Raw genomic sequence first — 115,343 nt, forward strand, 5'->3', positions numbered from 1 at the left:
ATCGTAGATGGTAAACTTGCAGTTCAACATCATAAAGTTTTTTCCGAAACACCAAGCGCAATTTTAGAGCTATTCTATTTATTGGCAAATCGCCCAGAAATCACAGGCATACGTGCTCGCACCTTAAGACTACTCGTGCTTGCAGCGAAACGAATTGATCAGCGTTTTAGAGATGATCCCGAACACCAAGCGCTCTTTATGTCGATTATTCGTTCACCCAATCGACTGTACGAAACAATGGTCTCGATGAAACGTTACGGCGTTTTAGGCAATTACATCCCCGCTTTTGGGCAAATTACGGGATTGATGCAATACGACCTGTTCCACATTTATACAGTGGATGCACATACGTTATTATTACTTCGCAATTTAAGCCGTTTTAAAGAACCAGAATTCGCCAAAGATTTTCCTGTTGTCAGTTCAGTTTTCCAACGGATTTCTAGGCATGATATTGTCTACTTAGCGGCAATTTTTCATGATATTGCCAAAGGTCGTGGTGGTGACCACAGTGAGTTGGGTGCAATTGATGCAATTAAGTTCTGCCGAACACATGGCTTTACTGAGCGTGAATGCAAACTGGTTGCATGGTTGATCAACAACCACCTACTCATGTCTCTCACCGCACAGAAAAAAGATATTTCCGATCCTGATGAAGTAAAGGAATTTGCTGAAAAAGTCGGTGATATGGAGCATTTAGATTATCTCTATACACTGACTGTTGCTGATATTAATGCGACCAATCCAAACTTATGGAACACTTGGCGCGCCTCTCTGATGCGTCAACTTTATACCTATTCGCGTGATGTGGTACGTTCTGGTTTAGGACGCCCAGTTGATTATCAAATGCTGATTGAAGACACCAAATTTGCTGCCAGCGAATTGCTCGTCAATGATTTTTCATTGGCTGAAGTTGAGAAAGTCTGGCAAGAACTTGGCGATGACTATTTTGTCAAAGAATCAGCAAACGAAATTGCATGGCACACTCAGGCGATTTTACAGCACGGTGACAATCCTGAACCTTTAGTGCTTTTACGCGCGCATCGTAATGCGGCTGAAGATGCAGTTCAACTCTTTATTTATACACGAGATAGACCTAATCTATTCGCGACAACTGTTGCGGTGTTGGACCGTATGAATCTTGATGTTCAAGATGCAAAAATTATCACCGCAAGTACAGCCTTTAGTTTAGATACTTATTTGGTTTTGGATCGTTTTGGTACTTTACTCACCGATCCTGAGCGTGAACACAAAGTAAAAACGGCATTGGTTGAAGCACTTAATCATTCAGACCAATACCCAGGCATTATGCAACGCCGTATACCACGTCATTTACGCCATTTTGATATACAAAATACGGTTGATATTGTACTTAACCCAACTTTACAACAACACATGGTCGAGATATCAACACTTGACCAACCGGGTTTACTTGCACGTATCGGCGGGCTATTTATGCTGCAGGGTCTAGACATTCACTCTGCTAAAATCGCAACACTGGGCGAACGTGCCGAAGATATTTTCTTTGTCACCAAGAAAAATGGTGTGTTGCTAACGGATGAAGAAGTTAAAGCGTTTGCGGAAATGCTCAAAGCAGCTTTGGACGAAGCATCAAATCAGATCTGCAATCCAACTTAACTTTTTAATTTCCATCAATAATTGGGCGTATTCGATACGCCCCTACATGTGGTAACTGTTTAAATGAACTCAAGCTTGTCATTATTGCATCCCTATCCTTTTGAGAAGTTAACGCAACTTTTTAAAGATGTGCAACCTGCCAATTTACCGTTGATTCCACTCTCAATCGGTGAGCCTAAACACCCTGCTCCTGAGTTTGTTAAACAAGCGATTATTGATAATTTTTCACATTTATCGACTTATCCAAATAGTAAGGGCTTACCTGAACTGCGCCAAAGTATCGCACAGTGGCTGACTCGACGTTTTAAATTGAATCAAATCAGTGCAGACGATCACATCTTGCCAGTTTCAGGCACACGTGAAGGCATCTTCTCTTTTGTTCAAGCATTGATTAAACGTGAAGATGCGCCCTATATCGTGATGCCAAATCCTTTTTATCAAATTTATGAAGGCGCAGCGTTACTATCTGGTGCAACGCCTTATTTTATCAATTGTACTGAAGAAAATGGATATTTGGGTGATTTTGATGCTGTACCTGCCGAAGTGTGGCAAAAAACAGCATTATTATTTGTCTGCACACCGGGCAACCCAACAGGTGCTGTACTGTCTAAAGAACAATTTAAAAAGTTGATTGCACTTTCAGATCAATACGATTTTGTGATTGCATCTGATGAATGTTATTCAGAACTTTGGTTTGATCAAGCACCGATTGGGTTGCTAGAAGTTTGTGCAGAAATGGGACGGGATGATTATAAAAACTGTATCGTGTTCCATTCACTCTCGAAACGCTCAAACTTACCGGGCATGCGCTCAGGCTTTGTTGCAGGTGATGCCGCATTACTCAAACCGTATTTGCAATACCGTACTTATCACGGTGCAGCAATGCCAGTACAGAATCAATTGGCTTCAATTGCAGCATGGAATGATGAAGCACATGTTGAAGTAAATCGTCAACAATACCGTGCCAAATTTGATTTATTCCAATCGGAATTGGGCCATTTATTGCCATTAAAAAAACCTGATGCAGGTTTCTACTATTGGCTAAAAGTTGATAATGATGAAACTTTTGCCAAATTGCTGATGGAAAAAGCGCACATCAAAGTTCTACCGGGTCGTTACTTATCTCGTGATACCGAACAAGGCAATCCGGGCGAAGGTCATGTTCGAATAGCGTTGGTTGCCGATTTAGCGCAATGTGAAGAAGTGGTTAAACGCTTGAAAGCGATACTTTAAATTAAATATGTCAGGAACTCATGTTTCTACATGGGGTCCTGACACTAAAAGCAATTATCTTAAAACCTGTATTTGATACCAATGCTTACAATAGAATACTTATTCGCAATTCCAGCCCCACCAGAATTCACACCTTGTGTATTATCCTCATTATCAATAATTAATGTATCACCAACATTCATCTTAAATTCATTCCAACTATACTGTGCAAATAGTTGTGTATCAGGAACAATATAATAACCTGCATCGATCGTAACAGCATAGTAATCACCTTGATCCGCTCTACTGTAAAAGTCTGTATTTCTCAATGCATGATCATCATAATCATAGGATTTAACCCAAGGACTATATTTTACCACCCCACCAAATTCAAATTTTTCGTAATTATATTTTCCACTTAAACCAATGTAGGGAACTTTATATTTCTGTTGATAACCAATAACTTTTTTCCCATCTTCAAAAGAACCAATAATGGTCTGACTACTACCAGGAATGAAATTACCATTATCATCTGTCTCTGGATACCGATACTTTCCACCATAAGCTGTAAAAGAGTATCTATTTTCTTGATAGCCAACAAGTACACCCAGTGAGAAATCCTCTTTATTGATCAATAAGCCCTCAAAATTAACATCAAATTCATTAGCATAATTTAACTTTGTTCTAGGGTGATGAGACCAATTCGTAAGTTCATTTGGATTATTCTTATTTGTCCAATCATAATCATTCATTAAAGCTCCATTTTTAGATATCGTAGTCCATCCATTTAAATTCAGGCTAACAACAGGGAAAAACTCCCATCTAATTCCAGTATTTAAAACAGGTGAGTTATCAATATCCCAATCTAATTGAGATAACCTTACACCATTAGAAAGCACTGTTTCTACACTTTCAGCATTCGTAAGAATGCCAGTTGAAATTGAAGTACTAACGCAATTAAAGCAAAAACTTTTAGTAACTTTATCTTTTGCAAAAACCGATGTTGAACATAATGTTGCTAATAAAACTAAAACAATATTTTCTTTCATAAAATTACACCCTTTAAATAATATATTTAAAATATCACTGTTTACTTCTTGTTCATTGATATCAAGTTTATTTAAACTGCACTATGATTTCTACTTTTAACACAACAATTTATTTTATATTATAGAAAACTAGAGTCAACAAGTTCAATGCATTTTCTTTATGTCAAAATCAATAAATTATTAAAAGTATACAGACCACCCCGCTTAATTCCATTCAAACATTTTCTATTTAAAGACTACAACCATAATTAAAAAATTACATTTGATTAACAATTTTAAAAAAATCTTTATTTTACTTATTCACAAATAAAATCAACAATATAATTAAACAAAAAGGTAAATAAAATCTCATTAAAAAAAGAAACTTATTTTATTAATAAAGCAATAGATTGACAAATATGGGATCTATCTTTTAATTTATTAATGAACTCAGGAACCATTTATATTTTCCAGTAGATCATACCAAAAACAAGGAATTTCTATGAAAATAATTAAGTGTATTGGATTACTAATTTTAGCACTCCCCCTAATAACTGGCTGTGCCGTTCCAAACGATAAAACCGAATTCCGTGGTGCAGGCCTTACCTATAATGCAGATATTAGCACCGACAGAAATGGCAACTATGTCGCCGCAGTAGAAGCTGCACCTCTTGCAGGCCGAAAAGGAGGCGCTGAAGCTTATGCACTTCAAAATGCCAATAAACACTGCAACAATCAAAACAAAACAGTGCAAGTAATAAAAAATGAAACTAAATTACATTTACTCGTTAATGGTGTTGCTCGATTAACCTTTAAATGTGTTTAGTTTATTTAAACTTATTCTTAATTAAATATACCTATTTCACAAATCCCTTTTGTTTCTCCATATAGGCGAAATACAAAGAGACTAAATAATAAAAATCATGGACTATTTCGAGGTCAAAATCACATGAATCCTAAAATCATATTTTTTACACCAATAACTTTAGCACTCTTATGGCTCGGCACGATTCACTCAGCACAAGCCGAGACAACCGTTAAGTGTGAATCTAAAAAATTTGAGTACAATGAATGTTACGCAAAATCATTTTCTAAACCACAACTCATTCATCAAATCTCACAGTCCTCCTGTATTTTAAACCGTAGTTGGGGCTTTAATCCAAAATCTGGTTACCTATGGGTTTCTCAAGGTTGTGCAGGTGTCTTTGCAGATCAGAATGGCTATCATCATGGTAAATCAGGGACATACGATCAAGGTACTCGTACTTACGGTTCTGATGGCAGTGATACAGGTGCAGCTGTCGCAGGTGCAATCTTAGGTGCTGTTATTCTTGGAGCACTAGAGTCATCAGATCACCATAAAAGCCACTCTTCACAAAAATCAAACTACGATGGTTGTCATGGTGTTGGTTGTGATGTCACCCCTCCACCCAAGAAACAAAAAAACATAGATACTCGTCCACAATTTGATAAGGATGGCAATCCGAACTTTGATACACATGGAAACTGGATTGGTTGTCATGGTACTGGCTGTGATGTCGACAATCCTGATTATTAACCAATGAGCCACCTGTACTAAGAGATAGGCATTGGAATCATTGCTCATGACAAAATCAAAAATTTGGTTATCTATTCTTTTTACACCTTTACTTCTGCTTGCCGCATGTAATAAAGAACCGACTACAATCAAAGAGTCAGAATCAGCAAAAGTTACCACTAAGCAGCAACCTAACTGTAAAGCAGACATTGTTGAATTAAGCCCATCTCTTCGTGAAGAATATGCACGTCGGGTTGCCAATTACACCAACCAAAAAGTGAATAGTAACGATATTCAAATACAAAAAGTAATCTCTATTAGTCATTGGAGTGCTGCAAACATAGCGACTCAAATCAGTGACCCTGCATGGTTTGTTTTTGAACAAAAAAATGGAGAAATGCAAGTCAAAGATGTTTGGGCAGGTATCGCTGAAGAAAGTGACCATCAAATGTTGATTGATCGGATCACCAAACTGGGCGCACCTGAAGATTTTGCCTATTGTTTTGCTGATGCTGTCATTCATATCGATACAAACGATGAGTATAAAATCGCTTTCTCTTTCCTACAGGATGCAGTGAAAAACAACGACAAGCTCGTCGTTGCAAATATGGTGAGCTATCCTTTTAAAACCAAATTAAACAATGCTAAAGCGATTCAAAATGCTGAAGCATTTGTTCAAGACTACGATAAAATCCTAACACCACAAATTAAAGACGTAATCCTCAAGCAAAAATATGATGAGGCATTTACCAACCAAGATGGTCTGATGTTTGGTGATGGTGAAGTATGGTTAAGTTCCATTTGTAATGATGAAGCATGTGAAAACAGCGAAGTATTCATTACAGCAATTCAACAGGTTGAAAAATAACATTTCCAAACGCTTCTTCCCTTTAATCAGTTAATGATTAGTAAAAGGAAAATCATATAACCGACGTCTTTCATACACTCTTTGTGTTTCTTCTGATCGAGGAAACACAAAGAGTGTATGAAGCGATGCTAAGCATAACCCCAACAGCCCCGAATATTCATTTCATTTACGATTGACCATCTGGTGAAATCTTGGTCTATACTTAGCCATCAAACTTTGGTGAACAATGGAAAGATGGCTTCTCAAACTCCCCAGAAAATAAATAAAAAAATTTGGCTCGTTTTGGCAATCATTATTGTACTGGTGATTATCTTGGTCACAATACGGCAAGTTGGGACTGCTAAAAAACCAACCAATGTAGACAAAAAGAAACCTGAAACAACTGAACAAAAAGCTGCCCTTACGGTTACAGTCGTTCAACCCGAACAGCAAAATTGGAAACAAACCTTTACTGCCAACGGAAACGTTGCCGCATGGCAAGAAGTCGTGATTGGTAGCGAACTATCAGGTCAACGTCTCACTAAAGTAAACGCCAATGTAGGTGATGAAGTTAAGCGCGGACAAGTTCTCGCAGAAATAAATAGCGACACCATTCGCGCTGACTTAGCCGCCGCAAAAGCCAATTATGCAGAAGCTCAAGCAGTACTTAGTGATGCCATCACCAATCACAAACGTATCCAACAACTCAAAAATACTGGGGCAATTTCCGCTCAAGAATCCACGCAATATCAAACCTCTCAAGCAACTGCGCAGGCTCGTTTAGATGCTGCCAAAGCACAAATTGAAAGCCATCAATTACGTTTAGCACAAACCAAAGTGATTGCACCTGACAGTGGGGTTATTTCTGCACGAAGTGCCACAGTGGGTTCATTAGCACAAACAGGCCAAGAGTTATTTCGTTTGATTCGAGATCACCGCTTAGAATGGCGTGCAGAAGTCACTACAACTGACCTATATAAATTAAAACAAGGCATGACTGCTCGCATCTTTTCACCTGACCCAACTCAACCTGCAATCACAGGCAAAGTTCGAATGATTGCCCCTGTGATTGACCCACAGACACGTTATGGTCTGGTCTATGTTGATTTACCAACAACCCAAGCCGTTCGCATGGGAATGTTTGTCAAAGGTGAATTTGATCTAGGCGAAAAATCAGCCCTAACCATTCCGCAAACCGCATTGTTATTACGTGATGGTTTTGCGTATGTATTTATCCTCGACAATGACAATCGTGTAACCCAACAAAAAGTCACTGTGGGACGACGTTTAGGCAATCGTGTGGAAATTATAGGCTTAGCAGCGAATGTAAAAGTGGTTTCTTCTGGGACAGGTTTTTTAACGGATGGCGATCTCGTACATGTCGCCAAAGCTATCCCCGACACGCCGCTTAGCAAACAGCTTGTGACCACACAGGAGCATTAAAATGAATGTTTCCGCTTGGTCCATCCGCAACCCAATTCCAAGTATTCTATTATTCATTATGCTTGGCTTGGCAGGTCTGTTATGTTTTCATTGGATGAAAATCCAGCAATTCCCAGATATCGAATTGCCAATGGTGACGGTGACAGCCGCCTTGCCGGGGGCAGCACCGCCTCAACTTGAAACTGAAGTCGCCCGTAAAATAGAAAACTCGATTGCAACTTTACAAGGTTTAAGAAATCAATATACCAATATTCAAGATGGTGTAGTGAGCGTTACCGCAGAGTTCGAATTGGAGAAACCGCTTCAAGAAGCTGTGGATGATGTTCGCAATGCGGTGTCACAGGTTCGCTCAGACTTACCTGCTGATTTAAGAGATCCGATTGTCAGCAAAATCAATCTGTCTGGTTCTCCGATCTTAACTTATGCGATTCAATCACCCAAAATGGACGAAGAAGCATTATCTTGGTTTGTCGACTATGATATTGCGCGTGCCATGCTTCAAGTCAAAGGTGTCGGTGCTGTCTCTCGTGTAGGTGGTGTCACCCGACAAATTGATGTCGAACTCGATCCTGAAAAATTATTGGCGCTCAATGCAACGGCGACAGACATTACCCGACAGCTTCGCTTGATCCAACAAGATGCTTCAGGTGGCGAAACCAAAATTGGCGGTAGTGAACAATCTATTCGTACCATTGCCACCGTAAAAACAGCGGCTGAAATTGGCGCGATGAATATCGCATTGAGTGATGGTCGGCATATCCGTCTAGATCAAGTCGCAACAATCAGTGATGGAATCGCTGAGCGACGTTCTGCTGCCCTTTTAAATGGCCAACCTGTTATTGGATTTGAAATCACTCGGAGTAAAGGTGCCAGTGAGGTTGATGTTGAAAAAGGCGTCATCATTGCTTTGGATAAACTCAAAGCTGCTCATCCTGACATTGAAATCACTGAGGCTTTTAACTTTGTTAAACCTGTTGAAGATAACTACAAAGGTTCAATGTCTCTGCTATATGAAGGTGCAATTTTAGCGGTACTTGTGGTCTGGTTGTTTCTACGGGATTGGCGTGCAACCATCATTGCTGCAACAGCTCTACCCCTCTCCATTTTACCTGCGATCATCGGCATGTATTACCTCGGATTCACTCTCAATATCGTGACGCTACTCGCTATGTCTTTGGTGGTAGGGATATTGGTAGATGATGCGATTGTCGAAATTGAGAATATTATTCGGCATTTGAGGATGGGAAAAACCCCTTATGAAGCCGCAATGGAAGCCGCCGATGAAATTGGGCTTGCAGTTATCGCGACAACTTTTACCTTAATTGCCGTCTTTTTACCGACCGCATTTATGAGTGGCATCGCAGGTAAGTTCTTCGTTCAGTTTGGATGGACGGCATCACTCGCAATTTTTGCCTCACTTTTGGTTGCGCGTTTACTTACCCCGATGATGGCAGCTTATATTCTTAAACCATGGATTGGGAAAATAGACCATCCATTGCCGACCTCATCGATGGAAGATCAAGGTCAAAGAGGTTTGGCCAAAGATCGTGAAAATGATGGTCGCGTCATGCGTGTGTATATGCGTTTAGTGACTTGGTGTTTAAACCATCGTTGGGTCACGCTATTTGGCGCGATTGCTTTTTTTATTGGCTCGCTCATGCTCATTCCATTACTGCCAACAGGTTTCGTACCTCCGCCCGATACAGGACAAACCCAAGTTCGCGTGGAATTAACACCGGGTTCACAATTTTCGGAAACTTTAAAAACAGCAGAATACGCTCGCAACCTGATTAAAGACCATCCTGAAGTTAAAAGTGTTTACACCACTATTGGGGGCGGTGCAGCTGGTACAGATCCATTTGCAGGTGGTGCTTCCAGCGAACCTCGTAAAGCAACACTCACAATTCAAACCACTGAGCGCTCTGATCGATCTGCAAGTTTGCAACAAATTGAGGATGAAATCAGACAACGTCTTGCCCCTCTCCCTGGTGCACGGATCCAAGTCGGTATCGCTGGAAACAACAGTCAATATCAACTGGCACTGTCTGGCGATGATCCAGAGGTTTTGATGGCAACTGCACGTAAACTTGAGCGTGAACTACGCACCATTCCTAATATTGGCAGTGTCACTTCAAGCGCCGCGTTGATTCACCCTGAATTGGTTGTTCGCCCTGACTTTGCCAAAGCAGCTGATCTCGGTATCACCAGTTACGACATTGCTGAAACGCTAAGAATCGCGACCGCTGGCGACTTTGATCAGAACTTGGCCAAGTTGAATTTGTCGCAGCGCCAAATACCGATTGTAATTAAACTTCCGTTGTCGGCACGTCAAGATGAAGCGCTCATTAAGCGCCTCATCATCAAGGGAAATCAAGGTCCAGTCATGCTCGGTAGCATTGCGGATGTAAATATTGAAAGTGGGCCTTCACAGATCGACCGATTCAATCGTATGCGTAATATCAACCTGAATATTGAGCTCAACAATCAACCTTTAGGTGACGTGACTGCACAAGTTGATCAATTACCGATCATGAAAAACTTACCGCCTAGCGTAACACGCACCAATATCGGTGATGCTGAAGTGATGCAGGAGCTATTTTCAAGTTTCGGTTTAGCTATGCTCACAGGTGTACTGTGTATTTATGTGGTGCTGGTGCTTTTATTCAAAGATTTCTTACAACCGATTACCATTTTAGTCGCATTACCTTTATCACTGGGTGGTGCATTCGTTTTACTTCTTTTAGCGAAAAGTAGTTTCTCGATGCCAAGTTTAATTGGTTTGATTATGCTGATGGGGATTGCGAGTAAGAACTCAATTCTCTTGGTCGATTACGCGATTATTGCGCGCAATGAAAAAGGCTACTCTCGTTTTAATGCCTTGTTGGATGCATGTCATAAACGTGCGCGTCCGATTATCATGACAACGTTAGCAATGGGCGCTGGTATGTTGCCGATTGCATTGGGTATCGGAACAGATCCGAGTTTCCGCTCACCAATGGCAATTTCAGTGATTGGTGGGTTAATTACCAGTACCTTCTTGTCGCTATTGGTCATCCCAGTGGTCTATACCTTTATTGATGATATCAATCGCAAGCTGCACAGCTTTAGGAAATCCCAACCCGTGACAACAAAGTCACCGAACTAATGTAAAAAGACGGTCAAATGACCGTCTTTTTTATCTCTATTTTTATTTCTTCGCCAAAGCTTTTTCAATATCGGCTTCCAAAGCTTCTGGTTTCGTCGTTGGTGCATAACGCCCTAAGACCTCACCATTACGCCCAACCAAAAATTTGGTGAAATTCCACTTAATATTACGACTCCCCAAAATACCTTTGGCTTCTCGTGTTAAAAAACGAAAAATTACATGTGCTTCAGGTCCTTTTACATCAACCTTTGCGAACATAGGAAAATCTACACCATAATTGCGTTGGCAAAATGTCCCAATCTCCTTATTGGTACCTGGATCTTGTCCGCCAAACTGATTGCATGGAAAACCTAAAACTTCTAAGCCTTGAGATTTATATTTTTCATAAAGTTTCTCAAGCCCCGCAAATTGTGGGGTAAAGCCACACTTACTGGCTGTATTTACAATCAGCATGACCTTGCCTTTATAATCAGCGAGCGCTTTTATATCTCCCTCTAACAACTCAGCTTCAAACTGATAAATATTACTCATGGATAAGTTTCCTCGTCATTCTTTTCTTGTGTTTTAAGTTGTAATGATGCCGAATTTACGCAATAACGTAGACCAGTCGGTTGTGGGCCATCCTCAAAAACATGCCCTAAATGTGCGTCGCAATCATGGCAGACTATTTCTGTTCTGACCATACCATGAGACAAATCTTCGTGTTCTTCTACTGCAACGCTATCAATTGGGCGATAGAAACTAGGCCAACCACAGCCACTGTCAAATTTTGTTTCAGAAGAAAATAATTCAGCGCCACAACAACGACATACATACACCCCATGTTGCTTATTATTCCAATATTGACCTGTAAAAGCAGGTTCTGTACCTTTCTTACGGGTAATACGATATTCTTCTGGCGATAGCTCTCTTTGCCATTCTCGGTCAGTTTTATTAACTTTTCCCATGACAGATTCCTTCTTATTTCACTATTTAAAATAGAATAATCCTATATTTACGTCATTCATTATAAAATTTCTAGTCTTAACGAAATAAGTTACAAAACACCCATAATTAGAAAGCAAAAAGAAAGCAAAATAAAAAAATATAGTGAGCAATTTTATTTAACATGTGCTTTCAGGAAAGCAAAAAAAATGTTAACCTTACTTCTATTCTTGCTTGAGATTAAAAAATGTCGCAAAAAAAAAGCGTTATTTTTAAAAGTCTACTGCCTGTGATTAAACAATATCAACAGGATGGATTTACGCATGAAAAAATTGTCACATTGCTTAGAGATCAACATGATCTTGATTTAGTCACAACTGAAACATTTAAAAGTTATTTATATCGCTATGCCAAAGTGAACCCTACTCTTTCCGAGAACACCAAGATGAATAACACGATTCAAACCCCACGAGAAATCAAAAAATCTTCTAAGCTCGAGCATGTTTGCTACGATATTCGTGGTCCTGTGTTACGAGCCGCCAATGAAATGGAAGAACAGGGTCATAAAATCATTAAATTAAATATTGGCAACCCTGCACCTTTTGGTTTTGAAGCGCCGCAAGAGATCATCAATGATGTCGCTTTAAACTTGCCAAATGCAATTGGTTACACGGATTCAAAAGGGATTTTCCCTGCGCGTAAAGCTATTTGTCAGTATTACCAACAAAAAGGCATTTTTGATATGCACGTCAATGATGTGTATGTCGGCAACGGTGTCTCTGAACTAATCGTGATGGCCATGCAAGGCTTACTAAACGATGGTGATGAAATGCTGGTACCCATGCCCGATTATCCATTATGGACGGCAGCAGTAAACCTATCTGGTGGTACTGCCATTCACTATAAATGTGATGAAGAAAATTATTGGTATCCTGACATTGCGGATATGGAGAGTAAAATCACGCCGAACACGCGTGGGATTGTGGTGATTAACCCAAACAACCCAACGGGCTCAGTTTATCCACGCCATGTTCTTGCACAAATTGTTGCGTTGGCAAAGAAATACGATTTGATTTTATTTGCGGACGAGATTTACGACAAGATTATTTATGACGGCATTGAGCATGTAGCCGTAGCCGCTTTGGCAGGTGATCAACTATGTGTTTCATTTAATGGTTTATCAAAAGCCTATCGTATCGCAGGTTATCGTGCAGGTTGGATGGCGATTACAGGCAACAAAGCACGCGCAGCAGATTATATTGAAGGCTTAGACATGTTGGCATCTATGCGTTTATGCGCCAACCATCAAGCGCAATATGCTATTCAAACGGCTTTGGGCGGTTATCAATCGATTAACGACTTAATCCGTCCGGGTGGTCGTCTATATGAACAGCGAAATATTGCTTGGGAAATGCTCAATGAAATTCCGGGCGTGAGTTGTGTCAAACCTGAAGGTGCGATGTATTGTTTCCCTCGACTTGATCCAGATGTTTATCCAGTTGAAGATGATGAGGCTTTAATGTTGGATTTATTGAAAGCTGAAAAAGTATTACTGGTACAAGGAACAGGATTTAATTGGCCGACACCAGACCATTTCCGTGTGGTATTTTTACCCGCAGAAAATGAACTACGAGAAGCAATTAACCGCTTAGGCCGCTTCTTAGCCACGCGTCGTTAATCAATAAAATTAAGAGCAATGTCTAAGCTAGACATTGCTTTTTTTTATTTTAGACTCTCGTCTGTAATTTGGGAAAATCGCACCAAGATGATGCAAAACCATGTGTTGCATTACAATCTGATTACAAACAACTGATATTGTTCGTTTTAATCCACTATTCAAACACTATTAATAAAATTATCCATTCAACTATTCGAGCAACTATTAGCCCTCGAAGCGCACCCCAATAAAAAATAAAATGCCAATGATTTAACGACTAAAAATTCAAATAATAGTCGCAATGTCTGGCATAGGCATTGTGTTTCAATGGAAGATAAAATACAGGATTGTCATTAATGATTAATAAAACGGTTAAATCATTAGGGTTAGGATTAACTCTACTTGCTGCATCAGTTTCATTGTATGCAAAAAATAATGTAGTCGTTATCGCAACAGGCGGTACGATTGCAGGTGCAGGTGCAAGTTCGACCAACAGTGCAACCTATACAGCAGCAAAAGTACCTGTCGATGCATTAATCAATGCTGTACCTCAAATCAAAGATTTAGCCAATGTAAGTGGTGTACAAGCGTTACAGATCGCTTCTGAAAATATTACCGATAAAGAACTTTTATCTCTGGCAAGACAAGTTAACGATTTAGTCAAAAAACCATCGGTGAATGGCATTGTAATTACACACGGTTCTGATACGCTCGAAGAAACAGCGTTCTTCCTAAACCTTGTTATTCATACCGACAAACCAATTGTTCTAGTCGGTTCAATGCGTCCATCAACGGCTCTTTCTGCCGATGGCCCTCTCAACCTTTATAGTGCTGTTGCCCTTGCTTCATCTAATGAAGCGAAAAACAAAGGGGTATTGGTTCTGATGAATGATTCTATTTTTGCTGCGCGTGATGTCACCAAAGGAATCAATATTCATACCAATGCCTTTGTCAGCCAATGGGGTGCATTAGGTACTGTGGTTGAAAAGAAACCTTATTGGTTCCGAAATTCGTTAAAACGTCATACCACGACATCTGAATTTAATATTGAAAATATTAAAGGCGATCAACTCCCTGTCGTTCAGATCGCTTATGGTTCTGACTCTATGATTACAGATGCTTATGTTGCTTATGCAAAAGCGGGCACCAAAGCAATTGTAAATGCGGGTACAGGTAATGGTTCAATCGCAAATTACATCGTACCTACATTAAAACAGTTACGTGATGAACAAGGCATTCAAATTATTCGTTCGTCTCGCGTCGCTCAAGGATTTGTTTTACGTAATGCAGAACAACCAGATGATAAATATGGTTGGGTCGCTGCACATGACTTAAATCCACAAAAAGCACGTATTTTGGCGGCTCTTGCACTCACGAAAACCAATGATGCAAATGAGATTCAACGGATGTTCTGGGAATATTAATTAAAGCCTGTAATATTGAAGTTGATGGAATTAAACCGATGTATATGTCTAGATCACATATACATCGGTTTTTTCTTTGCTGTTTAAAATAAAAAGTAGATATGATCTTATTGCAAAAATATTAGACAACAGCCATACACAGAGCATGTTAGAATAATCGACGGTCGTGTTAAGGATAGATTTATGCAGTTTGTTCATCTTGGTATTCATACAGAATTTTCGATTACAGAATCGATTGTTCGCATACCTGATTTGGTCAAAGTTGCCGTAAAAGATGAAATGCCTGCATTGGCACTTACAGATTTATCTAACTTACATGCTGCTGTGAAATTTTATGAGGCTTGCCTAAAGAAAGGTATTAAACCAATTCTTGGCAGTGTGATCCGCCTCAATGATGCTGAACATAGAGCCACTTTATTAGCCATGAGTAATACAGGTTGGAGGAGTCTAACCGAAATCGTTTCTCGTGGCTTTATCGAAGGACAACAGCTCAGCATTCCCTGCGTGCAAAAAGATTGGATACTCGAACAATCTGAAGATTTAATCGTATTACTCGGGCAACGTAGTGATGTCGGGCAAATGCTCTGCTCATCCAACCCGCAAAAAGCTGAGCCATTATTAGAAGCTTGGATCGAAAAGTTTGGTAATCGCGTCTATTTGGCACTCACGCGTACTGAACGTGCTGGTGAAGAGGATTTTATTCAGCAAGCCCTTAAACTTGCAGAAAAATATCAAATTGGTGTGGTTGCACACAATGATGTGCACTTTATCGAACAACATGATTATGATGCTCACGAAGCGCGAGTTTGTATCGCCGATGGTTATGTATTGGGTGATAATAAGCGCCCTAAAAACTTTAGTTCAGAACAATACTTTAAAACTGGCGAACAAATGTCTGAACTATTTTCAGACATTCCGAGTGCGATCGCTAACAGTTATTACATTGCGCAACGTTGTAATGTCGCGTTGCAATTGGGTACTTATTTCTTACCCGACTTCCCGATTCCAGATGGTTATACCATTGATAGTTACTTCGAACATTTATCTCGTGAAGGCTTAGAAGAACGCCTTAATCATCTTTATCCAATTGCTGAGCGCGATGAAGACTGGGCGGAAATTCGCAAGCCCTATGATGAGCGAATTAAGTATGAAGTCGACATTATCCTGAAAATGGGTTTCCCCGGATATTTCCTCATCGTCATGGACTTTATTCAATGGGCCAAAAATAATGGTGTGCCTGTTGGTCCCGGACGTGGTTCGGGTGCAGGATCTTTGGTCGCATATAGTTTAAAAATTACCGATCTTGATCCCCTGCGTTATGACCTTCTCTTTGAACGTTTCTTAAATCCTGAACGTGTCTCAATGCCCGATTTCGATGTCGATTTCTGTATTGCGGGTCGTGACCGTGTCATCGAATACGTTGCTCAAAACTATGGTCGTGAAGCGGTTTCACAGATCGCCACTTTCGGAACGATGGCTGCAAAAGGTGCGATTCGAGATGTCGCACGTGTATTGAGTAAATCGTATGGTCTAGCCGATCGTATTTCAAAAATGGTGCCAACCAAACCGCTTGGTGTTGATTTGGCGACAGCTATCGACATGGAACCGCAACTTAAAGATATTGTCACCAATCCGTCAAATCCAGATCATGACGATGCCGCTGAGATTTGGGAAATGGCGCTCAAACTCGAAGGGATCACACGTAATACAGGTAAACACGCTGGCGGTGTGGTGATTGCACCGGGGAAAATTACCGACTACTCAGCCGTCCTGTGTGAAGCCGATGGTACTGGCCGTGTTGCGCAATATGACAAAGATGATGTCGAAGCCGCAGGTCTGGTCAAGTTTGACTTCTTGGGTTTACGTAACCTGACCGTAATCGAAGATGCTGTTCAAAATATCAATAAACGCATTAAATCGGCAGTTCCTTTAAATATTGTTGATGTGCCATTGGATGATAAAGATGCCTATCTTGTGTTTGCCAATGCAAATACAACTGCGGTGTTCCAGTTTGAATCCGTCGGCATGAAAAAAATGCTGAAGGAAGCGAGACCAAGCAAATTTGAAGAAATTATTGCCTTCGTTTCCCTATATCGTCCGGGTCCAATGGATCTTATTCCAGACTTTATCCATCGTATGCATGGCGGTGAGTTTGAATATCTGCATCCTTTACTTGAAGGCGTATTAGAACCAACCTACGGTATTATGGTTTATCAAGAACAGGTGATGCAGGCTGCACAGATATGTGCGGGCTATACGCTTGGCGGTGCAGATTTACTCCGTCGTGCGATGGGTAAAAAGAAACCCGAAGAAATGGTAAAACAACGCCAAATCTTTACCGAAGGTGCAGGGCAAAAAGGCATTGATGTCTCAACTGCCAACCATATCTTCGACTATATGGAAAAGTTCGCAGGTTATGGTTTTAACAAATCCCACGCCGCAGCGTATGCCTTAGTAGCCTACCATACAGCTTGGTTAAAAGCGCATTACCCTGCTGAGTTTATGGCGGCGGTACTGTCATCGGAAATGCAAAATACCGACAGTATTGTATTTTTAATTGATGACTGTCGTAATAACAAATTAGACGTGCTTCCACCATCCGTAAATATGTCGTTGTATCACTTCCATGCCAGTGATGAAAAAACCATTGTATATGGACTCGGTGCGATTAAAGGTGTCGGCGAACAAGCGATGCAGTCTGTGATCGACTCACGCACCAAAGAAGGTCCTTATAAAGATTTATTTGATTTCTGCCATCGAATTGATCTGAAAAAAATCAACAAACGAACCTTAGAAGCTTTAATTCGTGCAGGTGCATTGGATTGTTTGGGTATTGAACGTTCAAGCCTCATGGCACAACTCCCTGAAGCCGTACAAGCTGCTGAACAAGCGCGAAGCAACCGAGAAACTGGGATCATGGATTTGTTTGGTGAAGTTGAAGAAGTTCAACGCAAACCCGCCAAACCCGTTAAACCTTGGGCTGATGAAGTTCGCCTAAAAGGTGAAAAAGATACGCTTGGTTTATACTTAACAGGTCATCCAATTGATGTCTACCGCCCTGAATTAAAATCATTTGTTCCTGCCAAACTCAATGAACTCACACCGACACGTCGCGGTGTTACCACTGTTTTTGCTGGATTGGTTGTTGACATTGCAAACTTTCCCAACCGTATTATGATCACCTTAGATGACGGTACAGCACGTGTTGAAATCAGTTGTAATCACGAACGTTTCCAACGCTATAAAGAGATCGTTCGACCAGATCAGGTCGTGGTTATTGAGGGTGAAATTTACGAACGTGAAGGCTTCGACCGCCCAATGGCAAGGTTAAGCAAGGCATTTAGTTTAAATGAGATTCGTCAGAAACGCGCCCAAAGTATCCAAGTTCGCTTAAGCCACGATTTAATGACAAAATCATTGGCTAAAGATCTGCAAACTCTGCTTTTACCCTATTGTAATATTGATATGTGCCAACATATTGGCCTACACATGCAAATTGAACAAAGCTTTGCAACAGCAGAATTACACTTAGGTGCTCAGTGGAAAGTTGCACCTCTAGATGAATTGCTGGCAAAGTTGCGTGATTATTTTGGTAAAGATGCAATTTTTATTGAATATCAAGTGAAATCAAAAGCAGCAAAAGTGGCTGAAGCACCTAAAGTCAGTGTTGTTGCCCCACCACCTGAAAATATGTCAATGGATGAAGCTTTAGATCTTTATCAAACTGAAATCTCTCAATATTCTTAAATTTGGATGATATATGAACCTGTTTGACTCAAACAACGTGTCCAAACATTTGGATCATGTGCGTATTGTCATGGTCAATACGACACTACCTGCAAATATTGGTAGTGCGTTACGTGCAATGAAAACAATGGGGCTATCTAAACTTGTCTTAGTTGCACCCAAAACTTATCCGCATCCAGATATTGATGCCTTGGCAGCAGGCGCTCAAGACCTCATTGAACAGATCGAAATTGTGGACACTTTAGAAGACGCGATTCAAGACTGCCATTTGGTTTTTGGTACCAGTGCGCGTAGTCGCACGATTCCTTGGCCATTACTTGATGTTCGACCTGCTGCAAAAGAAGCTTTGCAAGCCGCAAAGCAACAACAAAATATTGCGATTGTCTTTGGTCGTGAAGATCGTGGCTTAACCAACGAAGAATTGGCTTTGGCAAATTATCATTTAACCATTCCTGTTGATCCTGAATATGGCGTGCTCAATGTGGCTCAAGCCATTCAGGTGGTTTGTTATGAGTTACGTATGGCTGCCCTTGAACAAAATACGCAAGCGCTCAGCATGCCAGATGACCACATGCAACTCAAACAACAACAAAGTATGCAGTGGGATGAACCTCTCGTAAATCAACAGCAAATGGAAGAGTTTTATCCCCATTTAGAAAAAATGCTCACAGAAATTGAGTTTTTAGATCCAAATAATCCCCGTTTACTTCCATTACGCTTGCGTCGTTTATTTGGAAGGATACAATTAGATCGTATGGAATATCATTTATTACGCGGAATATTTAGTCGAGTGCAAGCACTTGCGAATGGTTCGTGGAAAAAAAACACGAAGGAGGATCAGTCCAATGATTAAACAGCTCAAAGAAGATATCGAAGCTGTATTTGCACGTGATCCTGCTGCACGCAATACACTCGAAGTTTTGACCACTTATCCAGGTATTCATGCATTGATTATGCATCGCATGGCACATGAATTATGGAAAAAAGAATATAAAGGCACTGCCCGCCTGCTCTCGTCTTTTAGTCGCTTTGCCACAGGTATCGAAATCCATCCGGGTGCGAAAATCGGCAAACGTTTCTTCATAGATCATGGCATGGGTGTTGTGATTGGTGAAACTGCTGAGATTGGCAATGATGTCACCCTATACCACGGTGTGACTTTAGGTGGTACGACGTGGAACAAAGGTAAACGTCATCCCACTTTAGAAGATGGCGTGGTAGTTGGTGCAGGAGCAAAAATTTTAGGGCCTTTTACTGTACATAAAGGTGCTAAAGTCGGTTCCAATGCTGTAGTAACAAAAGAAGTCCCTGCTGGTGTAACCGCTGTAGGTAGTCCTGCTCGTTATATTTTCAAACAACCAGCAACAGTAGAGCAAACTGAACAAGAAGCACTGCGTCGAGATTATGCAGAGAGTATTGGGTTTGAACCCTATGCAACAACTGAAGAGCAAGCTGATCCAATTCTAGAAGGTATTCGTGTTCTACTTGATCGTATGCAGAACAATGAAAAACGTATGAATACGCTTTGTCAAAGACTCTCGCTACTTGACCCAACATTTAAAGGTCAGAACTCTAAAACTCAACCGTTTAGTAAAGAAGAGTTAAAAATCATTGAAGAAGTTCGACGAGAATGTGAAGCGCAAAGTATTCCATCAAAAACGGAATAAATTATAAAAATACAACATGCCACACATTGCAAGTTGGTTTCGCTTTTCCTAGACTAGCGAAACCAACTTCTTTTACCACCTTACTAGAATTAATGGATGTAGATCATGAATTTTAAGCCTTTGGCATTACTCGTACTTTCAACCTCATTTCTAACGGCATGCGGTATTGCGCCAACCAAAAAAGAAAGTGTTGCTGAACCTTTTGTATTTAAAGAACCTGATCCTACTCCAGCTTTTTATGCTTTAAATCCAATCCAGTATGATGCGCCTCCAAGTTTTGAAATGGCGATCAAAGATGCCACAGCTCAGCCTGTGACCAAAATGGTGGTTTCACTACAAAATGATCCGTCTAAATCAATGACTTTGGATGTAAACAAACTTATTGTTCCAACGATTGATAGCAAACAACGTAGTATGAAGTATGCCGTACTCGCTGGTGATAATGAAATCGATGTCACTGAAATCGATGATTTTTTACAATTGGTTGAAGGTAAGGCTCGTCATTACCCACCACGTTTCCCTGATCGTCAGGAACGTAAAGGTTATGAAACTAAACTCAAAGAAATTACCCATAAACTCGATGCTTTAGCAGAAAAACCAAATGCATCATTTGATGTATTAACACGTGCGTTTAAAGCCAGTGTGATGGCGCGCAACTTAGATTTGGGTACATCTTATACTTCTAAATCTTTAAATTATGCACAACGTATTCTTGCCATTAGCCCAAATGATCCCGAAATCAATTTCTGGTTCGGTTTTGGTTTATCTGAAGGTGGCGGTCAACGTGAAGCGATTCCGTATTTAGATAAAGCAATCAAAGGCGGAGTTCAAGAGGCTTATCTTTCTGCTGCTAATAACTATCTTTGGTTAGAACAGAAGAAAAATGCAATTCAAACCTTAAAGAACTATAAAATTAAATTTCCTGATGAAGCAGAAGTCGCTGATCGTTTAATTCGTGAAGTAGAATCTGGTAAACGCTGGAATGTTTGGCAAGTCATGAACTAATTTCATCTTCGCTTTAAATATAAATAGGCTGTCTAGTACAGCCTATTTTTTATTCATTGAAAAAACATCTTATTTCAGTATTATAACAACAACCAATCTCGTGACCTGTGCTGATCCATGATGCAAGCATTTACCCTCAATAAACATCTATTTGTTATCAGTTTACTCAGTACCCTCATGTTCAGTGGATGTCAGGTTGTTAGCCTAAAAGAACAAGCATTGAATGTCACCATTGCCAATGAACGTAACAGCATCTTGACACAAAAAAAACTCAGTGAGGCTAGCCTCAATGTGCTTTCGATGTCAGGTAAAGCCGCTAAGATTTGTATGGAAACCCCCAATGAATGCGTAGCTGATTTACATGAAATCCCACAAATATTAGATGAACAATTACTATCAACCGCAAGTGAGTTATATCTTGCCAAAGCCATGGCGTTATCAGAGTCATCTGCATGCAAAGTCAGCAAACTGACCAAGCATAAAGCTGAAGAAGAACAAAAAACGATCCAACAAGCTTATGAGCAATGTTTAGATCAAGAACTCGATGCTTTGGATAAAACGATTCGTTACAGTTATGCCTATTTATTTAAAACGACTCGCCAGCCACAAGAGCGTCTATTTGATAACCGTCAGGTACAAATTCGGGATTTCTATAATCAGGCGTTAGCTAGACTGGTGCAAGTTCACAAAGTTCGATACCCTAAACAAGCATTTGAACCAACGATTAAAATTGGAAAAAGCACCTATTCACTTGATTTAAATGAATATCAACGTTTACAAAATGAGAGCCTAGAACAGTTTGTTTCTAGCTATAACATGAACTTCTCAGGCTTACGTGCACTTAACCGTCGTGATGGCTTCGGTTCTGATTTTGTTGCGGTCTTTGCCACGTCAGACCGTAAGCATGATAACCAATATATACTCGATCCATTAAACTATGACTTCCCTAATGGCATAAATCCCAATATCCATCCAGCACGTTATCTGGCTTCGACCATCATTGCCCAACCAAAAAAAGCTGCTGCAACTGTCAATGATGTTTTAACCAGTCCTGAATTTGAAATTAAAGCTTATGATCCTTATAATACTGAAAAAGTAACCATCGCAGGTAAACCCTACTCACTTGCAGCAAATTTTTCTGCACCGTATGGACTTTGGTTAGCAGAAAATAATTTAGGTGCGGCAGCATATTTAAGCTTGATTGATCGAGATCAGCGTTTAACCATGCCACATCTATACATGTTAGAGCCGTACAACCCAAATAAGAAAATAATCGTGCTCGTTCATGGTCTTGCAAGTAGCCCTGAGGCTTGGATTGCGGTCACCAATGATATTATGGGTGATACTGTTTTACGTGAACAATATCAAGTCTGGCAAGTTTTTTACTCAACCAACATGCCAATCTTAGAAAGCCGTTTTCAGATTTATGCATTATTAAAACAGGCATTTTCCTCATTAAATCCCCAAGATGCCGCAGCAAAAGATGCTGTTCTCATTGGTCATAGTATGGGCGGGATTATTAGTCGACTTCTGGTCAGCGATGTTGATCTATCCAAACAAGCGTTAGCAATGATGAGTAGTCGTCAACAAACCCAACTGAGAAAGCATCCCGCGATTAGCGAACGACTCAAAATGAAGCCAATTACAAACTTTGATCGAGCTATTTTCTTGGCTTCACCACATCGTGGTACGGATTATGCTGATCGTTGGTTTACTTTAGCTGCGCGTAAAATCATTCGTTTACCCGCAACTTTCTTAACCACGTTGGCGGATACATTGACCAGTGATGATATGGAGCTTAAAGACTTTGTAAAAACGCTGACCAGTGATGTTATTCAGAATGGCCCAAGTGATTTAAGCAAAAAATCAAAATTCATGGAATTGACTGCCGATATTCCACCTGAAAAAGGCTTAGTTTTCCATTCAATTATGGGCAATATTACCAAAAGTGACGATCCCAATATCATTACTGATGGCATCGTTCCTTATAAAAGTGCGCATTTAGATGGTGCTGTCTCTGAAAAAATCTTACATGGTGGACATTCAATACAGGAAACGCCTGAAGCAATCTTAGAATTACGTCGGATTCTGCGTCAACATCTTGTTGATCATGGTTTATATAAACCTTAACGCAATAATAAAAAATGCCCAAACGCAAGTTTGGGCATTTTTATAAGAAAATTACGAACTGTTAATTACCCGAACGAATCATATAATCAAAAGCAGAGAGTGATGCTTTAGCGCCTTCACCCGTCGCAATGATGATTTGTTTGTAAGGCACAGTGGTACAGTCACCCGCAGCGAACACACCTTTGACATTGGTTTCATTACGATCATTCACCATGATTTCACCACGATTACTGAGTTCAACTGCACTGTCTTTTAAGAAATCGGTGTTTGGTAATAATCCAATCTGAACGAAGATCCCTGCAAGCTCTACCGTGTGTTCAATATCAGTTGCACGATCTTTATACTTCAAGCCAGTGACTTGAGAACCATTACCCAACACTTCTGTACTTAATGCGTTCAGAATCACGGTGGTATTTGGCAAACTATTTAATTTGTTCTGTAACACTCGGTCAGCACGAAGTTTGGTATCAAATTCCACCAACGTGACATGCTCAACGATGCCAGCAAGGTCAATTGCTGCTTCCACACCTGAGTTCCCGCCACCAATCACTGCAACACGCTTACCTTTGAAGAGTGGGCCGTCACAGTGCGGACAATACGCCACACCACGAGTACGGTATTCTGCTTCACCCGGTACATTCATTTCTCTCCAACGCGCACCTGTAGAAAGAATGATGGTTTTTGATTCGAGCTTAGCACCATTTTCAAGTTCAACTTCAACCAAGCCAGTTGCTGTTTGATCCGCACCGATGATTTTGCTGACACGTTGCAAGTTCATGATATCGACATCATATTCACGCACATGCGCTTCCATCTCGGCAGCAAACTTAGGGCCGACAGTTTTTTGTACAGAGGTAAAGTTTTCGATATCCATGGTATCCATCACCTGACCGCCAAAGCGCTCTGCCACGATACCGGTATTGATCCCTTTACGAGCCGCATAGATCGCTGCTGTTGCCCCAGCAGGACCTCCACCGATCACCAAGACATCAAAGGCATCTTTGGCATTGATCGCTGCTGCATCTTTTTCTGCTGAGTTTGTGTCTAACTTGGCAAGGATTTCTTCCAAAGTCATGCGACCTTGACCAATGTGTTGATCATCTTGGAATACCATCGGTACAGCCAAGATTTTGCGTTGTTCCACTTCGTCTTGGAAGAATGCCCCATCAATCATGGTGGTAGTGGTATTTGGATTGTTGATCGCAATCAAGTTCAATGCCTGAACCACATCTGGACAGTTATGACAGCTCAATGAGATAAACACATCAAAGTTTGCCGCAAGATTTAAGCCTTTAATTTGGTTTAAAGCCTCATCAGAGACTTTAGGGGCATAACCAGACACTTGTAACAATGCCAAGATCAAAGAAGTGAACTCATGTCCCATCGGTAAACCAGCAAAGAATACACGTGGCTGTTCACCTACTTTCGCCACCCCAAAACTTGGACGACGAGCATTTGAACCATCAAAACGTGCGGTCACCTGATCAGACAATTCTGCAATCTCAGTGACAAGTTCTTTGATTTTTGCGGCTTTGTCGGAATCATCTAAAGCAGCAACCAATTCGATCGGACTTTCTAAACGTTCTAAGTAAGCTTTTAATTGCGTTTTAATATTTTGATCTAACATCGATGTCTCCAAATTCTCAACAATTCAAGTCGGCTAAATTCATTCAATGAGGCTATAGTACGCAAAAGCACTAAATAGGTAAAACAGTATGTTTTTATGGGTTTGATCGGATAAACCGAACGCAGTTTAACTACACATCAAGTTTATGCGTAATTCGATCACGTCGATTTTTCAAATGTTTAGCAAGCGTATATAGGATTCCACTTAAGCCAAGTACAAGTGCAATCATTCCCCACAAGATGACATTCACGATTCTTGAGAACTGTTGCGCCTGTTGAGCACGTGTATCTAATGCCTGTGTCGTCGCTGTAACGCTTTTACCATAAAGTTGCTGCTGCATCACCCATAATTGCTCAGGCTGAAAGTCATATTGATTAAATTGAATTGGATTATTTTTTTCAGCTTCAACGAGCTGATTGACATAGACATTTGCTGTCTTACGGTCAACAGATGGATGTAACAACGCCACCTGAGCCAACACATAGGCTTTTTCTGTTGGAGAGATATTGGTTCGCTGTAAATCTTGAGCAATTTGACTCTCAATAATATTGGTTCGATAACTCATCCATTGTTGATATGCTTGTTCAGTGTCATCGCTCCAGTCATATTGCAGATAACTTAGACCTGACCAAATCAAAATAAATGCGATCAACCATGCGACAAAACGTTGCGTCCATGATTGAAAACGGCGTTGAAAAAACTTCAGTTTCTTTGCCCAATATACAAGCAAAAAAGCACCAATCAGTGCCCCAAAAACTTTAACAAACAGCCACCCTACCCATGACAACAGATTAAAGAAATAATCGATAGGCTCTTTAAAAGGGATTAAATCTTGTACGTGATAAGGTAAGTCTAAAACTTGAACATGTGTAGAAAGATCAAAAAACCGATATATCATCTCTTTTTGAAAAAATAAGGAGACCCCAATGGCTATCACCAAGGTCATACTGAGAAAAAACCAGATCATAAGATGACTTTGGCGCTTTGCTAAAGTCTCTAAACGTTGCTCTATCGGTTGAACACTAAAGTCATCTATAGGTGACAATGATTTTTCCTCTTATAACATCAAGACTTTGGCGAATTTTGCCCACTATTTTCCAGTACCAAGTGATTTAGATTGTCCTGCAAGGCACGTAAACGAGTAGTTGCCTCAGCACGTTTTTGCATACCTTCTTTCTGGATTTGGATCACATCATTTACTGTATTAATGAGGGTGTTTTGTACATGTTCAAGCGTTTCAACATCAATCACTGAACGTTGATTAGCCTTGGCAGTATCTACTGAGTTTTGATGCAACAATTCAGCATTACGGCGTAATAACTCATTGGTTGTGTCATCAATTGCTTTAGCAAGTTGCACACTATTTTTTTGCTCTTGCAATGAAATTGCTAAGCTAATCTGATTTTTCCATGCAGGTAAGGTAATATTTTTAATCGCATAAAACTTGTCGACTAGCATCAGGTTATTCGATTGAATAATACGAATCATCGGCAAGGTTTGCATGGCTGAGTGTTGCAACACCTGTAAATCACTGACTCTTTTTTCAAGATTATTCGCCAAATGATTTAAATCATAGACTTTTTGCGTTGTTTGTTGATCTTGCTCTTGTACAGTTAAGGTCGAGATTTGCTGTTGGATGTCATGCTGTTTAAGCTGACCAGCTGCGATATAAACACCAAGTTGTTTATATTCCTCTTGTACTGCATCAAACATTTTATCCAGTGTACCCACACGTGCTTTCAAGCCCGATTGAGAACTTTCGATCTCTTTGACCAGCGCATCGATCTGTTCTTTTGTGGTATTAAAATGCTGATCAAAGCTTTGTTTAGCATTTTTAAACTTACTCAGTATCCCACCAAAAAAACCTGAGCTTTTTGATTTATTTAAGATACTCGAAGTATTCAGTTGTTGGGCAACCTGTACGACTTCATTTAACTTCTGCCCAGTTGCATCCAAATCCTTATTTTGTACAAGGCTCAGCAACTCATCAGTATAGGTTGAAGTCTTGCTGGCAATATTCTTTCCATACTCCGCCACAACTGTGGTACTAATATCATTCAGTTCTTTGTGCGCACTCATCACTTCAGCGAAGTCTTGTGGCTGTAAGCCCAACTCTTTTAAATTGAGTTGCTCAAATCGTTGCTCTTGATTCACAACTAACTCGTTTGATGATGGTTTTAACTCTGAGTTTGACATAATGCTCCCCTCTTATTTCTGTAATGATTTCTTCAGATTTTGGATTAGATTTTCTCTACTCTTATCGAGCTGTTCAAGTACAGCCGAAGAATTTGACTCACGACTTTGCTTTAAATGATATTGCCACGCAGGAATTAAAACTTGCTGAGCTTCTTTGAAACGGTCTAATAGACTAAAAGACAAATGCTGAGACAATTGCATCTGTTTCATTGCAATATCATTGCTCGCCTGTAAGGTTTGTAAAGTATTAATTTTTTTTGAAAGCCGCTCTACAAAATGATCAAGTGTTTGCTGTTTGCTAAATGCTGGATATTCGCTTAAAAACTGCTCTGCCGCCACAATATATGCTGCCATTTGCTCTCTTAGGCCCAACACTTGTTGTAATCGAGATTGAGATTTTTGAATTTCAATCTGTAATCTTTGGCTTAAATGATTGGCTTGCTGAATAAGTTGATCTAAATCTTTGACATATTTGACTTGACCAGCATCATATTCAATATCAATGCCTAACCATTTCTGTAATGCATTAAATCTTCTACCGCCTACATACTTCTTTGATTGCGATAATTGCTGAATGATTTGAGTGATCACTTCACTGAGTTGTTGGTTGAGTTTGGGATCAACCCCATTCAACAAGACACTTTGTGCTTGAACCAAATGATCGGCATAATGATTCAAACGATGAGGATCGTTGAACAAAGGCAATAAATCATTACGTTTAATCGCTAAAATATGTTCTTGATTTGATTCAATTTGCGATAAAGGGGTAAGGTCAAGCGGTATAGTCATATCTGTAGAAATTAGTCAGAACAAATAAGTTTGAACAGCTTAGTTGTAGCATGTTCTGACTCTTTCGCATACTGAAATGTTGTTATGATTTGCAGTATTTGTCGTTGTTATTTTTAAAATTATTCTAAGATTTTTGTGGTATCGCATAGGTTCCGATAACGTGTGCCACAGCTTCTTCCTCATCACCAGAATATAACCAAACTTCACCTGTCACTAAAGTTTTGCCCACTTTAATCAATTTACAAACTGCTCGTATATTCTGACCTGCTTTGGGCTTACGAAAAAAGTTAATCGTCATATTGGTTGTGACTGCCATGGCAACCAACCCTAAATGCCCCATAATCGCCACATACAATACAAAATCAGCCACCAACATTAAGGTCGGACCTGATACTGTCTGACCAGGACGCAAATCCTCCTGATCAACTTGATATAACAACTCCGCACCTTTAGGTGTTATCGCTTCAATACTACATTTTCTGAGTGCTTGTGGAAATTCTTGAGCGAGAAAGTCAATAATTTCATGTTTCGTAATTGTCATTTGCGACCTAATATCGATTTTCAAAAGTTTTAATTGTGTCAGTGAGGTCTTATCTGTCATTTATATACGCATGGCGTAGAGTATACAGACCTCACCTATTCTTAGAGCTTAATGCAATTTCAATCTACACGATTGGAAAGTTCATTTAGCACTTGCCAATAGGTTGGCGGTTCAGAAACATGTCCACGCTCACGTAACATTTGATGCATTTTTGGCAATTTAAAATAAGGAACTGTCGCCATCAAATGATGTTCTTTATGATAATTGACATGAATCGGTGCGACTAAAGCTCGTGCGATAAAACCTGCTTGTGTGGTGCGGGTATTGGTTAAAGCGCTGTTGCTCGTTGGCATACCGGCATGTTCTGCCATAGAGCGAACACGTAAAAACAATGGAAACGGGGTTAAATAAGCCAAAACCCAAAGCGCATACAGTTTAGGATGACCTGCCGCCCACAATGCAGAAAACATAGCGGCGTTGGTTGCAATCGCCCCTGCACTGTTTTTTAAAAAGGCTTTTGGATAATCAGACCAATGTCGTCCTTCCTGAGAAATCCAGCGACGATCATTCGAAACCGTCCATTGCATTTTCTCAATATCCATCAACACTCGCCCAACCGCAAATTTAAAACCCGTAACACCAGATAAATCACGGATAAATTTGCGCTTCAAAGATTTTTTCGAGGTTGGAAAGCCTGCAACGAGTGATACATCAGGATCATCGACTGTTGAGGTTTTACTGTGATGACGCATGTGATGCGCGCGATACTTATGTAGATCATTCCAAATTGGGCGTGCACATAACCAATCTGTCGCGGTGTCATTCAGCCATTTAGTTTTAAATAAACTTTGATGTGAAGCATCATGCATTAAGATAGCCAATGCCAATTGTCGACCAGCCAAAACCACCAACGCAGCGACACACATTAATAATTTGCCCCAAGCAGGCAAATATTCCCAAGAGGTCGCGACAGCGGCAAACGTTCCACCGATGACTGCCCAAGTTGACAATACCGCCCAACCACCATGTACATCCGATTTGGCTGTGAGTGCCGTGATTTCTTCCCTACTGAATAAATCGCTCATTGCGACACGTGTATTCATTTCGCTATCCTGCCTATTTATTTTATTTTCATAAATACGTAAATTATAATTTTATTTTAAATCATGTAATATTTCTATCAATAAATTTAAAAGATATATTTTGTAATATCAAAATCGATACTTATACCGCACTTTCCTCATAAAACTTGGCCCATAGTGCTAACCCCGTTTGATCGAGTTGCTGAACACTGGATGCAAACTGATCCCGAAGTTCGACATCAACAAAATCTTCGGGTAATAATGGATCATTCATTAACAAGGAAATGGTCTGGCGACCCAACAATAGAGATTCTCTCGTTGCATCATCCAAGTCTAACTGGTTGACCGTCAGTAACCAGTCTTGAATCATCTGACTATATTTCTCATAATTTTGATTCAGTGTCTGTGTCGGCCATAATTTAGGAATACTGACCAAAGTTGCTGGGTCAAAATGATTAATCTGACAAATCTTGGCGCTGCTCTCTAAACCAGTCGCTTGTAATGCTGAGACAATATCTGCGAATGAAATCGCAAGATTATCTGGACGAATATAAATACCTTGTTCTAGTTCCTTAAAACCAAAATGTTTTAATGCTCTTTCTCGACGATTCAATGCAGTACGGTCAACCCGTCCTAACTCACCAGTAAACACCGCAAGATATTGGTGATTCCAGACTTTAGTACGTTTAATACCACGCTTACGATTCAACATGACATCTGCCCACTCATGTGATTGGGCTGTAAACTGGTACACGCCACGCTCAATGGCTTCGATCACGCCTTCACCCGATAGACGAGTTACAGCAACACGAATACTATTCTCACTAATTTCAAACAATTTAGCGGCAATAATAATTTGTTTAATCGAAATCTCACGGCCTTGCGAACCTAAAAGTAAATCAATAATTAAATCTCGGGCATTTAGTTTCACTATTATCATATTGCTATTGAACCAATTTAAAAATATAAAAATTTAAACCATAGAATTCTTTCATAAATACCTTTTGTTCTCCCCATAGAAGAAATACAAAGCGGGTGCAATGAATGATAAAAGCGGCTTAAAGGGTTTAGAAATTCTAGCATTGCACACTGCAATTTTTATACGCTACCGATCAAAGGCATGCTCAAAAGATCATGGACACGTGCAAATTTTATCTTAAATAATCATCAAACTATTTTTCTTCTGCATTTGTTCAACAACTTCTTTGGTCTCAAAGCCCAAACGCCAATATAACAATTCTAAAACATCTAGCTCATCTTGCGTAATGATCCGATCACTCCACAAACACCGCTCAGCAATGGCTAAGATATTGAGACGATCACGTAACAGCAGTCCAGACACATCATTTAAAATTTCAGCAAGATCAAGTGGCTCATCTGAAATGTCCGCATACATTCGCATTTCATCTTCAGTTAAAAGAAATCTTAAAATGCGTTCGCGTACTTCGAGTTGATTTGGACTATTAATTTGTTGTACATGCAATAAAGCATCGATCAAATGAACAATCTGAGACTTCACGTCTTCAAATGCTGCTGGTAGATGTGCTGGCATCAAGTTTAACTCATGCTTCACGCGCTCTAGGAGCAAAGCATCTAGCAACCCCACTTCACCATCCGCTTGTATAATCGACGCTAATTTCGTTAAAAACTGACGTGCGATACTGGTCGGCATGTGACCAATATTTTTACACGCATCATGGAAGATTTGGACATGAATTCGACCATCTAAATTTAACAAAGCATCGACTATGGCATGACTTACTGGTGCATCTTGTGGAATAAACTCGCGGTATTGGCGAATCATTAAAATCGCCACCATAAGCTCTCGTGAGCCAGTTGCCGTCTGCATTGCCCTTTGAATCAATTCAGGGCGCTTCTTATGCTTACGCACTTCAGGATTTAGCGGCTTAATCGCATCATTCAATGCAAAACTGATTGGAGACAAGCGCAGCAAAGGTAATGGCTGAGGTGAGCTCCACGGCGTTGAGACATCAGTAATTTCCTCTTCCAATGAGCGGAACAAACTAAATAACGGACGACTGCGCAACTTTCTAAGATTTTCTAATTGTAAATCTTGCAGTAATGTTGGATTTAGCTCGTAGATCCGCTCTTTAATGCTTGGATGAATATTCATCCAACTTTGTGGGCTGAGTGAGTTGGCAAAGCACATATGCGAAATCGATTCAGAATAGGCACTGTGAATTTGCGAGCCTGAGTGATGTACATAGATACGCAATAGCGTTTGAATATTGGCATTATTATTCATCAAATGCATGGTTTTCAAATCATTGCGAAAGGTTCGACCACTCAAGGTTAGATATTTAATAAAGCGTGTAATAAGGATACCTAAACTACCGATTAGCCAAATCACACCACCAATCGCAACAAAAATCGTCTCAAACTTATTACGACGTTTAGTTGCATAAGGACTATAGCCAGCCTGTGCTAATTTACTGCCCCACTGACTAAATGTGGTTAAGCCGCTGTAGAGAATTTTAAGCTTGGTATTTTCAACCGCCTCACCCGATAAAATCTGATTGAACTCATAACTCAGTAAACCATATAGCTCTAGTTCATCTAGATTCTGCAATGCGCCCCAAGTCAAAATAATCACAATATCTTGAGATTTAAAACCTGCCGTTAGCGCATTTACACCGACTTCATCAGGCAATACGTAAACGGCTGGAGTATCAATTGCAAAGCTATTTGCGACTTGCTCTACAACTTTTAATGCCGTGTTTTCTTCTGGGGTGCTTTCATCAAACACTAAACGTCGAGCTTTTAGCTGCTTCGCAAGTGAATGTCCGCCTTCACGGAATACATAAAGTTCCGCACCGACAGACCACAACATGACGAAAATCAATAAGGCAATAAAATACGGGCTAAGCGCATGCCACCAAATGAGCTGCGTATAATCAAAGAAATGAACCACCAGACCCAAAATTAAATTGAGAATAAAAACGGTCAACAGCATCGCGAGCCAACAAAAACTCATTGACCATACGATGCTTTTATTTTCAATTAAATAATGGCTCATTTCTTTCAATGTAAAATTTCCTGATTACATTGTTTATATTAGGATGTTTCGTAGCCACCATCATAGAATAAAAAAGCGGGAATCTCCCGCTTTTCTATCAATGCAGTACGTTACTCTTCTTTGATGCCAGTTAAATCAACTGAAGCAGCATCGATGTTTACATCAATATAGCCATCGGCTTGCTTCTTCGCTGTATCATTACGCTTTTGTTCAAGATCAGCTAGATAAGCCTTGTCGATTCCACCAGCAACGTAAACACCATCAAATACAGAGCAGTCAAACTCTGTTAAATCAGGCACTTTACTGGTACGAACAGCATCTTTCAAATCTTCTAAATCTTGAAAAACTAAGCGATCAGCACCAATAATTTCACGAATTTCCTCTACAGTACGTTCTGAAGCGATTAATTCTGATTTCGCTGGCATATCAATACCGTACACGTTTGGATATTTCACCATAGGCGCAGCAGAAGCAAAGAAAACTTTTTTCGCGCCTGAATCACGTGCCATTTGAATGATTTCATTACACGTTGTACCACGTACAATCGAGTCATCGACCAATAAAACATTCTTGTCTTTGAACTCAAGTTCGACAGGATTCAGTTTTTGGCGAACTGATTTTTTACGCTGTTGCTGACCCGGCATAATAAAGGTACGTCCGATATAACGGTTTTTCATAAAACCTTCACGGAATTTCACACCAAGAATATTTGCCAACTCCAATGCAGAAGTACGACTGGTATCAGGAATTGGAATCACAACATCAATATCGTGTTCCTCACTCCATTCTTTTAAAATCTTATATGCAAGTTTTTCACCCATTTTCAAACGAGCTTTATAAACAGAAATGCCATCAATAATTGCATCTGGACGTGCAAAATAAACGTATTCGAAAATACATGGACGATATTCTGGATTTACTGCACATTGCTTGGTGAATAGTTCACCTTCTGAATTGATAAAGATGGCTTCGCCTGGCTCAATATCACGCTCAATTTTAAAACCAAGCGCGGTGATCGCCACCGACTCCGAAGCAATAATATATTCGGTACCTTGTGTGGTTTCTCGTGAACCATAGATTAAAGGACGAATCCCATTTGGATCACGAAAGCCGACTAAACCATGACCAGTGACCATTGCAACCACACCATAAGCACCTTTACAACGCTCATGCACACGAGAAACGGTATGAAACATGTCCTCAGGTGTTGGGTTCAATGTGCCACATTTCTGCAACTCATGGGCAAATACGTTGAGTAAAACTTCCGAATCTGAATCCGTATTCATATGACGTAAATCTGTTTTAAACAGATCATCATGAATTTCTGCGGCATTGGTTAAATTACCATTGTGCGCAAGCGTAATACCGTAAGGAGAGTTTACATAAAATGGTTGAGCTTCAGCGCTACTTGATGAACCAGCAGTTGGATAACGAACGTGTCCAATGCCATAGTTTCCAAGTAAAGCACGCATGTGACGAGTATGGAATACATCACGTACCATACCGTTATCTTTGCGGAGAAATAAACGCCCTTGATCGCAAGTTACGATTCCTGCTGCATCCTGTCCTCGATGTTGCAACATCGTCAAGGCATCAAATAACATTTGGTTTACTGGCGATTTACCGGCAATCCCAACTACTCCACACATAGCAACCTCGCAACAAGCTAGCGATTAATAAAACGGATTTTTCGTCGAATGATCAGCGCGATGATCGGCTGAAGTACGTTCTGATTCATTCATGTCAATTGAAGGGCGATGTAATAACGCACCTTCGGAAGTCATTTGGTTTAAAGCTTGATTTGCAGCATCTTTGGATAACTCTGTAGCCAAAGGCGCATAAGGTAATAGAATTTGTACAAATTTCGACTGTTTCCAGTGTGGTGAACTCTCAACCCAAGGTCCTAAGCCTTGCATGGTAACCAGGACGATTAACAGTCCTTTTAATGAACCAAAAGCACCGCCTGCTAAACGATTTAATGGGCCCAATTTTAAAGTTTTCAAGAGTCCATTCAACAGGGCTGAAACGATCCACGTACACACCACGATGATCAGTACGATAAAAGCAAACGCTGCAATTTTTTGCACAACAGGATCTTGGCTTAGACTGCTCATAGCAGGTGCCAATACGACAGCGTACTTTGCTCCGACGATCAAAGCGAATATCCATCCGACCAAGTTCGCAAAGGCTTTTATAAATCCTTGACGCAAACCGTTCAGTCCTCCAATGAGCAAGATGATCAGAATAATGATATCAAGCGTGTTCATTTCACAATGTCATCGCGTTTACACAATCTTTCACAAGCACTGGACCGGTATAAATCAGCCCGCTATAAATTTGAATTAAGCTTGCGCCTGCCTGCTGTTTGGCTACAGCTTGGTCGCCAGATAAAATACCACCGACCCCAATTAACGGAATTTGTCCTTTCAAGACTGTAGAGAACTGACGTAAACATTCAGTACTTTTCTGAAATACTGGTGCGCCAGATAAACCACCTGATTCATCGCCATATGGTAGATTTTCTACCCCTTCACGGCCTAATGTGGTATTGGTCACAATCAAACCATCGATCTTAAACTTCAACAATTGCGCTGCAATAAAATCAATGTCTTCTGGGGTTAAGTCTGGTGCAACTTTCAGTACTAAAGGAACATAATGATTATATTGTTGTGAAAGTTCAAGTTGACGATCTTTCAAAGTTTTTAACAATTCTGTAAGTGCATCACCGCTTTGTAAACTACGTAAATTTTTAGTATTTGGTGATGAAATATTAACGGTAATATAAGAAGCGTAATTATAAACTTTCTCTAGACAAATCAAATAATCAGAGACAGCATCCTCAACAGACGTATCCGCATTTTTTCCGATATTGATGCCTAAAACACCTTTGAAGTTTGCTGCTTTTACATTTTCAATCAGTTGATCGACCCCATCGTTATTGAACCCCATACGGTTAATAATTGCTTTTGCTTGAGGGATACGAAATAAACGAGGTTGTGGATTGCCTTCTTGTGGGCGCGGTGTGATGGTACCAATTTCGATAAAACCAAAACCCAATGCCGCTAAAGCATCAATATGTGCACCATTTTTATCTAAACCAGCAGCGAGACCAACTGGGTTTGGAAACTCGATCCCCATACAGGTCACTGGTTTTGCTGGGACTTTTTGATGCATTAAACCGAATTTTTGGGCTTTACCGAGCATGGAGAGTGTGAGTTCATGCGCACGTTCAGGTGCTAAGGTAAACAACAAAGGGCGCGCCAATGAATATAACATACCAATCACAGTCTACTGATTTTCAAGTACCCATATTATAGGCACAGGCTCAACAAAACACCATGCTTAGCATAGAGTTATTTTAGGTTCTGCCGATATTTCAAGCACGCATGCGTTGTTATTGTACCGTTGCAGTTAATTTGATCTGGTTATTATTAGAGACCATTTCCATTTTTACCACACTCAGTCCCATTTGCGACAGTTGCATCAAAAAGTTTGCCAGTACAGCATAATTTTTATGTTCAGCGACAATTTGAATCTGCTCGCCACTCGGTTGTGATGAAACAGCAAGTCCTTGTTGTTGTGCCGTGCGTTGGATCTTATCTGCGGCGGAAAGTTCAAGATCATTTGCAGGTTTCATGGTTGCGGCATTACTCTGCATCCAAACGGTTAAATCTTTTAATTCATTCACCCGTTTTTGTTGCTGATCCGCCAAACTATGCATTTTCCATAAAGCTGAACCAATGACCACCACAACGACAAAAATAGTCGTAAAAATCACCATGATGCGTTCACGTGCCGATAAAGTTTGTAAATACTGATCTAAAGCTTCTGCTTTCTGATCGAAGTAATTTTGTATTTGCGTTAATGCTTTCATTATTTTATTTTTACCGTCCCAATCGCACCGACACTGTCCGCTTGAACATTGCCTAATTCAGCTTGAAAACCCTGTTGATTGAGTTGCTGTACCAATGTTTGCAAAGCATTGGCTGAGTTGGCTTTCAGAGCCATCGACAATACAGATGCATCAAAACTCATCTGTTGAGCCACAATCTGATTTTGCATCAAAATAGGCCCGACACGACTCAGTAGTGAGAGTGCTTGTGCATCTCCAAGTCGACTCATACGCAACTGGCTTTCAAACTGGCTTTTAATATTTTGCTCAGTCACACGACTGTTTTCGCCAAACCAATACTTGTATTGATCCACAGCTTGTAGTGCGGTCTGATCAGCGACCTTTTTAAGCTTTGACCAACGTAATGCATCATAGCCCAATTGGACAAAAATCACGGCCATAAAAACCACAGCAGCAGCTTTCCAATAACCTGACCATTGAATATCCGTATTTTTAGCTTTTGGGAAAACATTGAAAGGATGTTGCTTGGCTCTTGGGATTTGGTGGAATTGGTAACTAAATTCAGTACGCTGCTCGCGACTTGAAACACTTGCTAATTGATCTAGCTGATTGGTATTTAAATTTGCAAATTGATACTGTGTTTCGGTTGGCTGGAATTCTAAAAACAACCCTAAATCATCAACTGAGTTGCCTAACCAAGCATTTTCTCTGACCAGCAAATGATCATAAAGATTGACCAGCACCACCTGATTATTTTCAGGATTGGCTTCTGGTTCAGGCAAAATCAAAAAGTCTGGTAGAAAAGCAACTATTTCAATTGGCAATAAACTTAAGGCATGCTGCCAAGTTTCAATTGTTGATTGAGCAACCCCTAAAATATTCAATTGATCCTGATGAAAATGATGCACGACTTTCATGTGATCAATCGGCAAAGTCACATACTCTTCCAATAGATACTTGACGCCCTCTGGACCTAATTGCTTGTAATGCGTCTTTGTCATCGGTTGCTGCAACATTTGAGCATTTCGGCTTGGGAAATAAATAACCGCTTCTTTTCCACTATGCGCTTGCAAGTCTTGAATCAATAGTTCAAGACTATTTGCCTGCAACCAATTTTCCCCAGTCGACCAATACCATGTTCCGTTGGTTTCGGGCATCCATATATACAACATACGTGTTTAGTACTCTTATTCTATTGCGGGAATGTCCGTTATATCGTTGGAATAAAACTATTCTTTTGCGTAGATAAACCATTGGCGATAACAGCTTGATCATAAATCCGCGCTTCAGCCAATGCAAATGGTTGAAAACTTTCAAGTGTTAATTGCTCAGCAATATGCGCAATGACATTCATATGACAAACCACAGCAATTGATTCATACGGCAGTTTTGATAGCCACTCAATTGCACCTTTCGCATCATCATCTGGTTTAATCTTATCGCAAATTAAAACAGGGATTCCTGCAAAATGAGCCTTGATATGTTCCAAAGTTTCTTGTGCACGTAATAATGGACTCACTACAAAAATCTCAGGTTGAATCACATCTTTTAGGAAAAGCCCAGTCTGTTCAGCTTGTTGATGACCACGCGCCGTTAAAGGACGTTGCATATCATTCCCATTCACTGCTGGAGACGCTTCACCGTGGCGGACTAATGTAAGTTGCATAACATAACCTTATTTTTTATATCTCTATATTAACCATCATTGATGACAATTTAATAAATTTATTCCTCTTCTCTCCCAAGCCCACTCCTTTAAGAGCAGGAACTCTCACAAATCCTAATCAATCGTTAAATTCATAGGAAGCCCCCTCTTCTTTATCGAAGAAGGATTTAGAGGGAGCTTGGGAAAAATGTTCAAACTTCATGGTGAGGTAAAACAAATTCAACATCACTGCGATGACCATTTTTCATTAAAGATAGTGCGATCGTCATGGGTGGGGCATTTTCAAAAATAACTTCATATAAAGCATTGGTTATCGGCATATACACATCTAGTTCGGCAGCTTTAGTACGAACTTGAACAATGGTATTAATCCCTTCTGCCGTTTGACCCAACTCTTTAGTCGCTTGATCAAGTGTTTTGCCAGAACCCAAGGCGAAACCAATTTGATAATTACGGCTTAATGGACTGTTACAGGTCGCAAATAAATCACCGACACCAGATAAGCCCAAGAAAGTGAGTGGATTTGCACCTTGCTCTACGGCGAAACGACTCATTTCGGCCAAAGCGCGTGTTAAAATCATGCTCTTGGTATTTTCACCGATGTTATAAGCAGCACCCATTCCCATTGCAACCGCATAAATATTTTTGAGCGCGCCGCCAAGTTCAACACCATGCACATCATCACTGCCAAATACACGAAATAATGCGCTATGTAATGCATGTTGTACTGCATAGCGTACCAATTCTGATTCACTCGCAATCACCGTACCAGATGGCATACTTGCCATAATTTCTTTGGCTAAGTTTGGACCAGACAAAACACCATAAGGAACTTCAGGCAATTCTTCTCGAATGATTTCACTCATGAAACTAAAAGTTTTTGCTTCAATCCCTTTCGTCAGTGAAACAACTGCTTGCGCGCTGATAAAGGGTGCGATTTGCTTAAGTACATCTCGAAATGAATGGCTTGGAATCGCCACTAAAATAATATCGCGATCACGAACAGCCAGCTCTAAATCTGCGACTGCGCGTAAAGTCGGTTCTAAGGTGTAATCAGGTAAATAGCGTTTATTGACATGGGTCTGATTGATTTCTTCAGCGACGGCTGCATCACGAATCCAAATCATGGTATCGCAACCATTGCGTGCAGCTAAATTAGCCATTGCGGTACCAAAGCTACCACCACCAAGTACTGTAATTCTTAATGCCGTTTTTTGATCCACTGCAACGGGTTCAACTAAATCGCTAAATTTTAACTCTGCCATTTTTTATCCTGAAACTAATTTCTTTGTTTAATCATTCAAAAATAAGATTAGGTTGATTGCCATATTTTTACAAAATTCTGACTCTCTATTTCTGCACGTGGCGCAATGACTTTAGCAGCCGTACCAATATAAATAATACCTGAAATCAAATCTTGCGCTTGTAACCCTAATTGCTGTTTAAGCCAATCGGACTCAACCACAGCACCAGAACGCCACATACTTGCAAAGCCTTGTGCCTGCAAAGACAACAACAGGTTCTGAATCGCAGCACCTGTACTGAGGATTTGCTCAAAATGCGGAACCTTAGGATGATCTTGAAGTGTTGTTAACGCTAAAACCAACATCGGTGCGCGAAACGGATGATGTTTTGCACGCTCCAAATGGGTTGGATCTGTTTCACCTAAATCAGCTAAAGCCTTGGCCAAATGTTCGCCAAAAGCAGCTCGATGCTCAGCCGTGATGACCACGAACCTCGTCGGTTTTAAGCGATGATGATCAGGCGCTGTTAATGCAGCTTGAATTGCTTTTTCGAGTTGCTCAGTATTCGGTGCTGGTTCAATTAACTGCCCAATAGATTGACGTTGATGAATATTTTGATGAATTGTCTCTATATTTGAGTCCGTCATTGACATGAATCTAACTAAGGCAAGGATTTTGCTAGATTAGCATAATCTGAATAATTTTCACTACGTCTAATTGAGGCTTGTTCAATATTCATGAACGAATTTCATCACCGCAAATAACATCACGAGCTAGAGATTAAGATGTGATAATTTCCCTTACCAAGTGTCACAACAAACTGTACACAAGCTGCGAAAGTAATTAAACATTATATGTTTCAATAATCAGATGATGTTCATCACTAGAGAAAAAGCAATGAAAAAAAATTTAGTTCTTAGTTTAATCGGTGGTTTAGCGCTTGGATTAACAGCATGTGCATCTACTCCAACCAGTACATTGGCCATTCAAAAAGAAAATAATCAATATGAAGTGACAGGTATTGGCAAGACCAGTCTCATTTCTAAAAACAATGCAATTAGTGCTGCACAGAAGACCTGTACTCGTAATACCTCGGCTGTTGTGGTGGATGAAAAAGTGGTTTATCAGGGCGTGTTAAAAGGTGTCGTAGATGAGCAAACTGGCAGAATGGTCGAAGCTGCCGCAGGTGTACTTGGCTCGATTACGGGTACTAAAGCATCTTTATCTAAAGACGACGACTATCAAACCACACTGACCTTTTACTGCAAAGCGAACTAAATAATACAAAAAAGCCGATGCTATGCATCGGCTTTGGTATCTGTTAAAGCTTATTGAAGTTCACTTGCTGCAACTTCTGTATCAGCATCTTCAACAACATCAGTATTGTGCTCATCCATGATTGGTTTATCAATTGCATCGATAGCAGCTTGTTGAGCAGAAGTCGTCTCTGTTGATACAACTGAAGTTGCTTGTTCTTGGTCTTCAGCAGTTTTCGCTTCTTCTTTCTTTGCGCAAGCAGTCAATACCATTACTGGTGCGATCATTAAAGCAATAAGAGTTAGTTTGAAATTCATTGCAGCTTCCCATCATAACTGGTTAGTTTGATGACAATCATATGTCAACAATGTGACATTTTTATGACCACAAGACAATAAAAAAGCAAAAGAGCCGATTTACATCGACTCTCCTCTTTCATCTTTTGTTATAAATCAAAAGGTTAGAACTTTATTGAGCACGCTCAATTAATACAGCTACAGCAGGTAAAGTTTTGCCTTCTACAAACTCTAAGAATGCACCACCGCCTGTTGAAATATAACCAATTTGATCGGCAACTGCATATTTATCAATTGCAGCAAGTGTGTCGCCACCACCCGCGATTGAGAAACCTGCTGACTCTGCGATTGCAAGTGAAAGTGCTTTTGTACCTTCGCCAAATTGATCAACCTCGAAGACACCCACAGGGCCATTCCAAAGAATGGTTTTTGAAGATTTCAAGATTTCAGCAAAAACTTTTGCAGTTTCAGGACCAACATCCAGAATCATGTCGGTATCAGTCACATCTTCAACTTTTTTCACGACAGCTTGAGCATTTGCCAAAGAACCTAAGAAATCATCAAAGTTGATTTGACTTGCATCAGCAACCACAACATCGGTCGGTAATGGAACACTTACCTTTGCAGCAATTTGCTTCGCAGTTTCAATCAAGTCAGCTTCATAAAGTGATTTACCCACATTGAAGCCAGCAGCAGCTAGGAAAGTATTTGCAATACCACCACCAACGATCAATTGATCACAAAGTGTTGATAAAGAATTTAATACATCAAGTTTAGTTGAGACTTTAGAACCGGCAACGATTGCAACCATTGGCTTTTCAGGTGTTTGCATAGCACGACCCAAAGCATCCAACTCAGCAGCCAATAAAGGGCCAGCAGCAGCAACTCGAGCAAAACGAGCAGCGCCTTCAGTCGAAGCCTCTGCACGATGTGCTGTACCAAATGCATCCATAACGAAAACATCACAAAGTGCAGCATATTTCTTTGCGAGTTCTTCGTTATTTTTCTTTTCGCCATGGTTGAAACGAACGTTTTCAAGTAATACCACTTGGCCCGCTTCAACTTCAACGCCATCTAAATAGTCAGTCAATAATTTAACGTCTTGACCCAAAGCTTTGCTTAAATAAGCAGCGACTGGCGCAAGTGATTGTTCAGGTTTTGGCTCACCCTCTACAGGACGACCAAGGTGAGAAAACACCATAACCGCTGCGCCTTTTTCTAAAGCAGCTTGAATGGTCGGCAACACTGCACGTAGACGTGCATCGCTAGTAATTTCCCCACTTTTTACAGGAACGTTTAAGTCTTCACGAATAAGAACACGTTTACCTGCTAAATCAAGGTCAGTCATGCGCTGGAAATTCATGGATGGCTCTCTAATTGATTTTAAAAACGGCACAATTTTAAATGATTCTCAAAAATAAAGGTGAGTTTTTTTTGTAGAAAAGCTGTCGAAAGCCTCACTTTTGATTATGATAACTCTCGTCTTTATATCTTTTTATTATTATGTCTATTCATCCAGATCCTAAAATTAATCGTTTAAACGTACTTGGCGAACCTTTAGCCAGTTGTTGTTATGACCCAATTACGGGGTACTTCCGTAATGGTTTCTGCCACACATCTACTACCGATTTAGGTCAGCACACCATGTGCGTGCAAATGACCTCTGAATTTTTAAATTTTTCCCAAAAAGTCGGCAATGATCTCATCACACCTTTGCCAGAAATGAGTTTCCCAGGTCTCAAACCTGGGGATTTCTGGTGTATCTGTGTGACACGCTGGGTAGAAGCCTATGAAGCAGGTCAAGCGCCACCGATCAAACTGAATGCCTGCCATAATGCAGTACTTCACTATGTACCACTCAATATCCTTGTGGAATACGCAGTGTAATGAACCAGTCTGAGCTTATTTTGGCTTCAAGCAGCCAAACACGTAAAGAACTTATGGATCGCTTAGGCTTGGCTTATCGCTGTATTTCACCTGATATCGATGAGTCGGCAAATGGTGAAATGCATGCTGATGATCTAGCCAAACGTTTGGCTTATGAAAAAGCACGTGTTATTGCTGCACAACACCCCCATGCCATTGTGATCGGTTCTGATCAAGTGGCTTGGCGCGAACATGCACCTTATGAGTTTATTGCTAAACCTTTAACCGTTGAAAATGCCATTCGACAACTACAAGCCAACTCAAGTAAAACGGTCTTCTTTAGTACCGCGTTAAGTGTTCAACATGCACAATCAGGTTTTGAAACCACGCTGGTTGAACATTACCAAGTAAAATTTCGAGCACTCACACTTGCAGAAATTGAGCGTTATATTGAAATAGATCAACCTTTGCATTGTGCCGGTAGTTTTAAATGCGAACGCTTGGGAATCAGCCTATTTGAGAAAATGATCGGTGATGACCAAACCACGTTGATGGGCTTACCGATGATTCAACTGTGTAAAATTTTGCGTGAACGTGGAATTAATTTGCCTTAAACGCCAATAAACTGCTGCTTAAGCCATTGTTGAAAAGTCTGTAGCCCCTTGTGGTCTACATGTCGCTTAGGCAGCATGGTGTAATAGCTGAACGGACTTTCCCAAGCAAGTTGGCTTGAGTCATTTTCACATAGCCAACCCTGTGCAACAGATTGCTGTACTAATATTTTACTGACCACTGCAACCCCTAAGCCTGCCAAAGCAGCCTGAATGACCTGATTTTCATCCTCAAAAAAATCAGGCTTGGGATATTCTTGTCCCAATAATTGTGATAAGAAATCAGCGTGATCATGTTTTAACAAATCTGCATTTTTCCACTGAGTCATAAACAGTCTCATTTGAGATTGATCTGTGAGATTCGCCCAATATTGTTGAGTTGCAAATAAACCAAAAGTGTCTTTTACAAGTGCGACAACATGAGAATTTTTAAGGTCAGCTACACCGTAACGAATCGCCATATCAATACTTAAATCATGATTTATATCGACCATCTGATCATCCGCTTTAATTTGTATATCAATATCGGGATGTAAATTTTTAAAGTCATTTAGTCGTGGCACCAACCACATTGCTGCAAAAGCATTTGTGGTACTAATGGTGATTTTCTTAGCACTAGCTGTTAATTCAGACAAAGTTTGTTTTAATTCTGAGATCATTTTTGTACTGACCGCTGCGAGCTTTTCACCTGCTTCGGTTAGCGTTACTATCCTAAATCCACGTACAAATAGCTTTATTTCCAACTCTTTTTCCAGTTCACTGATTTGATGTGAAACTGCTGTGGGCGATACATTTAATTCTCGAGCAGCCGCTTTAAAACTTTTTAAGCGTGCGGTTGCTTCAAACACTTTTATACTATTTAGTGAGGGTAATCGCTTCAGCATTTCTGCCCCCATTTCTTAAGATGAGAAAAACTCATCTTATACAAAAATAATGTCATTTGTCAGCGCATATACAAATCATCAAACTTTAAAGTCTGTTCTATAAGATTGAGTAAATTTCAAATGACTACCCTACTGCATATTGATGCCAGCGTCCGTTCATTTTACGGCGAAGGTGAAAAACATAGTTCTCTTTCTAAAATGTTGGGACAACATTTAATAAAACATTGGAAAAAGCAACAATCTGATGATCCAGTCATTTATCGAGATATCGGAGATCACACCCCAAATTTTATTTCACAACTATGGCTTGAAGCGGTATTTACGCCTGAGCAAAAAAGAACGGATGCACAAAAAGCAGCGTTAATTGAATCTGATCAATATATTGATGAAGTTGCAAGAGCAGATATCATCTTGATCACCACCCCAATGTATAATTACGGTATGCCTGCTGCACTAAAAGCATGGTTTGATCAGGTGATAAGAATCAATGAAACCTTTACTTTTGACTTAGCTAGAGGTGACTTCCCGCTTGAACCGATATTTTCAAATAAGACTTTAATTTTACTCAGTTCATGTGGAGAATTTGGTTTTGGTGAAGGCGAAATCAGGGAACACATGAATCACCTTGGCACCCACATCAAAGTACTCAGTCATTATTTAGGTGTGGATCAATTCTTCGAAATTCGCTCTGAATATCAGGAATTTGGAGACAAAAGACATGAGGACTCGATACTCAGTGCAAAGCAAAAAATTGAAAAACTTGTATCCGAGCTAACAACAACCCAATCAAAGAAAATGCTCACTGCATAAATAAAGCACGAGCAACATAGTTTTCAAATATCCCCTCATCCAAATGCTTGATTTGAATGAGGAGAATAAAACCTACCCATCAACTGTGACTACTCTTTTCGGCAAAGCGAACCAAATAAACATGGTCAGTACCAAGAAAAGGAATGCAGCAACAGTCAAGACCGAGCGATGTGATTGGCTAAAAGCTTGTTTCGCCGCCTGAATGACGTTTTCAGCGACCACTGGCTGTAATTGTTTACTGGCTTGAATCGCCTCGCCAATAGAACTGCTGGTTTGTTCTAACAAATGATGAGGTAAATTGCTTGGTATCACGATCGAATTGGCATAGAACCATGAAAGCATCAACCCGAAAAATGCGATACCCAAACCAGCACCTAGCTCATACGCCATTCCTTCAATCGCACCTGCTGCTGTCGCCTTGCTTGGCGGAACCGAAGACATAATCGCAGAGGTTGAGGCAAGTAAAGCAATTTCTACACTCAGACCTAATACCACCATCCAAGCCCACGCTTGTATTTGAGCTTGCATAAAATCAGTATTTGCCAATCCCCATAAGCTCACCGCACTCATCAACATCCCAAAAGATGCAACTGATCGTAAACCATAACGATTCACCAGCAGGCTTGCGATTGGACCACCGAGGCTGATCGCAACCATGAATGGTAAAATAAATGCGCCTGCTGCGAGTGGTGAAAGTTGATAGACAAACTGAAGCTCTTGGGAAATGAGCAACTCAAACCCAACTAATGCCATCATTGAAACAATCGCCATCACCACACCTGTGGCAATCACAGGATGCTTAAACAACTGAATATCAATCATCGGCGAAGTTGATGTTAATTGTTTACGAACGAAGCCAATCAATAAACCCAATCCGACGACAAAGATTAAAATTGCCCCAAATGAGCCACCATGCATGGCAGATTTAATCGCATAAATCATACTCAGGATTGCGACGACGAGAACAAGGGCTTGTAATAAGTTCAGACTTTGCTTTGGTTGTCCTGCTTGCTTAGGCACGATATAAGTAGCCAATACCAAAACGAACAATACAATCGGCACATTAATCAAGAATACTGCGCCCCAATGAAAATGCTCCAGTAAAAAACCACCAACCAATGGACCAAAAGCTGCTCCACCACCGCCTACAGTCGCCCAAATACCCAAGGCGAAGTTACGTTGTTTTTCATCGAGGAAAGTATTCCGAACTGCGGATAAAGTTGCAGGCAAAATCATTGCCGCGCCAACAGCCAATAAAGCACGTGAACCAATCAACGCCCATGCGGTTGAGGAAAATGCTGCTGCTAATGATGCAAGACCAAATAAAATTCCACCAATAATCATCAAGCGCTTATAACCAATGCGATCACCCAGTGCACCCATCGGTAAAATAAGTCCCGCCATGACCAATGAATAGATATCAATAATCCATAGCAGTTCATTTGCTGATAAAGAAAGCGACTCACTCAATGTAGGTGTCGCGACATGTAAAACGGTTGCATCAATCGAAACTGGGAGATAGATCAATACAACGATTGCAAGAATTAACCACTTGCGTGACATAAATGCCTCTAAATTTGGACAGGTGTTCAAGTTGGTGCTATTATAATCAAAATTGAACGCTTGTCCAATTTTAAAATTTAAGTTAATTTGTTGCTGGTTGTATCACAGCTCATTAGGTTTGGAAAAATGGCTTATTTAAATCGAGAACAACGTCGTGAAATGATTTTGCAGGCAGCGATGCAGGTTGCTTTGGACGAAGGATTTTCAGCAATGACGGTTCGACGTATTGCAACCGAGGCACAAACGTCTACTGGGCAAGTTCATCATCACTTTTCATCGAATTCGCATTTAAAGGCTGAAGCTTTTATCAAACTCATGCAACAGCTCGATGAAATTGAAAATCAAGTCGATACCGTGAATTCGTTACAGCGCTTATCTTTACTACTTGGTTGTGAAAATATCGAACAGATTCAACCGTACCTTCGGCTTTGGAATGAAGCAGAAGTGTTAATTGATCAAGATCAAGAGATAAAAAATGCCTATAACATTGCGATGCAAGATTGGCATAAATCAATCGTTAAAATGATTGATCAAGGCAAAACTCAAGGCGAGTTTAAATTTGAATCAAACAGCCAAGACATTGCTTGGCGTTTGATTGCATTTGTGTGCGGACTCGAAGGGATTTATAAACTAGGACTCAATGGACTTAATGAAGCAGATTTCAAGCGTCATACCGAAGTCATAATACGTGCAGAGTTATCTGCTGAAACTTAGTGATCATGATCATGCGCATGTAACTCATGATCCTCAACGCCCTCGTCCATACTCAGCACAACACCCTGACCATTTTTGATTTCAGCGGTATAGTTGCCTTTATCGCTGTAAATCTGAATAATCGTATATTGATCTTTTTGACTTTGAGTAATGGTAAAGAAATTTCGTTCAGGACTTCCTTGCTGGAAGCGTCCGTGCCAACGTAAAATATCATCATCCACTTTTTCAATTTCAACAATCTCGCCACTACGATTTATGCCATATTCAAGCATTTGAAACTTAACAACGTCTCCAACTTTTTTAGTTTCAATAATGTTTTGATTGTAACGGACTGCCATTCCTTTACCGCTTTTGGACAATGGTAGCGCGCTGTTTACTCTCAATTCATCATCTTGTATTTCATGAAATAAGACTGTTTCTTTTACAACCTTTTCTAACTCTGCTTTTGAAAGATTCAGGTTTTCTCTCGGAAATGTTGAAACATCCTGAATAGATGAATTTATTTTTGTAGAGGCATCATCTTGCGTTGATGCGGCAACATGATCTGGCTTTAGAAAAAAGATTAAACCTGCAGTCACGATGAACGTGACTACAAGTAGAAAAATAATTTTTGAATGCTTCATGCTCAAGAAATCACTTAATGGTATTGTGAAATTCGGACTGCAGTAGCGTTAATCACGCTGACTGCATCTTTTTTACCTTCTTCACCCAAACGTACACCATATTTAGGATTATACAAATACGGACTAGAATAAAAATTCAGATTGTTTCCACCCAATGCGGTACTACCCAATGGATGACTAAAACCAGAACCGATATTGCTAGAATCACCATGATATAGTCCCAAGTTATGACCTATCTCATGACGCATGGCAGCAACGGAACAACCAGTGACATCATTTGTGCCAATCATATTATAGGCGCTAGCATTGACATATGCCCAACCACAACCACCATTCCCAGCTTCATTACCTTGATAATATACCCCATCAGCCAAAACACGCTTACGCTCACCCTGCACTGTGCTATCTGAACGACCAACACTCAATGCTTCTGTCAAGGTTGCTGAAGGAATCTTGTAAGTGATATAGCCTACTTGGCGTAAGTAGAACTTAGCGGATGAGTTCTCTGCCGTTACATTGGTCAGATTCAACCCCTCAATCAAACGAAGTTTTGCGGCGCTTTCTCCTAAGATTGAAGACACTTCAGGACTGTTGACGAATAACATATCGATGGTATGACTATCGTTGGTCCAACCTTGACTAGTAAAGATAAAGCGGCGGTTTTCACCATTTTTAATCGTAGTTGACAACCCATTCGCAGCGAGAACAAAACTATTAGCATCTGCCGTAGAAGTGAGAATAACTTTATCTCCAACTTGTGCAGTTGTAGGTAAATTTACGGTTTGTCTCCAATTACTATTCGAGATTTTCACTTTTAAGGTTGGTTCAGTCATATTTGGTAAAACCGAAGCAATATTACTGTTTGCTTCAATCATCTTGATTGGTGCAGACATTAATACCCAATGACCTTTATCACTTACAAACATAAATTCATATTGATCGCCGGTTTTAAGTGCCAATGTTGCACTACTATTAATATTGGTATTATTAATTTTGGCTGACCAAGTTGCAGTTGATTTTATCCAAATGCGGTCACGATCATTGGCAGTAGTCGGCAAGGTGAAATTAGGCACCCAATTTGCATCTGCAAAATTAATTTCTGTCACTGGAACAGATACCGTACTTAAACTTGCACCAATGTCTTTTACATTAATTTTTACAGGTTTAATAAATTCAGGTATCCATTTCTGTAATTCGGCATTGTATTTCAACCAATATTCACTTCCTTGCGTAAGGTTGAAGCTGCTCGGAAACAGTAAATTAGTTTTAGAGATTTCTGAAGGGTACGTCGCAGTAGACGTAATTTGCACGAGAGTACCATCACTCACATTTGATGGTAGTGCGATTGTTTTCGCCCACTTACCATCAGCCAGTAGAATATGTTGCAGTTTCGTATTGTTCAGTGCGATTTCTTCAAATTGTGCATTAGTGGTTGGGCTAATGGCCGCAAGTTGAATCACCCATTTTTTCAGATTTGCATCATATACAAACTGGAAGGTGTCACCACTTTGAATTTCAAGTACTTCAATTGGCAAATTGGTATTGGATGTATCCAAATAACTTTTCCAACCAGCACTTGATTGAATCGTAATCTTGTCTTGGTGGTTGGCAGTGTTTGGTAAATATATATTTTTTACCCAATTTCCATTGGATAAAACAAATTTCAAATCGGCATGACCACTTGGAATACTGCCGCTATTGTTAATCTGGTTTGGAGATAATGTTGTTGAAGCATATACAGCTGTTGTCACAAGCACACCAGCCAAACAAATTGCTTTGAGTCCAAATTTCATTTATAAGTCCTTTTTTTGTGTATTTTTTACACAAACAACTTTAACAAAACAAGAGGTCACCATCAAGCTTTAATTTTAAAAATATTTATTAAATATCATGAGTTTATTTTTATCACAATTTCATTAATATATGTTCAACAGCTCAATTTTAACCGTAATAACACCAATTAGACAGGCAATTTTTCGCTTAGTTAATACCGCGACTGTATTCTACTAATAAGTGCGTATTTGAACACAAAATAACCTGCTATTTTTTAGTTTTCATAAACAATAAAGCTTTTTGATTACTAAACTTTCAATACTAGCAACTGACTATTAATTATTTTAACTTCCCCGTCAAAGTTCAACTAAATTTCTCGCTCAAACGATGATTTGATAGACGTTATTTAGATTCAATTCATCACTTTGTGCAAGATAAGTATGTTAGAGAATTAAAAAAGGTGGTTTAAAACCACCCTTTTCGCCCCGTCAGAGCAGCATCTGCGCAACGTAAAGCTTCTTGGCTTAATCCCCACAACCGATAATCACCTGTTGAAGAGGTAATATTAAAGTTGTGTGTATATGCAAAGCTCAGCCCACGATCAGGATCGCACCAAGCGCCTGAACCATTAAAACCCATGTGTCCGAAACCATGAGGCGTGCGTTTGCCCATCGTTAAAATTCGGTGATAACCTAAACGCCAATGCATTGGAATCGGCATCACACGATCACGCGCCTTACTTTGTACTTTACTGAGCTGTTTATAAACGTCTGGACGAATCAACTGCTGATCATTCCACTGTCCTTTATTGGCAAGCATTGCATATATTTTCGCAAGACTATTTGCTGTAAACACCCCATTTGCAGCTGGAATCGCCGCTTGTAAACCTACATCGCTAAAAAAACTAAACCCACGCATACCTTTAGGAATCATTGCATCTTTGAAGTCGTGAGGATCTTGTCCAGAGAGTTCCAGTAATTTTTCAGACCAAGAAGCTTTGCGAGGTTGATTCGTTTTTTGCGTTGCTGGTATCGGTGACGTCAGCGCTTTTGGCTTTTCTAAAAGACGTGCTACACGAGCTAACTCTTGTTCTGGCACTCCAAAATAAGCGCCATCCAATGCCAATGGCTGAACCAAATAGCGTTGCATTAACCAATTCAAAGGCTGTTTTGCCGCTTTTTCCAATATACCACCAACAATCCAGCCATAAGTCAGTGGTTGGTAAGCAAAACCTTGACCCGCTGTAAAACGTGGCGTGGCCGCAGCCATCACATCCAACATATGCGACCAATCCAGCATTTCCGTTGCGGTATCAATCATATTGCGAATATCAAACAAACCACTTTGATGAGACAAAACGTGGCGCAAGGTCATATTACCTTTGCCATTTTGAGCAAATTCAGGCCAATACTGTGCAATCGGTGTATCGTAATCAAGTAAACCCTCACTCACCAGAATATGTGCAAGTGTTGCTAATACACCCTTTCCAGTTGAATAACACATTGATAGCGTGTCGGATTGCCAATCTTCTTCTTGAGATTTTTTACCTGTAAAAATATCAACAACTTTTTGACCGTAGAAATAAACAACTAAAGCAGCGCCGCCTTGCTGACTTCGAGCATCTTGAAAACGGCTAAATTGACTCGCTAAATCCACAAACCGCTCATCAACACTGCCATGATAATTTTGGGTATTGGCAAGTAAAATCTCTTTAATCAATGTTCAGATCCTTATAATATTTATGTTTTTAGAATATCCCTCTTGCGAACAAAAGGGATAATTTTTCATGCTATTTCGTCTTAAAGCGCTTTCACTGCACCTGCGACATGAGGCTTTTTAGATTTCACATTACGAATCAAAAAGTCAGTTTGCTTGGCTTCAGTAGCAGTTAAAAATTCAACTTTTGAAGGCAAATACATTGGTAATTTGAACCATACATCAGCTTCATAAGCCTCTGGAAGCTCCATATTTGCCAAAGCTTTTGCTTTGCTCCACATCCCGTGTGCAATGGCTTGTTTAAAACCAAACGCTTTCGCAGTTACTGCATGAATATGAATCAGGTTAAAATCTCCTGAAATCTTCGCATAACGGCGACCTGTATTTTCTGAGATGTCCCATTCTGCTTGAACTTGATAAGCAGGTGCTTGAGTCTCTTTGGCTTTCTCAGCCGCTTTTTTCTCAGTTTTTTGGCGAGATAAGTAAGTGGTTAAGCTTTCCATTACCACTTCACCACCGACTTTAGCTGTCGTGATAAAATCAAACTGTAAGCCTTTATCATGTGGCTGAAGTTCACCGAATTTGCATGACAAAGTAATTTGTTCATTTACACCAATTTTGCGTGTCTGTTTGATTTGGTTGCGGATATGAACCAACCCCAAAATCGCAAATGGAAATGCCTCACTGGTCATCATGTGCATTTGTAAACTTTGAGACAAAACAGCTAAATAAATCGCGGGTACGAAACCATCATTTTTAAAACCACAGATTTCGTTGTAGCTTTCTAAATGCTTCGCATCAATCTGAAGTGTATCCACGACATATTCAACTTGTGGAAGTACTTTTTCGCCTTTTGGCTTTTTGAAAATTAAACCTTGAATGACTTTTGGATAAGCTAAGTAAGGTTTTGGTAATTGACTAAAATGACGTGTATTCATAATAAACCTTTTTATATTTTAGGAATCCTCCCCAACCCTCCTTTCATAAAGGAGGGAGTTTCCGCAAATTATATAGGTTTTAATTTTTAGGAATTCCCCTCTTGTTTAAAGAGGGGTTAGGGGAGATTTTAAGACTCTGGTGATTAAGCACCTAACAAGCTTTGACCACATACGCGAACAACGTTACCCGTCACACCTGTTGAACCCGTAGAAGCATACCAAGCAATCGCTTCAGCCACATCTACAGGTAAACCACCTTGGTTCATCGAGTTCATACGGCGACCAGCTTCACGAATCGCGAAAGGAATTGCAGCCGTCATCTGAGTTTCAATGAAACCAGGTGCAACAGCATTGATGGTAATGCCGTTCTTTAATGTTGGCGCAGTAAATTTCACTAAGCCAATCACACCTGCTTTAGAAACAGCATAGTTAGTTTGACCCAAGTTACCTGCGATACCACTGATTGATGATACACAAACGATACGGCCATTTGCATTTAAACCATCATTTGATAGTAAGTAATCGTTAACACGCTCGATCGCAGACAAGTTAATGTTGATCACAAGATCCCACAGCTCTGGCTTCATGTTTGCCAAAGTCTTGTCACGGGTAATACCTGCGTTATGAACGATAACGTCTAAACCACCTTGTTTAGCAGCCGCAGTTTTGATTTTCTCACCAGCATCAGCAGCAGTAATATCGATCGCCAAAACTGAACCACCAATTGAACCTGCAACACGCTCAAGGTCAGCTTGCTGTTGTGGAACGTCCAAGCAAATCACGTGCGCGCCATCACGTGCAAGCACATGCGCAATCGCTTCACCGATACCACGGCTTGCACCTGTAACTAGAGCAGTTTTACCTGCTAATGGTTTCGCCCAATCTAAATCAACAGTATCCGCTTTAGAAACACGGATCACTTGACCAGATACATAAGCAGAACGCGGAGAAATTAAGAAACGTAAAGTTGATTCAAGATTCGCTTCAGCACCTTGATCGACATAAACCACTTGAGCAGTAATGCCCTTTTTAAACTCTTTGCCTGCTGATTTGACGAAACCTTCTAACGCACGTTGCGCAATCGCTTGTTTTACTGTTTTAGCAGTTTCAGGTGTTGTACCAATGACAATGACACGACCTGAGCTTGAAATTTGACGCGCGATTGGATTAAAGAAGTTATACAATTCTTTAAGTTGTTCAGAATCTTGAATACCAGAAGCATCAAATACAACCGCTTTAAATTTAGATTCTTTATCATCTGCATTAAGAGGACGAAGATTTAACCCTACTTTTGCAGCAGTTTGTTGTAATTCAACATTATTACCCACATAGCTATCTGCATGGATATTGCTAAGCACTTGAGCAATTGCGCCAGAAATTGTGCTTGAAGGTGCTGCGCCAAGCAAAACTGCACCATTCACAACTGGTTGAGCGCTTTCAAAACGATCTAACGAAACTGGTGATGGTAAACCTAGATTTTTTACGACAAATTTACCTAAAGGTGATTGCGTAAATGCTTGGTATTGATCAGTCATGGTTATTATCTCTCATACAAATGAATTTGTTACAAACACATGCATCATGTTAGTGAAATAACATGAAATCAATGTCTGATTGACTCACAACAAATCATACTTGAGTTCATGTTCCGATGTCTTGACCTGAATGTGGTCTAAAGCGTCATTCTAGTCAATACCGCAATATCGTAAATATGCTATTGTTATAGCAAGAATATCGCAATTATGCTTGGAAAAGCCTTATGAGCAAAACAACTCAAGAAAATCCAGCAGTCGAGAATTCTGCTCAAGAGACTGTGTCAAATACATCAAAAGCAACTCCTACCAAGAGTAAGAGTGCTGGCACGACTCCTAAAGCAGCAAGTACGGCAACTAAAACGACTCGCGTTCGTTCTACGAGTCGTAGTACCAAAAGCACTGCATCTGCTACATCTACAAAAGCTGCTACAGCTAAAGCAACCAAACCTTCTGTTCAACAGGATAAAAAAACCATGAGCCAAAACAATGTTCGTCGTGTAGCCATTATTGGCGGTAATCGTATTCCATTTGCTCGCTCAAATGGCGCTTATTTTAAAGCCTCTAATATGGATATGCTAACGGCTGCATTAAATGGTTTAGTTGAACGTTTTAACCTACAAGGTCAGCGTTTAGGTGAAGTGGTTGCTGGTGCTGTATTAAAACACAGCCGTGACTTTAATATGACACGTGAATGTGTTTTAAACACTCAACTTGCACCAGAAACGCCTGCTTTTGACATTCAACAAGCATGTGGTACTGGTTTACAAGCTGCATTCCTTGTTGCAAACAAAATTGCGCTAGGTCAAATCGAAGTTGGTATCGCAGGTGGTGTAGATACAACTTCTGATGCGCCTATCGCTTTCGGTGATGGTTTACGTAAAGCTTTACTTGAGCTGAACATCGCTAAAACAGGTAAAGATCGTTTAAAAGCACTCTCTAAAATCAATCTAAAAGATTTGATGGATGCACCTAAAAATGGTGAGCCACGTACTGGTCTTGCAATGGGTGATCATGCTGCAATCACAGCATTAGAGTGGAATATTGCACGTGAAGCGCAAGACGAACTTGCTGCCTCTTCTCACCAAAAAATGGCAAAAGCATACGAAGAAGGTTTCTTCGATGACTTAATCACACCATTTATGGGTTTAAGTCGTGATAACAATTTACGTGCTGACTCTACTGCTGAGAAATTAGCTAAATTAAAACCAGTATTTGGTAAGGGCGAAGCTGCGACGATGACAGCAGGTAACTCTACGCCACTTACTGATGGTGCTTCTTGTGTTCTTTTAGCTTCTGAAGAGTGGGCTAAAGCGAATGGTCACGAAGTCCTTGCTTACTTAACTTTCTCTGAAACTGCTGCGGTAGATTTCGTAGGTAAGAAAGAAGGCTTGTTGATGGCTCCTGCTTATGCCGTTCCACGTATGCTTGAGCGTGCTGGTCTTAAACTTCAAGATTTCGACTACTATGAAATCCACGAAGCTTTTGCATCACAAGTTCTTTCTACTTTGAAGGCTTGGGAAGATGAGAAATTCTGCAAAGAGCGTTTAGGTTTAGACGCACCTTTGGGTTCAATTGACATGAGCAAACTTAACGTTAAAGGTTCTTCTTTAGCGGCTGGTCACCCATTTGCTGCAACTGGCGGTCGTATCATCGCTACTGCTGCTAAATTATTGAATCAAAAAGGTTCAGGTCGTGTACTCGTTTCGATCTGTGCTGCTGGTGGTCAAGGTGTAACAGCAATTATTGAAAAATAATTTCTAAGCTGGTACTCAAAAAAGCTGAATCATTTGATTCAGCTTTTTTATACATCAATAAAAAAGGCATCTTCTAAAAGACGCCTTTCAATCATTTATTTTATTTTCCGTACTGCTTTTTCAGATATTCAACAATCTTCGCTGATTCAAACATTTTCATGCCTGTATTTGGATCGACCAAATAAGGTACTTGAATATCCCGCCCCATCACTTCAACGGCTTTTTCCCGCTTACCATTTGGCAATGGAATGTATTGCCCCGGTTTTAAACGCAATATCGCTGGTCCCATATCTTGCCAACGCTCTTTGGGCACATTACGCAAAATATAAGGCAGCTCTAATTCAGTTAAAACTTCTCGAACTAAACGTGTATATGGGCTCGCTTCAAAGCTCCATAATTCCAATAATTGCTCAGGTTCAGGACGATCAATAATCTGTTTATTAATCCAAACACCACGTGCCGCATTGACCACCGTTGCTAAGGTAGACACATAAGGAAGCTTAGGATAATGACTAAATTTCTTCGGCGTCTGCCCTGTTTTTCCATAATGTTTGAACAAGTGATGAATAATCGCTTGTGATTCATAAAGCTGATCACCAGTATTCTCATCAATCAAAAATGGAAACTGTCTTTTTCCACCTTTTTCTTTCACGATCTTACGATATTTTTGACCACCTTTAGGGCATGGATAAATTTCCACATCTAAATTCAATAAGGTAATAACTTCACGGACACGACGGCAAAATGGTGAACCTTCGAACTCATATAGCTTAATAGAATGTGTTGGTTGGTTCGGAAATGGAGTTCCTGATACTCCACGTCCACCCTCTATCAGCGTTGCGAGTACAGATTGTAAAACCTTAAATTGATGATTCACCATTTTAAGCATAGCGCGATCCTTTTAGCAGTCGGTCAGTTTTTCTTTTGCGATCACGATTCCATTATTATCCGCATAGATATAATCACCAGAATTGATCGTCACACCACCAAAATACAGCGCAATATCAACTTCACCAATGCCCTGACGGTTACTTTTTTGCGGAATTGCAGCCAATGCATGCACACCTAAATCAAGCTCCGCTATTGCATCCACATCGCGTACACAGCCGTATATCACCACACCATTCCAGTGGTTCTTTACAGCAGATTCAGCGATCAAGTCACCCATCAATGCGCAACGCATCGAAGCACCACCATCAACAACCAATACTTTTCCAGTACCCTCTGTTGCTAAAATCTCTTTTACTCGTGAATTATCCTCAAAACACTTCACCGTTACGATTTGCCCACCAAAAGTCTTACGTGCGCCATAACTTTTAAAAAACTTACCATCCATTGATGGCGTTACCACTTGTAAGTCTTTTTCAGGATTATCATCTAACAAATCACACGTTACAAAAGCTGCTGTTGTCACCGAAGTTCTCCATTATTGGGTCTGTTGTATACTCAAATTATCGTACAGCTTAAAAGCCGCAGTTTGGGTCAGAGCTGAAACAAGCATAGTATGCGCCAATTGCTCAGCGGTTACAGGCTTAAATTTAAACGGTTTCGTCCATTTTTTTTCAACCAATTTAAATAAAGTTTGTGCCATATCTTCTACAAAACGCATCTCACTGCGTTTACCAATTAAAAGCGAAGGTTGGAAAATAGATAGCTTATAAATAGATAAGCTTTTTAAGTAATCTTCTAGCTCACCTTTAACTTTATTATAGAAAACTGGTGAATTAGCATTCGCTCCTAAGGCACTCACAATTAAAAAATGAATATTTTTATCCTGAATTAAATCAGCAAAATGAGCGTTAATTTCGTAGTCTATTGCATAAAATGCTTGTTTTGATCCCGCTTGTTTGATGGTACTTCCCAGACAACTGAACGCATGGGTATGAGCATTGACATCCTCATCATTGAGTAAAAGTAAATCTTCTACAACAAGCTGTGTAACTTTAGGATAAGCGTTTAATATCTCTGATTTTTTACGCACAACCACGGTCACAGAATGAAATTCATCAGACTGCTGTAACTCATTGACCAAGGCCTGACCTACCAAACCAGTTGCACCAATTACGATTGCTTTTTTATCACCGATGCTCATTTATAGTTCTTCCAATTCATCATTTAGATTAATGTAACGTTTTCTTGTGCGATTATCATCTGTTAAATGCACTTAAAAACATTACAAGGCTTGACTTCGGGGCGTAGTTTCCTCAAAATATGCCACTTGTTTACGGGCTGGTGAATGTTGCCAATTATTTGGTTTTAACTTCAGCCCGCCCAGACCAACTTATTTTTAAGGAGTGCACGAGTGGCAAACTCTGCTCAAGCTAAAAAACGTGCTCGTCAAAACGTTAAAGCACGCAAACACAACGCAAGCTTGCGTTCTATGGTTCGTACTTACATCAAGCGTACAGTAAATGCGATCGCTGCTGGTGACTACACAGTTGCTTCAGAAGCTTACAAAACAGCTGTTCCAGTAATCGACCGTATGGCTGACAAAGGCATCATCCACAAAAATAAAGCAGCTCGTCATAAGAGCCGCTTAAACGCACAAGTTAAAGCTTTGGCTAACTAATTTGATGCAAGTAAAAAAGCCCGTTTTCGGGCTTTTTTATTGTCTTTAATTTTTGATATAAGGCTGTAGTCCCGTTCCCGCATCTTTTACGATTTTCATCAGCTTTTGACTGAACTTATAACTTTCTTCCAATAATCCCAAGTCATGCGCACGCGCTTTACTCTGTGTAAGTAATACTTTATGGCTCTGATAGCACCGCTCTAATTGCACTGTATCTTGACTCAAAGCAATCATCATCAGCTCAAAGCGAAAATCCAAATCAATCCTGATATCTGGCGGCATATCGCCATAAGCCCAAGCCTGTAGAGCTTGTAGTCGTCCTTGTCCCAAATGAAAAAAGATAAAATTGATATACGCATTTAGATTTCTAAAAAAATCCTGAATATCGGCTTCACTATCCCATCTCCCAATCAAGCTAAAACACACATCAGCACGCTCACCCGACGTTGAACACTGATAAATATCCATAGAACGTAAACGGAAAATTAAACGCTCAGGTAACTGTTCCTGTAAGTGTTGAGGAATAAAATAGTCGGTAAAATCCATTGCAAAGGATAGCATTGGACTCACTGTTAGTTTTCTTAGCACCATTTTTAACTGATAAAAGACACTAGCTTGCTTTTGCGTTAGCAGGAAACAGCGATAGCCCGTATCTAAAGCCAATTCAGGACGCCCTAAGTTTCCCCAATTAGCAATAAAGTCATGCGCGATATTAAAAACATCAAGTTGCAAGTCCTTGGTATAGGCTTGCTGCTCAAACCAATGGGTAATGAGTTGTTCAGCCTCTGGCATCGTTTTCGGTGCTTGAAAATGCCCATCTCCCCAAGCCAATATTGGTTGAGCATCAAGCTGTTTTGTTTGTTGGAGTTCTAATGGTTCTAGTAGATAAGGTTGCAGCATTTGTTCAACTGCATTTTCTGGCGATTGCAATTCACCAATTGCCCATACATTATAATTTGGCTCATAAAAGCCAACCCCAGTTTCACGTACCGCCTCATAAAACACGCGATACACTGCATCATTCTGCGCATCTTGTGCTAAAGCTTTTAATTGAATAATGGCGCAGACATTTTGTGAGAATTCTTCTTTAATGCTCTGAATCCATTGCTGGGTTTGTTCAGGGAAAAAAGATTGATTTTGTGGGTCACAAATTTTATCTGCGAACAGTGAAAGCCATGCCCGTAGTGTTTTTCCATGACTAGGAATACAGCTATATTGTTGATGTAATTCAAATGCCACTTGATGTGAGTTATCTTCTGAGGGAACTTTACCTGTGAAAATTTCAGGCTCCCACAAATAAATCGTGTTTAATGACATATTTTTATCCATTTATGTGTCTAATTTCTCTTTTTATTTTCATATAATGACGAATAAAAATGATTTTTAAAAGCAAATTCTTTATTTTTATAAGCAAGACCTATTGAAATTTCAATAGGTCTAATCTTGTCTTTATCACCAAAAGCAATCGTAATATTTATAAAGAGCCATATATCAAACGACTACTACCCGAACAATCCCTAAAGGTATCAAGGACTGACCGATAATGAGGTTACTAACGCTAAGTTGTTCACTGGAAGCCCCGTGAGCATTAAACTATGGTTAACAGCAGGAATCGTCCACTTTTGATTTGCTCCACCCGTACAAGCATAACGAATTAACCGTGCACGTTGATTTATTAGATTGCCACCCTCCAAATCAAAACATTGATTCGCTTGCTTAATCGTTTGGGATGATAAGTCCATCGACCAAACCTGAGTGCTCAGATCACGACCACATGACATGAGATTGATTACATTGCCTGCTGTCGTTGTTAAGCATTGGTCCAAATATTTTTTATTGTGAATTTTGCCTAGAGCATCATATATCCACTGTTCAGCATCATCCCCAATACAGCCGCTTGCAGCACTGATAAATGCATTTAACTTGCCATTTTCTAATTGTTCCGCTTTTAGACAATGCGTTCGGTTCATCAAAGTCACAGCCGAATTCAGATTAAAGTCACTTTTTAATCCAAGCTTTTCAACAAATAAATGAAAGGCACTCACTGCGTCAGCATCGAGATTGCTTAGTTCTTCGTGATAAAGACTCATCCAGCGATTTAACCGATTCAAAGTTGTCTGTTGTTGAATATATCGAGACATTTCATTTTGAGCAGCAACTGAAAGTTGATCTTTAAATGGATGATACGAATCAAAAAGTAACTTTGACTCTGGAGATAAGCTCACCACAGCTTTCCCTTTATTTTCGAGTAGCGCCTGCTCAAATTGTGGCAATTCAATTGCTCTTAAAGCGGAATAGCCCTTTGCTTTACCTATTTCAACATAAGACGCTACAGTCGTTATATCGTTCATCGGCACAATCATTGTTGACAGCAAAGTGGCTGCTTGATTGGCTTTTTTACAATATAAATTTACTTTCTGTGGAGCATCACTTTGTGCAAGGTTGATATGGAATTTATTTGCATGACTATTTGCATTCATTCGTTGCGGCGCTAGAGCAATATTTTGACTCCCTTTTGCGAACTGAATATTGAGCCAACAATTCGCTGTCACATTACTTGGATCAACCTGTGGCAAATCAAATACATTGCCCCAGTTGCCTTTTGCCGCAGGATAAATCAATCCAATCTGATTATCTGGATCATACCCACCCAAAATCGTATAAACAGGTACCCCAAATAATCGTGGCTTTAAATAGTTTCCATCAGCACTGTTGTACCAAACATTTGATGAACGTGGCGTTTTAGGTTGAATAACCTCCATGATTCGAGTGGCTGAATTCCATTTTTTATAACCCGTTGGAGAGTTCACATCCCAAACATAACGATCAAGTGCAGGTTGAATTTTTGAATAAGTGCTATAGCCCGTATAATGTGTATATTTAGAAATACTACTGGTCGTTGCCCCGCCAGACATAGCATCCCAGCCATAAGCATATTTATTCAAAAAATTGGGTACACCATTATTACCATCGCCAAGATTTGTCGTGGTCCAATTTAAATTACTACGCATCTTATTTCTAAAGGCAATATACCCCCAACCACTATCGGCATGATGGGCTGCCCAAAACATATTCTCACCAACCGAACCTGGATAATGCCCTAACCCAAAATGATGACCAATTTCATGGCTAAACTCATTACCCACAGAATCAATTAGCGTCAGCATGCCATTACCACCACTTAAACCATGTGTAACATCGCCATTGCTATATTTTCCGCGCGCATAATGCGCGATCACGCTTTGAGTAAGTTGTGGTTGTTCTTGACTTGCCATCGATGCACTGGTCACGCCCCAGTTCGCTAAGTTAATACCTACACCGAAGGTTGATTTAGCTGTGTTCTCACGCATATCACCACTATAGACATCACCCTTAGTAGCACTGGCAGTATCGTAAATAACACCACTTGCAACCATGACTTTATCAAGTTTAAGGTCATCGTACTTCGTTACAATCATGCGAGCAGCTGGAATGGTTTGGAAATAGTCCGTTCCAGCTTTCTCAGGCGCTAACAACATATAATGACCATTTGATTTCGGCGGATCAGTTAACAAACTCAAACGAATATTTTGTACAACTAGCTCAGCAGGTGCTGCGAAATCAAGATCTTCTGCACGTAGATCACCATTTCGTTGATTGAATGGATCTATGACTTTGATACTTAAACCTGCCCGAATCTCATCCCACTTTAAAGCAGCAGTCCATGCACGTTTTGAATAACTCACTGCTGGGCGTCCATCAGAATTGGATTGATCCGATGCAGCGATTTGCGAAGGCTCGGTTAAACGAATCGTTCTTAAAAGTTTATTTTGATAATATATTTCAGCGTCTAGGGCCTGAATATCCCCCATTTCTGCTAATGGAGATACCAGCAACAAAGCCTCCTTCTCACTGGTCAGCCGTGGCATATAGTCTTTTTCATTGTTATTTGGATTGACTACATGGTTTTGTGCAAACTGAACCATCGCTGCGAAACTGCCATTTAGATCGTTTCGTAAAGTTCGAGTTTGACCTAATTTGTCATAATCATAAAAACCCAAAGTGGTTTCATCAATCATATCCCGATTCGATTCTGGATATTTATCCAATACAGAAGGAATCGTACTTTTATCATCCCCAGCTGCACTTTTTGTTTCCCCACTCCCGCCACCACAAGCCAGCAACATAACTGGAAGCAGACAAGCTGTTAAATACTTAAGTCGCAATTGCATCACATTCCCCAAATTAAAATACAATGAATTATCGTTAGTGATAAATTTTGTGAAATAGTTAATTCAATAAAATCATATATTTATTTATAATATCAGCTTAATTTTATCGCTGTTAATTAATTTTTAAATTTAAAAGAGATAAAAACTTCTATACGAATGATGCCTGATCAACCAATATAGATTTTATTTATTTTGAAAATGCTCAATGATCAACTCTTGTTGCTTACCTCGCCAAATCCATTTCAATTTGCTGCTCGCAAAGTCCTCACCCTCAAACCACACAAATAAGCCCTCCATCATCTCAGGCCAGTCGGTTTGTTCAATTTGATTATTACCTGAAATGACAGCAATGATAGCCGCAAGGATGGTGTCATGGCTGACTGCCAAGCTTAAACCGTTATGATGGGTTGGGTGTGTGTGATATAGCAGTTCCAGTACATCAAACACGCCCGTTATCGGATGTTTCATTCCGGGCAAAGCATTATTGACAAAACTATTAATAAAGCCCAATGCGCCTTGTTTACGAAAATATGGCGCGGCTTGTTGGATATCCAAAACAAAACTTCCGGGCTCTACCAGCAAACGTTGTTCTACGATTTCAATGGTATGGGTATTTATTGCTTTATGTACCCCATCGGCACCTTCAATCATTAAAGCGGCTGTATCAACACAACGTTGAATCGGACTAGAAATACAATGTTGGATGGCGCGATCTGTATTTTGAATTAAATACTCTCCCCATGCATAAGCTAAATCACGCCCAGACTCAGTCAACTGCAGATCATATCCAGCCAAACCCTGTCCACTCAGCAATTCACGCAAAGAATGGCGAGTAAACAAAGTCACAGGTGTTGAAGCATTGGGGAGTAGATCAATTGCTTCAAACATACTTTTCGGCAATAAATGCAGAGCCATATTTAACATCAAAAAGTGAAATCTATTCCACTATAGCACGAGCTAAATAACTCTCAATCTAAAATGCCCGAATGACTCAAAGCATCATAAGCAATCATTTTACAATCCTGATCCCTAAATGCGATAAAACCGCCATTCAATACCGTTTCACGCTGATTATATAAAAATGGCTTTCCAGCCAAGGTCATTAAACCACCACCAATACTTTCTAAGAAGGCTTGCCCCGAACTGGTGTCCCATTCAGAAGTTGGATGAAAGCGCGGATAAATATCAATTTCACCCTCTAGCATCATACAAAACTTATATGCACTCCCCGCTTCACGACGAATCACTTCATGCTGCTGCAAAATCGGTTCAATAAAATTTTTATATTTGGGGTTTTTACTATTGTGGCTCAGCCCTACCTGAATCGGTGCTGTATTATCATGTTTTTCAATTTGATATTGAAACCATTCTTGGCGGCTAAAACTGTATTTATATGGAAGTTGTGAATGATAACCAATGTACATCTCTTGCTCACATGGCACAGCGATGATCGCAAATGTGGTCTGATGATTTTCAATCAAACTGAGATTGATGGTGAATTCATCACGTTCATGAATAAACTCTTTAGTACCATCTAATGGATCAAGCATCCAACAACGTGGCCATGCTTGTCGGGCTGAATAATCACTCTCTTCTGATAAAACAGGTAAATCAGGGGTAATTTCAGCTAAACGCTTCAATATAAAGTGATTTACTTTCAAATCTGCCTGTGTCACAGGAGAATCATCACTTTTTTCCTGAATATTAAACTCACCACCCGCACAATAATTTTGATATTCTTCCAGTAATATTTGACTGGCCTGCGCCATAATTGGAACAAGTTGCAAGATGATGTGATCTTGTGGGGCAAGCGTTTTAATAAACATAGATTAACCTTATGTCATATTCAGATTTACAGCAGCCAACGATCATGTTTGATATGGATGGCACATTACTTGATTTAGCTTTTGATGATTTTATCTGGAATCATTGTTTGCCTGAGCGCCACGCTCAAGTCCATCAATGCAGCATTGAGCAAAGTCAACAGACACTATTTCAATTCTACCAACAACATAAGCATACACTATCTTGGTATTCTTCGGCATATTGGACGGCTAAAGTCGGTGTTGATGTATTGCAACTACAATATGAGCATCGAGATAAAATCCAAGCGCGTATTGGTTGCCATCAACTTCTCGAAAAGCTGACTGCGCAAGGTTATCGTTGCTGGTTATTGACCAATGCTGATCGAGCTGGATTACAGCTTAAACTTGAAAATGTTGAACTTAGCCCTTACTTTGAACTAATGATCAGTAGCGAGGAGTTAGGCTACGCCAAAGAAGATGTAGAATTTTGGCAGAAGCTTCAACAACTTCACCCTTTTGATCCTGCTCGTGCGGTATTTATAGATGATACCGTTGCAGTGCTTAAAGGTGCAGAAAATTTTGGTATCACCCAGTTATTTAGTATCTTACAACCCTCTAGCAGTAAAGCTGCAAGAGTCGCAACTGAGCTACCATATCCTGCCCTTGACCATTTAACTGAACTCTTTGATTATCTTGAAAACACACAGGTAATAGATGCCAAAACAGCATGAACCAACAAGCATGGATGCCATGCGGATTGATAAATGGCTTTGGGCTGCACGTTTCTTTAAAACTCGCTCAATCGCTAAAGCTGCCATAGAAGGCGGAAAAGTACATCACAACAATGAGCGCGTCAAAGTATCAAGAGATGTGCGTGTTGGGATGCAACTCACCATTCAACAAGGTTTTGAGAAAAAAACGGTACTGGTAAAAGCCCTTTCAGCTGTACGCGGTGGCGCGCCAATGGCACAGCAACTTTATGAAGAAACCACTGAAAGTATCGAAAAACGAGAGTTGCAAGCCTCACAGCGAAAATTGCATAATCTAGCCCGACCAGATCATCGACCGAGTAAAAAAGATCGTCGAGATATCAATCGTTTTAAACAGGAAAATACGCAATCATGGACATTCCCTGACGAGTAAAATTTCCGAATTATAGGTGCGTCATCTCGTGTCGCATAGACACAGATACGATGTAGAATAAACCACTAGAATCTGCCACTATACTCAAGTCCCAACAAGTTGAGATTCAATACATCCACTTGGGTTAGTCGTTAAGAAGATAAAGTTTTGAGGTTTTGAGATGGATGATAATAAAAGCAAAGCGTTACAAGCTGCATTGAGCCAAATTGAGAAACAGTTTGGCAAAAATACAGTCATGCGCTTAGGCGATAATACGGTACTAGCAGTTGAAGCTGTTTCTACAGGTTCTCTAACGCTAGATATCGCGTTAGGGATTGGCGGATTACCTAAAGGTCGTATCATCGAAATTTACGGCCCAGAATCATCTGGTAAAACCACTATGACATTGCAAGCCATTGCACAATGTCAAAAAACTGGCGGTACATGTGCCTTTATCGATGCTGAGCATGCATTAGATCCTGAATATGCACGTAAACTCGGTGTAGATATTGATAACCTACTGGTTTCTCAACCAGACAATGGCGAACAAGCCTTAGAAATCGCAGACATGCTCGTTCGCTCGGGTGCGATTGATATGATCGTTGTCGACTCAGTAGCTGCCCTCACCCCGAAAGCCGAAATTGAAGGTGAAATGGGCGACTCCCACATGGGCTTACAAGCACGTTTGATGAGTCAGGCTTTGCGTAAAATCACAGGTAATGCAAAACGCTCAAACTGCATGGTGATCTTCATTAACCAAATTCGTATGAAGATCGGTGTAATGTTTGGTAGCCCTGAAACCACAACAGGTGGTAATGCACTTAAATTCTATGCGTCTGTTCGCTTAGACATTCGTCGTATCGGTGCAGTCAAAGAAGGCGATGAAATTACGGGTAATGAAACAAGAGTTAAAGTTGTTAAAAACAAAATGGCGCCGCCTTTTAGAGAAGCTGTTTTCCAGATCATGTATGGCAAAGGCACCAACCAATTGGGTGAACTCGTTGATCTAGCAGTTCAACAAGAAATTGTCCAAAAAGCAGGTGCATGGTATTCATACAAGGGCAACAAGATCGGCCAAGGTAAAAACAACGTGATTCGTCATTTTGAAGAGAATCCGCTTATTGCTCAAGAGATCGAGAAGCTTATTCGTGAACTGCTTTTAACCAAAAATAAAGAAACAGTGCAAACTGAAGATGAAAAAGAGCCAGATTTGTTAGAAAGCTAAGCCAAAACGCCCTTCGGGGCGTTTTTATTTCAGAGGAAAGAATGTTTAACACCCATAAGTCCGACAAGCCTAAAACACTTACAGGACAAAGACTCCGCTCCTATGCTTTTGCTCTATTGACTCGCCGTGATTATTCACAGGCTGAGCTCATTGAGCGTCTCAACCGATATGCAGCTAACCCAGAAGAAGTGAATACTTTAGTTGCAGAATTAGCGCAGCAAAACTATCAGAGTGATCAACGTGTAGCCGAACTCACGCTTGCAAGCCAAATTCGAAAAGGAAAAGGTTTACAGCGCATTAAACAGGCGCTAAAAAGCAAACAACTCGATGCTGAACTGATTACAGATGAATTAAATGAAGTTAACTGGCTTGAGCAAGCGTATCAACTAAAGATCAAAAAATTTGGACAAGAAATTACCAAGGATCCAAAAATCAAGGCAAAGCAGATTCGTTTTTTACAGTATCGAGGTTTTGATATGGATGTGATTCTAAAAGTGATTGCTCGAACGAGCGATGAAGAATAAGTAGAAATAAAAAAATGGTGGCAACCCTACCAGCATGACTTCGGCACATCATAATTCTACTACCGTTGCTACCTTCCGGTCCTGGCGGGGTTCGTAGAGTACAATTGCGAAGCTACCAGCAGGGCTACCATTGCAAGACAAAGTATAGAGATTTTTATGTCAGTTGCAAGACTTGTCTCTGTTTTTCAGTGAGTTTTTAGCTCAACCGTCTAATTCCTCATCAATTACCATCGTGTTAATCATCCATTTTCAAAAGATGTATAAACATTGAACAACAATAAGCCGATTCCTAGCAAAAGTGCTTGAAGATTGTAAATGCTTATTGCATTTAAACGAGTTGCTGTTTTAATGACTTAATCAGAACCTATATTCGCTGTGTTACATGTAAAGAATGAAGACTTGTTCGCTCACAGCTTTATTTTTCAACTTAATGGATAAATTTTCATGCTAAAGAAGCATTCTGTACTTTTTGTTGCCTTACTCAGCAGTGCACATTTATATGCCAATGTCCCAATTGAATCTCGAGCATTAAGCCAACAGTCTGCCAATACTGGCAATACCGCAAACGTAGGTTCAAACTTAAACTGGGATCTCATCCAAAAGAATCAAAGACTCGAAGAAGAGGTTCGTAAGTTACGCGGTCAACTCGAAGAGCATGACAATGCCATTGAGCAACTCAAAAAAGAACTCACAAATCGCTATACGGATTTAGATCAGCGTTTAGAACTACTATCTCAGAAGATTGATCCTCCAGAAGAACATGCAGACGAACCGATTGATGCTTCACAACCCGTTTCAAATACCGTTACTGCAAGCACACCAGTTGAAGCACAGCCTCAACCAAGTACAGCAGCAGCCAATATCAATGCAAACAATCAACTAGAGTTAGAAAAAGCTGCGTATACGGTGGCATTAGATGCATACAAACAAGGTGGCGCGAAACAAGCCATTCAGCCGATGCAAAATTTCATTAAAAACCATCCCAACGGAATTTATATTGGGAATGCATATTTTTGGCTGGCAGAGTTTTATCTCGCGATTACTCCAGCCAACTATACTGCTGCCAAACAAAACTATAATACCGTCGTAGATAAATATCCAAATTCTGCGAGAGCCTCACGCGCCCTATATCAACTGTATAGCATCGCAACTGAAGTAGATAAGAATACAGCGCAAGCAAATCAATATAAAACCAAATTGTTGGCTCAATACCCGCAATCAGAAGAAGCTAAATTTATCCAAAAGAAATAATTTTCATCACTGCATAAAAAAGCCAGTTTTCTCAAACTGGCTTTTTTACTTCAATCAAACTTATTTGATTTCTGCTTGCGATTTTAAATATTCAGTATAGTCATCCAGAATTTGTTGTCCGCGGAACTGCTGATAAAGCTTTCTCAACTCTTTCAACTCTTCTGCTGGCAAACCACTTGCTATACTGCTATCAACTTTTGAAACGGCAACAATCACTAGCTCGTTTGGTAGCTTCGTCGCTGTTGCAGACCACATTCCGTCTTTGCTTGGTGCTGCAAGACTAAATGCAGCTCGCTCAATCGCACGTTTCAAGCCTTGAGAGCGCGCAAATGTACCTGCATTTTCAAAAGTCACTTGTGATTTTGCAATCACTTTGGCAGCTGGTTGAGTCTTAAAGTCAGCTAAGGTTGTCGCAACTTTTGCTTGGGCTGCTTTATAAGCCTTCTCTTCAATCACTTTCGCCTTCACCTCTGCTGTGACTTGTGTCAAAGGTTTCGTACCTGCTGGATGATAATCACGAACTTTAATCCAAATGGTATCTCCATTCGCCAATTGGATACTAGATGATGCATTTCGATCACCATTTTTCACATCATCACTAAACAGTTTTGCTTTAACACTTAAATCACTTAACACTGGATCTTGTGTTGCTAAAGTCACTGTTTTAGCAGATTGAATACGCGCACCTTTAACCTCTTGCGCAACCACATCTAAAGAGTCACCACCTACAACCATTTCATTTAAGTTATTGACTGTGTCACTAAACAAGTTAGCGACCTTAGTTTTTTCAACTTCTGCGGTTAAACGTGCTTTTTCAGATTCAAACGATGGAATGTTTGCTTCGGGTGCATTTGTCTCAATAATATGGTAGCCATACTGCGTTTTTACAGGTTTAGAAATTTGTCCATTTTTCAAGCCATTTACAGCACTATCAAAATCAGCTGAGAAAGCACCAGGTGCATAAGCTTCAACCAAACCACCTTGCCCTTTTGAGCTAGGGTCATCAGAGAATTGTGCCGCAGCTTGTGCAAATGTCATCCCTGCTTGGATTTTGGCATAAACGTCATTCGCAAGCTTTTGAGCAGCAGCATCACCGCGCTCATCAGCAGTAATCAAGATATGCTTAACTTCACGCTTTACATCTTTTTGTTGTTTTTCCACAAATGCTGCATAAGCTTGTTTTAAATCTGCCTCTGTTACTGCTAGATTTGCTTGAGGAAGCAACGCTGGACTTAGAACCACATAATCCACATCAACACTTGCAACTTGCTTAAATTCATTTTTATGCTTGTTGTAGTAATCAGAGATTTCTTGGTTTGTCGCTGTTACCCCTTTCTTGTAGTCATCTAATTTGATACTTGCTAAATGCAATGTGCGCTGTTCTGTTTGCAGATTTGCTAATTGCTGCAAATCAGACTGACTGACCAATGCATACTCCATCAGCGTTGATGAAACCATCTTCAACGCATGATCTTGGCGCAGACTCGCGATCAAGCCCTGATTGGTCATGCCAGCAGAGCGTAAATAGTTTTCGTATAATTGTTGAGAAAATTTTCCATTTTCCTGAAAACCAGGCTGTTGAGCCAACATTTGCTCAAGCTGCACATCACTTAAAGAGATACCTAATTTATCTGCTTGTTGCGACAACAAACTACGTGCAACAAGTGCATCTAATGCTTTTTCCTGAATAACAGGAAGATTCAACAGTGACTCATCGCCCTGAACCAAAGATAAATATTGATCTTTATAATTTTTGATCGCACTTTCTAATTCTTTCTTAGAAATATCCTGACCATTTACCGATTTGGCAACATCTACTCTATTGCCGCCACTAAAATATCCTTCAATACCTACAAGTGCTAAAGGGGTCAAAAACAAAACTAATAGGACTTTGCCAAGCCAACCCTTAATGACTGTACGAAATGATTCCATAAGTATTCCAATATTTTATTTCGGGGCAATTTTAACTGAAAAACCAAAGTGAATGAATGCCGAATGAGGATCAAATTAATTTTTTCATTCGATAAATAAAAAACGCACCCAAAATGGTGCGTTTATTGATTTAGAAAGATTACGCAACCGAATCTTTTAAACCCTTACCAGCTTTGAAGCTAGGTACTTTGCTTGCTTTGATTTGAAGCTCTTCACCAGTTTTAGGATTACGACCAGTACGTGCAGCTCGTTCTTTTACGCTAAAAGTACCGAAACCAACTAAAGTAACCGTATCACCTTTTTTAAGTGCTTCAGTGATTGATGCGATTGTCGCGTCAAGTGCCTTACCAGCATCCGACTTAGACACTCCCCCTTTTTCAGCGATCGCATCAATTAATTCTGATTTATTCATGATAAAAAATATCCTCTTAATATCGTTTGTTAAGATCCAAGGCTATAGTTTAAAAGGCCATGCAGCCTTTATAGCAATGCTTTAGGGGAGAACGCAATACTAGAAAGACCTTTTAATTAAAATAAATACCGAAATACGACATAAACGGACGAGTTGCTCGCAATTTTTTTACTTTTTATTCAATTTAGCCTTAAGTTGATCATTTTCTTCGATTAAAGCATCGACTTTAATATGTAGTTGCACCAATAACTGTTCGATATGCTGAAGATCCTTCGGCGTCACTAATCCAATTCGATTTAAAGAGTGATTCACCCCACTATCTAAAATCTTTTCAACCTTATCTTTGGTATCCGTGACAGACTCTTTTGCTTTTTCTGTAACCTTACCTACAGTATTGTCAGCAAAATCTACTGTCTTTGACTCCAACTCTTCGCCAACTTTAACCAATGAGTCGAATAATTTATTTCCTTCTTCCTCAGCGCGAGAAAAAGCCCCTAAACCTGCTAGCCAAATTTGTTGTGTGTATTTTTTAAAATCGAGTGCCGATTTCTTGGAACTCTTTGATTTTAGCTTAGTTCCTGCCTCTGTTTCTTCACTCACATTTTCTCTACTTGCCTTATCCATGAACCATTACTCCTAAGCACTTTACAAACAACATGTCGTATTTAACCATAAAAATGTTTTTATAATATCAAAATTAGGACTTGATCGTTTTAAAAAACTGTTCTACAAAGCAATATAGTCGTGTAAATTGTTTTTAACAGTTGAGTAAGGATACTCAAGTTTACAGGCTTTGTTTTTTGGACTAACTGGTAAGGAAAAAGAGACTTATGCGTGATACGCAACAAAGACATAAACACCCACATTTGTTGCTAAACATTGTCATCATTGTTTTAGAAACTTTTTTCTCTTTCATCCTCACACATGATGCTGCACTACGCTTGCAAGCAAAAAAGTTAATTGATCAAAAAATTACGATTCGTATTAACAGCTACATTCCTTTCTTTGACTTTTATATTCAATTCACAGAAAAAGGCCTGTTGTTTGATATGAAAGCACTCGATCGAAAAGTAGATTTAGAAATTAATAGCACACTTATTGATCTGATTAAGATCTTCGTGTTTAACAATCAACGTAGTATTAACAATATGCGTATTTTAGGCGATGCAACGCTCGCTGAACAATTTACCGATTTAGTTCCGCATTTCACTTTATCGAGCATATTGGTTAACTGGAAACAATGGTTGAACAGCTTTGGTGATGATGCAGATACAATTGCGTCGCAGCATCGTATTGCCCCATTACTCGACAAAATTGATCAACAACGTTCCGAAATCAACACATTACTTGTAGAGGTAAAGCAACATCAAAATCGTATTCTCCGTCTACAAAAACGGCAACGTTTGATCAATATCGGCTTCGCTGTATTGAGCTTTATTTTTATTGCTTTTTTTGTTTATAATGCGTGGATACAATAAATCCAAGTTAATTTACTTTTCACCTGCACAATGGCAATTAAAAAACTTGACTATTTTAGTCGGAATTCATAAAATTTAGACATCTAGTCTAACCATGTGTATCGAATCATGCGCCTTACTACTCGCGGTCGTTACGCAGTGACTGCTCTACTTGATTTAGCTTTGCAGCCAACTGAACAAACGATCACGCTTGCTGAAATAGCAAATCGTCAATCCATCTCAGTCGCTTATCTAGAACAGTTATTCGCAAAACTCAAACGACACGGCTTAGTTTCAAGCGTTCGTGGTGCAAATGGCGGATATCACCTTGCCCGAAAAGCAAGTGAAATCACAGTACTAGCAATTATTGAAGCTGTAAATGAAACTGTCGATGCGACACGTTGCGACCATAAAGGTAACTGCCAAAATGGTGCAATGTGTTTAACGCATGACTTATGGCAAGAACTCTCCCACCATATTGCCGATTATCTTGCAAAAATCACTCTTGCCGATCTAATCGCTCGTGACAACGTGCAAACCGTTGCAGTCCGCCAAAATTCAGTAAGTTTAGATTCAGCCCTTCTATCGGTTACAGGTATTTGACATGAAACGTCCAATTTATCTTGATTACGCAGCAACCACTCCCGTACTTCCTGAAGTTGCGGAACGTATGATGGAATGCTTAACCTTCGAAGGGTCTTTCGGTAACCCTGCTTCACGTTCGCATGCCTATGGTTGGCAAGCTGAAGAAAAAGCTGAATATGCACGTGAGCAAGTTGCGAATCTAATCAAAGCAGATCCACGCGAAATCGTTTGGACTTCAGGTGCAACTGAATCAGACAACTTGGCTCTAAAAGGGATTGCTCAATTTTACGGCTCAAGAGGCAAACACATCATCACAAGTAAAATCGAACACAAAGCAGTGTTAGATCCTTGTCGTGAACTTGAAGAACAAGGTTTTGAAATCACCTATTTAGAACCAGAACCACGCACGGGTTTAATTACCCCTGAAATGGTTCAGGCTGCATTGCGCCCAGATACGATTCTTGTTTCATTAATGATGGTCAATAACGAAATTGGTACAGTAACAGACGTTGCTGCGATCGGTGAATTGACACGTGCCAACAAAACCTTTTTCCATGTTGATGCCGCTCAAGCAGCAGGTAAAGTTGAAATTGATCTTTCAACCATGAAAATCGATTTGATGAGTTTCTCAGCACACAAAATTTATGGTCCTAAAGGTATTGGCGCACTCTTCGTTCGCCGTAGTCCACGTGTTCGCCTTAAAGCACAAGTGCACGGTGGCGGTCATGAGCGCGGTATGCGTTCGGGCACTCTAGCGACACATCAAATTGTGGGTATGGGTGAAGCTTTTGAAATTGCGGGCAAAAACCTGCAAGCAGAACAAACGCGTATTCGTCAGCTACGTGACAAGTTATGGAATGGCTTACAAGACCTTGAACAAGTGTTTTTAAATGGCCACCAGACTCAAAGCGTTGCAAATTATTTAAATGTCAGCTTCAACTTTGTTGAAGGTGAATCCCTAATGATGGCACTAAAAGATGCAGCGGTTTCAAGTGGTTCTGCTTGTACCTCTGCAACACTAGAACCATCATACGTTTTACGTGCTTTAGGTTTATCTGATGAGTTAGCACATAGTTCTATCCGTTTTAGTTTTGGTAAGTACACAACTGAAGCAGATATCGACCACGTGTTAACAATTACCAAAGCTGCTGTTGAGAAATTGCGTGAACTTTCTCCGCTTTGGGATATGTATAAAGAAGGTATTGACCTTTCAACAGTTGAGTGGGCTGAACACTAATTCATTGAACTCTTCATTGAAAATAGCGTTTTAACCCTCATATTAATATTAGGCTGACCCCGAGGTTTGGAGAAGCGACATGGCTTATAGTGAAAAGGTAATTGATCATTACGAAAATCCTCGTAATGTTGGTGTTTTAGATAAAAATGCTGAAAATGTAGGTACAGGTATGGTTGGCGCACCAGCATGCGGCGATGTCATGCGTCTACAAATTCAAGTCGATGACAATGGTGTTATTGAAGAAGCGCGCTTTAAGACTTATGGCTGTGGTTCTGCAATTGCATCAAGCTCCCTTGTAACCGAATGGTTAAAAGGCAAGACACTAGATCAAGCTCAAGCAATCAAAAATATTGATATTGCTACTGAGTTAGCACTTCCACCAGTAAAAGTACACTGTTCTGTATTGGCTGAAGATGCGATTAAAGCTGCGATTGAAGATTATCGCGGCAAAAAAGTTAAAGCTTAATTGATGACCGATCAAACATTGGAGTTTTCATGATCCATTTAACTGAAAATGCTGCAGCTCATATCAGCAATTACCTTCAAAATCGAGGTAAAGGTGAAGGCATTCGTGTTGGTGTGAAAACTTCAGGTTGTTCTGGCTTGGCTTATGTGCTCGAATTTGTTGATGACATAGACACACATGATCAAATTTTCGAACAATCTGGTGTTAAAGTTTTTGTCGACCCTAAAAGCTTAGTTTATCTCGATGGTTTAGAAATGGACTACGTGAAAAACGGCTTAAATGAAGGCTTTGAATTTAGCAACCCAAATCAAAAAGGTGAATGTGGCTGCGGTGAATCCTTTACTGTTTAATCCCACTCTCCTTTCTTTCTTCTCGTCAAAACAGTGTGTTCCGCACTGTTTTAACGTATTTAACAATAGCGGAATTCATCTCCCATGAATCATTTTGAGCTGTTCTTATTACCCGAAGCACTCGATATAGATTTAGCAGCTTTAAAAAAACAGTTTTTAAGTTTGCAACAGCAATATCATCCAGACAAGACGAGTGATAAAGATCAAGCTTTGATCAAGTCCAGTGACATCAATCAAGCGTATAAAGTGTTATCACATGTTGATAGCCGCGCTGCGTATTTGCTTGGCTTAAAAAAACAAGATCATCATCTTGATCAATCCATCAATGATTTTGAGTTCTTGCAATCTGCACTGGAAATGCGTGAGCAACTCGATGAAGCAACATCGACAGATCAACTCCACACCTTAAAAATAGATATTCAACAGTGGATTGATAGCTTAGTGCGCGAGTTTAAAATCGATTACGCGGAAGAAGACTGGGCTGAGGCACGCGATACCGTACGTAAGCTACGTTTCTTCCAACGTGTTATGAATGATATTGATAAAGCTGAAGATCGCATGTTCGATGCAGAAGATAGCTTCGATTTAGACGATGATTTTTAGTCCGCTTTAACCGATTATTTTCAAGGGATAACTCACGCATGGCACTTTTGCAAATTGCTGAACCTGGTCAATCTACTGCCCCGCATCAACACCGTATTGCGATTGGCATTGACTTAGGGACAACCCACTCTTTAGTGGCGACAGTGCTATCGGGAAAACCGAAAGTTCTACAAGATGAAAAAAATAGAGTGTTATTACCCTCTATCGTTCATTATGCAAAGGATATAACAACGTTTGGTTATGAAGCCAAACCCTTTATGATGACCGATCCCAAAAACACTATCGTTTCAGTTAAACGATTTATGGGCCGTTCACAGTCTGATATTAAATTCCAGCATCCCTACACACTTGTTGGTGCTGAAAATGAAATGCCAGCTTTTGAAACGCCAGCGGGTCGCAAAACTCCCGTTGAGATTTCTGCTGAGATTTTAAAAAATCTCAAAGAACGCGCAGAAGCAAGCCTAAATAATCCAGTCAATGGTGCAGTCATTACCGTTCCTGCTTATTTCGATGAGGCACAACGTCAAGCAACACGTGATGCAGCTCAACTTGCTGGCTTAAATGTATTACGCTTGTTGAATGAGCCAACTGCTGCTGCTGTTGCTTACGGTCTTGACCAAGAAACTAATCTGAGCACAGATCGTAACTACGTCATTTATGATTTAGGTGGCGGTACATTTGACGTGTCTATTTTGCGTTTTTCGCAAGGTGTATTTGAAGTATTGGCAACTGGTGGACACACTGCGCTTGGCGGTGATGATCTAGACCGTCTCATCGTGAAATGGGCCAAAAATCAACTCAATATTGAGACACTCAATGATGAAGAATATGCCGTTTTTATTGTTGCCGCTCGCCAAGCAAAAGAATATTTAACAGATCACGAATCTGCTGAATTAAAACTATTAGATGACCGCCTGACGCTAGACCGCACAACTTTTGAATCAATCATTCAAGTTGCACTCGATAAAACCATAAGCGTATGTAAGCGCGTTTTACGTGATGCAAAACTTAAATTAGACGATATTGAAAATGTAGTCTTAGTTGGTGGTTCAACACGCTCTTATGCTGTTAAAAAAGCAGTCGCTGAATTGTTTGAACGTGAACCATTGTGTACGATAAATCCAGATGAAGTCGTTGCAATTGGTGCATCGATTACAGCTAATCAACTGATTGGAAATAGTCAGGATGGCTCGCTACTCCTCGATGTAACCCCACTTTCGCTGGGCTTAGAAACCATGGGTGGCTTAGTTGAACGCTTGATCTCACGTAACACTGCGATTCCAGTGGCTCGCCGTCAAGAGTTCACGACCTATCAAGATGGTCAAACAGCAATGTTGATTCATGTGGTTCAAGGTGAGCGTGATTTGGTAGAACACTGCCGTTCATTAGGACGTTTTGTTTTACATGACATTCCACCGATGACTGCTGGACAAGCTCGCATTGAGGTGACGTTCCAAGTCGATGCAGATGGACTTCTCACGGTATCCGCAAAAGAAACGACTTCTGGCGTTCAAGCTAAAATCGACATCAAACCATCTTATGGTTTGTCATCAACGGATACTGAACGCTTACTTATCGAAGGTTTCCAACATGCTGAGGAAGATAAACAACTTCGTCATTTGCAAGAAACCAAAGTTGAAGCACAGCGTGAGCTAGAAGCTTTAGAACAGGCTTTAAAAGCAGATACGGATTTATTAACGCAGCAACAAGCGCGTGATCTAATCCTCGCAGCCGAAGCATTGAAAGTTCGCCTTGAAACCAATGAACTCGAAGCGATCGAAAATGCTGTTCAACAACTTAAAATTCATAGTGATGCATTCGCTGCACTTCGTATGAACCGACATATTGACCATGCCTTAAAGGGTACAAAACTTGAAGATTGGTCAAACTCAAACTAACGGTATAGGTGATCAATATGCCACGTATTAAAGTGCTCCCTCACGCTCAAATCTGCCCTGAAGGTGCTGAATTTGAAGTCGAACACAATGCCAATTTATGCAAGAGCTTACTCAAGCAAGGCATTAAAATTGAGCATGCTTGTGATATGTCAAGTGCTTGTACGACTTGCCACGTCGTTGTTCGTAAAGGTTTTGATAGCCTTGAAGAAATGGATGATGTAGAAGCCGATTTGCTCGATCGTGCATGGGGTCTTGAACCAGATTCACGTCTATCTTGCCAAGTAGTCATCGTTGATGTAGATTTAGAAATTGAGATTCCTAAATACACCATCAACCATGCTTCGGAAAATCATTAAGTTTATTGCTTAATGATTTAAAAAAATCCTCTTTTAATCAATTCAAAAGAGGATTTTTTATTCTGTAATGAAAAATAAAATATGATCGTTCAGTGTTTATTGCTTAACTTCATCGTCCAATGTCAACTTCGGAACACCCTGCGCATTAGTAATTTTTTGATGCGTCTGAATGCGCTCAATCATAGTTTCTAGAATCTCAACCAACTCAGGATATTCATAGTTTTGGACTTCCTCTAGGTTCAAGACCAAATGGAAACCCTTATAATCATAATCGAACCATTTTTGTGTATCAGATTTCTTGCCTGTAAACTTCTCCATCACTTGCCAAGTTTTAACAGGTCCTTGAATCCCTTTTAAGTAGATCGGAACTTTAGGCACGCACAAAAATTCACTTTTGATAAGTTGATGTGTGTCATCGGCAATGAGTATCTCGTCCACTTCTGCGGCAGATTGTAATCGTGATGCCAAATTCACATCGCGCCCGACGATCGTATACGCCATACGATGCGATGCACCATAATTACCTACGTGGCAATAGCCCGTACTAATTCCCATGCGGATATGCAGCGCTGGATAGCCCATTTTCTTCCACCGCTCACGCAACAGTTTCATTTGTTGACGCATCGCAATTGCCATTTCCACGCATGATTTTGCATCTTGTTCTGTGCCCTGCGAGTTTGGATCGCCAAAGAAAATGAGAATGGCATCTCCCATAAACTTATCAACAGTAGCTTCATATTGTTTGGCGATTTCAGTCATATGACTCAAATAGTCATTGAGTAAAAAAGCCAAATCATCTGGAATAAGCGTTTCAGATAGCTCGGTAAAACCTTGTATGTCAGAGAAGAAAATGGTGAGTTTTTTACGTTTATATTCAATTTTTGCTTCGGCTTCACCGCGCATAATCGACTGCCACAGTTGTAGTGGCGCGTAGCGACTTAACTGATTTGCAAAAGCAATATAGCGTGTCATTTGATTATGATAATGCTGGCGCTGTTGACCCAAGACACTCAATCGACGATGCTGGTAATAATTTCCAATGACGATAAATACCATTAAACCCAGCAAACTCACCACGGTCAGTTCTGGATTGGTCGGCTCAAAATACTGTTCAGAACCAAATATAAAAAAGGTACTAAAATAAAATGTAATGACACCGATAAGCCCGATCAGACAAGCAATCGGTAAAGAAATTCTATTGTTCAATCCAACATATAATAAGGCAAAAATAATAACAAAGGTTGGAACTAAACTTAGATGAAGTGCAGCGAGAACGATTGAGACGATGATCGCCTCATTGGCGAAATACACATTTTTTTCAGTTTTTTTGTCGTATTTATATTGCAGCCATTTTTCGAGTCGTGGACAAAATAAAAAATAAATCAATAATAAAGGGAGGATATAAAGTTGATAGTTAGCACTCGATGAGGTAAATGTATAAATTACCAAAATTAGTGACAGAATCGAATATCCCATCAAACGATGAAAGTAAGCGAACTGTCTAGGTTCTTTATCAATCAACCTGTCTAGCGACACTCTATCCTCCTTTCTTATTATAGAATACTATTTTTCTTCTATTTTTTAGATCAGTCCATGCGCCAATCGAATGGCATATCGCCTTGTCCACGTAGTGCAAGCATCAATGTTTGGCGCATATGCGCGAGCACATCATTGCTATAAGGGACTGCTGGATTTCCCCAAACTGGTTTAGGCCATGCAACATCGTTTTGATAACGTACAACATGATGAAAATGCAATTGAGGTACAACATTGCCTAACGCGGCAACATTCATTTTATCCGCACGGAATACACGCGAAAGTTGGCTAGATAACCAGCTTGATTCACGCAAAAACTGTTCCTGATCTGCTTGGCTGAGTTCATATAACTCTGTAATTCCTGGTACGCGTGGCACAAGAATTAACCAAGGAAATTGCATATCATTCATTAAACGACATGTTGAAAGCGGGAAATCGCCTACAAAAAATGTATCTTGAGCAAGTTGGGGATGCAAACTAAACATATCTTTATAAATGATGCAGAATAATGATGATCAATACTACCACATCAGTTCTGATGTGAATATTCTAAGTAGGCTATTTGATTACAAATAACAATGATTTTCCTCATTTATTGCATAAGGTTTTAATCCAAGAAATCTGCTTAGCCTACAAAAAAACAAACTTGATCAATTAACCAACAAATCATGATTTGATTCTAGCTATTCATTGCATTTAATAATTTATTCAATAAATCCATAATGAATTGAATACGCTTATCATATTCAGCAAGCTGCACCATAATTTTCAGACGTTGACCACCTTCCATCCGATAATAAGTGGGATTTTTCTGCATTAATTGAATAATGCTGACCGCTTGTACTGGGGTATCAGGTGAAAATTCAACATAGCCCCCATTGCTATTGATATCAACTTTAGTAATTCCAAGTTGTTCCGCGCTCAAACGGACTTGATGAACACTAAAGAGTTGTTTAACAGGTTGTGGTGGAATGCCAAAACGATCAATTAACTCCATGCGGATATTATTCAGCTTTTCCTGTGTATCCGTATTACTAATGCGTTTATAGAACAGTAAGCGTTGATGTACATCCCCTAAATAATCATCAGGAATCAGCGCTGGCATATGCAGATTAATCTCAGCCGTCAAGGACAACGGTGCATCAAAGTTTGGCGTTTTACCTTTCTGAATCGCTTTGGTCGCTTTTTCTAGCATTTCCATATACAAACTATATCCAATGGCATGCATTGAACCACTTTGCTGTTCACCGAGAAGTTCACCCGCACCGCGGATTTCCAAATCCTCTGTCGCCAGCATAAAACCCGCACCCAAAGTTGAGGCACGCTGAATCGCATCCAGACGTTTTTCTGCATCGCCTTTTAAGTGCTTCAACGAAGGCACAAGCAAATAAGCATATGCCTGATGATGCGAACGACCAACACGCCCTCTTAGTTGGTGTAGCTGCGCCAAACCTAACTTATCAGCACGCTCAATAATAATCGTATTGGCATTTGGAACATCAATCCCTGTTTCAATAATGGTAGAGCAAACCAGAACATTATATTCTTTGTGATAAAACTGCTGCATCACTTGCTCAAGTTCACGCTCGCGCATCTGTCCATGTGCAACGGCAACTCGTGCTTCGGGTACTAAAGTACGTATGGTTTCTGCGGCTCGCTCAATACTTTCTACTTCATTGTGCAGAAGATACACCTGACCACCACGTAACAACTCACGTAAAATTGCTTCTTTGATCGAATCATCGGTATGTTCTTGTACAAAAGTTTTGACTGCTAGGCGACGTGCAGGAGGTGTGGCAATAATTGACAAATCCCGCATGCCTGAGAAAGCCATGTTAAGCGTACGAGGAATCGGCGTTGCCGTTAAAGTCAGCATATCAACATCAGCACGTAAAGCTTTGATTCGCTCTTTGTCTCGAACACCAAAGCGGTGTTCTTCATCCACAATCATCAAACCTAGATTATTAAATTGGATATTTTCTTGTAGGATCTTATGTGTTCCCACCACGATATCGACTTTACCATCCGCCAAATCTTCGATGATTTTTAAGTGAGTTTTGTTACTGCCAAAACGAGATAAAACCTCAATTCTGACGGCGGTATCGGCAAAGCGATCCTTAAATGATTCAAAATGCTGTTGTGCCAATAAAGTCGTTGGTACAAGTACAGCAACTTGTTTGCCATTTTGAACAGCAACAAAGGCCGCTCGCATCGCAACTTCGGTTTTACCAAAACCAACATCACCACACACCAGCCGATCCATCGGTTTAGCCAGTTGCATATCATGCAATGTGGCATCAATGGCATTGGCTTGATCCAAGGTCTCTTCGTAGGCAAAACCACTGGAAAATTGCATATACGCCATTTGATCTAGCTCAAATGCAAAGCCCGGTTTAGCTTGACGACGAGCCTGAATATGTAACAACTCAGCAGCTACATCATGAATCTGCTCTAAAGCTTTGCGTTTTGCTTTGCTCCACGTATCTGTACCAATTTTATGTAAAGGTGCAAGATCTGGATCACCACCACTATAACGACTGATTAAATGTAAATTGGTGACGGGTACATAAATTTTCGCACTATCGGCATAATCAAGCTGTAAGAACTCATGATCCTGTCGATCGATTTCAAGTGTAATCAACCCCGCATAACGCCCCACACCATGATCAATGTGTACAACAGGCGCACCAATATTTAACTCAGTCAAACTACGGACTAAGAACTCTTCAGAAACTTCTTGTTGACGCTTTCGACGGCGTTGCACGACACGATGTTCATACAACTGATTTTCTGAAATAACAGTCAGTTGATCCGTTAACAATAACCCACGATCCAAAGGTGCATTGGTAATCGCAACACGTAATTTTTCTTTTTGGAATTGAGCAAAACTGTCTACGGTCGTAATCTCACCCAAGGTAGAACGTAACGCATCTTTTAAGGTTTCACGACGACCCGCACTTTCAGCCACCAATAAAATAGGATGATTACTTTGATCTACATAGCGTTTGACGGCTTCAAAGGGCTGCTCTTTTTTTGGTTCAACTGCAAGTTGAGAAGGTTGCTCAGCTGCTAAGTTAAGTACGCCAGCTTTGTTCTCAAAAGCAGCAGCAGACGCAATAATGCGTGGAAGTTGATTCAATGCCTGTAAAACATGGTTTGGCATCAAAAATAATTCTTCAGGTGGAAGAATCGGTTGATCAATATTGTGACGACGATCTTCGTAACGGCGTACGACTTCTTTCCAAAAGTTGATTAACTCATCTTCAATTTCATTATTTGTAATGACAATGCAATTCTTTGGTAAGTACGTCATTAACATACTTTGTGCTTCCATTGTCTTTTTATCAAAAAACAATGGCAGGTAGAACTCCAATCCTGGCGTTGCAATCCCCTCTAGTACATCTTGATAAATGGGATTTTTCTTCGGATTGGCCGTCGGAAAACTTTCCGCATAACGATCTCTAAAAGTAGAGCGCCCTTCTTTTAAAGGAAATTCTTTTGCAGGTAAAACTGTGAAGTTTTTTAAAGATTCTGTTGTTCTTTGGGTTTCAGGATCAAAGAATTTTAGGCTTTCAATTTCATCATCGAATAGATCTATTCGAATCGGTTGTTCTTGTCCAGACGCAAAAATATCCATGATGCTGCCTCGAACAGCAAACTCACCATGGTCATAGACAGTATCGACTAAACGATAACCCGCCTGTACCAGTTGCTTCTTTTGAACATCTAAATCTAATTTTTGCCCCACTTTTATATCAAAGTGTTCGCCGACCACCCATGAATAAGGTGCGACACGTTGTGCTAAGGTACTGGCTGATACAAGTAAAATGCCTTTTTGTGGCATGTTGGATAAAATCGCCAATCGTTCTGAAACAATATCCTGATGCGGAGACAATCGGTCATAGGGTAAAATTTCCCAGTCTGGGAAAATGATTGGTTTTATGCCATAAAATTCGAGTTCACTTTCTAACTGCGCAAGATGCTGATTATTCCTCGTTACAATCACATATAGATTTGAACTTTGAGTCGCGATTTCTTTAAATAATTGATGTGGTTCTAGGATTTTAGACCACGCCTATAAGTGATAATCTACTCCCCAATAAGCATGGGAAATGCTTGTTTTTGGAGTCAACCATGACACGAAGAAAACGTCGTAATCATTCAGCAGAGTTTAAAGTTAAAGTTGCTCTCGCAGCAATTAAAGGCGACCACACACTCGCTGAACTTTCTACTCAATTCGATTTACATCAAAACCAAATCATCGATTGGAAAAATCAACTGCTTGAGCAATCAGTCAATATTTTTTCACGACCAACAGCACAACAAGAACCAGAGATTGACCTCAAAGCTCTACATGCCAAGATAGGACATCAGGCATTGCAAATTGATTTTTTAGAAGGTGCGCTCAGAAAAATAGGGCAGCTGAGCGGCAAAAAATGATCGATAAGACCCATCAACTTTCGGTACGACAACAATCGCAATTGATTCAAATCAATCGCAGTACGTTGTATTACAAGCCCAAAGAGATTTCATCAACTGATTTGAGTTGGATGCGTCTAATCGATGAAATTCATCTCGACTACCCATTTATGGGCAGTCGAATGATACGAGATATGCTACAGCGTCAAGGACATCAAATAGGTCGGCGTAAAGTCCGACGTTTAATGCGCTTGATGGGAATACATGCCTTGTATCCAAAACCCAATACCAGTAAGCCTAATCTTGCACACCGTATTTTCCCATATCTGTTGAAAAACATGGTCATCGATCACTCTAATCAAGTCTGGTGTACAGATATCACGTACATTCCTATGGCTAAAGGCTTTGTCTATCTGTGTGCAATTATAGATTGGCATAGTCGTAAAGTACTGGCTCATCGAGTATCGATCAGTATGGAAACAGACTTTTGCATAGATGCGTTGCAAGAAGCAATTGTGAAATATGGTTGTCCTGAGGTGTTTAATACAGACCAAGGCAGTCAATTCACAAGCGAGGCATTTTTGAATGAGTTAAAATTGCGAAATATCCGTATCAGTATGGATGGGAAAGGACGATGGATGGATAATGTAATGATTGAGCGTTTATGGCGCAGCGTGAAGCATGAGGAAGTCTATTTGAAGGCTTACGATACGGTTAAACAAGCGAAACTATCAATTGCTGAATATTTGGATTTTTATAACATGATACGTCCTCATTCAAGTTTGAATAAGGCAACACCAAATGAATTTTATGATCAACATTTACTAAAAGTAATGGCAGCATAATTTAAATATTTAGAGCGGATTTATCACTTATAAAACTGAATTGAGTGGTCTAATTAACGGAACCACATTATAATAGTGCTGCTGAAGACCCAAGTAATGAACCAATCCAGCGTTTTTCGCCAGCTTTGAGTTGTTGTAGATTTAATTGAGAAATTTCTTGCTGAAACATAGAGAAAATCGTGCAATTTATAATGACAAGTGGCTTATTTTAGCATGATGTTTTTTTAGCGTAAGTGAATTTTCGGACTTTCATTCACTAGATTTAAAATTGCTTAGGCTATTTTAGATATAATATGCTTGAGTGCATTAAATAGTATGGGTGGACAACCAATCTTCAATGATATTAATTTGCTGGTCTACTGCCACTGTAAGATGAGGTGAATTATTAACAGTCCATGTTTCATCACACCAGTCACATGCATCATATAAACCACTTATCCATTCTGGGTAGTACACAACCCTTTCCTCAAGATTTCTTGAAGCACTCAAAAAACTTGTTTCTATCTTGCTAAAAATTTGACACAACCTAAGAGGCTGTATAAGACCAATTTTATAGTGATATAGCACATCTAAAAAATACCGAGCAGTCAAAATTCGGCTTCAAATGAATTAACTGAAAAATTAGGATCACCCTTCTGTATCAATTGAAGCAATATAGCCTCATGATCAATTGCGCCATAAAGAAGTTCAAAAAAATCTACATCGAAAATTTCATTATTTTCTATATATTTATTAATTTTTTTTAAGTTCACTCCTTTAGAATATTCGTCGTAATAGATTTCAATAAAAAGCTCTTTCAATTTCATGGAACTGTCTCTTTATCAGATATTCTAATGAATGTTAAGCCATCTTAATTTTATACATCAACATTGAAACCTAGATCGACATCACAAGCAGCCTGACCACCACGAATTCCAAAATTATCTGCTGGAATTTCTCGAAGTATTATCATGATATGATCTTTGGGCACACCAAATGGCTCTAAATTATTCACAATCGCTTTATAAAGTAAACGTTTAGCCTCTAAAGAACGACCTACAAAACAATCAATAGTAATAAGTGTAACAAATTCTGGTTTTTTACTTTCAGGCGGACACTGAAAACGATGTGCATCATGCACGACTAAACGTAAATTTCGATCATTTGGCTTAATTTTAAATGCTTCTCTTAAAGCAGAATGTACCGCCTCCATGATCCCAAGTTCAACTTCTATGGAGTATTTCTGTCTAACTTCAATCAGCACACTTGGCATTTTTTATTCTCCTGAAGACTTTTTACATATAAATAATTTATATTTCCACTGTACCGATAAAAAATTACTGAATTTGATTAACTACATAAGTCCAAAGCTATCAAAATTTAATTGAATCATAATAATTTTTTTATAGCAAAAAAGCACTCTCCAAAATATCTAGAGAATGCTTTTTATCAATCGTTATTGCGCGGCTAACTTCGCATTTGGGAAGAAACGCCCCTCTACTGAGTCATAACACCACTGGAAGATAAAAGTATAAACCAAGATACACATGGTCAAACCAAAATCTAAGATTAATGCATCAATGAAGCTCATATGCATCATATAGGCAATAATTGGAATTGTTGCGAGCATCAAACCGCCCTCAAAGCCAATCGCATGTAAAATACGCACTGGAATCGTTCTTTCCCACTGATATTTATATTCAATCTTTTCAAAATAATGGTTAAAAACCATATTCCAAAATACGGAAATAACGGCCATGATCGTACCTAAAACACCCGTAACTTCTAACGGCATGCTAAAAATAAAACTTAACGCAATTGCGATGATGACCAATAAAATCACTTCATAGACAATCGCATGAATGAGTCTTCTTTTGGAAATCAACATTTTTAAAACACTCTATTGTTTGGATATGGCTCATTTTATTTTTATAATGTTGATCAATCCAATCAGATTCTTTCAGTTTTTTTGATAGATGAGTATCTTTGAGCAATGAATATAAATCAAGAACAACTCCTCATGTTTCAAACCGTCATGGAAACAGGTTCATTTTCCGCCGCTGCCCGTAAATTAGGTAAAGTACCTTCAGCAGTGAGTATGTCGATTGCAAATCTAGAGATAGATCTCAATCTTAATTTATTTGATCGTATTGGACGCGAGCCAATCCCAACAGCAGAAGCAATCGTCCTCTACGAAAAAACACAACAACTTTTGATTGAAATGAATCAATGGAAACAGCATGCCTATGCACTTAGTACAGGATTAGAAGCGACTTTAAATATTGTCGTCGTGTCAGAGCTATTACATACTAATTGGACAGATTACATCACGCTACTTGAGCAACAGTTCCCTAGCCTTGCGATTAACATTGTTTCTGCTCCGCAAGAAGATGCACTGCAAATGTTGCTCGACCAATCGGCACAATTAGCGCTAATGTTTGAACGAGAACATTTAGACAGTCGTGAACAGTTTGTTGAACTAAAACGAGAAGCTTTAGTTCCTGTAATTGCTGAAAATCATCCTTTGGCACAACTTGAGCAAGTGTCATTCGAACAAATGGTACAGACACGCCAAATCGTTGTTGCAAGTCGTGATAAAAACATCAAACCTGAACTACTCTTTTCCAAAGACTATTGGCGCACTGACAACCATCATTCCGCTTGTATGATGATTGTCCGCAATTTAGGTTGGGGTGTTCTGCCTTTAGAAATGTTTAATGAAAATCCTGAATTAAAAAAGAAGCTGAAAATTTTGAAGCTATATGATTTTAGTCCAAAATTTGAATACTACGTTGATCTCGTTTGGAGTCGTGAAAGTGAGTTAGGCGCTGCCGCACGTTTTTTGATTGAACATATTCGGAATCAACGTCAAAAATGAAATAGCTCGGTCAACAGACCCTCAACATTTCTCTAAAATGCGGTGCTTTGCTTTCCTGTGGATTGTGTTATAAATGAAGTTACCCATAATATTGTTTAAGAAAGAACGTTATATCAATGACTCAAACCGCATTAGACCAATTAAAGAATTTAACGACTGTTGTCGCAGATAGTAGTGATCTGGAAGCAATTGAAAAATTTCGTCCATTAGACGCAACAACAAATCCATCACTGATTACTGCGGCGGCTGAGCAGCCAGAAAGCAAAGAACTGATTGAAGATGCTTATGCACAAGCAAAACAAGAAGGTTATCAAAGTGATGCGTTAATTGAACGTACCATTGATATTCTAACAGTCAAATTTGGCGTTGAAATCTTAAAATTAATTGATGGTCGTGTTTCAACTGAGGTTGATGCCTTACTGTCTTATGATACAGAAGCAACGATTGCTAAAGCACGTGAACTTTCCAAACTCTATAAGGAATATGGAATTGAACAATCACGTATTCTAATTAAAATTGCGTCTACATGGGAAGGCATTCAAGCTGCCAAGGTGCTTGAAGCCGAAGGGATTCCGTGTAACCTGACTTTATTATTTGGCTTACATCAAGCACAAGCTTGTGCAGATGCAAAAGTGACTTTGATCTCACCGTTCGTAGGTCGTATTTTAGATTGGTATAAAAAAGCCGAAGGCGTGGATCAATATCCTATCGAAAAAGACCCTGGTGTCTTGTCTGTTAAGAAAATTTATAACTACTATAAACAACAAGGGATCGCAACTCAAGTCATGGGAGCGAGTTTCCGCAGCACAGCTCAAGTGCTTGGCTTAGCAGGTTGTGATTTATTGACCATTGCTCCAAATCTATTGAATCAATTGGGACAAGATCAACATATTGTTGAAGCTCAACTCTCTACGACTTCAGCACAACAGGCTGAAAAAATCGAACGTACCGCTCAAACCAAAGAAAGTTTTAAAGCCGAACTCGAACATGATTTAATGGCATTTCAGCTCCTCCAAGGTGGCATTGATGGCTTTATTAAAGCGCGAAACCAATTGAGTTTGTTACTCCGTCAATCTTTTGGTATTGATGCTGAAATCACCCCATAATTAGCTGATTTTTCACCTATTAAAAACCGATTTTTGCTATATTAGTGAAAATCGGTTTTTTTAAGAGTTCAGTGTGTTCGGTATCACAGATTTAACCACATATATTATTGGTACAATCTTAATCATTTTATTACCCGGCCCGAACTCGGTCTATGTGATGTCTGTTGCCTCACGCTATGGAATACGTACAGGTTACGCTGCTGCTTGTGGCGTATTTACTGGCGATTTTATTTTAATTATTTGTACTGTTTTAGGTGCGGCATCTTTATTAAAAGCGTTCCCGATTCTGTTTGTTATTCTCAAAATAACAGGTGCTTGTTATCTCGCTTATTTGGGTTTCAAACTACTACAAAGTGCTTATCAAACGTGGAAAAAACCGCAACAACACGCAGAAATGGCTGATTTACCTCAATTAGATAAAGTGCATCCCTATCGAACTGCGCTTAGCATTAGTTTATTGAACCCCAAAGCAATTCTATTTTTCCTATCGTTCTTTGTGCAATTCGTTGAGCCAAATTATCCCTATCCAATGTTGAGTTTCTTGGTACTGGCATTGATTTTACAAATCGTCAGCTTTAGTTATCTAACTGCACTTATTTTTTCAGGCATAAAGTTAGCTGGTTTTTTCAAACATAATTACAAACTCGCAGCTGGCGGTGTATTTTTGGTCGGTATTTTATTCTTCGGCTTCGGCTTAAGGCTCGCAACTTCAACTTTGTCCTGATCTAGATCAACATTAAATTCACGCCAAGGAAGGTAGTTCATAATGTTTCATCCCCATCTGTTTTAATCGTGTCATCAATTTATTCAATCATCTTTGAACTACGATTTAAGCCATATTAACGATATACTTTTCAACAAATTTTAATCAAGTATAGATGCATATAATGCAACGCCTAATTCAAGATTTTTCGATCCCTGCGGTATTTGCTGGCTTTATCACCTTTTTGATTGGTATTAGTGTTTCGGCTGTTCTCGTCATTCAAGGTGCTCAATCTTTAGGTGCGAACACGGCACAAATCAGTTCATGGTTCTGGGCACTCGGTTTAGCGATTGGACTTTCAGGTTTAATCCTCTCTTGGAAATATAAATATCCTGTTGCTACTGCATGGTCGACCCCCGGTATCGCACTGATCATTGCCTCTACAGGACATTATGATCTTTATGAAGCCATCGGTGCGTTTGTCATCTGCGGGCTTGCCATTGCAATTGTTGGATTTTCAGGTGTTTTTCAAAGGTTATTGGCACATATCCCAACCAGTCTAACCTGTGCCATGCTTGCAGGGATTCTATTAAAGTTTGGTATTCAAATCTTTAGTAGTCTAGAAAGCCATCTAGGTTTTATTCTCAGTATGTTGGCGATTTATCTTGTCTCTAAGCGCTTATTTCAACGCTATAGCATTGTATTGACTGTGCTTTTAGGTGCAGCGATTTGCCCCCTGTTTATTGATTTTCAACTCCAACCGATTACATGGTCTTTGACTCAACCTGTATGGATGCAACCCGCATTTTCATGGTCTGCCGTACTTGGTTTAGCACTTCCATTATTTGTGATCAATATGACTTCACAAAATTTACCCGGCATCGCGATGATTAAAAGCTATGGTTATCACCCTCACGTCAATCAACTCGTGGGCTGGACAGGTGTTGCGCATACCCTGTTTGCACCTTTTGGCTGTTTTTCGGTAAATTTAGCCGCCATTAGTGCAGCAGTGAGTTTAGATGATCAAGTTCATCCCGATCCAAGCAAACGCTATATTGCGGGGATCAGTTGCGGTATATTTTATATTTTCATGGGGCTTTTTGCTGCGACTTTAGTCAGCCTACTCATGTCATTTCCACAAATCTTTATTGTGGCACTTGCTGGCATTGCATTATTTGCCACGATTAGCCATAACATTGCAGTTGCTTTTTCCAACGTAGAAGAACGTGAAGCTGCGCTACTGACCTTTTTATGTAGTGCATCTGGTGTCCAGTTTTTGGGTATCGGCTCAGCATTTTGGGGACTTATTCTGGGCCTTTTTGTCTTAATATTATTTAGATTTAAAAATAAGCCTTAGTCAAAACTAAGGCTTATGCTGTACAGAGGATAAATCTTTAAGGTTATTTATCTTCTAACTCTTTTTGGGTTTCTTCATCATTTAAAATTCGCCCAGCCTGCTTTGGTCGAAGCAGTGGTTCTGTAGGTCGTGGATGTGCATGGGTGTATTGTAAACCAGCCCCAGCATAAACATCATCTGCGGCTATTTCTGTTTCAAAACGCTCATCATCACGATCACGGATTTCATTGCTAATACGTTTCACTTCATCCTGATCAACACCTAACTCTTTTAAAATCACCCCACCAAACTTAATAGCTGATTCAAAGGTTTCACGGACCATATAATCGACTTTCTGTTTGACCAAATACAACGAATGTTCACGGTCATAAGATCTCACAAGTAGTTTTGCAAGTGGAAATTCATGCCCCACCAATTCGACGATTTTATTGGTTGTTGCCTTACTATCCACACACACCACAATAGCTTGTGCATTTTTAGCACCCGAGGCATGTAAAATATCTAAACGTGCACCATCGCCATAATAGATTTTAAAACCAAATTTCTCTGCGTTTTGAATCATATCAATATCGTTGTCAATAATAGTGACATCAACGCCTCTGGCTAATAATAACTGACTGGCAACCTGACCAAAACGACCAAATCCAATCATCAAGACGCTACCACTTAGACCTTCTGCAATATTGACGTTTTCCAGAGAAATCGTATCTTTTTTCTCTGTAAATCGTTTGAAAATAATACCAAAAATAGGCGTGAGTACCATTGAAAGTACCACAATCGCGGTAAGGTTTGACCTAATTGTATTATCAATGACTTGAGCACTGACGGCCGCAGCAAATAGTACAAACGCAAACTCACCACCTTGAGCCATGAGTAAAGCACGATCCAAAGCATCGATATGAGAACTTTTCGTGACACGCGCAACGATATAAATCATCAGTGCTTTTACAAACATCATGGCTAAAACGCCACTAATGATGAGCTGCCAATTCTGTGCGACGACAGATAAGTCCAGCGACATCCCTACACCGAGGAAAAAGAGCCCCAGTAACAACCCTCGGAACGGCTCAATATCTGCCTCAATTTGATGTCGAAAAGTTGATTCGGATAAAAGTACACCCGCGAGAAAAGCACCCATCGCCATAGATAAGCCACTCACTTGCATCAACAATGCTGCGCCCAATACTACCAAAAGCGCTGCGGCTGTCATGACTTCTCTGGCTTTAGCCGCTGCTAACAATCTAAATAATGGATTGAGTAACCAATAACCTGCTGCAATAAGACCAGCTATCGCAATCAAACCAATACCAATGGTTTCTAAGCGTGCTGAAGTTGTTTCCACCACATGATTGGGTGCCATAAATGCAATTATGGCCAATAATGGAACGATAAGAAGATCTTCAAATAATAATATGGAAACAACCTTTTGCCCCCGCGGTTGAGCAATGTCACCGCGATCACCAAGCAATTGCATTACGATGGCGGTTGAGGTCAGTACAAAACCTGCTGCTGCAATAAAAGCAATTTGCCATGTAAATCCAAATAGAATACCCACGCCAGTTAAAGCCAAAGCACTCACTATGATTTGCAAGGTTCCCAAACCAAAGATTTCTCGCCTTAGACTCCACAAATGTGAGGGTTGCATTTCCAGACCAATCACGAAGAGATACATCACAATCCCCAACTCAGCGATATGCAAGATGGATGTTGATTCATGGAAAAATGCAAAACCAAATGGCCCTATAATCAAGCCAGCAATGAGATAACCTAATACCGAACCCAGTCCGATGCGTTTAAAAATGGGCACAGCTATCACTGCCGCAGCCAATAAAACGACGGGAGCAATTAAACTTATTGAATCAGCCTCTGAACTCATACTGTTCTCATTGTTATCAATTTGATTTCATTCTATTTGAAAGAATAAAAGACGGATAGCGCATTTATAGGATAATGCATCCTATTTGTTTGCATAGACACCCACCAACGTTCTTAGTCGGTTGCATTCTTATCCCAAAAAGCTTGGCGTATTTGTGGCATCGCATTCAAATGATTGATGATGTGTTGTGCCTCCTCTGCCTCGATTGAGGTAGCAATCAACGTCACTTCTATCTCCACTTCTTTTTCACCAAATGGCGTAACATCAATGTCTTTAGCCGGGTAATTATGATGTTTAAGCGTCGAATTTAGTTCATCCATCACCACTTTACTATGACTGCGGTCACAAACAATATAGATCACATGCAGCACTTCCGTTTCATCATCCAATGGGCGACGATCAATTGCATGCACGATGGGTCTCAACAACGTATTTGTTGCCAAGATAAATAATGTCGCCAAGATTGCTTCTATGATTAGATCTGAACCCGCAGAAGCTCCCACTGCTGCCGAACACCATAAAGTTGCGGCTGTGTTTAATCCATGGATGTTTCCTTCTTGACGCATAATCACACCTGCGCCCAAAAAGCCGATACCTGATACCACGTAAGCAATCACTCGAACTGCCCCATCTGCACCAGTTAAATTGATTGCAATATCGACAAAGATCGCAGCACCCACAGCGACCAGCACATTGGTTCTTAATCCTGCGGTCCGTTGGCGATATTGTCTTTCAAAACCGATGAGTGCGCCCAAAATAAAGGCAACGCTGAGACTAATTAGCGTATCAACGGTATTGATCAAATCAATATTTTGTAGAAATTTTAATTGCATTAGATGCCTCTAATCATTATTGCCAGCCATAACAGCGGGTATACATATTTTTTTGCCTATTGTGTTAGACACATATAGGCAATCCAAATAATGGGTAAATATAGAAAACTTAGATGATAAAGAAATGAATTGTTATGGTGATGCAGGGGTAAAGCTTAGCCCGAATCCAAACCATTGCTGTCGGAAATCATGGAGACGGTCACCAAAAGAGGCTGCTAAAGTTAAGACATTGGGAATAAGACTGTAATGCACAGCCGTTTGAAAGAGTGGCGCTTGACGATCTTGATTATAAGTTTCAACACTTAAAGCTAGACGGTCCGTTAGGGCATAATTTGTGGCAATACTCCACCGCAATAACCGTGCATGATCTTGAGCATATTGATATCCCAAGTTACTATGCAGCGCTAAACGTTGATCTAGAAAATTAAAACTTACAGGTACATTTAAAAACCAATCCAAATCATTACGCTGTTCAGCCTGATCGTCTCTAGACAGCGTCAAACTGGTTGCAATACCCCAATCATTTTCCATCGGTTTTACGACAGTTTTTACTTGTGCTGAAAAACCGCGTACCTGATCAAGCTCTTTAGTCGCATGATAGCCAATTGAAACTTCTAAATTCTGATTTAGATTACAGGCAGGTGTGGCTTGATATGACCACGCACCGTCTTTTAAATATAAATAAGATGTTTCTAATTGACAGCGATGAGCGTCTGTAATTGAAGCATCGTCGGTATTTAATAATGGATCTGCTTTGCTCTTTTGAGTAGGCAGCAATAATCCACACAGCGCCAATATACCCATAACACCGTAACACTGAATGGAAGCATGAAAAAACATAGGCTTCTCCCCATTTTAGGTGAGAAACTAAACAGGTCGTATTCAAATACAATAAATTTTTGCTGATAGGTAAAAATTTTATAGAAGGGTTAATGCAATTTTAATCAAAGCTATCCCATTGCAAGATAGCCGACCTAAAAGGCTATATTGCTCAGTATTCGCTTTGGTTTAATTGATAACTAAACCCGAACCTCGAACAACTTCCCATTTAGGATCTCCGTTGAATAAACTCATCGGCATTATAGGGCGTGTTAATGCATAAACAAGCCCTATAATGTGAATTTTTTATGACAACGCAAAAAATTGAGTCTTCAAATGTTCTAAATTAAAGCTCTTTCACCACAACCGTTTTTGCCATTTTGTCATGCCAGCCTTGCTTTTTTGGATCGAACGCCACCCAGATTAAACCAATAAACAAAACTAAAGTTGCTGGGAAATAACCGATATAACGAATGATACCTTGACCAACAGACACCTGTTCACCCGTTTTCTCATCCAGCACTTTTAAGCGTAATAAACGTTTGCCGGGTGTCCCTGCGAATTTGACCCAGCAAAATATATAAAAAATGGCTGTTAGTATTTGCCAAATCCAATCAAATGTAGACATGAACTGAAATGAAGAAAAACCATCTGATGAGACCGTAGTATCACCACCACCAAAAAGCATGGTAAGTGGAATCAAAGCGACAATAATAATGATCGTATCTAGAATCGCTGCGCCGAAGCGTATCCAAAAACCTGCATACTCATATTTATGAGACATTTTCCCCTCACTTCTTATTTCTATATTAAAATTAAAGATAAATACCTATAAATAATAAACTGTTGATGCAATAAATCATATTACCTTTTGTTTTAATTCACGGTCAAAAAACTCGACTGTACGCTGCCAAACCAATGCTGACTCAGGACGATCTCGACTAACTGTACGAAAACCATGTGGCATCGGATAAGTATAAGCTTCGACACGATCACCCAATTGCTCAATCAACTTATTACGCTTTTTAGCTGGGCAAAATGGATCAAATTGATCAGACCAATGACCTTGTAGTAAGCGAATTTCGTCTAATGATTCTGTTTTCGGTACTCCCGCGCCTTCAATCCCCAAAGAATGATGATAGACAACTGGCGCCAACATATCATCTCGCTTCGCCATTTGGATCACATATCCACCTGTTAAACACTGCCCTAACATACCTAAACGACCATTTGATCTTGGATCAACTTTTAACGCATCTAACAATACATGAATTTCTTTATTGACATCACTGTCCGCTGCATTGCTACGACCTGCTTTAGCCACCATTGCTCGGATGCAATATTTGACTGCGCCGCCACTATATAAGTTCGGCACATAAACCAAATAGCCTCGATTTGCTAAATCTTGCGCATCTTCACGATAAGCATCGATAACACCATATAATTCATGCAGTAATAGAATTGCAGGTAATTTCTCATTCGTTTCGGCTAGTGCGTAAATCTCAACGTCGATCTGTCGAGTGGGCAATGTGATTGTTTTTATTTCCATTTTAGTGATCTATGTTATATAAATTACATCCATACTATTTGTGACAATATTAATTGTCAAATAAAAAAGAATGTCTGACCACATCCTTTTTTACCGTCAAAGATTTTCTATCTCAATATAAAGTGCAATCAAAAGTTTTAACATTCAATCGAATTGACTGCCAATCCTCCTTTTGAAGTTTCTTTATATTTATCAGACATATCCTTGCCTGTTTCCTTCATGGTTTGAATCACTTTATCCAGCGAAATATAATGCTCACCATCACCATGTAATGCCATCTGAGCAGCATTAATCGCTTTCACTGCTGCAATTGCATTTCGTTCAATACAAGGCACTTGTACTAAACCACCGACAGGATCACAGGTCAGTCCTAAATTATGTTCCAGCCCAATTTCGGCAGCATGTTCAACCTGCTCAGGCGTACCAGCTAAAATTTCAGCCAATCCAGCCGATGCCATTGCGCAAGCTGAACCCACCTCACCTTGACAACCTACCTCAGCACCAGAAATTGAGGCATTCAATTTACATAAAATACCGACGGCTGCTGCACTCAAGAAAAATCGAACGATGGTATCTTCAGACTCATCTTTAGAAAAGTTGACATAATAAGACAACACTGCAGGAATAATACCTGCTGCACCATTGGTCGGTGCGGTGACAACACGCCCACCCGCGGCATTTTCTTCATTGACTGCAAGTGCATATAGATTCACCCATTCCATCGCATTAAATGTGGTTGCAATCAAATTTTCATTTTCTTTTTTGAGTAAGCGTTGATGAATGTTTTTAGCTCGGCGTTTCACATTTAATCCACCAGCTAAAATCCCTTCATGCTGCAATCCATTTTGGATACAGACTTGCATGACGTGCCAAATCTGCATAATTTTGGCACGAATTTCAGCTTCACTGCGCCAACTCTTTTCATTTTCCAACATCAAATGACTGATACTACATTGATGAGTTTTGCACAACGCCAATAATTCTTTAGCACTCTGAAATGGATAAGGAACGACTGTATCATCCTCCATAAAACTCCCTTGGTGAATGTGGCTTTCATCGATGATGAATCCCCCACCTATGGAGTAATACGTGTTTGCATAAAGTGTATTTCCCTCAGCATCTTCGGTCTTTATCCTCATTGCATTTGGGTGATAAGGCAAAGCTTCATCAATAAAAATAATATCTTGGCGTGGATCAAAGTCGATCGTATGAATCGCATCTATTTTAAGCGTATTGGATTTAAACACCTGATCTAAAAGAACTTGGCTATGCGGAATATCAATAGTTTCAGGATCATTTCCCATCAAACCTAAAAGTGTGGCTTTGTCTGTGCCATGTCCTATTCCTGTAGAAGACAATGAACCGTATAAAAAAATCTGAACTTTCGCAACCTTGCTTAAAATATTTTGGGCTTTTAAGCTTTGAGTAAAACGATATGCTGCTCGCATGGGAGCAACGGTATGTGAACTTGAAGGCCCTACACCGATTTTAAAAAGATCAAAGACGCTCAATGTCATATATTATTATCCTCCTGTATCCAGTTTTCACTTTATTCTAAATCATGATCAACATGTGAAAAATATAATAAATTACGCATAAAAAAAAACCACAACCGTCATCACGATTGTGGTTTTAAAACTTTCCAGTGCTTAAATGCTTAACAAGCTATTCAAAGTCTCTGAAACATTCTTCGATTTCACTTTCGGTTGCAAGGCTTTTAAAGCTTGTTGCACCTGACCTCGTTGCGGTTCAGCCAAGGTATACCAACGCGAAAGCACCTGTAATAAACGAGAACCCAAAATTGGGTTTTTCTCATCTAAATATGCAGCGAGCTGAATAAAATGATCTACACCAAAACTCCATGTATTGACTGGATTATTGGCCAAACCACCGCTGACTGAACGAATACGATTCGGAGTGGTTAAATCATAATCTGCATGTTGAGTGAGATATTCAATCGTTTTCGTTGTCGCACAAGGATTGGATGCTTGAATCGTAAACCATTGATCTAAAGATAAGGCTTCATCTTTAAAGCGATTATAGAAATCGTCCAATGCGGCTTGTGCTTGTGGCGCATCATTCCATACCAGTACGCGTAATGCACCTAAACGTTCTGACATATTCCGCGTGTTTTTATATTGTGCATCCGCCAACTCAAATACCGAAGCATCCCCTTGACGTGCCAACATACTTAACATGATATTTTTCAATGCGCGGACACCCATTGCCAAAGAAAATTCTTTTTGCATATCTGGGTCTAAAGCTAAATAAGTATCTTTCCAGAAAGCACCTAGTTCTCGTGCTAAACGATTCAATACTGCTTCACGTTTCTCACGGATGAGTTCAGGTTCGTAGTCTTGATCAATACGGCTACCTAAATAGTTTTCACTTGGTACATCAAACAAACGTGATGCGAGCAATGGATCTTTGTTTACCAATTCAGGCAAGGTGTTTTTAATCGCCTGAATATAAGTATCCACCTGATGATCTTCTAACAGAATACGCTCTAACAAGGTTTGAGTCGCTTGCCATTGGTTAAAACCATTGGTTTCGTGTTGAATCAAAAATGCAAGATCATCATTTGAATAGTCAAATACCAAATTGACTGGCGCAGAGAAATTACGCAACAACGATGCGACAGGTTGTTCAGTCACTCCAGTAAATTCGATCGTTGCTTCATCTTGATCAAACAAATACACGCCATCTTTGAAATCATTTACAAACAGATCAGCACTATGCAAAGTGTATTGTTCGCCTGTTTTGGCATTGAACAAAGCCAAAGCCACAGGAATTGGCACTGCTTTTAAGTTCGGATATTTAGGATGTGCTTTAAGGCTTTGTTTTAAGCTCAAACGATAGGTCTGTTTCGCCGCATCATATTCACCTTTGGCATCCAACTTTGGTGTCCCCGGTTGATTATACCAAGTAAGGAAGTTAAATAAATCAACACCAGAACCCGCACTTAATGCAGCAACCCAATCTTCAACTGTCACAGCTTGACCATCATGACGGCGGAAGTATTCGTCTGTACCCTGACGGTATTTTTCTTTGCCTAATAGGGTCGCCATCATGCGGTTAATTTCCGCGCCTTTTTCATAGACCGTAGCGGTATAGAAATTATTAATTTCTACAAAATGATCTGGACGTGGCGGATGTGACAATGGTCCTGCATCTTCAGGGAATTGGTGAGATTTTAATACCGCTACATCATCAATCCTTTGTACCGCTGCTGATTGTAAATCTTCAGAGAAGGATTGGTCACGGAACACCGTTAAGCCCTCTTTTAGACACAACTGGAACCAGTCACGACAGGTAATACGGTTGCCTGTCCAGTTATGGAAATATTCATGCGCAATCACAGATTGTACACGCATGATCGCGGCATCTGTGGTGAACTCTTCATCAGCAAGTACACACGAAGTATTAAAGATATTTAATCCTTTGTTTTCCATGGCACCCATGTTGAACTGACTCACCGCCACAATCATATAATTGTCGAGATCATAAGGACGACCATAATGTTCTTCATCCCAACGCATCGAATGCTTCAATGCTTCCATCGCAATGTGACATTTTGGAATATCTTTTTCGATCGCATAAATTTCCAAAGCGACATCACGACCTTCTGAAGTGGTGTAACGATCTTTTAAGACCGCTAAATCACCAATCACACATGCAAATAAGTAACTTGGCTTCTTGGTTGGATCTTGCCAAATCGCATAGTGGCGACCTTCGCCCGCCTCACCTGTTTCAAGCAAGTTGCCGTTGGCAAGCAACACAGGATATTTCTTATCAGCTTCCACTCGGGTGGTAAATTCAGCCAAAACGTCTGGACGATCTGGATAGAAGGTGATTTTACGGAATCCTTCAGGTTCATTCTGCGTAACAAATAAATCACCCGCTTTATACAGTCCTTCAAGCTGCGTATTCGATTCAGGATGAATGATCACTTGTGCTTGAAGAATGACCTCATCTGGTGCATCAGCGATCACTAATTGTTCTTCATCTAACTGATATTGATCAGCACTGAGTAATTGTCCATTCAGTTGAATCGACTTCAGCTCTAAATCTCGACCCAATAGCACCATTGCACCTGCTGCTTGACGCTTCATCACAAGTGTTGAATCAACAATGGTCTGGTCGCTATAAACTTGAATATCTAAATGAATTGATTCAACCAAGAATGATGGCTTTTGATAGTCTTTTAAATAAATAGTTTGATCTGTTTGAACAGGAGGTTGAGCCGCGATATTCATCAGTATTCCTTATCTTTCATGATTTCATGTACATGGTCTTGTTGACAAGACTTCTTGAAGCGTCTTTTACTAGCATAAATTATGCCGTTTGGTCTAAAAATATCGCATTCAAAACAATTGTGGTTGCGATTATCTCAGATATCTACACAAATCATACGCCAACAAATATAAGCTGTCTGTAAGACCTGTCATGCGTTTAAAATTTTTATTGGGTTGAGAGCAAGTATTTTCAAATAGAACTTGAAGAATCAGTCTATCGTTTAGACAAAATTACAACATCGTTTTCTACTATTAAATAAAAATGACAAAATCGATGATCTTTATCTATTCAACTTACATTCTTTGCTTAAGTCATACATTTTGTGCACGGTTATTGCTTATGTATTTATGCCAATCTAGGTGAATAAAATAAAAGCGAGGGCTATAACGATGGAATTAAAAGCACATTTGTATCGTCTAGAAAACATTAAAGCAATCCATGATCTTGCAACCGCAGGTGTTGATCATCATGTGATCTCTGTTTTTCTGTCCGCAGAAGGGATTGAACTCACCACCTTAGAAGTAACCAATATTGTAAATACCTATGACGCACTTGGGAAAGAAAAAGTGCCGAGTAAAAAAGTACAAGCACTCATCGCTGCCAAGAAAATCAGTCAGGAGGATGAAAACTTACCATGCCCTGTTTAACATTTCCGTTCTGACTCAATAAAAAAACCTCAAATCAACGTCTGATTTGAGGTTTTTTCCAAGAATAACTTATGGATTTGCGCTGTTGGTCCGAATCCAAACTACAGTACGTCCTAAAGCGGACACGCCCATATAACCACGCATACGGAGACGCTTACCTTCACCAGACACCACACCTTTGCCTTTGTATACACGGCCACTGGTTGCTTCCAATACAAGACCATCAATATATGCATTTGGATCATTTGGATCTTGTCTAAACCCTGACAAAATTTCTAAACCAACAAGTGGCTTATTCGTGTGAGGTGCTGGACATTTAGTACAATTGCTCAACGAGATCCCATGCGCATTTGGATAACGATACACAATCTTGCCATTAAATCGCCCATTGTCACCTTTTCGAATTTCGATAATTGAAAGCTGTTGACCCGTTCTCTCTTCGATGCTTTTCCAATAACCCTCGATAGCGGCAGCGAAAGTCGTTGTACTTGCGAAAGCAATACAAAGCCCCATGAAGACATGCTTATACATATTAACCCCGTTAAAAAGTAACCTATTTATATTTATAGATTTAATGATTAAAAAAATAGCATATTTAAAGAGAGCTTACACTGTACGCCCCAGTACTTGACTATATAAATTTTCTAACAATCAAATACGTACAGTGTAATTTTAAAATTATAATTTAAGGGTTAGCACTATCTGTTCGAATCCAAACCTGAGTACGTCCAAGTGCTGAAATCCCCATATATCCACGCATACGCATACGTTTACCATCCACACTTAGCTGCGCTTTGCCCTTATAAATATTACCTGTTTTGGGTTCAAGTATTCGACCATCAATATATTGATGTGGATTTTGTGGGTCTTGTTTCAAGCCCCAAGCGATTTGTAATCCCAATATGGGTTTATTTTTAAAAGGCTCAGGACATTTAACACAGTTCGCTAGAATGGTGCCACCACCAGGGACCGGATAGCGATAGGCAATTGTGCCCGTGTAAGTTCCATCCGTTTTCTTTTTGACTTCAATAATCGAAAGTAGCTCACCACTACGGTCATCAATACTTTTCCAGAAACCTTCTGGCGTTGCAGCATGACCTATTGCGGTAAATAACATCAAAGAGATCCCCATGATTCCATTCATGAGTAATTTTTTTTGCATACATTGCTCCATTATGCGACACAGATCCATCTGTTCTATATTTTCATGCCAATGCTTAGATTCAGTCAACCAAATATAAAAATATTTAACGGCTTAAATCCAAGATAAACATTAATTAATTCACACATTTATAGACAAACAACCATAGGTTTACATTCTACCATTCAATGCAAACAGCAAAGTGCCAACACTTATATCGCAATATAATCTTTGCATCACTTCTGCTGTCAGCAATGTATAATCTGGTTTTTACAAATTGCAAGTTGAGTATCAATGGAGTTACAGATTCTACAAAAACAGTTAGATGAAAGTAGCCCTTGCCCTTTATGTCAAGCATCTATGTTTTGGATAGAGGCAGAACAATATACCCAAGAATTCCAATTTCATGAGTGTAGTCATTGTCAACATCGGGTTTTTAGCAGCGATAGTAAATTAAATTGTCACTGTGCCCACTGCACAGCTCAGCGTAAAAAACAAACGCAACAGACCCTGCTACAAGAAAAGCGTAAATACAAAATAAAAGATGACGTTATTTATGGCCTCAATCAGCTTAGTTTTTTACAAAAATTGTTCTTGTTGAGCTTATTGGATAATTATGCCCGTGAAGATGTTCAGCATGATGAACTCATCTACTGGAAGAAGATTAAATATCAGCACTTTACGCCCAATTACTTATTTCAACATCAGATCGTTCAAGAGTTACTCAAACTCGGTGTTTTAAGACCCCAAGATTCAGATATAGAAACAGAACACTTTTACTTAAATCTTCGTTTAGATGGTTATTCAGACCCAAGCCTGTTTAGTGTGGCACAACAATTACGCTATTGGTTTTATGAAAATCTGAGCTCAGGCATCCCCTTTAAAAGCACGGATGAGGTGAAAGATGCACTCTATACGGTGCTATATCAGGAGATCATTCAGTTCATGCAGTTCTATTGCCGAACGTGGGGAATTCAGATTGCAGGCAATCGTCCTTTCCAAAGCTTCTGTTTTCGTTTGATGGAAGGACTCGCCGTGGGGCAGATTTATTATCTGATTCAAACTGCACTGGAATACCTTTATAAGCAAAAAGTGTTACAAGCTCGTAATGATAAATTTATTAACACCAATTTATTAAAAAAAACCTTAGAGCAGTATCGAGAACGTGCTTTAACCGAGCACTGGGAAACCTCAACATTACCAAGACCACATAACATTCCATTGAGTAAAATGAGTGAAATTTTATTATTTAAATTCTTGGGTTATGATGAAAGTGTCTTTTTTCAACCTGTTTGGAAGTCTTGGCGAAAAATAGAACCTCGTTTAAATTTCTATTCGGTAAAGCGTTGCATGTATTGTGGTTCAAATGATCTGATTGTGGATTACGATGCTGAAGAGTATGTATCCCTCATCTGTCGTCAGTGTAAACATCAAGATCATTATTTTACACGTTAAAAAATCAGGATTTACTATGTCACAAAAACAACAACTCATTGATCAAGTCATTCAAGCTTGGCACGCTTTACAGCAACAATCTCCATTGGTTCAATGTATTACCAATAGCGTAGCCAACAATTATGTGGCAAATGTGCTGTTGGCTGCGGGTGCATCACCAGCCATGATTGACAATCCTTTTGAGGCAGAAAGTTTTACCCAAATCAGTTCAGCGTTAAATATTAATGTCGGCACACCCACCACAGAACAAACCCAAGCAATGCTGATTTCAGCTAAAACAGCCCAGCAACATCAAGTGCCATGGGTGCTTGATCCTGTCGGTTATGGTGAGATTTTAAAATGGCGTAGCGAAACCGTGGATCAACTTCTCCAGTTTCAACCGACTATCATTCGCGGTAATGCCTCAGAAATGAGTGCACTCGCAGGTAATTTAACCCAATCAAAAGGTGTAGACAGCACGCTCAATAGTCAAGATGTGTATGCTCAAGCACAAAGTTTGCTCCAACATACTGAGTGTATCGCGATCTCAGGTGAATCTGACTATATTATTTCTAAGGAACTCGGCATAGTGATTCAGGTGAATGGTGGCTGCCATTTACAGCCGAAGATTACCGCAACTGGCTGTGCTTTAGGTGCCTTAACAGCGGCTTACGGTGCTGTAAGTTCACCAACCATTGCAGCTCTTGCCTCACATATTCATTTCTCCATTGCTGGTCGGCTGGCCTATGATCAAGCACAAAACGTGGGGAGTTTTAATGTGATGTTTTTGGATTATGTTCATATGTTAGATGAAAACTTAATACGCCAATATCATAGTATCCAATGTCTTAAATCCGTGTAATTCGCGTAATTCGCGTAGACATTTACAGATTGATATCACTTGAATAGAGGAATTTTATCCATGATGATTCATTTGATTATTCAACATTAATATTTTTGAATTATGAAACCATTTCTCACTCGAGTTGAACTTCTCAATACCATTCCAGATGACTTTCCTTTTTTACATCTTTATCCAATAGAATTTAAGAAAAATATCACCGTCATCACGGGTGAAAATGGAAGTGGGAAATCAACTATTTTGGAGGCATTAGCGCTAAAATTTGGTTGTGCAGCAGAAGGTGGAAGTATCAATTTTAATTATAAAACTGAAGATACACATTTTGATTATAGCCCCCACCTGCGTATCCATAAATCTGCACGCAGGATCAAAGATATCTTTTTCTATCGATCAGAAACGTACTATAACTTTCTCACAGAAATGCGCCAACTCGATGCAGCAGCCAGTTTTAGTCCACCTATACGAAATGCTTATGGTGGTAAAGATTTACACATGATGTCCCATGGCGAAGCAATGAAAGCGCTGATTGATCATCGTTTTCGAGCAGAGGGTTTATATATCTTAGATGAACCCGAGGCTGCTCTTTCGATTAGTAATCAAATCAATTTTATTGAAAAAGTGATCCAACTCAGTCAAGCAGGTGCGCAATTTATCATTGCAACACATTCACCAATCATCATGCTAATGCCAAATATTCAACTGCTGCAACTCACTGAGAATAGCTTTAGAGAGGTCAATTTCAGTGATACGCATATTGCTTATATGTATAAAGAAATCCTGAACTCAAACGGCGAATTTATTAAGCAGATCATTGATATTGATTGATTTTATATTTAAAAAACATTCATTCTTCAAGGCTTGTTGCTGCTACAAGTGGAAGCGATCATCGCTGTTGCATAATGCAGCCTAGAATCTTCAAAACTAGGCTGTTGCCTTGAAATAATGTTCTCTTGGCATATCAATGACTTCAACGCAAAGCTGAATCAGATATCCAATCTCAGCTTTCATATAGGTTTTTTGTTCAAGAATCGCCAACAGCGTATCACCTAGAGTTTTCTTCTGTTGTTCAGTTCGACCACTTAGCAAATAGAGTTTCAAATGGATATAAGCTTCTTGAGTTTCACCCAAGCCAATCAAGAAAACTTCATCTTTGAAAATACGAGACTTGATATCATTTGCACTAAATAATGCTGTCTCAGACAAAACTGTATTGACTTGTTTAAGTAATTTTTGCTGATCTAAATTTGTTAAATTTGCTGAATAATTTGCAATGATATGTGGCATTTTTCGATCCTACTCTACAAACAACAACGCCAAACGCACTTGATCATACGCCATTCTAGGACTCGTTGCTTCCACGATTGGACGTAGTTTGATAGAACCATCATCGGTAAAATGCTCTGGATTCTTTCTTTTATGCAAACGTTTATAAATCTTACGCACTTCTTCAATCACTTCTTCCCCAGGGCTCGCCACAGAAATATCTAAGCTCTGCTCTTTATGTAATCGCGCCAAATGATTGATAATCGTGGCAGGTGTTAAACCACGTTCATGTGCAATATCTTCAATCTCATAGCCTTCTTCAAATAAAGCACGTGTTTCATCTAAAGTGGCTGCGGCATAACTTTGTTTACTGCCTTTTGAAAGTTTCTTTTCATTGCGATTGATTTCGGTCGCGTTTAATGTACCGCCGCAATGCCGAATAAATGCATTGTGCTGAGTAGTCAGATCCTCATTTGCAAAGTTTGTTTCAGCTTCATCAGACAATTCCTGAAAACGGCGGTCTGCTTTGATTGCCAAGCTATCCAGTGCTAAAGCCTGCTCATTAAAACCCAGCAGCCGAAGACCCGTGAGCGATTTTAATCGAGATAATGCAACATAGCCCTGACCTTTTTCAAAGGTATTGGTGAGGTTAATTTCTGCCGCTTCTAGGGTCATGCCCTGACTTTTATGAATGGTAATCGCCCAAGCTAAACGCAAAGGGATTTGCTGAAAACTAGCAATGGCTTTACCTGCCTCATTTTCAATCGACCAAGTTTCTGGTTCAACCAACAAAGTCGTGCCATCGGTGAGTTTAACTTTAGGCAACAAGCCTTGTTTATCGTCATCTTCAAAACCAATCACTTCACCTAAACTGCCATTGATATATCCCATATCAAAGTTGTTTTTTACAAACATGACTTTGGCGTGTTTTTTCAAGGTGAGTTCTTCAGGTGCACGTACAGAAGATTTTAAGGTTTCGATCAGTTTTTCATTACCATCAATAACTGCATTGAATTGGTGACTTTCGTTCTCGATACCATTTAAATGTTGATAGTTGATATTATCAACATCCATATTGTGCGTATATAAACGAGTAAAGGTGTCGCCAATATCCTGCTGGCGTGATTGTTGTAAAGCCGTAATATGATCTGGCTGAATATTTTGTGCACGAATGGCATTCAAAATCTGATTCAGAATTTCATCGTCCTGACGATGTTGTTCGGTTAAATAGCATACTCGAAACTTTGCCTCTACCCATGCATCAGACATAAAGCAAAATTTATCTCGATTTGCTTCACCATTACGTCCGACTGGAGGTAACTGAAAGAAGTCACCCGCAACAATCACTTGTATGCCACCAAAGGCTTCATCACTTTCTTTAAAGTACTTTAGAACCTGATTGACTAAATTAAGTTGTTTGGCATGCAACATTGAAATTTCATCAATAATCAGCACTTGGGCATTTTCTAAATGTTCTTTTAGATATTTTCGTTCTTTCATTCGTTTGAGGTCATCATCACTCAAACGATCTTTAATACCAATTCCAGCCCAAGTATGAATGGTCATACCGTTCATATGTGTTGCAGCAATACCCGTTGAAGCAGTGATTGCAACAGGGACTTTACGTGCTTTCAAATAATGAATGTATTGATTCAATGTATAGGTTTTACCTGCACCCGCCGAACCAGTTAAAAATACATTTTCACCTGCTTTTAAAAGTTTCAGTGCAGTCTCTTGTTTCATAATTACCTACCTTCTCGCAGCACATAGCTTAACGAGTTTCAATAAAAAGTGAAACGGCGAAGCCAAATTTTATAGAAAACATCACTCAAACCGTACGGATAAATCAGGAATATTCTTTGGTAGGTCTTTGGTAGGTAGCAAAAATTTGATGCAATCACAATACTGGGTTCATGGTGCAACGCACCATCTATAACAAACAATGGACTTATGGAAGAAGGATTCACTCCATGGCTTTTAAAAATATTGCAGATCAAACAAACGGTTTTTATATTCCTTGCGTATCACTCTTTGGACCAGGTTGCGCCAAAGAAATTGGAAGCAAAGCACGAGATTTAGATGCCAAGAAAGCGTTAATTGTAACCGATGAAGGTTTATTCAAATTTGGTGTCGCAGATACTATTGCACAGTATCTCACCGAGGCTGGTATAGAAAGCCACATTTTTGCTGGCGCAGAACCGAACCCAACGGACATCAATGTTCATAATGGCGTAGCAGCGTATGTAAATAATCAATGTGATTTCATTGTGTCATTGGGTGGTGGTTCATCGCATGACTGTGCAAAAGGGGTTGGTTTGGTCACCGCAGGTGGCGGACATATCCGCGACTACGAAGGTATCGACAAAAGCAAAGTACCGATGACCCCTTTAATTGCAATCAATACAACTGCTGGAACAGCATCAGAAATGACTCGGTTCTGCATCATCACCAACACAGACACCCACGTGAAGATGGCGATTGTCGACTGGCGTTGTACACCGCTGATTGCTATTGATGACCCTAAACTTATGGTGGCAAAACCTGCGGGTTTAACGGCAGCAACGGGAATGGATGCTTTGACCCATGCAATTGAAGCCTATGTGTCTACAGCAGCCAATCCGATTACAGATGCCTGCGCAGAGAAAGCCATCAGTATGATTAGCCAATGGCTACAACCTGCCGTTGCAAACGGCGAAAATATTGAAGCGCGTGATGCGATGAGCTATGCCCAATATCTTGCAGGTATGGCATTTAACAACGCATCTTTAGGCTATGTTCACGCTATGGCACACCAGTTAGGTGGTTTCTACAACTTACCGCATGGCGTATGTAATGCGATTTTATTACCCCATGTAAGCCAGTTTAATCTGATTGCCTGCCAAGATCGTTATGCCAAGATTGCAGAATTAATGGGTGTTAATATTCAAGGTTTAACCGTTTCTGAAGCAGCATACGCCGCAATTGATGCCATTCAGGAGCTTTCAAGTTCTATTGGTATTCCCTCTGGTTTAACTGAACTTGGCGTTAAACCTGAAGATCTACCGATCATGGCTGAAAATGCCCAAAAAGATGCCTGCATGTTAACGAATCCGCGTAAAGCGACCCATGCTCAAGTCGTGGAGATTTTCAAAGCTGCCCTATAACCAAAACATACTCAAGCCATAAAACCACTTTATGGTAAGTCAAACCTCTCCGACCATTGACTTACTTTTTGGGGAATGTACTTCCTAGCATTCCCCACTTTTTTTATCACCCAATAGCCACAACAAAACAAAATTGATTGACAATTCGCCGATTTCATTAAAGGATACTCAGCATGTCTTAATATAAAGTCTCAATAAAAATGAACACAACCCAGCTTTCTTCAAACCCATATACTCCTGATCTATTAGGAGATGACTATGAACAACAAGTCCTAAATTATCCTGATGATTATGAAGGCAAAGTCATCGCCACGCTGATCCGTAAAAAATCAAAACAACCAACCACCAAAGCAGTGCTCTACATTCACGGATTCTTAGATTATTTCTTTCAGACGGAAATGGCGGCACAGTTTAATGCACAGGGTTATGACTTTTATGCATTAGATCTAAGAAAATACGGGCGTTCTAAATTAGCGCATCAAATTTTTTATAATGTATTAGACCTACATGAATATGATGCTGAGATTAGCCAAGCCTTAGATATTATTTCCCAAGAAAAACATGACAAAGTTTTACTCGCTGGACATTCAACAGGTGGCTTAACCGCTACACTTTATGCTGCACATCACCCGAACCATCCTTTGATTAAAGGTCTATGGGCAAATAGTCCTTTTTATGATTTTAATTTGAGTCTGGTAGAAAGAAAATTTGGTATCCCGATGCTTAGTCGTATCGGAAAAAAACTACCCAAAGTAAAATTTCCAAGCCAGCTCAATCGTTGGTATACCACAAGTTTGCATAAAGACCTCAAAGGTGAATGGGATTTCAATTTAGACTGGAAACCGACCAGCGCACCAACAGTACAGCTCAGTTTTGTACATGCAATTCATACCGCACAAAAAGAGATTCATCGTGGCGTAAAACTGAATATTCCAGCATTAATCATGCATTCGCATCAAACCAAGAACCCGAAAAAATGGGGGGTAGATGCAACTCAAAGTGATGTCATTTTAGATGTTAAACACATTAAAAAATATGCGAAGAAAATGAAAGGAGATATTTCTATTGTCTCAATTCACAATGGCTTGCATGATTTAGTCCTTTCCTCTCTACCCGTGCGTAAACAAGTTTATCAAGAACTCTTTCAATGGCTAGAGCAGAAAATCAACTAACTTCTTTTTAGTTGTTCATCATATTTAGCAAGTAATTGGTGTGCAGGATGCTCGATGGGTAATAATTCCATTAAACGTTCCACCGCATCAATTGCTTCTGGAAAATGCGCCAAATGTTTAAGCAACAAATCTGTTTCTTGCGTCTTAAAAATTGCATCACTCAACCGAGATTCGAGACAATCACGCCAAGCACAAAGAAACGGACTTTCTGTTTTCGCTAGAAACACCCCACTATACAATTGTAACGCTGAACTGAGATATCCAGCATCCAAGGCTTGCTCCACTTGCAAAAAGTCAGCCTCAATATGAACCAGTAAGCGGTATGGACGTGAACCTAATAAACCACCTAAAACATCTCTTAATTGCGACATTTCTGCCTTCAACGTTCCCATACTCACCTTACGTTCGCCATAAAGCGCCTGATATAAATGTTCAAGCGTTAGCCCATGAGGACATAGGGCCAAAATCGCCAAGATTTCAATTTGGCGAGGCGTTAATAACAGACTTTTACCATTGAATTTGACTTGTGGTGTTGCAAACGCACGAATATATAAATGCTGGCGTTGTTGCTCAAGTAAAGCGGACTGAATAATAGATGCACAGCGTTCAGCCGCTAAAATCCCAAACGTATTATGATTCTTCCACGTGGTAGATAAATCAACCACACCTAGTGTTTGTTTTGAATATGGGTCAATAATTGGTGCGGCATAACATACCCAATCATGCACCGATTCCATATAGTGCTCGTTAGAAAAAACACAGCTTGATTGCTGTGTTTTGAGTGACAGTGCCAAGGCATTGGTACCAACTAATTCTTCACGCCATTGTCCACCCTTCACAAAATGAACCTGTTCTGCGGCACTTTGCATTTGAACGCTTGGCGCAGTCCAAATAATGGTACTGCCAATATCTCCCACTGCAATGACCATAGAAGATTGTTCTGCAATATGACGTAAATCATCAGCACAACGTTGTAATGCTAAATCTAAGCTGTTTTTTGAGGTTGATTTTTTCTCGAGTAATAATGGTGCTGCCACACGTTCTTTCGGAATATCTGCCGATACAGAACGCTCCCATGAGCTGGCTATACTTTGACCGAGTTTGGCAGCGTTTTGAGGAGAGAGACTATTTTGCGCGCGCAATTGATCAATCAATGCCCTTTGCTGCACTAAATCCTTTTTTGTGAACATTTGTAAGTTCCTTATATATCCACATTGGTATTCCAACCTTTCTCCAACCTTCTTATTTATATACTAAATACATAGAGTACGAAAGTACCTACTAACAGGGTTCTTGTTAGTCTTTAGTCCTAAAAAGCAAAGGAATACATATATGCGCTATATCGATCCGAACCAAGCTGGTTCAAAAATTCAATTCAAATCTCAATATGAAAATTTTATTGGTGGTCAATGGATTGCGCCTGTAAAAGGTCAATACTTTGACAATATTTCACCTGTTGATGGTCAAACTTTTACCCGCATTCCTCGTTCATCGGCAGAGGATATTGAATTGGCTTTAGATGCCGCTCATAAAGCCAAAATCGAATGGAACAAATCATCTCCAACTACACGCTCTAACCTACTTCTTAAAATAGCAGATCGTTTAGAAGCTCACTTAGAAATGCTTGCTGTTGCAGAAACTTGGGACAATGGCAAACCTGTTCGCGAAACACTTGCTGCCGACATTCCATTAGCCATAGATCATTTCCGCTATTTCGCTGGCTGTATCCGTGCTCAAGAAGGCGGTATTTCTGAAATCGATGAAGATACCATTGCCTATCATTTCCATGAACCACTCGGTGTTGTTGGACAAATTATTCCTTGGAACTTCCCAATCTTAATGGCAGCTTGGAAACTTGCGCCTGCTTTAGCTGCGGGTAACTGTGTGGTGCTCAAGCCTGCTGAACAAACGCCAGTGGGTATTTTGTTGGTGGCTGAACTTATTCAAGATATTTTACCTGCAGGTGTGCTCAATATCGTCAATGGTTATGGTGCTGAAGTAGGTCGTCCACTGGCAACCAGTCCTCGTATTGCCAAAATTGCATTTACAGGGTCGACCCAAGTTGGCCAGTTGGTGATGCAATATGCAACTGAAAATATCATCCCGGTTACTTTAGAGCTTGGAGGTAAATCACCGAACCTATTCTTTGAAGACGTAATGGATAAAGACGATGACTTTTTAGAGAAAACGCTTGAAGGCTTTGCTATGTTTGCCTTAAACCAAGGTGAAGTCTGTACATGTCCATCTCGAGCACTGGTACAAGAAAGTATCGCAGATCAGTTCCTCGAAAAAGCCATTGAGCGAGTCAAACGGATTAAAACAGGTCATCCGCTTAATACAGAAACCATGATTGGTGCTCAAGCCTCACAGGAACAACAAGAGAAAATCTTACGCTGTATCGACACTGGGCGACAAGAAGGTGCCGAGATTTTAGTGGGTGGCGGTGATCGAAAAGAAGTGGGCAACGGTTTTTATATTGAACCGACCATATTCAAAGGTCATAACAGTATGCAGATTTTCCAAGAAGAAATTTTTGGCCCTGTTCTCTCCGTTACCACCTTTAAAGATTTCGATGATGCAATCAAAATTGCGAATGACACCATGTATGGTTTAGGTGCTGGTGTATGGTCACGCTCCGCACACACCTCTTATCGTGCTGGACGTGCGATAGAGTCAGGCCGTGTTTGGACCAATTGTTATCATATTTATCCTGCACACGCCGCTTTCGGTGGATATAAAAAGTCAGGTATAGGCCGAGAAAATCATCGCATGATGCTCGATCATTACCAACAAACCAAAAATCTGTTGGTGAGTTATTCAACCAAACCAATGGGCTTCTTCTAACATGTTGCACTAAAATGGAACATATCAAATTAAGATAATGATCCATTCTGATTTCTCTTAGACAGAAAGCAAGTAGGTAATCCTGCTTGCTTTTCCATTTTTATGGCTATTTCATTTTTAAACCTGTAACACATGAGTATTTTTACCATTTGGAATAAAAATAAGGCAGAAAATTAAAACCAAACACATTTCGGCATTGCTTTTGCATTGATTCATTCAAACCAACTCATTGGAGTTTTGCATGAGTCATTCAGAATCCACCGCTATCACGCCCCCATCCTCTGATGTTGCATCTACCGAATATTTTGCTCAAAGGCAACTCAAACAAGGTTCCGTTGGCTGGCTACTTTTGATCGGGTTAGGTGTTGCTTATGTCATTTCAGGAGACTTTGCTGGCTGGAATTATGGAATCGCCCAAGGTGGATGGGGTGGCATGTTTGTCGCAACGATATTGGTCGCGATCATGTACCTCTGCTTATGTCTGTCCATGTCTGAAATGGCGACCATGCTTCCCACAGCGGGAGGTGGATACAGTTTTGCCCGTGTGGCTTTTGGCCCTCTAGGTGGATATTTGACAGGTACGGCGATTCTAATCGAATACGCAATCGCGCCAGCAGCGATTGCTGTTTTTATTGGTAGTTATTGTGAATCCTTATTTGGCATGAATGGTTGGCAAGTTTATCTCATCTGTTATTTGCTTTTTATGGCGATTCATTTAAAAGGTGCAGGTGAAGCACTCAAACTCATGTTTGCGATTACTTTGATTGCGGTCATGGCGCTATTGGTTTTTATCATTGCGATGCTGCCCCATTTTCAATTGCAAAATTTATTTGATATCGCAGCAGGTACTCAAACAGGTGCAAGCTTATTTCTTCCACAAGGTTATATGGGGATTTGGGCTGCCGTGCCTTTTGCGATTTGGTTTTTTCTCGCTGTTGAAGGTGTGCCACTTGCAGCAGAGGAAGCTAAAAATCCTGCAAAGTCACTACCTCGTGGCTTGATTGGGTCAATGTTGATTTTGACTTGTTTCGCATTGCTGGTACTTTTTTTAAGTGCGGGTGCAGTGGGTGCAAGCACCATGCAAAATGCAGCGGCACCATTGGTAGAAGGTTTGGCGATTATCTATGGACAAAATAGCTGGATTACCAGTTTTGTTAATTTCGTTGGCTTGGCAGGTTTGATTGCCAGTTTCTTTTCAATTATCTACGCCTATTCACGTCAAATGTTTGCACTATCTAGAGCGGGTTATCTACCAAGGATCTTATCACTCACCAATAAGAATAAAGCCCCATATTTGGCAATCATTGTGCCGGGCGTTATCGGTTTTCTACTCTCACTTAGCAAAGAGGGTGACATGCTGATTCTGATTGCTGTGTTTGGCGCAACCATTTCGTATGTATTGATGATGGCAGCACATATCAAATTGCGTCGCAGCAAAGCAAATTTGCAACGCCCGTATAAAACCCCCGGTGGTATTCTAACCTCAAGTATTGCATTGGCTTTTGCATTGCTTGCGGTACTGGCAGGGTTTTTAGTCAATCCTAAAGTTTGGTTAATAGCGGCGGGTATTTATGCCCTATTTATTGCATATTTTATGCTATATAGCCGACATCACTTGGTTTCAGGAACACCTGAAGAAGAGTTTGCCAAAGTAAAAACCTCTCAACAAGAATTACAATGATTGAGGAAATCTGATGCGTTATAAAAATATCATCGCCAACCAACAATACGTTTTTGCTGATCTCAAAAGTGTCATGGCTAAAGCGACACCCTTGAGATCAGGTGATGAGCTTGCAGGTGTCGCTGCTCACGATGCCACTGAGCGTGTGGCTGCTCAAATGACTTTGGCTGATATTCCCCTCAAGAACTTTTTAAATGAAGTCTTGATCGACTATGATCTCGATGAAATCACACGACTGATCATTGATGAGCATGACAAAAATGCCTTTGCGCCTATTGCTCATTTTACCGTAGGTGATTTGCGTAACTGGTTATTGAGCGATGATGCCAACACGGAAAAACTACGTTTTGTCGCCAAAGGTCTAACCCCAGAAATGGTTGCCGCGGTGAGTAAAATTATGCGGAATCAAGATCTGATTTTAGTCGCGAGCAAATGTGAGGTGGTGACTCAGTTTCGCAATACCATTGGTTTGAAAGGACATCTCTCAACGCGCTTGCAACCCAATCATCCTACAGATGATATTTTAGGAATATCTGCCAGTATTTTAGATGGACTGATGTATGCAAATGGTGATGCAGTGATTGGGATTAACCCTGCAACCGACAATTTGCACAATTTGGCTGAGCTGTTAAAGCTGCTCGATCACGTCATTCAAGAATATCAAATTCCGACTCAGTCTTGCGTGCTTACGCATATCAGTTCTGCCATCCAACTCGCGGAACGGAATATTCCGATTGATCTCATGTTTCAGTCGATTGCTGGAACACAAGCGGCAAATACAGGATTTGGTATTTCTTTGGCGCTGTTACAAGAAGGTTATGAGGCCACACTCGCCTTGAAGCGAGGCACAGTAGGTCAAAATGTTATGTATTTTGAAACTGGGCAAGGCAGTGCCTTATCCAGTAATGCTCATCATGGTGTTGACCAGCAAACACTTGAAACACGAGCTTATGCCGTTGCGCGAAAATTCAACCCGTTACTGGTCAATACCGTGGTTGGTTTTATTGGACCTGAATATTTATACGATGGAAAACAAATCATTCGGGCAGGTTTAGAAGACCATTTTTGTGGCAAGTTGCTTGGCTTACCGATGGGATGCGATATTTGTTATACCAATCATGCTGATGCCGATCAAAATGATATGGATAATTTACTCACCCTATTTGGAACAGCCGGTATCA

Annotated in this window: 103 protein-coding genes, 1 other RNA gene and 2 pseudogenes (2 of these 106 cut by a window edge); 48 read left to right on the plus strand and 58 right to left on the minus strand. The window is 39.9% G+C overall.

Going from position 1 to position 115,343, the window contains the following annotated elements; translation table 11 throughout:
• Positions 1–1,635, plus strand: partial view of a [protein-PII] uridylyltransferase gene (glnD, locus tag F991_RS11360; RefSeq protein ID WP_004671481.1) — the 3' portion only. It extends 1,032 nt beyond the left edge of the window; the window shows 1,635 of its 2,667 coding nt (coding positions 1,033–2,667); its start codon lies off the left edge, out of view; it ends in the stop codon at positions 1,633–1,635.
• A 63-nt stretch (positions 1,636–1,698) separates the two neighbouring features.
• On the plus strand, positions 1,699–2,868 hold the full coding sequence (gene dapC / locus F991_RS11365) for a succinyldiaminopimelate transaminase (RefSeq protein ID WP_004671484.1): 1,170 nt from the start codon (positions 1,699–1,701) through the stop codon (positions 2,866–2,868).
• A gap of 59 nt (positions 2,869–2,927) precedes the next feature.
• On the opposite strand, the gene F991_RS11370 is transcribed toward dapC, so the two are convergent.
• The gene (locus F991_RS11370) at positions 2,928–3,896 is read right to left on the minus strand and encodes an omptin family outer membrane protease (RefSeq protein ID WP_004671485.1); all 969 of its coding nucleotides are present in this window, start codon (positions 3,894–3,896) and stop codon (positions 2,928–2,930) included.
• 481 nt (positions 3,897–4,377) lie between these two features.
• On the opposite strand from F991_RS11370, the gene F991_RS11375 reads away from it, so the two are divergent.
• The 5 genes from F991_RS11375 (at position 4,378) to F991_RS11395 (ending at position 10,847) form a co-directional block, all read left to right on the plus strand.
• Positions 4,378–4,701, plus strand: coding sequence for a hypothetical protein (locus F991_RS11375; RefSeq protein WP_004671486.1), 324 nt, complete (start codon positions 4,378–4,380; stop codon positions 4,699–4,701).
• 123 nt (positions 4,702–4,824) lie between these two features.
• Positions 4,825–5,433 carry a DUF3011 domain-containing protein gene (locus F991_RS11380; protein WP_004671487.1) on the plus strand — a complete coding sequence of 203 codons (609 nt, stop codon included), beginning with the start codon at positions 4,825–4,827 and terminating at the stop codon, positions 5,431–5,433.
• 46 nt (positions 5,434–5,479) lie between these two features.
• Positions 5,480–6,280: a hypothetical protein gene (locus tag F991_RS16860; RefSeq protein WP_004671488.1), complete on the plus strand. Its 801-nt coding sequence runs from the start codon at positions 5,480–5,482 to the stop codon at positions 6,278–6,280.
• A 234-nt stretch (positions 6,281–6,514) separates the two neighbouring features.
• A complete protein-coding gene (locus F991_RS11390; RefSeq protein ID WP_004671489.1) occupies positions 6,515–7,702 on the plus strand; it encodes an efflux RND transporter periplasmic adaptor subunit in 1,188 nt (395 codons plus the stop codon).
• Position 7,703: 1 nt separating this feature from the next.
• Complete coding sequence (locus F991_RS11395) at positions 7,704–10,847, plus strand: efflux RND transporter permease subunit (RefSeq protein ID WP_004671490.1); 3,144 nt, start codon at positions 7,704–7,706, stop codon at positions 10,845–10,847.
• 42 nt (positions 10,848–10,889) lie between these two features.
• Here F991_RS11395 and F991_RS11400 read toward each other — a convergent pair whose 3' ends face one another.
• Both F991_RS11400 and msrB read right to left on the minus strand, forming a co-directional pair.
• Complete coding sequence (locus F991_RS11400; protein ID WP_004671491.1) at positions 10,890–11,378, minus strand: glutathione peroxidase; 489 nt, start codon at positions 11,376–11,378, stop codon at positions 10,890–10,892.
• Positions 11,375–11,794 (minus strand): peptide-methionine (R)-S-oxide reductase MsrB, encoded by a 420-nt coding sequence (gene msrB, locus F991_RS11405; protein ID WP_004671492.1) that lies wholly within the window; start codon positions 11,792–11,794, stop codon positions 11,375–11,377. Before msrB ends, F991_RS11400 begins: the two co-directional genes overlap by 4 nt.
• A gap of 224 nt (positions 11,795–12,018) precedes the next feature.
• On the opposite strand from msrB, the gene F991_RS11410 reads away from it, so the two are divergent.
• The 7 genes from F991_RS11410 (at position 12,019) to F991_RS11440 (ending at position 23,401) form a co-directional block, all read left to right on the plus strand.
• Positions 12,019–13,449 (plus strand): pyridoxal phosphate-dependent aminotransferase, encoded by a 1,431-nt coding sequence (locus F991_RS11410; RefSeq protein ID WP_004671494.1) that lies wholly within the window; start codon positions 12,019–12,021, stop codon positions 13,447–13,449.
• A 335-nt stretch (positions 13,450–13,784) separates the two neighbouring features.
• Positions 13,785–14,852: an asparaginase gene (locus F991_RS11415; protein ID WP_004671495.1), complete on the plus strand. Its 1,068-nt coding sequence runs from the start codon at positions 13,785–13,787 to the stop codon at positions 14,850–14,852.
• A 183-nt stretch (positions 14,853–15,035) separates the two neighbouring features.
• Positions 15,036–18,599: a DNA polymerase III subunit alpha gene (gene dnaE / locus F991_RS11420; protein WP_004671496.1), complete on the plus strand. Its 3,564-nt coding sequence runs from the start codon at positions 15,036–15,038 to the stop codon at positions 18,597–18,599.
• A gap of 13 nt (positions 18,600–18,612) precedes the next feature.
• Positions 18,613–19,452: an RNA methyltransferase gene (locus F991_RS11425; RefSeq protein ID WP_004671497.1), complete on the plus strand. Its 840-nt coding sequence runs from the start codon at positions 18,613–18,615 to the stop codon at positions 19,450–19,452.
• Positions 19,445–20,266: a serine O-acetyltransferase gene (gene cysE / locus F991_RS11430; protein WP_004671499.1), complete on the plus strand. Its 822-nt coding sequence runs from the start codon at positions 19,445–19,447 to the stop codon at positions 20,264–20,266. The genes F991_RS11425 and cysE overlap by 8 nt, the downstream gene beginning before the upstream one ends.
• A 105-nt stretch (positions 20,267–20,371) precedes the next feature.
• Positions 20,372–21,271 (plus strand): ABUW_2363 family tetratricopeptide repeat lipoprotein, encoded by a 900-nt coding sequence (locus tag F991_RS11435; protein ID WP_004671500.1) that lies wholly within the window; start codon positions 20,372–20,374, stop codon positions 21,269–21,271.
• Between the two features lie 120 nt (positions 21,272–21,391).
• Positions 21,392–23,401, plus strand: coding sequence for an esterase/lipase family protein (locus F991_RS11440; protein ID WP_171063443.1), 2,010 nt, complete (start codon positions 21,392–21,394; stop codon positions 23,399–23,401).
• A 61-nt stretch (positions 23,402–23,462) separates the two neighbouring features.
• Here the strand turns inward: F991_RS11440 and ahpF are convergent, their stop codons facing one another.
• From ahpF to F991_RS11520, 16 genes are all read right to left on the minus strand, one after another.
• Positions 23,463–25,028: an alkyl hydroperoxide reductase subunit F gene (gene ahpF, locus F991_RS11445; RefSeq protein WP_004671503.1), complete on the minus strand. Its 1,566-nt coding sequence runs from the start codon at positions 25,026–25,028 to the stop codon at positions 23,463–23,465.
• 130 nt (positions 25,029–25,158) lie between these two features.
• A complete protein-coding gene (locus F991_RS11450) occupies positions 25,159–26,073 on the minus strand; it encodes a hypothetical protein (RefSeq protein WP_004671506.1) in 915 nt (304 codons plus the stop codon).
• 20 nt (positions 26,074–26,093) lie between these two features.
• Positions 26,094–27,224: a toxic anion resistance protein gene (locus F991_RS11455; RefSeq protein WP_004671508.1), complete on the minus strand. Its 1,131-nt coding sequence runs from the start codon at positions 27,222–27,224 to the stop codon at positions 26,094–26,096.
• A 12-nt stretch (positions 27,225–27,236) separates the two neighbouring features.
• On the minus strand, positions 27,237–28,013 hold the full coding sequence (locus tag F991_RS11460; protein ID WP_004671510.1) for a hypothetical protein: 777 nt from the start codon (positions 28,011–28,013) through the stop codon (positions 27,237–27,239).
• Between the two features lie 124 nt (positions 28,014–28,137).
• Entirely contained in the window at positions 28,138–28,554 is a 417-nt protein-coding gene (locus F991_RS11465) for a PaaI family thioesterase (RefSeq protein ID WP_004671511.1), read from the minus strand.
• 119 nt (positions 28,555–28,673) lie between these two features.
• Positions 28,674–29,657, minus strand: coding sequence for a fatty acid desaturase family protein (locus F991_RS11470; RefSeq protein ID WP_004671514.1), 984 nt, complete (start codon positions 29,655–29,657; stop codon positions 28,674–28,676).
• Positions 29,658–29,778: 121 nt separating this feature from the next.
• Entirely contained in the window at positions 29,779–30,576 is a 798-nt protein-coding gene (locus F991_RS11475) for a PaaX family transcriptional regulator C-terminal domain-containing protein (RefSeq protein ID WP_004671517.1), read from the minus strand.
• Between the two features lie 216 nt (positions 30,577–30,792).
• Positions 30,793–32,682, minus strand: a complete 1,890-nt coding sequence (locus F991_RS11480) for a M48 family metalloprotease (RefSeq protein WP_004671519.1) — start codon at positions 32,680–32,682, stop codon at positions 30,793–30,795.
• Positions 32,683–32,783: 101 nt separating this feature from the next.
• Positions 32,784–34,322, minus strand: a complete 1,539-nt coding sequence (purF, locus tag F991_RS11485; protein ID WP_004671521.1) for an amidophosphoribosyltransferase — start codon at positions 34,320–34,322, stop codon at positions 32,784–32,786.
• A 24-nt stretch (positions 34,323–34,346) separates the two neighbouring features.
• Complete coding sequence (locus tag F991_RS11490; protein WP_004671522.1) at positions 34,347–34,940, minus strand: CvpA family protein; 594 nt, start codon at positions 34,938–34,940, stop codon at positions 34,347–34,349.
• A gap of 1 nt (position 34,941) precedes the next feature.
• Positions 34,942–35,949 (minus strand): quinone-dependent dihydroorotate dehydrogenase, encoded by a 1,008-nt coding sequence (locus tag F991_RS11495; RefSeq protein WP_004671525.1) that lies wholly within the window; start codon positions 35,947–35,949, stop codon positions 34,942–34,944.
• Between the two features lie 118 nt (positions 35,950–36,067).
• The gene (gene gspM / locus F991_RS11500) at positions 36,068–36,547 is read right to left on the minus strand and encodes a type II secretion system protein GspM (RefSeq protein WP_004671527.1); all 480 of its coding nucleotides are present in this window, start codon (positions 36,545–36,547) and stop codon (positions 36,068–36,070) included.
• Positions 36,547–37,698 (minus strand): type II secretion system protein GspL, encoded by a 1,152-nt coding sequence (gspL, locus tag F991_RS11505; protein ID WP_004671528.1) that lies wholly within the window; start codon positions 37,696–37,698, stop codon positions 36,547–36,549. Before gspL ends, gspM begins: the two co-directional genes overlap by 1 nt.
• Positions 37,699–37,736: 38 nt before the next feature.
• On the minus strand, positions 37,737–38,192 hold the full coding sequence (locus tag F991_RS11510) for a SixA phosphatase family protein (RefSeq protein ID WP_004671530.1): 456 nt from the start codon (positions 38,190–38,192) through the stop codon (positions 37,737–37,739).
• A gap of 191 nt (positions 38,193–38,383) precedes the next feature.
• Complete coding sequence (locus F991_RS11515) at positions 38,384–39,457, minus strand: NAD(P)H-dependent glycerol-3-phosphate dehydrogenase (RefSeq protein WP_004671532.1); 1,074 nt, start codon at positions 39,455–39,457, stop codon at positions 38,384–38,386.
• Between the two features lie 47 nt (positions 39,458–39,504).
• The gene (locus F991_RS11520; protein ID WP_034595556.1) at positions 39,505–40,083 is read right to left on the minus strand and encodes a nitroreductase family protein; all 579 of its coding nucleotides are present in this window, start codon (positions 40,081–40,083) and stop codon (positions 39,505–39,507) included.
• A gap of 250 nt (positions 40,084–40,333) precedes the next feature.
• Here F991_RS11520 and F991_RS11525 point away from each other — a divergent pair, with 250 nt between their 5' ends.
• A complete protein-coding gene (locus F991_RS11525) occupies positions 40,334–40,714 on the plus strand; it encodes a hypothetical protein (protein ID WP_004671536.1) in 381 nt (126 codons plus the stop codon).
• Between the two features lie 50 nt (positions 40,715–40,764).
• Here the strand turns inward: F991_RS11525 and F991_RS11530 are convergent, their stop codons facing one another.
• Both F991_RS11530 and F991_RS11535 read right to left on the minus strand, forming a co-directional pair.
• Positions 40,765–41,010: a hypothetical protein gene (locus tag F991_RS11530; RefSeq protein WP_004671537.1), complete on the minus strand. Its 246-nt coding sequence runs from the start codon at positions 41,008–41,010 to the stop codon at positions 40,765–40,767.
• Positions 41,011–41,161: 151 nt separating this feature from the next.
• Positions 41,162–42,352: a phosphoglycerate kinase gene (locus F991_RS11535; protein WP_004671538.1), complete on the minus strand. Its 1,191-nt coding sequence runs from the start codon at positions 42,350–42,352 to the stop codon at positions 41,162–41,164.
• Between the two features lie 140 nt (positions 42,353–42,492).
• On the opposite strand from F991_RS11535, the gene F991_RS11540 reads away from it, so the two are divergent.
• Together F991_RS11540 and F991_RS11545 are read left to right on the plus strand one after the other, a co-directional pair.
• A complete protein-coding gene (locus F991_RS11540; protein ID WP_004671539.1) occupies positions 42,493–42,876 on the plus strand; it encodes a DUF2237 family protein in 384 nt (127 codons plus the stop codon).
• A complete protein-coding gene (locus F991_RS11545; RefSeq protein WP_004671540.1) occupies positions 42,876–43,469 on the plus strand; it encodes a Maf family protein in 594 nt (197 codons plus the stop codon). Before F991_RS11540 ends, F991_RS11545 begins: the two co-directional genes overlap by 1 nt.
• Here F991_RS11545 and F991_RS11550 read toward each other — a convergent pair.
• Positions 43,466–44,350 carry a LysR substrate-binding domain-containing protein gene (locus tag F991_RS11550; RefSeq protein ID WP_004671541.1) on the minus strand — a complete coding sequence of 295 codons (885 nt, stop codon included), beginning with the start codon at positions 44,348–44,350 and terminating at the stop codon, positions 43,466–43,468. The genes F991_RS11545 and F991_RS11550 overlap by 4 nt on opposite strands.
• A gap of 120 nt (positions 44,351–44,470) precedes the next feature.
• On the opposite strand from F991_RS11550, the gene F991_RS11555 reads away from it, so the two are divergent.
• The gene (locus tag F991_RS11555) at positions 44,471–45,160 is read left to right on the plus strand and encodes an FMN-dependent NADH-azoreductase (RefSeq protein ID WP_004671542.1); all 690 of its coding nucleotides are present in this window, start codon (positions 44,471–44,473) and stop codon (positions 45,158–45,160) included.
• A gap of 72 nt (positions 45,161–45,232) precedes the next feature.
• Here the strand turns inward: F991_RS11555 and F991_RS11560 are convergent, their stop codons facing one another.
• Positions 45,233–46,723, minus strand: coding sequence for an MFS transporter (locus F991_RS11560; protein WP_004671544.1), 1,491 nt, complete (start codon positions 46,721–46,723; stop codon positions 45,233–45,235).
• A gap of 126 nt (positions 46,724–46,849) precedes the next feature.
• Between F991_RS11560 and F991_RS11565 the strand changes: the two genes are divergently transcribed.
• Entirely contained in the window at positions 46,850–47,437 is a 588-nt protein-coding gene (locus F991_RS11565; RefSeq protein ID WP_004671545.1) for a TetR family transcriptional regulator, read from the plus strand.
• On the opposite strand, the gene cpaB is transcribed toward F991_RS11565, so the two are convergent.
• The 5 genes from cpaB to F991_RS11590 form a co-directional block, all read right to left on the minus strand.
• Positions 47,434–48,060: a metalloprotease secretion chaperone CpaB gene (cpaB, locus tag F991_RS11570; protein WP_004671547.1), complete on the minus strand. Its 627-nt coding sequence runs from the start codon at positions 48,058–48,060 to the stop codon at positions 47,434–47,436. The two genes, F991_RS11565 and cpaB, sit on opposite strands and share 4 nt — an antisense overlap.
• 14 nt (positions 48,061–48,074) lie before the next feature.
• On the minus strand, positions 48,075–49,853 hold the full coding sequence (gene cpaA, locus F991_RS11575) for a metalloendopeptidase CpaA (protein WP_004671550.1): 1,779 nt from the start codon (positions 49,851–49,853) through the stop codon (positions 48,075–48,077).
• 445 nt (positions 49,854–50,298) lie between these two features.
• On the minus strand, positions 50,299–51,552 hold the full coding sequence (locus F991_RS11580; protein ID WP_004671551.1) for a serine hydrolase domain-containing protein: 1,254 nt from the start codon (positions 51,550–51,552) through the stop codon (positions 50,299–50,301).
• Positions 51,553–51,632: 80 nt separating this feature from the next.
• Positions 51,633–52,487, minus strand: coding sequence for a MaoC family dehydratase (locus F991_RS11585; RefSeq protein WP_004671553.1), 855 nt, complete (start codon positions 52,485–52,487; stop codon positions 51,633–51,635).
• A 143-nt stretch (positions 52,488–52,630) separates the two neighbouring features.
• Positions 52,631–54,022: a 3-oxoacyl-ACP reductase gene (locus tag F991_RS11590; RefSeq protein ID WP_004671554.1), complete on the minus strand. Its 1,392-nt coding sequence runs from the start codon at positions 54,020–54,022 to the stop codon at positions 52,631–52,633.
• Between the two features lie 224 nt (positions 54,023–54,246).
• Between F991_RS11590 and F991_RS11595 the strand changes: the two genes are divergently transcribed.
• Positions 54,247–55,776 carry an acetyl-CoA C-acetyltransferase gene (locus F991_RS11595; protein WP_004671556.1) on the plus strand — a complete coding sequence of 510 codons (1,530 nt, stop codon included), beginning with the start codon at positions 54,247–54,249 and terminating at the stop codon, positions 55,774–55,776.
• Positions 55,777–55,876: 100 nt separating this feature from the next.
• Here the strand turns inward: F991_RS11595 and F991_RS11600 are convergent, their stop codons facing one another.
• The 3 genes from F991_RS11600 to F991_RS11610 are packed head-to-tail and all read right to left on the minus strand — an operon-like array spanning position 55,877 to position 57,868.
• Positions 55,877–56,665 (minus strand): glutathione S-transferase N-terminal domain-containing protein, encoded by a 789-nt coding sequence (locus tag F991_RS11600; protein ID WP_004671558.1) that lies wholly within the window; start codon positions 56,663–56,665, stop codon positions 55,877–55,879.
• Between the two features lie 12 nt (positions 56,666–56,677).
• Positions 56,678–57,190 carry a ribonuclease E activity regulator RraA gene (rraA, locus tag F991_RS11605; RefSeq protein ID WP_004671560.1) on the minus strand — a complete coding sequence of 171 codons (513 nt, stop codon included), beginning with the start codon at positions 57,188–57,190 and terminating at the stop codon, positions 56,678–56,680.
• 12 nt (positions 57,191–57,202) lie between these two features.
• Positions 57,203–57,868: an NAD(P)H-binding protein gene (locus F991_RS11610; RefSeq protein ID WP_004671562.1), complete on the minus strand. Its 666-nt coding sequence runs from the start codon at positions 57,866–57,868 to the stop codon at positions 57,203–57,205.
• A 210-nt stretch (positions 57,869–58,078) separates the two neighbouring features.
• Here F991_RS11610 and rpsT point away from each other — a divergent pair, with 210 nt between their 5' ends.
• Positions 58,079–58,345, plus strand: a complete 267-nt coding sequence (rpsT, locus tag F991_RS11615; protein WP_004671564.1) for a 30S ribosomal protein S20 — start codon at positions 58,079–58,081, stop codon at positions 58,343–58,345.
• Between the two features lie 45 nt (positions 58,346–58,390).
• Here rpsT and F991_RS11620 read toward each other — a convergent pair whose 3' ends face one another.
• The 4 genes from F991_RS11620 to F991_RS11635 all read right to left on the minus strand — a co-directional run bounded on the left by F991_RS11620 (position 58,391) and on the right by F991_RS11635 (position 64,382).
• Complete coding sequence (locus tag F991_RS11620) at positions 58,391–59,662, minus strand: hypothetical protein (RefSeq protein WP_004671566.1); 1,272 nt, start codon at positions 59,660–59,662, stop codon at positions 58,391–58,393.
• A 209-nt stretch (positions 59,663–59,871) separates the two neighbouring features.
• The gene (locus F991_RS11625; protein WP_004671568.1) at positions 59,872–62,556 is read right to left on the minus strand and encodes a M66 family metalloprotease; all 2,685 of its coding nucleotides are present in this window, start codon (positions 62,554–62,556) and stop codon (positions 59,872–59,874) included.
• Positions 62,557–62,739: 183 nt separating this feature from the next.
• Positions 62,740–63,471, minus strand: a complete 732-nt coding sequence (locus tag F991_RS11630; RefSeq protein ID WP_034595050.1) for a histidine phosphatase family protein — start codon at positions 63,469–63,471, stop codon at positions 62,740–62,742.
• A gap of 53 nt (positions 63,472–63,524) precedes the next feature.
• The gene (locus F991_RS11635) at positions 63,525–64,382 is read right to left on the minus strand and encodes a 3'(2'),5'-bisphosphate nucleotidase CysQ family protein (protein ID WP_004671572.1); all 858 of its coding nucleotides are present in this window, start codon (positions 64,380–64,382) and stop codon (positions 63,525–63,527) included.
• Between the two features lie 11 nt (positions 64,383–64,393).
• Between F991_RS11635 and F991_RS11640 the strand changes: the two genes are divergently transcribed.
• The 4 genes from F991_RS11640 (at position 64,394) to F991_RS11655 (ending at position 67,232) form a co-directional block, all read left to right on the plus strand.
• Positions 64,394–65,092, plus strand: coding sequence for an HAD-IA family hydrolase (locus tag F991_RS11640; RefSeq protein WP_004671575.1), 699 nt, complete (start codon positions 64,394–64,396; stop codon positions 65,090–65,092).
• On the plus strand, positions 65,076–65,504 hold the full coding sequence (locus F991_RS11645; protein ID WP_004671577.1) for an RNA-binding S4 domain-containing protein: 429 nt from the start codon (positions 65,076–65,078) through the stop codon (positions 65,502–65,504). Before F991_RS11640 ends, F991_RS11645 begins: the two co-directional genes overlap by 17 nt.
• Positions 65,505–65,664: 160 nt before the next feature.
• Positions 65,665–66,708, plus strand: coding sequence for a recombinase RecA (recA, locus tag F991_RS11650; RefSeq protein ID WP_004671579.1), 1,044 nt, complete (start codon positions 65,665–65,667; stop codon positions 66,706–66,708).
• 41 nt (positions 66,709–66,749) lie between these two features.
• On the plus strand, positions 66,750–67,232 hold the full coding sequence (locus F991_RS11655) for a regulatory protein RecX (RefSeq protein WP_004671581.1): 483 nt from the start codon (positions 66,750–66,752) through the stop codon (positions 67,230–67,232).
• A gap of 24 nt (positions 67,233–67,256) precedes the next feature.
• Here the strand turns inward: F991_RS11655 and ffs are convergent.
• Positions 67,257–67,353: signal recognition particle sRNA small type (gene ffs / locus F991_RS17235), an RNA gene on the minus strand.
• A gap of 323 nt (positions 67,354–67,676) precedes the next feature.
• Here ffs and F991_RS11660 point away from each other — a divergent pair.
• Positions 67,677–68,483 carry a YbgF trimerization domain-containing protein gene (locus F991_RS11660; protein ID WP_004671582.1) on the plus strand — a complete coding sequence of 269 codons (807 nt, stop codon included), beginning with the start codon at positions 67,677–67,679 and terminating at the stop codon, positions 68,481–68,483.
• A 60-nt stretch (positions 68,484–68,543) separates the two neighbouring features.
• Here F991_RS11660 and F991_RS11665 read toward each other — a convergent pair whose 3' ends face one another.
• From F991_RS11665 to F991_RS11675, 3 genes are all read right to left on the minus strand, one after another.
• The gene (locus F991_RS11665; RefSeq protein WP_004671585.1) at positions 68,544–70,415 is read right to left on the minus strand and encodes a SurA N-terminal domain-containing protein; all 1,872 of its coding nucleotides are present in this window, start codon (positions 70,413–70,415) and stop codon (positions 68,544–68,546) included.
• Positions 70,416–70,554: 139 nt separating this feature from the next.
• A complete protein-coding gene (locus F991_RS11670; protein WP_004639426.1) occupies positions 70,555–70,827 on the minus strand; it encodes an HU family DNA-binding protein in 273 nt (90 codons plus the stop codon).
• 168 nt (positions 70,828–70,995) lie between these two features.
• On the minus strand, positions 70,996–71,451 hold the full coding sequence (locus F991_RS11675; RefSeq protein ID WP_004671587.1) for a phasin family protein: 456 nt from the start codon (positions 71,449–71,451) through the stop codon (positions 70,996–70,998).
• 206 nt (positions 71,452–71,657) lie between these two features.
• Between F991_RS11675 and F991_RS11680 the strand changes: the two genes are divergently transcribed.
• The 8 genes from F991_RS11680 (at position 71,658) to fdx (ending at position 77,779) form a co-directional block, all read left to right on the plus strand.
• Positions 71,658–72,305 (plus strand): hypothetical protein, encoded by a 648-nt coding sequence (locus F991_RS11680; protein WP_004671588.1) that lies wholly within the window; start codon positions 71,658–71,660, stop codon positions 72,303–72,305.
• Positions 72,306–72,413: 108 nt separating this feature from the next.
• Positions 72,414–72,887, plus strand: coding sequence for an Rrf2 family transcriptional regulator (locus F991_RS11685; protein WP_004671589.1), 474 nt, complete (start codon positions 72,414–72,416; stop codon positions 72,885–72,887).
• A 1-nt stretch (position 72,888) separates the two neighbouring features.
• A complete protein-coding gene (locus tag F991_RS11690; RefSeq protein ID WP_004671590.1) occupies positions 72,889–74,106 on the plus strand; it encodes an IscS subfamily cysteine desulfurase in 1,218 nt (405 codons plus the stop codon).
• Positions 74,107–74,185: 79 nt separating this feature from the next.
• Positions 74,186–74,572 carry a Fe-S cluster assembly scaffold IscU gene (gene iscU, locus F991_RS11695; RefSeq protein ID WP_004671591.1) on the plus strand — a complete coding sequence of 129 codons (387 nt, stop codon included), beginning with the start codon at positions 74,186–74,188 and terminating at the stop codon, positions 74,570–74,572.
• A gap of 29 nt (positions 74,573–74,601) precedes the next feature.
• Positions 74,602–74,922: an iron-sulfur cluster assembly protein IscA gene (gene iscA / locus F991_RS11700; protein WP_004671592.1), complete on the plus strand. Its 321-nt coding sequence runs from the start codon at positions 74,602–74,604 to the stop codon at positions 74,920–74,922.
• A gap of 84 nt (positions 74,923–75,006) precedes the next feature.
• The gene (hscB, locus tag F991_RS11705; RefSeq protein ID WP_004671593.1) at positions 75,007–75,525 is read left to right on the plus strand and encodes a Fe-S protein assembly co-chaperone HscB; all 519 of its coding nucleotides are present in this window, start codon (positions 75,007–75,009) and stop codon (positions 75,523–75,525) included.
• Positions 75,526–75,563: 38 nt separating this feature from the next.
• Complete coding sequence (gene hscA, locus F991_RS11710) at positions 75,564–77,423, plus strand: Fe-S protein assembly chaperone HscA (protein ID WP_004671595.1); 1,860 nt, start codon at positions 75,564–75,566, stop codon at positions 77,421–77,423.
• A gap of 17 nt (positions 77,424–77,440) precedes the next feature.
• Positions 77,441–77,779, plus strand: coding sequence for an ISC system 2Fe-2S type ferredoxin (gene fdx, locus F991_RS11715; protein WP_004671598.1), 339 nt, complete (start codon positions 77,441–77,443; stop codon positions 77,777–77,779).
• A 96-nt stretch (positions 77,780–77,875) separates the two neighbouring features.
• On the opposite strand, the gene F991_RS11720 is transcribed toward fdx, so the two are convergent.
• The 3 genes and pseudogenes from F991_RS11720 to mfd all read right to left on the minus strand — a co-directional run.
• Complete coding sequence (locus F991_RS11720; protein WP_004671601.1) at positions 77,876–79,315, minus strand: adenylate/guanylate cyclase domain-containing protein; 1,440 nt, start codon at positions 79,313–79,315, stop codon at positions 77,876–77,878.
• Positions 79,316–79,365: 50 nt separating this feature from the next.
• Positions 79,366–79,800 (minus strand): HIT domain-containing protein, encoded by a 435-nt coding sequence (locus F991_RS11725; RefSeq protein ID WP_004671603.1) that lies wholly within the window; start codon positions 79,798–79,800, stop codon positions 79,366–79,368.
• A gap of 194 nt (positions 79,801–79,994) precedes the next feature.
• Positions 79,995–83,360 (minus strand): annotated as a pseudogene (mfd, locus tag F991_RS11730) (transcription-repair coupling factor); the annotation flags it as partial.
• 89 nt (positions 83,361–83,449) lie between these two features.
• On the opposite strand from mfd, the gene F991_RS17240 reads away from it, so the two are divergent.
• A protein-coding gene (locus F991_RS17240; RefSeq protein ID WP_119026777.1) for an IS3-like element ISAcsp5 family transposase occupies positions 83,450–84,579 on the plus strand; the annotation gives its coding sequence in 2 pieces (ribosomal slippage) (positions 83,450–83,702 and positions 83,702–84,579; 1,131 coding nt in all).
• A 70-nt stretch (positions 84,580–84,649) separates the two neighbouring features.
• Here F991_RS17240 and F991_RS17960 read toward each other — a convergent pair.
• From F991_RS17960 to aceI, 4 genes and pseudogenes are all read right to left on the minus strand, one after another.
• Positions 84,650–84,748: pseudogene (locus F991_RS17960) on the minus strand (hypothetical protein); the annotation flags it as partial.
• 418 nt (positions 84,749–85,166) lie between these two features.
• Positions 85,167–85,385, minus strand: coding sequence for a hypothetical protein (locus F991_RS17925; RefSeq protein WP_004671606.1), 219 nt, complete (start codon positions 85,383–85,385; stop codon positions 85,167–85,169).
• A 50-nt stretch (positions 85,386–85,435) separates the two neighbouring features.
• A complete protein-coding gene (locus tag F991_RS11750; RefSeq protein WP_004671608.1) occupies positions 85,436–85,831 on the minus strand; it encodes a tautomerase family protein in 396 nt (131 codons plus the stop codon).
• A gap of 183 nt (positions 85,832–86,014) precedes the next feature.
• A complete protein-coding gene (gene aceI, locus F991_RS11755) occupies positions 86,015–86,446 on the minus strand; it encodes a chlorhexidine efflux PACE transporter AceI (RefSeq protein ID WP_004671610.1) in 432 nt (143 codons plus the stop codon).
• A gap of 105 nt (positions 86,447–86,551) precedes the next feature.
• Between aceI and F991_RS11760 the strand changes: the two genes are divergently transcribed.
• The 4 genes from F991_RS11760 to F991_RS11775 all read left to right on the plus strand — a co-directional run bounded on the left by F991_RS11760 (position 86,552) and on the right by F991_RS11775 (position 90,602).
• Complete coding sequence (locus F991_RS11760) at positions 86,552–87,436, plus strand: HTH-type transcriptional regulator AceR (RefSeq protein WP_004671612.1); 885 nt, start codon at positions 86,552–86,554, stop codon at positions 87,434–87,436.
• A gap of 116 nt (positions 87,437–87,552) precedes the next feature.
• Positions 87,553–88,542: a transaldolase gene (gene tal, locus F991_RS11765; RefSeq protein ID WP_004671614.1), complete on the plus strand. Its 990-nt coding sequence runs from the start codon at positions 87,553–87,555 to the stop codon at positions 88,540–88,542.
• 73 nt (positions 88,543–88,615) lie between these two features.
• Positions 88,616–89,266: a leucine efflux protein LeuE gene (gene leuE / locus F991_RS11770; protein WP_004671615.1), complete on the plus strand. Its 651-nt coding sequence runs from the start codon at positions 88,616–88,618 to the stop codon at positions 89,264–89,266.
• Between the two features lie 163 nt (positions 89,267–89,429).
• On the plus strand, positions 89,430–90,602 hold the full coding sequence (locus F991_RS11775; protein ID WP_004671616.1) for a benzoate/H(+) symporter BenE family transporter: 1,173 nt from the start codon (positions 89,430–89,432) through the stop codon (positions 90,600–90,602).
• Positions 90,603–90,645: 43 nt separating this feature from the next.
• On the opposite strand, the gene F991_RS11780 is transcribed toward F991_RS11775, so the two are convergent.
• The 7 genes from F991_RS11780 to pepN all read right to left on the minus strand — a co-directional run bounded on the left by F991_RS11780 (position 90,646) and on the right by pepN (position 99,935).
• The gene (locus F991_RS11780) at positions 90,646–92,478 is read right to left on the minus strand and encodes a monovalent cation:proton antiporter-2 (CPA2) family protein (RefSeq protein ID WP_004671618.1); all 1,833 of its coding nucleotides are present in this window, start codon (positions 92,476–92,478) and stop codon (positions 90,646–90,648) included.
• Between the two features lie 113 nt (positions 92,479–92,591).
• Positions 92,592–93,311 (minus strand): MgtC/SapB family protein, encoded by a 720-nt coding sequence (locus F991_RS11785; protein ID WP_004671620.1) that lies wholly within the window; start codon positions 93,309–93,311, stop codon positions 92,592–92,594.
• 132 nt (positions 93,312–93,443) lie between these two features.
• Entirely contained in the window at positions 93,444–94,151 is a 708-nt protein-coding gene (locus tag F991_RS11790; RefSeq protein ID WP_004671622.1) for a hypothetical protein, read from the minus strand.
• A gap of 325 nt (positions 94,152–94,476) precedes the next feature.
• Positions 94,477–94,914: an RDD family protein gene (locus F991_RS11795; protein ID WP_004671624.1), complete on the minus strand. Its 438-nt coding sequence runs from the start codon at positions 94,912–94,914 to the stop codon at positions 94,477–94,479.
• Between the two features lie 75 nt (positions 94,915–94,989).
• Positions 94,990–95,679: a dienelactone hydrolase family protein gene (locus F991_RS11800; RefSeq protein ID WP_004671626.1), complete on the minus strand. Its 690-nt coding sequence runs from the start codon at positions 95,677–95,679 to the stop codon at positions 94,990–94,992.
• Between the two features lie 137 nt (positions 95,680–95,816).
• On the minus strand, positions 95,817–97,196 hold the full coding sequence (locus F991_RS11805; protein WP_004671627.1) for an L-serine ammonia-lyase: 1,380 nt from the start codon (positions 97,194–97,196) through the stop codon (positions 95,817–95,819).
• A gap of 132 nt (positions 97,197–97,328) precedes the next feature.
• Positions 97,329–99,935, minus strand: coding sequence for an aminopeptidase N (gene pepN / locus F991_RS11810; protein WP_004671628.1), 2,607 nt, complete (start codon positions 99,933–99,935; stop codon positions 97,329–97,331).
• 429 nt (positions 99,936–100,364) lie between these two features.
• Here pepN and F991_RS11815 point away from each other — a divergent pair, with 429 nt between their 5' ends.
• Positions 100,365–100,622 (plus strand): hypothetical protein, encoded by a 258-nt coding sequence (locus F991_RS11815; RefSeq protein WP_004671629.1) that lies wholly within the window; start codon positions 100,365–100,367, stop codon positions 100,620–100,622.
• 69 nt (positions 100,623–100,691) lie between these two features.
• Here the strand turns inward: F991_RS11815 and F991_RS11820 are convergent, their stop codons facing one another.
• Both F991_RS11820 and F991_RS11825 read right to left on the minus strand, forming a co-directional pair.
• A complete protein-coding gene (locus tag F991_RS11820) occupies positions 100,692–101,153 on the minus strand; it encodes a DUF2147 domain-containing protein (RefSeq protein ID WP_004671630.1) in 462 nt (153 codons plus the stop codon).
• 154 nt (positions 101,154–101,307) lie between these two features.
• Positions 101,308–101,784 carry a DUF2147 domain-containing protein gene (locus tag F991_RS11825; RefSeq protein ID WP_004671631.1) on the minus strand — a complete coding sequence of 159 codons (477 nt, stop codon included), beginning with the start codon at positions 101,782–101,784 and terminating at the stop codon, positions 101,308–101,310.
• A 273-nt stretch (positions 101,785–102,057) separates the two neighbouring features.
• Here F991_RS11825 and F991_RS11830 point away from each other — a divergent pair, with 273 nt between their 5' ends.
• The 3 genes from F991_RS11830 to F991_RS11840 all read left to right on the plus strand — a co-directional run bounded on the left by F991_RS11830 (position 102,058) and on the right by F991_RS11840 (position 104,884).
• Positions 102,058–103,218 (plus strand): hypothetical protein, encoded by a 1,161-nt coding sequence (locus tag F991_RS11830; RefSeq protein ID WP_004671632.1) that lies wholly within the window; start codon positions 102,058–102,060, stop codon positions 103,216–103,218.
• A gap of 16 nt (positions 103,219–103,234) precedes the next feature.
• On the plus strand, positions 103,235–104,059 hold the full coding sequence (gene thiM / locus F991_RS11835) for a hydroxyethylthiazole kinase (protein ID WP_004671634.1): 825 nt from the start codon (positions 103,235–103,237) through the stop codon (positions 104,057–104,059).
• 102 nt (positions 104,060–104,161) lie between these two features.
• Complete coding sequence (locus F991_RS11840) at positions 104,162–104,884, plus strand: AAA family ATPase (RefSeq protein WP_004671636.1); 723 nt, start codon at positions 104,162–104,164, stop codon at positions 104,882–104,884.
• Between the two features lie 96 nt (positions 104,885–104,980).
• Here F991_RS11840 and F991_RS11845 read toward each other — a convergent pair whose 3' ends face one another.
• Together F991_RS11845 and F991_RS11850 are read right to left on the minus strand one after the other, a co-directional pair.
• Entirely contained in the window at positions 104,981–105,343 is a 363-nt protein-coding gene (locus F991_RS11845; protein WP_004671639.1) for a 5-carboxymethyl-2-hydroxymuconate Delta-isomerase, read from the minus strand.
• A gap of 9 nt (positions 105,344–105,352) precedes the next feature.
• A complete protein-coding gene (locus tag F991_RS11850; RefSeq protein WP_004671641.1) occupies positions 105,353–107,065 on the minus strand; it encodes an AAA family ATPase in 1,713 nt (570 codons plus the stop codon).
• A gap of 227 nt (positions 107,066–107,292) precedes the next feature.
• Between F991_RS11850 and mdh the strand changes: the two genes are divergently transcribed.
• Together mdh and F991_RS11860 are read left to right on the plus strand one after the other, a co-directional pair.
• Positions 107,293–108,465, plus strand: coding sequence for an iron-dependent methanol dehydrogenase (gene mdh / locus F991_RS11855; RefSeq protein ID WP_004671643.1), 1,173 nt, complete (start codon positions 107,293–107,295; stop codon positions 108,463–108,465).
• Positions 108,466–108,665: 200 nt separating this feature from the next.
• Positions 108,666–109,637, plus strand: a complete 972-nt coding sequence (locus F991_RS11860; RefSeq protein WP_004671646.1) for an alpha/beta hydrolase — start codon at positions 108,666–108,668, stop codon at positions 109,635–109,637.
• On the opposite strand, the gene F991_RS11865 is transcribed toward F991_RS11860, so the two are convergent.
• Positions 109,634–110,827, minus strand: coding sequence for a transcriptional regulator (locus F991_RS11865; RefSeq protein ID WP_004671648.1), 1,194 nt, complete (start codon positions 110,825–110,827; stop codon positions 109,634–109,636). The two genes, F991_RS11860 and F991_RS11865, sit on opposite strands and share 4 nt — an antisense overlap.
• A gap of 142 nt (positions 110,828–110,969) precedes the next feature.
• On the opposite strand from F991_RS11865, the gene F991_RS11870 reads away from it, so the two are divergent.
• The 3 genes from F991_RS11870 to F991_RS11880 all read left to right on the plus strand — a co-directional run.
• The gene (locus tag F991_RS11870) at positions 110,970–112,481 is read left to right on the plus strand and encodes an acetaldehyde dehydrogenase ExaC (RefSeq protein WP_004671650.1); all 1,512 of its coding nucleotides are present in this window, start codon (positions 110,970–110,972) and stop codon (positions 112,479–112,481) included.
• A gap of 241 nt (positions 112,482–112,722) precedes the next feature.
• A complete protein-coding gene (eat, locus tag F991_RS11875) occupies positions 112,723–114,162 on the plus strand; it encodes an ethanolamine permease (RefSeq protein WP_004671652.1) in 1,440 nt (479 codons plus the stop codon).
• 13 nt (positions 114,163–114,175) lie between these two features.
• On the plus strand, positions 114,176–115,343 hold the 5' portion of the coding sequence (locus F991_RS11880) for an ethanolamine ammonia-lyase subunit EutB (protein ID WP_004671653.1). Its footprint extends 218 nt past the window's final position; 1,168 of the gene's 1,386 nt are visible here — the first part of the coding sequence; it begins with the start codon at positions 114,176–114,178; its stop codon lies off the right edge, out of view.

It is taken from the genome of Acinetobacter sp. CIP-A165 (assembly GCF_000367985.1).
Lineage (GTDB): Bacteria > Pseudomonadota > Gammaproteobacteria > Pseudomonadales > Moraxellaceae > Acinetobacter.

Coding starts and splice junctions, on each gene's coding strand:
- F991_RS11865 (WP_004671648.1), bottom strand. CDS start 110,827: ATGTTCACAAAAAAGGATTTAGTGCAGCAAAGGGCATTGATTGATCAA.
- F991_RS11675 (WP_004671587.1), bottom strand. CDS start 71,451: ATGGATAAGGCAAGTAGAGAAAATGTGAGTGAAGAAACAGAGGCAGGA.
- F991_RS16860 (WP_004671488.1), top strand. CDS start 5,480: ATGACAAAATCAAAAATTTGGTTATCTATTCTTTTTACACCTTTACTT.
- F991_RS17925 (WP_004671606.1), bottom strand. CDS start 85,385: ATGAAATTGAAAGAGCTTTTTATTGAAATCTATTACGACGAATATTCT.
- F991_RS11760 (WP_004671612.1), top strand. CDS start 86,552: ATGAATATAAATCAAGAACAACTCCTCATGTTTCAAACCGTCATGGAA.
- F991_RS11460 (WP_004671510.1), bottom strand. CDS start 28,013: ATGACTATACCGCTTGACCTTACCCCTTTATCGCAAATTGAATCAAAT.
- F991_RS11725 (WP_004671603.1), bottom strand. CDS start 79,800: ATGTTTAGTTTGCATCCCCAACTTGCTCAAGATACATTTTTTGTAGGC.
- F991_RS11625 (WP_004671568.1), bottom strand. CDS start 62,556: ATGCAATTGCGACTTAAGTATTTAACAGCTTGTCTGCTTCCAGTTATG.
- gspL (WP_004671528.1), bottom strand. CDS start 37,698: ATGTTGTATATATGGATGCCCGAAACCAACGGAACATGGTATTGGTCG.
- F991_RS11425 (WP_004671497.1), top strand. CDS start 18,613: ATGAACCTGTTTGACTCAAACAACGTGTCCAAACATTTGGATCATGTG.
- F991_RS11800 (WP_004671626.1), bottom strand. CDS start 95,679: ATGGAAATAAAAACAATCACATTGCCCACTCGACAGATCGACGTTGAG.
- F991_RS11470 (WP_004671514.1), bottom strand. CDS start 29,657: ATGAATACACGTGTCGCAATGAGCGATTTATTCAGTAGGGAAGAAATC.
- pepN (WP_004671628.1), bottom strand. CDS start 99,935: ATGAATATCGCGGCTCAACCTCCTGTTCAAACAGATCAAACTATTTAT.
- F991_RS11440 (WP_171063443.1), top strand. CDS start 21,392: ATGCAAGCATTTACCCTCAATAAACATCTATTTGTTATCAGTTTACTC.
- F991_RS11790 (WP_004671622.1), bottom strand. CDS start 94,151: ATGTTTTTTCATGCTTCCATTCAGTGTTACGGTGTTATGGGTATATTG.
- F991_RS11565 (WP_004671545.1), top strand. CDS start 46,850: ATGGCTTATTTAAATCGAGAACAACGTCGTGAAATGATTTTGCAGGCA.
- F991_RS11585 (WP_004671553.1), bottom strand. CDS start 52,487: ATGAATACACGTCATTTTAGTCAATTACCAAAACCTTACTTAGCTTAT.
- dnaE (WP_004671496.1), top strand. CDS start 15,036: ATGCAGTTTGTTCATCTTGGTATTCATACAGAATTTTCGATTACAGAA.
- eat (WP_004671652.1), top strand. CDS start 112,723: ATGAGTCATTCAGAATCCACCGCTATCACGCCCCCATCCTCTGATGTT.
- F991_RS11600 (WP_004671558.1), bottom strand. CDS start 56,665: ATGCTTAAAATGGTGAATCATCAATTTAAGGTTTTACAATCTGTACTC.
- F991_RS11630 (WP_034595050.1), bottom strand. CDS start 63,471: ATGGCTCTGCATTTATTGCCGAAAAGTATGTTTGAAGCAATTGATCTA.
- cpaB (WP_004671547.1), bottom strand. CDS start 48,060: ATGAAGCATTCAAAAATTATTTTTCTACTTGTAGTCACGTTCATCGTG.
- F991_RS11850 (WP_004671641.1), bottom strand. CDS start 107,065: ATGAAACAAGAGACTGCACTGAAACTTTTAAAAGCAGGTGAAAATGTA.
- tal (WP_004671614.1), top strand. CDS start 87,553: ATGACTCAAACCGCATTAGACCAATTAAAGAATTTAACGACTGTTGTC.
- F991_RS11620 (WP_004671566.1), bottom strand. CDS start 59,662: ATGTCATTAAACACGATTTATTTGTGGGAGCCTGAAATTTTCACAGGT.
- iscU (WP_004671591.1), top strand. CDS start 74,186: ATGGCTTATAGTGAAAAGGTAATTGATCATTACGAAAATCCTCGTAAT.
- F991_RS11490 (WP_004671522.1), bottom strand. CDS start 34,940: ATGAACACGCTTGATATCATTATTCTGATCATCTTGCTCATTGGAGGA.
- F991_RS11690 (WP_004671590.1), top strand. CDS start 72,889: ATGAAACGTCCAATTTATCTTGATTACGCAGCAACCACTCCCGTACTT.
- cpaA (WP_004671550.1), bottom strand. CDS start 49,853: ATGAAATTTGGACTCAAAGCAATTTGTTTGGCTGGTGTGCTTGTGACA.
- F991_RS11520 (WP_034595556.1), bottom strand. CDS start 40,083: ATGACGGACTCAAATATAGAGACAATTCATCAAAATATTCATCAACGT.
- cysE (WP_004671499.1), top strand. CDS start 19,445: ATGATTAAACAGCTCAAAGAAGATATCGAAGCTGTATTTGCACGTGAT.
- F991_RS11550 (WP_004671541.1), bottom strand. CDS start 44,350: ATGCTGAAGCGATTACCCTCACTAAATAGTATAAAAGTGTTTGAAGCA.
- F991_RS11795 (WP_004671624.1), bottom strand. CDS start 94,914: ATGTCTCATAAATATGAGTATGCAGGTTTTTGGATACGCTTCGGCGCA.
- F991_RS11455 (WP_004671508.1), bottom strand. CDS start 27,224: ATGTCAAACTCAGAGTTAAAACCATCATCAAACGAGTTAGTTGTGAAT.
- F991_RS11380 (WP_004671487.1), top strand. CDS start 4,825: ATGAATCCTAAAATCATATTTTTTACACCAATAACTTTAGCACTCTTA.
- aceI (WP_004671610.1), bottom strand. CDS start 86,446: ATGTTGATTTCCAAAAGAAGACTCATTCATGCGATTGTCTATGAAGTG.
- F991_RS11525 (WP_004671536.1), top strand. CDS start 40,334: ATGAAAAAAAATTTAGTTCTTAGTTTAATCGGTGGTTTAGCGCTTGGA.
- dapC (WP_004671484.1), top strand. CDS start 1,699: ATGAACTCAAGCTTGTCATTATTGCATCCCTATCCTTTTGAGAAGTTA.
- F991_RS11815 (WP_004671629.1), top strand. CDS start 100,365: ATGGAATTAAAAGCACATTTGTATCGTCTAGAAAACATTAAAGCAATC.
- F991_RS11510 (WP_004671530.1), bottom strand. CDS start 38,192: ATGCAACTTACATTAGTCCGCCACGGTGAAGCGTCTCCAGCAGTGAAT.
- F991_RS11825 (WP_004671631.1), bottom strand. CDS start 101,784: ATGCAAAAAAAATTACTCATGAATGGAATCATGGGGATCTCTTTGATG.
- F991_RS11595 (WP_004671556.1), top strand. CDS start 54,247: ATGAGCAAAACAACTCAAGAAAATCCAGCAGTCGAGAATTCTGCTCAA.
- F991_RS11590 (WP_004671554.1), bottom strand. CDS start 54,022: ATGACTGATCAATACCAAGCATTTACGCAATCACCTTTAGGTAAATTT.
- F991_RS11545 (WP_004671540.1), top strand. CDS start 42,876: ATGAACCAGTCTGAGCTTATTTTGGCTTCAAGCAGCCAAACACGTAAA.
- F991_RS11660 (WP_004671582.1), top strand. CDS start 67,677: ATGCTAAAGAAGCATTCTGTACTTTTTGTTGCCTTACTCAGCAGTGCA.
- F991_RS11685 (WP_004671589.1), top strand. CDS start 72,414: ATGCGCCTTACTACTCGCGGTCGTTACGCAGTGACTGCTCTACTTGAT.
- F991_RS11680 (WP_004671588.1), top strand. CDS start 71,658: ATGCGTGATACGCAACAAAGACATAAACACCCACATTTGTTGCTAAAC.
- F991_RS11805 (WP_004671627.1), bottom strand. CDS start 97,196: ATGACATTGAGCGTCTTTGATCTTTTTAAAATCGGTGTAGGGCCTTCA.
- F991_RS11655 (WP_004671581.1), top strand. CDS start 66,750: ATGTTTAACACCCATAAGTCCGACAAGCCTAAAACACTTACAGGACAA.
- F991_RS11400 (WP_004671491.1), bottom strand. CDS start 11,378: ATGAGTAATATTTATCAGTTTGAAGCTGAGTTGTTAGAGGGAGATATA.
- recA (WP_004671579.1), top strand. CDS start 65,665: ATGGATGATAATAAAAGCAAAGCGTTACAAGCTGCATTGAGCCAAATT.
- F991_RS11635 (WP_004671572.1), bottom strand. CDS start 64,382: ATGTTTATTAAAACGCTTGCCCCACAAGATCACATCATCTTGCAACTT.
- F991_RS11390 (WP_004671489.1), top strand. CDS start 6,515: ATGGCTTCTCAAACTCCCCAGAAAATAAATAAAAAAATTTGGCTCGTT.
- F991_RS11860 (WP_004671646.1), top strand. CDS start 108,666: ATGAACACAACCCAGCTTTCTTCAAACCCATATACTCCTGATCTATTA.
- F991_RS11645 (WP_004671577.1), top strand. CDS start 65,076: ATGCCAAAACAGCATGAACCAACAAGCATGGATGCCATGCGGATTGAT.
- F991_RS11375 (WP_004671486.1), top strand. CDS start 4,378: ATGAAAATAATTAAGTGTATTGGATTACTAATTTTAGCACTCCCCCTA.
- F991_RS11785 (WP_004671620.1), bottom strand. CDS start 93,311: ATGCAATTAAAATTTCTACAAAATATTGATTTGATCAATACCGTTGAT.
- F991_RS11465 (WP_004671511.1), bottom strand. CDS start 28,554: ATGACAATTACGAAACATGAAATTATTGACTTTCTCGCTCAAGAATTT.
- F991_RS11750 (WP_004671608.1), bottom strand. CDS start 85,831: ATGCCAAGTGTGCTGATTGAAGTTAGACAGAAATACTCCATAGAAGTT.
- F991_RS11870 (WP_004671650.1), top strand. CDS start 110,970: ATGCGCTATATCGATCCGAACCAAGCTGGTTCAAAAATTCAATTCAAA.
- F991_RS11475 (WP_004671517.1), bottom strand. CDS start 30,576: ATGATAATAGTGAAACTAAATGCCCGAGATTTAATTATTGATTTACTT.
- F991_RS11515 (WP_004671532.1), bottom strand. CDS start 39,457: ATGGCAGAGTTAAAATTTAGCGATTTAGTTGAACCCGTTGCAGTGGAT.
- F991_RS11555 (WP_004671542.1), top strand. CDS start 44,471: ATGACTACCCTACTGCATATTGATGCCAGCGTCCGTTCATTTTACGGC.
- ahpF (WP_004671503.1), bottom strand. CDS start 25,028: ATGTTAGATCAAAATATTAAAACGCAATTAAAAGCTTACTTAGAACGT.
- F991_RS11535 (WP_004671538.1), bottom strand. CDS start 42,352: ATGAATTTCCAGCGCATGACTGACCTTGATTTAGCAGGTAAACGTGTT.
- hscA (WP_004671595.1), top strand. CDS start 75,564: ATGGCACTTTTGCAAATTGCTGAACCTGGTCAATCTACTGCCCCGCAT.
- iscA (WP_004671592.1), top strand. CDS start 74,602: ATGATCCATTTAACTGAAAATGCTGCAGCTCATATCAGCAATTACCTT.
- hscB (WP_004671593.1), top strand. CDS start 75,007: ATGAATCATTTTGAGCTGTTCTTATTACCCGAAGCACTCGATATAGAT.
- F991_RS11665 (WP_004671585.1), bottom strand. CDS start 70,415: ATGGAATCATTTCGTACAGTCATTAAGGGTTGGCTTGGCAAAGTCCTA.
- F991_RS11840 (WP_004671636.1), top strand. CDS start 104,162: ATGAAACCATTTCTCACTCGAGTTGAACTTCTCAATACCATTCCAGAT.
- F991_RS11820 (WP_004671630.1), bottom strand. CDS start 101,153: ATGTATAAGCATGTCTTCATGGGGCTTTGTATTGCTTTCGCAAGTACA.
- F991_RS11780 (WP_004671618.1), bottom strand. CDS start 92,478: ATGAGTTCAGAGGCTGATTCAATAAGTTTAATTGCTCCCGTCGTTTTA.
- F991_RS11560 (WP_004671544.1), bottom strand. CDS start 46,723: ATGTCACGCAAGTGGTTAATTCTTGCAATCGTTGTATTGATCTATCTC.
- F991_RS11845 (WP_004671639.1), bottom strand. CDS start 105,343: ATGCCACATATCATTGCAAATTATTCAGCAAATTTAACAAATTTAGAT.
- F991_RS11775 (WP_004671616.1), top strand. CDS start 89,430: ATGCAACGCCTAATTCAAGATTTTTCGATCCCTGCGGTATTTGCTGGC.
- F991_RS11395 (WP_004671490.1), top strand. CDS start 7,704: ATGAATGTTTCCGCTTGGTCCATCCGCAACCCAATTCCAAGTATTCTA.
- mdh (WP_004671643.1), top strand. CDS start 107,293: ATGGCTTTTAAAAATATTGCAGATCAAACAAACGGTTTTTATATTCCT.
- fdx (WP_004671598.1), top strand. CDS start 77,441: ATGCCACGTATTAAAGTGCTCCCTCACGCTCAAATCTGCCCTGAAGGT.
- purF (WP_004671521.1), bottom strand. CDS start 34,322: ATGTGTGGAGTAGTTGGGATTGCCGGTAAATCGCCAGTAAACCAAATG.
- F991_RS11530 (WP_004671537.1), bottom strand. CDS start 41,010: ATGAATTTCAAACTAACTCTTATTGCTTTAATGATCGCACCAGTAATG.
- thiM (WP_004671634.1), top strand. CDS start 103,235: ATGTCACAAAAACAACAACTCATTGATCAAGTCATTCAAGCTTGGCAC.
- F991_RS11540 (WP_004671539.1), top strand. CDS start 42,493: ATGTCTATTCATCCAGATCCTAAAATTAATCGTTTAAACGTACTTGGC.
- F991_RS11610 (WP_004671562.1), bottom strand. CDS start 57,868: ATGAGCATCGGTGATAAAAAAGCAATCGTAATTGGTGCAACTGGTTTG.
- F991_RS11410 (WP_004671494.1), top strand. CDS start 12,019: ATGTCGCAAAAAAAAAGCGTTATTTTTAAAAGTCTACTGCCTGTGATT.
- F991_RS11415 (WP_004671495.1), top strand. CDS start 13,785: ATGATTAATAAAACGGTTAAATCATTAGGGTTAGGATTAACTCTACTT.
- msrB (WP_004671492.1), bottom strand. CDS start 11,794: ATGGGAAAAGTTAATAAAACTGACCGAGAATGGCAAAGAGAGCTATCG.
- gspM (WP_004671527.1), bottom strand. CDS start 36,547: ATGAAAGCATTAACGCAAATACAAAATTACTTCGATCAGAAAGCAGAA.
- F991_RS11495 (WP_004671525.1), bottom strand. CDS start 35,949: ATGTTATATTCATTGGCGCGCCCTTTGTTGTTTACCTTAGCACCTGAA.
- F991_RS11435 (WP_004671500.1), top strand. CDS start 20,372: ATGAATTTTAAGCCTTTGGCATTACTCGTACTTTCAACCTCATTTCTA.
- F991_RS11830 (WP_004671632.1), top strand. CDS start 102,058: ATGGAGTTACAGATTCTACAAAAACAGTTAGATGAAAGTAGCCCTTGC.
- F991_RS11670 (WP_004639426.1), bottom strand. CDS start 70,827: ATGAATAAATCAGAATTAATTGATGCGATCGCTGAAAAAGGGGGAGTG.
- F991_RS11640 (WP_004671575.1), top strand. CDS start 64,394: ATGTCATATTCAGATTTACAGCAGCCAACGATCATGTTTGATATGGAT.
- F991_RS11370 (WP_004671485.1), bottom strand. CDS start 3,896: ATGAAAGAAAATATTGTTTTAGTTTTATTAGCAACATTATGTTCAACA.